The sequence below is a fragment of the Streptomyces sp. M41(2017) genome (assembly GCF_002078175.1).
GTDB lineage: Bacteria > Actinomycetota > Actinomycetes > Streptomycetales > Streptomycetaceae > Streptomyces.
Window position 1 is genome coordinate 5,333,272 of sequence record NZ_MWFK01000001.1, and the last position, 115,343, is coordinate 5,448,614.

The following is a 115,343-nucleotide window of genomic DNA, read 5'->3' on the forward strand; positions in this document are numbered from 1 at the left end:
ACCGCGAACATCGCGACGATCATCACCGGCGAACCGGCCAGGACGGCGGCCGACAGCCTGCTGTGCAGCAGCAGCGCCGTTCCCCTGCGGGAAAGCAGCGCCCACTGCCGCAGGGCACCGACACGACTGCCGCGCGGGGCAGCGGAGTTCGTCCCGGCTCGTGGAGTCTCCTCCGGGGCGGTGCCCTCGACGCGCACGCCGTCGGCCACCGCCTCGTACACCTCCTCGACCGTGCCGACGCCGAACGCCGCGCGGAGAGCGGCCGGTTCACCCGCGTACGCGACCTGTCCGCCCGGGGCGAGGAACACGACCTGGTCGCAGCGGAGCAGGTCGGCGAGGACGTGGGTGGTCAGCACGACGGTGGTGCCGTCCTCGGCCAGCGCGCGCAGGGTCCGCAGCAGCGCCGCCCCGGTGACCGGGTCGAGTCCCGAGGTCGGCTCGTCGAGGAAGAGCACCCGCGGCCGGGTGAGCAACTCGACGGCGATGGAGGCCCGTTTGCGCTCGCCGCCGCTCAACGCGCGGACCGGCGTCGAGGCCCGGTGGGTCAGCCCCAGCGCCTCCAGGACCCGGTCCACGTCCGCGGCCACGGTCTCCGCGGTCGTGCCCGGCGGCATCCGCAGACCTGCCGCGTACCGGAGCGTCCGGCTCAGCGGCAGCTCGCGGTGGATGATGTCCTCCTGCGGCACGAAGCCGAACTCCGGCCCGGGCGCCCCCGGCCGGGCACCGTCGTGCAGCACCTCGCCCGCGGTGGGCGGACGCAGCCCGGCGAGCGTCTGGAGCAGCACCGTCTTGCCCGCGCCGCTGCTTCCGGCGATCACGGTCAGCCGCCCCGGCGCCACGTCGAACGACAGGTCGTGCAGGACGCGCCCGGCGCCGCGCACCGCCTGGGAGATCCGGCGCGCACCTACGCGCAGACCGTCGACCGGCGGGGCCGGTCCGTCCTCGGCGACGGGCGGACCCGGCTGCGTGGGTGTCGGCATGGAGGCAGCATGCCAGGAGCGAGCCGGGTTAGCGTGGGCCCCGGACGGGATCATGCGACGGCGGACTCGGAGGGCGGCGATGTGCTGGAGCGCGACGGCCGATCTGGTGGCCGGTGCCGGGATCGCGCTCGCGTACGCCCTCGTCGCCCACCCCGTGACGGCCGAGATCCGCGGCCACACCATGGGGTACGCCGTCCGGCTCGACCGGCCCGAACTCGTCATCGCGGGCTACCTGTTCGCCACAGTGGGCGCGCTGCTGCTCTCCGGTGACCGGGGCCTGCTGCTGATCGGCGCGCTCATGGGAGGTGGCGCGGTGATCTGCTGGGCCCTGTGGGAGCTGGAGTTCGTCTCCACCTGGTGCGCGTTCGCCGCGGTCGGCTCGGTGGCCCTGCTCGCGTGGGTCGCCTTCCGGCCGGGCGCCGACCGGCCCGCCGCGGTACGTTCCGGCACCGGCGGTTGACGCCGACGGGCGCGGGCACCCGTACGGCAGGACGGCGCACGCCCGGCCCCACCCGTGCGCGGTTCCTGCCGGAGCGACGCACGGTCTATTCCCGGTCATGGGGGTGCAGTCGGTACCAGGACCGGTGGTCCCCCGCACAGGAGGGGTCTGGTCGCGCCGCCGACCCCGGCGCACAGTGGACGCATGAACAGCACGCACCGGCCGACGACCAGGAGCCGTGTCACGCCCCTGAAGTCCCTCCTGGGAGGCACGTACACCCCGGGCCGTACCGCGGCCCGCCCCTTTCACCGGAAGACGTCGTCCGACTCCTCCCAGATCGACGGCTCGGTGAGCGCGGACTCGCGCGGGATCCGCGACGACGTCTGATACATCGCCTCGATCTCGGCCGCGTACCGCTGGGCGATCGCGTCCCGACGGAGTTTCAGCGAGGGCGTCAGCAGCCCGTTGGCCAGGTCGAACGGCTCGGCCAGGACGCGGAAGACCCGGATGGTCTCGGCGCGGGACACCGTGCTGTTGGCCCCGGCGACCGCACGTCTGACCTCCTCGCGCAGTTCGTTCTCCTCCCGCGCGTCCCGGGCCGCCGTGTCCCTGTTGGCCCGGGACGCGCGCCAGTGCGTCACGAACTCCGGGTCCAGCGTGATGAGGGCGCCCACACAGGGCCGGTTGTCGCCCACGACGGCGGCCTGGTGGATCAGCGGGTGGGCGCGCAGCCGCTCCTCCAGGGCGGCGGGCGCCACGCTCTTGCCGCCGCTGGTGATGATGATGTCCTTCTTGCGGCCGGTGATGGTGACATAGCCCTCGGTGTCGATCCGGCCGACGTCCCCGGTCGCCAGCCAGCCGCTGCGGAACGCGGCCCGTGTCGCCTCTTCGTTGTTGACGTAGCCCTGGAACACGGAGGGCCCCCACACGAGGATCTCGCCGTCGTCGTCCACCCGGATCTGGGTGCCCGGATGCGCGCGCCCGACCGTGCCGAACTTCTCCCGACCGACCGGCTGGGCGGTGATCCCGCCACTGGTCTCGGTGAGCCCGTACCCGTCGTGCACGAGGATGCCGATTCCGGCGAAGAACAGGGCGAGTTCACGATTCAGGGGCGAGCCGCCCGACACCGCGCCGCAGACCCGGCCGCCGAGCGTGCCGCGCAGTCGCCGGTAGACCGTCCTCTCGTAGAGCGAGTGCTGGAGCTTCAGATCGATGCCGGGACCGGGACCGGTGCCCAGCCGCAGCCGTTCCTCGGCGAGCGCGAAGTCCTGCGCCGTGCGTGCGGCCCGTTCGAACAGGGCCCCGCGGCCCGCTCGTTGGGAGGCGCGGAGGAAGTTCTTGTAGATCTTCTCGAAGACGAACGGGACGGCGTACAGGTAGGTCGGCCGGAAGGAGAGCATGGCCTCGGAGAGCGCTTCCTCGCTCAGATCGGGCTCGTGTCCCATCAGGATGCCGCCGCGCAGGCAGACGCCCTGGACCATGAGGCCGTACGCGTGCGAGAAGGGCAGGAAGGCGAGGACGGCCGGCTGTTCTCCCGGGGGCGCAGCGGTGTGTCCCCAGCCTTCGAGGACGGTGTCGCAGGGGCTGGCCAGGCTGCGGTGGGTGAGGGCGCAGCCCTTGGGCGGTCCGGTCGTGCCGGAGGTGTAGGCGATGACCGCGGTGGAGTCGGGCAGCACGATTCTGCGCAGCGAGTCGACGGCCGTCACCGGGATCGCGCGTCCGCGCTCGACCAACTGGTCGAGCGCCCCGGCGTCGAACTGCCAGACGTGGCGCAGGAACGGCAGTGCGGCGCACGCGGAGCCGACGGTCATGACCCCCTGCTCGTCCTCGACCACCACACCGACGCAGTGGGCGTCCCGCAGGATCCACGCGACCTGATCGTGCGAGGACGTCGGGTAGACCGGAACGATCTCGGCGCCCACCGACCACAGGGCGTAGCCGAAGACCGTCCACTCGTACCGTGTGCGCGACATGATGGCCACCCGGTCCCCGGGCCGGATGCCGGAGCGCACGAACCCCCGTGCCACGTCGACGACTTCGTCCCACAGCTCGGCGGCCGTCACCTGCGTCCAGAAAGCCGGTCGGCCTTCGGCGCGGCGGGCCAGCTGGGGAAGGTCAGGGGTGTCCCGCGCCGCGGCGTAGAGGCTGTCGGCGAGTCCCCCCTGCAGGCGTGCGGCCGGCGATGGAGAGAGATGGGACTGGTGCATTCGCCGCTCCGGGATTCTCCTCGACAGGACCTCACCCCCGGAGGCGCCGATGTCGAGGGTTCCCGAATGTAGCCCACCGGGGCGACGGCCGGGCCCTGTTCCGGCAGCCGTACCGCGGTCACCCCGAATTCGTTCTCCGCGCGGCCTCTTTTCGGCGCAGGGCGGCCGGAGAGTGCCTCGCGCCCGGCGGGATCGGGCGGACGGATTTCACGCCGTCGTCGGTTGCGGGCCGCGTTCCGCCCGTCGGCGCACGGACGCCAGCAGGCGTCGCGTCGCCCAGGTGTGACCGCCCGTTCCCACGACGAGCCGGCGGTAGAGGCCGCCCGAGGCGCCGGGGAACACGGCCCGGGTCTCGGCCGTCAGCATCGAGCGGCCCGGGCCGGTCCGCTCGATGCGGAAGAGGAGGGCGTAGGAGGAGAACCGGTGGCCGCCCTCCAGCACGAGTTCGCGTTCGGGGAGCGCCGAGGTCACGTGGAAGCCGGGGAGCGCGGAGCCCGCCGCCAGGGGACGCGGGCCGGTTGCCGCGCGGTCGGTACAGCCGACCAGCCGCGCGTAACCGGTGGCGCCGGGGCGGGCGCCGGACCGGTCGAGGACCTCGCACAGCGCGCGCCAGAGGACGTCGGGCGCCGCCTCGACGACGGTGGTGTGGTCGTCGACGTGCGGCAACGCGTTCCTCGGCATCCAAGCCTCCACGAGCGGGTCCCGGCCCCACGGGCCATGATGGCGCGCTCCGGGCGGGTGTGCCCGGCGCGGCGCCGGGGTGGACGGTGAGGGGGCGTCGGCCGGTCGGCGGCGTCCCCGGGAAGCCCCGCACGCCCGCCCCGGTGTCCGTGTTCCGTTGAACTATCCTCCGTTCGCCCTTTCGAGGAGAGGCCTCCGGCTGACAGACTCCGGAGGTGCCAGACTTCGACATGCTCGTCATCGGATCCGGCCCGGGCGGCCAGAAGGCTGCCATCGCCGCAGCCAAGCTCGGCCGTCGGGTCGCTGTCATCGACCGCCCCGACATGGTCGGCGGGGTCTCCATCCACACCGGGACCATCCCCTCCAAGACGCTGCGTGAGGCGGTCCTCTACCTCAGCGGCCTCAGTCAGCGGGACCTGTACGGCCAGAGCTACCGGCTCAAGGAGGACATCACCGTCGCCGACCTGACCGCGCGCACCGAACACGTGGTCAGCCGCGAGGTCGACGTCATCCGCAGTCAGCTGTCCCGCAACCACGTCGCCCTCTTCGCCGGCACCGGCCGCTTCGTGGACGACCACACCGTCGCGCTGGTCGAAGTGAACGGCAACGAGAGGCTGTTGAGCGCCGACCACATCGTCATCGCCACCGGTACGCGTCCGGCACGTCCCGACACCGTCGAGTTCGACGGGCGGACGATCATGGACTCGGACAACGTGCTGAACCTGGAGCAGGTGCCGCGCTCCATGGTCATCGTCGGAGCGGGCGTGATCGGCATGGAGTACGCCTCCATGTTCGCGGCCCTCGGATCCAAGGTCACGGTCGTCGAGAAGCGCTCCGGGATGCTCGACTTCTGCGACGTCGAGGTGATCGAGTCGCTCAAGTACCACCTGCGGGATCTCGCCGTCACCTTCCGGTTCGGCGAGACCGTCGCCGCCGTCGAGCGGCACGCCCGGGGCACGCTCACGGTCCTGGAGAGCGGCAAGAAGATACCCGCCGACGCCGTGATGTACTCGGCGGGCCGACAGGGCCTCACCGACGAACTCGACCTGGACAAGGCGGGGTTGTCCGCGGACCGGCGCGGCAGGATCACCGTCGACGAGCACTACCGCACCGAGGTCCCGCACATCTACGCCGTCGGCGACGTCATCGGCTTCCCGGCGCTCGCCGCGACCTCGATGGAGCAGGGGCGTACGGCGGCCTACCACGCCTGTGGTGAGCCGGTGAACCGGATGCACGACCTCCAGCCGATCGGCATCTACACCATTCCCGAGATCAGCTTCATCGGGAAGACGGAGGACCAGCTCACCGAGGACTGCGTGCCCTTCGAGGTGGGTGTGTCCCGGTACCGGGAGCTGGCCCGCGGACAGATCATCGGCGACTCGCACGGCATGCTGAAACTGCTGGTCTCGCCCGACGACCGCAAGCTCCTCGGTGTCCACTGCTTCGGCACCGGAGCGACCGAACTGATCCATATCGGCCAGTCCGTGATGGGCTGCGGCGGCACGGTCGACTACCTGGTCGACGCGGTCTTCAACTACCCGACCCTCGCCGAGTCCTACAAGGTGGCCGCACTGGACGCGACCAACAAGATCCGTCAGATCGACCGCCTCCGGGACTGACCGCGGCCGCGACGGACCGGGTCCGGCCCCGTGCGGGCCGGACCCGGTCCGCGAGCGGTGTCAGGGCAACGGGATGGTCACCTCGTCCTCGACGGGCGGATCGATCTCGTGGTCGAGGGTGCCCGTGGCGGAGTGGCAGCGCAGATGCACCGCGGACGGTGTCACGTCCAGCCGCAGGAAGCACTTGAAGAACGGCGGGCTGTACGTCGCCGAGCCCGGCGAGAACAACTGCGTGTACGTCTTGCGGACCGGGAGCCGGAAGTGCGCGTTCCGGTCGGGGCGCCGGCCTGCCCCGAGGAGACTGGCGACGACACGGATGCGGCGGGTGAGGCGGACGGGCTCACCCTGCGTGCGGGTCGGAGGGACGCCGAGCCGCTCGGCGATCACCGCCGTGGCCTCGGCCTCGGTGAGCGTGAAGAAGCGGGGCATCCGCAGCCGGCGCCCGTACAGTCTGCTGTAGAAGGCCAGGGAGTCGCCGCGCAGCGGGTAGCAGCGGAACTCCTCCTCGGTGACGTCGGCGACGGAGACCCGGGGGACGGTGTGCGTGGCGTGCATGAACGCCCCGCCGCCACCGGCGACGACGTACTGGATGGTGCGGCCGCCGTCCACCCGTACCGGATACCGCTGGTAGTTGTGGATGTCGCCGCCGATCGCGGCGACATAGTGGTGCTCCGGGTCGCGCACGATGGCGTCGACCGTGCCGCCGCCCTCGATGGCGCAGGGGTGGTGCTCGCCGTCGACGTACAGCGGGGACCCGGTCACCAGGATCTTGGGCCGCTCGCCCCGCGACACCTCGCGCAGCCAGCGGCCCTGCTCGGCGTCGATGGTCCCCAGCAGGCCCGTGTCGATCCCGATGATCCGCAGGGGTCCGGCGTCGATGGCCCAGTACGGCCCCGGCTGGACGGCCTGTTGGGACGGTTCGGAGCGCAACGCCCTCGCCTCGGCCAGGCGTTGTTCGTCGGCCGCACCCGGCGAGTGCCAGAGCAGCGATCTGAACCAGGCCCGGGTCAGCGGACGGGGACGCGCCTCCGGAGTCAGCGGCGGCGCCTCGCAGAAGACCCGCATGAAGCCCTGCAGGTCCTCGTACCAGTCGTGGTTGCCGGGTATCGCGTAGATGGGCGCCGGGTAGTCCCGGTACGGGCGGAAGAACTTCGTGCCGTAGTCCCCGGTGCTGCCCACCGGATAGATCACGTCACTGGCCAGAACGGCGAAGTCCGTCCCCTGACCGGCCTTCAGAAAGCCCGGCACGACGGCGTACTGAGGATCGTCGCCTTCACCGGTGTCGCCGATGACCATGAACGAGAAGTGGTCGGAGTCCGTGCGGCGGACGACCGCGTCGGCGGGTGCGCCCGCGGCCACCCGCTGCTCCACCCAACGACGCCGGGTCCGGCCCGTCGGATCCCCGAACCACGAGGCCAGCACGCCGTTGCGAGCAGGCCACAGCGTCCTCGGATCGAGCCAGGAGAGCTTCTCCACCCGGGCGGGCATCAGCCCTTTGTAGGTCCCGAGTTGAGCGTTTCCCCAGCCTGCGCCTTCTGCCGTGTCGCGTGAAGAGTGAGCCACGGGTGCACGGTAACAACCGATCTTCCGCGCACCCGGACCAGGGGTCGCCGCTCCGCGCCGGGCTCAGGCAGCCGGACGCCAGCCGAGCGCGGGGCCGAGCTTCGTGGCGATGTCGGTGAGGATCTGCACGTAGTCCTCGTGGGCGAAGGTGAACGGCAGTGCGAACGCGACCTCGTCGATCTCCTGGAACGCGGCCTGGGCGTAGAGCTGTTCGGCGATCCGCTCGGACGTCCCGACGATGTCCGGCGCGAACATCATGCGGGCCGGACCCTGCGGCGTCGTCGTGCGCGGCAGCCGCTCGCGGGCGTACTCCTCGTACCTCTCCCGCTGCGCCGGTGTGGCGCCGTCCGTCGGGATCACGACGAGGCCCTGGGAGACCCGGGCCCGGTCGCCGTCCGGGTGGGCGGAGCGGAACGCCCGGACGTGGCTGAGCTGGATCTCGGCGAAGGCCTCGGACTCCTCGGCCTTCACGACGCTGCTGGTCAGGAAGTTCATGCCGTGTTCGCCCGCCCACCGCGCGGACCGCAGGCTGCCTCCGCCGTACCACATCCGGCCGCCCAGGCCGGGGGAGTGCGGCTGCACGCGGTCGGAGAACACCTCGAAGCCCTCCACCCCGCTGAAGTCGGTGGCCGGCTTGCCCCGCACGAAGTCCAGCAGCCGCTCCACCCGCGCGTAGCCGAAGTCCTCCGACGCGGCGGTGTCCGGGTGGAGCGCGTGCTTCACCTGCTCGTAGTGCAGGGGCGGGCCGACGCTGACGCCCGGGTTGAGGCGGCCCCCGGACAGCACGTCCACGGTGGCCAGGTCCTCGGCCAGCCGCAGTGGGTTCTCCCAGCCCACCGGGGTGACGGCCGTCCCCAGCTCGATACGGCGGGTGCGCTGCGAGGCGGCGGCCAGGACGGCGACGGGCGAGGAGATGCCGTACTGGAGGTGGCGGTGCCGCAGCCAGGCGCTGTCGAAGCCGAGCCGTTCGCCCAGTTCGATGATCTCCAGCGTCGACTCGTGGCCCCGCCCGGGGTCGTTCGCGTCGAACAGCCCGATGGTCAGGAAGCCCAGCTTCCGCAAGGGACGTGAGGGCAGGGGCACGGGCTCCTCCAACGGTCGCGGCACGGTCTGCCGAACACCAGCGCTACCGCCGATTGTCGCAGGCGATCACCGTGGAACGCCCGGAGGGCCCGGCAGCTCACGGCGCTCCGGCACGGACGAGGAGCGGTCGTCCGGCACGGGACTTGGCGAAGGGACTGCGCGAGACCCGTCGCGCGTGGGACCGTGGACGCAGGGTCTGGCCCGTCACTCCCCCCGTGGTGACGGGCCAGACCTCTGCGCCGGCCCGCGTCACCCCGCAGAGGGGCGAGGTGAGCCGGATCCGGGGGGCGGGCGGTGTGCGCCCGCCGCTACTGGTAGCAGGGGGGGCCGCACAGCGGTGTGACCCTGTCGGTCCCGTCGGCACCGGCCGTCGGCCGGTCCCCCTGCGGCGCGACGGCCGGAACCCGGCTCGTCTCCCAGGGCATCGGGACCGCGACGGCCCGCGGGCCGACGGCGGTGAAAGCGGCCGCGGCGACGAACACCGCGGCGATACCACGTTTGCGCAGACCCATGACGATCTCCCCGAGACGAGCCGGGCGCCCCTCGGCGCGGTTCGCCTCGGGTGGGCCGCGGCGGCCCCGCCTCCTTGATGACATACGGGTCCACCCCGACGCCACATGATTCGACGGTGCTCGAATCGTCCGCACCGCGCCCTCCTCCACGAGGGGCCGGGCCCGCTGGACCGTGGGCGTCGTCACACGTGACAGGTGACGTGAACAAGCGCTTAGATAGTGAGTCCGAGCTCGTCCGCGCGCTGGAGGCACCGTTGCTGTTCACATCCGTCGACGACGTCTCCGCACGCCTCGCCGGGACGGGCTATCTCGCCTCGCCCGCCGTCGCGACGACGGTCTTCCTGGCCGACCGGCTCGGTAAGCCCCTCCTCGTGGAGGGCCCCGCCGGAGTCGGCAAGACGGAGCTGGCCAAGGCCGTCGCCCAGGTGGCCGGGGCCCGGCTGGTGCGCCTCCAGTGCTACGAGGGCGTCGACGAGTCCCGGGCGCTGTACGAGTGGAACCACGCCAAGCAACTGCTGCGCATCAGCGCCGGGCGCGACGAGAGCTGGGACGAGACGCGGACGGACATCTTCAGCGAGGAGTTCCTCCTGCCGCGTCCCCTGCTGACCGCCATCCGCGGGGACGATCCGAAGGTTCTGCTGATCGACGAGACGGACAAGGCCGACGTCGAGGTCGAGGGACTGCTCCTCGAAGTGCTCAGCGACTTCCAGGTGACGGTTCCGGAGCTGGGCACCATCGCCGCGACCAGCCGGCCCTTCGTGGTGCTCACCTCGAACGCGAGCCGTGAACTGTCCGAGGCGCTGCGCCGCCGCTGCCTGTTCCTGCACATCGGCTTCCCCGACGAGGAACTGGAACGCCGTATCGTCCGGTTGAAGGTGCCCGGCCTCGACCGGACGCTCACGGAGTCGGTGGTGCGGGTCGTGGGCGCGCTGCGCGAGATGGACCTGCGCAAGGTCCCGTCCGTCGCCGAAACCATCGACTGGGCCCGCACGTTGCTCGCCCTGGGCGCCGACACCCTCGACGAGGACGTCGTGCGCGACAGCCTCGGCGTGCTCCTCAAGCACCAGGACGACATCCTGAAGGCGGCGGCCAAGCTCGACCTGGGTGCCGTGTGACCGGCGCCGGCCCGGCGGCCGGTGTCGCGGACCGGCTGACCGGACTGGTCGGCGCGCTGCGCTCGCACGGCATGCGGATCGGCACCGGGGAGACCGTGGACGCCGCGCAGGCCGTCGAGGCGCTCGGCCTCGCGGACCGCGACCTGCTCCGGGAGGGACTCGCGGCCACGCTCCTGCACAACCCGGGACAGCGGCGGGTGTTCGACCCCGTCTTCGACGTCTACTTCCCCCGGGGCGTCGGAGCCCCCGACGCCCCGGCGCCCGCGGACCGCGATGACCTGCGGAACCGGCTCGCCGCAGCGCTGGCCGACGACGACCGTGCGCTCATGGCACGGCTGGCGATGGAGGCGGTCGAGGGCTTCGGCGGATACGGCGGCACGACCGCCACGGACGGCTGGTCGTCGTACCAGACGCTCGACCGGCTCCGTCCGCAGACGCTGATGGCCCGGGTACGGGACACGGTCCGCTCGGAGGGCGGGGCGCCGGGATTCACCGACCGGCTGCTGGAGGACGAGATCAGGGGGCGCATCGAGGCGTTCCGCCGGCTGGTGGCCTCGGAGGCGCGCCGCCGGGTCGCCGAGCGGCGCGACCGTGACGAGATCGCCCGGCGCGCGGTGGCCACGACCGCCGACCGCGTCGACTTCCTGTTCGCGGGCCGCGACCGCCTCGCCGAGCTGCGCAGGGTCGTCCAGCCGCTCGCGCGCAAGCTCGCCACCCGGCTCGCCGCGCGCCGCCGCAGGGCCCGGCGCGGCACCATCGACCTGCGGCGGACCCTGCGCGGATCGTTGTCCACCGGCGGGGTGCCGATGCGTCCGGTGCTGCGCCGACGGCGCCCGGTGCGCCCCGAACTGGTGCTGCTGTGCGATGTGTCGGGCTCGGTCTCGGGCTTCTCCGACTTCACGATGCTGCTGGTGCAGGCGCTGCACGACCAGTTCAGCAAGGTGCGGGTCTTCGCCTTCGTCAACCGGGTCGACGAGGTGACCGGGCTGCTGGTGCACGGCGCCGCCGACCCGGACGGGCTGAGCGCCCGGATCAATTCGGAGGCCACGCTCACCGGCTGGCACGACAGCAGCGACTACGGGGTGCCGTTCGGCGAGTTCACCGAGCGGTACTCCGGCGCGGTCGGCGCCCGGACGACCGTGTTCGTGCTCGGCGACGCCCGCACGAACAACAGCGACCCGAACCTGCCCGCGGTCCGCCGGCTCACCCGGCAGGCCCGCCGCGTCTACTGGCTGAATCCCGAGGCGCGTTCGCAGTGGGGCACGGGCGACTCCGTGGCTCCCGCCTACGCGGAACTCGTGGAGATGTACGAGTGCCGCAACGCCCAGCAGCTCAGCGCGCTGATCGGCCGCCTCCTGCCCGTCTGACCCGCGGGCCCGCGTGGACACGGCCCGCCGGTCAGGGTGCGAGGAGTCTGCGCAGCCAGGTGATCCGCGCGGCGCGGGCGGTACGGGAGAGCGGGGTGTTCGGGGCGAAGGAGTCGAAGCCGTGGAAGCCGCCCGGCCACACGTGCAGTTCGGCGACGCCGCCGGCCTGCCAGATCCGTGACGCGTAGTCGACGACCTCGTCCCGGAAGGTCTCCGCGGAGCCGACGTCGAGGAAGGCGGGCGGCAGCCCGGCGAGGTCGGTGGCCCGGGCGGGAGCCGCGTAGGAGGGGACGTCCGGGCCGCCTCGGGCGTCGCCCAGCACGGCGGTCCAGGCGGTCTCGTTGGCCGTACGGTCCCACGCGCCGACGCCCGCCATCTGGTACGCGGACGGGGTGTCGTTGCGGTCGTCGAGCATCGGGTACATGAGGACCTGGCCGATCGCCCGTGGGCCCCCGCGGTCCCGGCTGAGCAGGGCGAGCGCCGCGGTCAGGCCGCCGCCCGCGCTGGCGCCCGCGACGACGATCCGCTCGGGGTCGCCGCCGAACTCCGCCACGTGCCGCGCCGTCCACAGGAACCCGGCGTAGACGTCCTCCACCCCCGCCGGATACGGGTGTTCGGGCGCCAGCCGGTACTCGACGGACACCACGACCGCGTCCAGTTCCCTCGCCCACTCCAGGACGACCTCCACCCCGGCCCGGTTGTTGCCGAGGATCATGCCGCCGCCGTGGGCGTGGTAGATCACGGGGCGTGGCTGCCCGTCCTGGGGAGGCGCTGCGGGCGTCACCACGAACAGGGAGACGTCGGGGGCGCCTTCGGGGCCCGGCGCCGTCCGGTCGGTGGTCACGAAGGCGCCGTCCTGTGTGAGGTCGAACGCGGGCACCGCGATGTCCGGTCCGGCGTGCAGGGCGGTGATCTCCTCCAGGCTCAGCCCGGACGGCGTCGACGGGCCGACCGCGGCGAGGGCGGTCGCGAGGTCGGGGTCGAACGGGGGCGGTACCAGCAGCATGACGTCTCCTCGCGCTGAGCCCGGCGGCTCGTTCGACCATGATCGGCGCCGTGCCCCCGGACCGGGAGCCGCCGTGTGGCGGAACCTGCCCCCGACGGGGCGGCCCATGCCCGCCCGGCGTCCTCCGGGAAGGCCGGGAGCATGCCGGGAGCGGTCAGTGCGGAGCCAGCACGAGGCGCTGTCCGGGGGCCGTCGGGGTGCTCCAGGCGCGCTCCACCTCCGAGAGCGGGAGGACGAGCGGGTCGACGGCGAGGGTGCCCGAGGCGATCTCCGCGGCGAGGGAGGGGAGTTCGGCGACGATCCCGGCGGTGCTGACCGAGCCCTGGCCGCTTCCCATGATCTGGAGGTTGGCGGCCCGCAGCAGGAAGGACGGGAGGGTGATCTCCGCGCCGGCCATGGACCCGATCTGGATCCAGGCCAGTGCCTCGGCGCGCTCCGTGCGCGCGGTGAGGAGCGCGGGCATGGCCTGTTCGGTGGCCGGCCCCCACAGGTAGTCGATGACGACGTCCACGTCGGCGGCGCTCGCGGCGAGCCGCTCGGCGACCTCCTTGGGCTCGCCCAGCAGCGAGACGGTGTCGTCCGCTCCGAGCCGGGACACCAGGTCGAGCCGCTCGCCGTCGCGTCCGGCGGCGACGACGTGGCCCGCGCCGAGCCGACGGGCGATCTGGACGGCGAGCTGCCCCGCGTTGCCGGTCGCCCCCAGTACCAGGACACCGGCGCCCGGCCGGAGGGAGACGCGGCGCCGCAGGGCGATCCAGGAGGACATGGCCGGGTTCATCGCGGCGGCCACGGCGACCGGGTCGGTACCGTCCGGCAGGGCGACGGCGCGGCGGCGGTCGACGACGGCCCGTTCGGCCATGGTGCCCGGCACGTCGTCCCCGGCGACGAAGTAGAGCAGCTCGCCCCGGTCGGTGCGGCCGACGCCGTCCACGCCCGGGACCAGGGGCAGCGCGCCGTCCGAGGTGTAGTGGGAGCCGTCGGCGGCGGAGCGGACGCGGGGGTGGAGACCGGCCGCGAGGACGTCGACGAGCACCTCGTGCTCACTCCGGGGCGCGGGGGTGTCGAAGACGTCGAAGCGGGGCGGAGCGTCGAAGGAACGGACGACAGCGGCGTGCATGGGTGCCTCCTGGGCCGGGCCGGGCCCTTGTGGACGCGGGCGAACCGGCGTGAAAGGACCCGACTACTTGGTTCGTGTCACGTACTACTTGGACGGTAGTTTGCGGCACGTACTAAGTCAAGGTAGTTTGGGTCACGTACCGAGTGGGGTCGGTCGGCTTCGTGGGGGCCGTCCCGGCCTCCGGCCCGGACGGTGTCCCGGGCACCGCACCCGCGTGTCGCACCCGAACCGGACCGCGTCCGAACCAGGAGGGGGAACCGCCATGCCCGTCGGGCACATCAGGGAACCGGCCCGCGAGCCGGAGGCCGTCGAACAGGGGGGCGCCGCCGAACAGGGAGACACCGTCGACGCCCTGGTCCAGCTGTCGTTCCTGGTGCAGGGCGTGCTGGCGCGCATGGCGTCCGAGCACGACCTCTCCCTGATCCAGGTCCGCCTGCTCGGCATCCTGCGCGACCGCAGGCCCGGCATGCTCGAACTCGCCCGGCTGCTGGGCCTGGACAAGTCCTCGATGACCGGCCTGGTCTCCCGCGCGGAGAAACGCGGTCTGGTCCGGCGCGTCCCGTCGCCCGACGACGGCCGAGCCGTGCTGGTCGAACTGACGGCCGCGGGCCGGGAACTCACGGGCCGCTGCACCGCCGGGATGGGACGCGAGATCGCGGCTCTGACGGCGTCATTGACCACCGGTGAGCGCGCCCAGGTCACGGCCCTGGCCGGAAAGATCCTCGGCAACGCCCAGGAGACCGGGGCGGGATGACGCGCGAGCCGATCCGCCGCGGCGACACCCGGAGGTGACGCCGCGGCGGATCGGCGCGAGGCTCAGCCCTCGATGCGGTGGGTCGTCCAGAAGGACGTCAGGTCCGTGGTCGTGGCGGCCTGCGCCGCCGCCTTGAACTCGGCCGTGGTCGACACCCCGTACCAGTGCGAAGTGGCGTAGTCCTTCAGGAGTTTGGCCATGGCGGTGTCACCGAGGAGACGCCGCAGGTCGTGCAGGGCGCACTTGCCGTAGCCGTAGATGACGGTGGAGTAGCGGGACGAGTGCGTGTCCCAGTACGCCATCGAGTTGGTGATCTTCTCCGCGGAGGAGGCCCAGGAGACGCTGTTCCAGCAACTGGCGCCGGTCTTGTTCTGCGCGAGGTCGGTGGCGTAGTCGGTGAACGCCTCGTCCAGCCAGGGGCTGTTGTACTCGTCGTCGCCGACGATGCCGTAGAACCACTGGTGACCGATCTCGTGCGTCAGCGCGGTGGTGCTCACCAGGTCGAGGACGAACCCGGGGTACTCCATGCCGCCGAACCAGAAGTTGTTGTCGATCACCGCGTCCAGCTCGCCGTACGGGTAGGCCCCGAATCGGGCCGCGTGCGCGTCCACCGCGGACTTGGCGGTGGTGAGCATCGACTGGGCGTTGGCGGAGCTGATGCCCGACACGGAGTAGACGTTGACGGCCGTGCCGGCGGGGGAGGTGCCCGAGATCTTGGTGAACGGGCCCGCCGCCCAGGCGAAGTCACGCACCTTGGACGCGGTGGCCGTGGTGACGGTGCGTCCGCTGGAGCCGGGGGTGTCGACGGAGGTGCCGGTCGCCGGGACGAGCAGGCTCGTCGGGTGGTCCAGGGTGACCTTGAAGTCGGCGGCCAGCGAGTAGAAGGACTCGCCGTTGTTCGTGTACGGGTCCAGGTGCCAGCCCGCGCCGTCCTTCACCGCGAGCACCGGCAGGGCGTTGCCGATGAAGCTGAACGCGCCGTCGTAGCCGAAGCGGTCGGCGCCGCTCGGCACGGTGATGCCCAGGTCGAAGCCGATCGAGGTGCTCTGGCCCTGGGGCAGCGGAGACGCCAGCGTGATCTTCAGGGCCGTGCAGGCGACGGAGAGAGCGCCCGCGGTGCCCCCGGTGACGTTGCTGACGGTGATCGGCGGCGCGGTGCACGTGCCGTGGTAGTTGTCCCACAGCCTCAGGTACACCTCGCTGAGCGCGGTGGACGAGGCGTTGGTGAAGGTCGCGCTCTCGTGACCGGTCCAGACGGTGCCGCTGGTGTTGCTGCTCAGGCTGACCGTGTACGCCGGGGCCGCGGGGGTGCGGACGGAGTCGGCCGGCGGGGTCGCTTCACCCGAGGTGCTGAGGGCGATGTCGTCGAGGACGAAGCTGGTCTGCAGGCTGGAGTCCTCGGTGCCCGTGAACGCGACGGTCACGGTCTGACCGGCGAACGCCGACACGTCGAACGACTTCTGGGTGTACCCGGAGGCCTTGTTGAGGTTCGAGTACGTCGCCAGCGTGGTGCCGCCGATCTTGGCGGTGAGCTTGTCGTACGCCGTCGACGAGGTCGTCTCGGCCGTGTCGATGTGCAGCCAGAAGGTCAGGCTGGCGCTGCTGCACCCGGAAGGGATCGTCACGCTCTGCGAGAGCGTGTCCGTGTGGGTGCTGCCGACACCGTCCAGCCAGGCGAAGCTGCTGCCGCCGTGGGCGGACTGCCCCGAGCGGTTGGTGATCACACTCGTCGACGACTGCGTCCAGGGCGATGTTCCGCTCTCGAAGCCACCGTCGGTGACGACCTGGGACGGGGTGCAGGCGGCCGCGGCCGCCGGGACCGCGTGCGGCGCGGCCGCGGCGGGGGCGCTGGGGAGGCAGACGGCGGCCAGGGCGGCGACGCTGAGGAGGCGTGCCGCGATGGCCTTGCGGGGGGTTGGTCTCACACGAAACTCCTTTGAGGCGGCCGGATTCCGGCCTGCTCGGTGGCCGCCCGCGACGACTGGGGTGCGCCGGGTGGACGGCCGCGGGCCGCGCGCGGGTGCGCGCGATCGCTTGGTGAGATGTCCGTCCCGCCGCCCTGGGGTCAGGACGACGGCTCCCGGAAGCGTGGCAGATTTGACCGAGACATGCCATCGAAGCGCGGGAAAGGAGGCGGTTCGGTGAATCATGCGAATGCCCGGACCCGGGCCCCCTCCAGCGGAGCGCCCGGTACCGGATCCCGCCGCTCCTCGGCCCCCTCAGGACGCCGGTGTGCTCAAGGCCGGCGTCAGTCGGGACCAGGGGTTGGGGAGTTCGCCTGTCACCGGGCCCGTCACGGCTGCTCCGCGGTCGCGGGCGGTGCGGACGGCGAGCGGGACCAGTGACTCCGGGACGCCGTAGACGAGATGGCAGAACCGCTCGGACGGGTGCCGGGCGGTCCACTCCGGTCTGCTGAACGCCGCGACGTACGTGGACCAGTGGCCCTCGAACGTGACGAGCAGGTCCGCGAGACGGGCGTACCCCGGAGCGGGGTGGACGCCCGGGTTCAGGACCAGGGGCGCCGCGCCCAGCCGGCGGACGCTCCGCACCAGCCGCTTGAAGACCGGCAACGCTTCGGTGGTCGAGGCCACCCGGTCGAGGAAACAGCCCTGGGTGCCGTACCAGTCGCGGTGGCGCAGCACCTCGTCCGCGATCTCGTCCGGATCGCGCGCGCCGTAGTCCGTGTCGACGTAGCCGAGCAGCCGGGCGCCCGCCGCCCGGAGCGCGCCGGTCGCCGCCGTGAACGCCGGATCGGGGTCCGTGCCCGGCCCGTCCGCCGGGTTGATGACCACACCGTAGGTGCGGTCGGCCGATGTGATGAGACGGTGCCAGGCGCCGGGGTCCTCGCTCGGGTGCACATACAGCGGGATCAGCAGGCTCATCGCACCCGGTCGCCTTCCGGCCGCCCCGCCCGGGCGGCCTCCGACACGGATGTCCAGAGCGCGGTCAACGAGTCGTCGAGGGTCGACGCAGGGCGCCAGCCCAGGGATTCAGCGGCGGCCGTGATGTCGGAGCACTGCCACGACACCGCGCCGGAGCGGTCGGAGCCGGCGCCCTTCTCCTCGATCCGTCCCCGGAACCCGGACGCGCGGGCCAGCCCGCCCACCAGGTCCCGTACCGGAACGGCCCTGCCCGCGCCGATGTTGAGGATCCGGGGCAGCGGCCCCGGGGCCTTCGCCGCGGCCGCCGCCGCCCGCGCCACGTCGCGTACGTCCACGAAGTCGCGGTACGCCGACAGGTCGCCCAGCCGGATCACCGCGTCCGGATCCGTCCCGGCCGCGCGCAACAGCCCCGCGATCCGGCCCGGAAGGCCGGCCGAGGGTGCGCCGGGTCCCACCGGGTTGCCCACCCGCAGTACCACCGCGTCCAGCCCGGACACGCTGACGGTGACCGTCCCGGCCAGCTTGGTGGCCCCGTAGGGGGTGAGCGGGTGGGTCGCCGCCGACTCGGCGACGGCGCTGCCGCGGACGCCGGGGCCGTACTCGGCCGCCGAGCCCAGGTGGACGAGCCGCGCGGACGGCGCCGCTTCGCGCAGCGCCGCACAAAGTACCGCCGGGCCGCGGGAGTTGACCTCGGCGAGGGTCACGGCGTCACCGCCGGTGGCCCCGGCGCAGTTGATCACGGCGTCGGGTGCGGCCTCGGCCAGCGTCGCCGCCAGCCGCTCCCGGCCGTCGGTGGCGAGGTCGACGCCGAACTCGGCGCCGGGCGAGCGGCCGCCGCCGAACACCCGCACGCCCGGCAGGGCGCGCAGGTGCTCGACGACATGGCCGCCCAGATAGCCGGTGTGGCCCAGGACGAGGATGCGCATACGGCGGTCAGGCTCCCTTGAGCAGCAGAGACTTGCGGGTGGTGAACTCGGCGTTCGCCCGGTCGTAGTCGTCCGGGCGGCCGATGTCGAGCCAGTACCCGTCGAAGTCGTAGGCGTGCGGCTCGTTCCGGCTCCGCAGCAGGTCGAGGACCAACTCGTCGAAGCCCAGCGGCAGTCCCGGGGTGTAGCCGTCGAGCGTGGACCGGGACAGACCGTACACACCCATCGAGACGCGGTAGTCCATGCTCGGCTTCTCCGTGAAGGCCACCACCTTGCTGTCGGCGGTGGTCAGCACACCGAAGTCGATGTGCACCTTGCGCGCGTACGTCGCGATGGTCAGCGGTGCGCCCGAACTCCGGTGCTGGACCAGGACATCGGCGAAGTCCAGATCGGTGAGCACGTCGCCGTTCATCACGAGGAACGACTCCGGGAGCCGTTCCCGCATGGTGAGCAGCGGCCCCATGGTGCCGAGGGGGCTCTCCTCCGTGGCGTAGTCGACGGCCAGGCCCCACTGCGAGCCGTCGCCGACGTAGGCGCGGATGATCTCGCCGAGATGGCCTATCGCGATGGTGCAGCCGGTGAACCCGGCCGAGGCGAGCTGGCGGAGCACGATCTCCAGGATCGCGTGCTGGTCGCCGATGGGCACGAGCGGCTTGGGCAGTGCGGTCGTGTAGGGCCGCAGCCGGACGCCCTTGCCTCCTGCGAGAATCACAGCGTGCATGGGGCTCCTCCTTCGTGGTCGTGCCGGACGGGTCAGATGTTGTAGATGCCGGTCTTGTAGCGGGCGAGGTTCGCCGGGTCGCGGAAGAACTCCACGGTGTGCGCCAGCCCCTGTTCGAGCTGATGGGCCGGGCTCCAGCCGGTCGCCCCGGTGAGCCGGGTCGCGTCGGCGACCAGGCGCATCACCTCGGAGTTCGGCGGCCGGACGCGCTGTGCGTCCTCGCGCACGTCGAGGGCGGTGTCCATCACCTTGCCGATCAGGGCGACCAGATCGCCGACCGAGATCTCCCCGCCCGTACCGGCGTTGAAGGTGTGGCCGACGACCTGCTCGGCGGGCGCCGTGCCCACCGCGAGGAACGCCTGCGCGGTGTCCCGCACGAACGTGAAGTCGCGGGTCGGACGCAGGTCGCCGAGGGTGATGGTGCGTTCGCCCGCGGCCACCTGGCCGATGACGGTCGGGATGACCGCGCGCATGGACTGACGCGGGCCGTAGGTGTTGAACGGCCGCAGGGTGACCACCGGTGTGCCGAAACTCGCGTGGTAGCTGTCCGCGAGCCGGTCCCCGCCCGCCTTCGAAGCGGCGTACGGGGACTGCGTGTTGATGGGGTGGTCCTCGGTGATCGGCACGGTCTGCGCGGTGCCGTAGGTCTCGCTGGTGGAGGTGTGCACCAGCCGGGGCGTGCCGAGGGCGCGCACGGCCTCCAGCACGTTGAGGGTGCCGGTCACGTTGGTGTCCACGTAACTGTGCGGCGCCTGGTAGGAGTACGGGATCGCGATGAGCGCGGCCAGGTGGTAGACGCAGTCCGCGCCTTCGGCGAGCCCCCGGACCGAGCCCGGGTCGCGGACGTCGCCGAGGACGATCTCGACGTGCTCCAGGACGTCGGCGCTCAGGGTCTCCAGCCAGCCGTACGAGGAGAAGGAGTTGTACTGGGCCATCGCCCTCACCCGGTGCCCGGAGGCGACCAGCGCCTCGGTGAGGTGGGAGCCGATGAAACCCTCGGCTCCGGTGACGGCGGCGAGCGGTGCGGAGGTCAACTCGTGGGTCCTTCCGGTCGGTTGCTCGGGTGGTGCGGAGGTGTTTCCGGTACGTGCGGCGGTCCCGCGGACGCGGTGGTCCGGGCGGTCACGCGGGCGGTGGTCAGGCGTGCGGGGCGGGCCGCCCCAACAGCCGCACGGCACAGGCCGTCAGACACAGGGCGGCCGCGCCGCAGAACACGGAGAGCGCGAGAGCGGTCGGCGGGGAGCGGAGCGACCCGGCCGCGGCGGCTCCGCCGGCCGCCGCGAGACAGACCGCGGCCGGTGGCCAGGCCACCCCGAAGGCCTGGAGCAGCAGCGCGGTCCAGAGCGTGGCCGCGAGCAGCAGCAGCGGAGCCGGTTCCGCTCCCGTGAGCAGGGCCGCGGGCAGCAGCGGCAGGACGTAGAGGAGCAGGCAGAGCCCGAGGACGCCCGCCGAGCGCAGCAGGAAGGCGGCCGGGGTCGCGGTCGCCCGCAACGCCGCCACCGACATCCCGCGGTACCGGTACAGCAGCCACTCCGCCGGACCCATGCTGACCGTCAGCACGATCACGGCGTACGGATGCTGCCGCCCCTCCAGCAGGACCAGGACCCCGGCCGAGAGTCCGAACAGGCCGTACGGCAGGGAGCGCAGGAGCGCCGGGTGGGCGCCGCCGGGGGCCGGGGCGGTGGCCAGGGCGGCACGCAGCGACCAGCCGGCCGCGGCGACGGCGCCGAGCACCGACAGCAACGGGAGCGCGAGCCGCAGGGTGTCTCCCGGTTCCCACCAGGGCAGGGCGAGGGCGCCGGCGACGAGCGGGCCCAGCGCGGCCAGCAGCAGCCGCTCCCCGCCCAGTACCAGCAGCACCCCGGCCGCCGCGAGATACACGGACTGCGCCGCCGCCACCGCGACCGCCGTGCCGGATCCGGCGATCAGTGATCCGGCCGCGGTCGCGGTGAGCGCGCCGAGCGGCGCCCCCTTGAGGAGGGTGCGGCCGGCCTCGCGGCGGCCCGTGGTCATCCGCAGGTAGGCGCGGTGCCCGAGTGCCTGGCCCCAGGCCCAGGAGACCAGCCCGGCCGCCACCAGGACGCGGAGGTCACCGCCCGCGTGCCACAGCGGCCCGGTGAGGGGATAGGCCAGGCCCGGCAGGGCGAAGAGCGCCCCGCGCAGCGCGCAGCGCACATGATCGGGCCGCCAGGGGTTCGCGGGCCTGGCCGGCTCGGGGAACGTACGCGGCACGCGCTCGTACAGGGCGGACGCGAGGGAGAAGAGGTTCGGGTGTCCGTACCGTTCCTGGATGACCTCGGCGGTGAGCCCCTCGGACTCCAGCAGCGCGGCCACCTCGTACGGATGGACGGCCGGCCCGATGCCGTCGGCCAGTTCGGCCGCGAGCAGGTCGACCGCGTCCTGGCGGGTGCCGCCCTCCGGCGCGCGCGGGGCGGGGCGGTCACCGGCGACCCGCAGGGACAGGGTGTCCCGCGTGCCGCCGGGTTCGAGAGCCATCGGTCCGCTCATCCGGCCAGGCTCCTCGGTCTCGACGGGAGCACCTCGGCGCCCACGGAGGTGACCGGGGTTCCGGCCGTCCCGGGAACACCGGGGACGTACCGGCCGAGGGCCGACAGCTCCAGGTAGATGGACCGGAAGGTGTCGACGGTCTGGCGCAGCGTGAACTGCTCGATGACCCGCAGCCGGGCGGCCTCACCCATGGCGTGCCGGCGGGCGGGGTCGCCGAGCAGTGCGAGGGCGGCCGCCGCCATGGCGTCCGGATCGCGCGGCGGTACGACGAGACCGCTGTCGCCGACGGCCTCGCGCACCCCGCCCACGTCCGTGGACACCGTCGCCCGCCCGCACGACATGGCCTCGATCAGAGTGAACGGGAAGCCCTCGCTGATGCTGGAGAGCATCACCACGTTCCCCGCGGCGTACGCGTCCCTGATGTCCTCGACCCGTCCCTCGAAGGTGACGGCGTCCGCGTGACCGAGCCGGGCGGCCAGCGCCTCGCACCGTTCCCGGTACGCCTCGCCGCCACGCGGTGTGCCGCCGAACAACCGCAGCCGGGCGTCCGGGAGTTGCTCGCGGACCAGGGCGAACGCGCGGATCAGCGTCTCCAGGTCCTTGATCGGGTCGACCCGGCCGGCCCAGCTGAGGGTCGGCGGCTCCGGCTCCGGACCCGCGGGCGGGAAGGCCGCGGGGTCCACGCCGTTGTACACCGTCCGGATCGCCTCGGGCGCGGCACCGCCCTGCTCCTCCCACAGCCGGTTGTACCGGTTGCCGGGGGTGATCAGCGCGGCCCGCCGGTACGTCTCCTCCGCGAGCAGCCGGAAGAAGCCGAGGACGACGGCCTTCACCGGCCAGCGGTACGGCCCGGTGCGGTAGCCGAGATACCGCTCCCGCAGGTAGACACCGTGCTCGGTCAACAGCAGCGGTACGCCGTGCCGTTCCAGGGCGGCGAGGCCCGGCAGCGCGGCCACGCCGCCGCTGACCGCGTGGGCCACCCCGTGCTCGGGCAGCGGCGCGGCCAGCGGGCGCAGCGCGTGTTCGAGCAGGGCGGTTGCCGTGAGGGCGTCGTGCAGGGTCGGCCGGGCCTCCCGCACGGCGAGCCCCGGACGGTTCCACACACCGGTCAGCACGCGGATCGCGTGGTCGCCGCGCAGGAAGGGGCTCAGCATGCCGTCGGCCGCGGCGCGCGCCATCGCGTACAGCGCCGCGGGGAACCGTTCCTCCGCGCACGGGTCGAGCAGGGAGGTCAGGAACTGTTCGTAGGCCGCGGCGAGTTGATTGCGCCGGCGGCCGCGGGGCGGACGGCCGTCGGGTGCGGGCCCCCACATGGGGACCGACACCACGTCCGCCACGTGTGCGGGGATGTCCCACACGACGGGCTCGCGGCCGGTGCCGGTCACGGCGACGACCTCGAACGTGATGTCGGGCATACCGCCGACGAGTTGGTCGCACCAGACGCTGACGCCGCCGTGACTGTGCGGGTAGGTGCCTTCGGTGAGCAGGGTGACGCGCGTCGCGTTGGGATCGCGCGCGCCGCGGGGAACGTGCATCGGTGTGCTCCACGGCCGAGGTGTGGGGTGGTCGTGCCCGTCCCGGCCGCCCAGGGTGCGGCCGGGACCTTCGGTCGGTGCGCCGCTCAGTTGTCCGGGGCGAAGGGGACCTGTTCGCTGACGCCCGCCGGTACGCGGGTGCGCGGCGTGCCGCTGGTCGCGGGCTGCCGCTTCGCGTGGACGGCCGCGGACAGCGTGGGCGTGCCCGACGGCAGGCCGAGCGTGACGGGTGAGCCGGCCGAGGCCGTCCATCCCGAGACCGCGCCCGCGTACGCCGTGCCGAAGTCCGCGGTGCCCGACCTGGTGCCGGCGGGCAGGGTGGCGGTGATCGCGACGCCGTTCGGCGCCTGCACGGTGACGGTGTCGCCGACGCGGTAGGCACTCACCCGACCGGAGTCCACGGCCGCCTTCCACGCGGCGCGGCGCCGCAGCTCGACGCCGATGTCCTTCATCCGCAGGTTCACCACCGGGGTGTCGTCCGCGAACAGGTCCTTGTAGCCGTCGAGGACCCCGTCGAGCACCGGGTACGCGATGCGCTCCTCGGCGAGGTTGGACTGGTGGATGAAGTGCGGCTTCGGATCGTTGGAGAGCACGTGGCCGAGGTCGATCCGGGTTTCCAGCGGCACGATGTGGTCGGCGTAGCCCGTGCTGGTGCTCAGCGGCGCCGGCAGGCAGGTCGAGGTGTCCGGGTGGTCCTCGCAGATGCCGCTGCCGCCCTGGGCGCGGCTGGTGTAGATCCAGTTGTACTCGTCGACCTGCTCGGCCGCCCGGCCCGCGTTGTAGAAGACGTTCATCGGGTAGCGCGGGACGGTGGTGGCGGGGCCGACCTGACGCTGGCCGGCCTCACGGGAGTTGTCGGAGCCGAGCCAGGTGACGCCGTTGTCGGCGAGCGCCGGCGCCAGGTTGGGGTTGTCGACGGGCTGCTGCGGCGAGAGCTTCAGACCGGAGTGCTCACCGGTGATCAACTCCTGGTTGTCCAGCGGCAGTCCGGCGGCCTGCCCCCAGACGCGGTTGGCGGCGATCTCGTCGGAGACGGCGGTGCGCGACACCCAAGAGGTGCTGCCGTCCGCGTTGGTGGCGCATCTCCAGGGCAGCACGCTGACGTCCTGCTCGCAGCCGAGGAACGCGTGCGTGAAGGTGTGGTTGATCCAGCGGAACCGGTCGCGGTCGGCGATGAGTCTGTCCGCCAGCGGGTCGGCGCCGTTGTTGTCCTCGCGCTGGTCGACACTGCCCGCGCCGTTGTACGCGAGGTCGAGGGTGAAGTTCTGTCCGGCCTGCCAGGCGACCGCGTGGTCGACGTCCGCCGGGGTCATCCGGATCGGGTTGGCCACGCCTTCGCCCTGCGGGCAGTCGATGTCGCCCGGGGTGCAGTTGAGCGTCGTGTCCCAGCGGTCGTCACCGGCGAAGACGTCGTCCACGTGGACGGCGAAGTAGTTGCGCGAGGCGCCGAGGTGCACGCCCTGCGTCATCCACTCCACGATGCCGCGCGCCAGCAGCCGGAACTGCTGCTGGTACCGGTTGTACACGAACGTGACGACCAGCTCGCGGCGGCCGTCGTGCCGGTACTCGCCCACGAGGGAGCCGCGCGAGGAGCTTCCCGGGATCGGCGCGTCGACGTAGGGCGTGAAGTCGGCCCCGGTCGCGGGCGTCGACAGATGCGCGTAACTCTCGCCCACGTCGGGCGAGTTGTCCTCGAACGGCACGGCGCCGTCCAGATAGCCGAAGGGCCCGGCCCTGCCGGCTGCCGTGACCTGTGCGCGCACTCCGTCGAGGCTGCCCGAGTAGCCGCCGGTGACCGGGTACTGCAGCCCGGCCTCGGGACGGGCGTAGGTGTAGGCGTCGACCTGCGGGATCGCGAACGTCTGCTCGTACGCCGCGAGGGCCGCCATCTCGGCGGAGTTCGCCGCGAACGGGTTGTCGTTGGGCAGGACTACCGCCTGGAATCTGGCCCGCGGGACGCCGCCGACGGTGTCCGCGAGGAACCCGGCGTCGATGACCGGGCGGCCCGACTGCGCCAGGTCGACCTCGGTGTACGGCGTTCCGGCGGTGTCCAGTTCGGCGGCGATGGCGTCGGTCGCGGGTCCGCCGTCGCTCACGATCAGCACCCGCAGATCGATGCGGGGTGCGACCGGATCGGCGTGCGCCGTGCCGGCGGGTAAGCCGAGCGAGGCAATGAGCGCGCCGACCGTGAGCGCGGTCGTGCGAATGGTCCGCTTCATGCGGTGAAGTCCCCTCCCCGGGCAGGGGTGAGTGCTGCTCCCGTGGAGCGGACCACCCCCTGGCGTGACGCCACCGCCCCCCTCAGACGTCGGTCGTCAACGCTCTCGTCGCGTCACATAGTGATGTCTCTGTGTAGCTTTCGTGCGCCTGCTGCGAAACATGACGGAAAAGAGCAGGTATCCAACAGACGCCGCGAGAAGGCCAGTTGAGGGTGCATCGAGCGCCGCGGCGCACGCGGCGCGAAGGCCGCCGGGGGCGCCTGTGCTGGCCCCGCCTTGAGGAGTGGCGGATCTGGAACACCGGAGTCCGCCCGAACGTGGTGCCAGTGGTCCAGACCACAGGGGTCATCAGGGCGAGTGATCGGTTTTTGGTCACCCTGATCCGCTCCCGGGGCGCATCGCTTCTGGCGGTGAGCCGATGCCGAGGGGCGGCCGGTCGCGCGCGTCGCGCGGGCCGGCCGGCCCCTGAAGGTGATGGATCAGGCGCAGAGCACACGGGTCTCGGGCGTGTACGCCGGGCCGCCGCTGGTGCTCGTGCTGTCGCTGAACTCGGCGTAGTAGTACGAGTAGAAGCCGATGTTCCCGTTGCAGCCGGAGTCGGCGGCGACCTGGAGGGTCAGCGTGACGGTACGGCTCTGGCCGGGCGGGATGGTGGACCCGTAGTTCGGGCCGAGGTTGGTGGGCCCGGTACCCGAACACGGAACGCCGCCGGTGGCCGTGGCCAGTGTGCAGCCGCTGAAGGTGTACTTCAGATCGGGACGCTGGGTGGTCAGCCAGGTCGGTTCGATCGTCTGGTAGACGAACCACACGTCGTACGTCCGGTGGTTGGTGATCGTCATCGAGAGGTTCACCGTGCCACCGGGGGTGGTCGTGGCGCTGTCGCTGGTGAAAGTCAGGTCGGCCGGGGCGGGGTCGGCCGCGCTCGAGGTGGGAGCCCATCCGAAGAGGGCGATGACGAAGGCGAAGGCGAGGGTGAGAACGGAGGTGGGACCGAGGCGTCTCGGCTGTGTTGATCGCATGGCCCCGGAGGCTAGGCATGCGGCGCACGCACCGTCTGCCCCCGTACGGCCACGGAGTGTCACTGACGGCCGGAAGTGGACGACCGGTGTGCCCGGTGTGTAGGTGCCGTGTGCGGCCGCCGTTCTCCGGGACGGCCCTGCGATGACCGGGTGACGCGGAACCGGCGCCTGCCGGCATCGGACGAGGCGTGGCGGTCCGGCCGAGCCGCCGCTATTGGCGGATACCGTGCGCCGGCCCGGCCGTGCGGGCGTCGCCGAAGGGTCCGATCCCGCGGCGGATCCGGCCAGGGAGCGGTGTTCCGGCCGGTCAGGCCCGTGTCGGCGGGAGCGTCGAACACGACCGGGAATCCCCGTGCATGAAGCGGGAGAGGGAGGGCACAAGAAGGTCAGCTCGTGGTTGCCTCCCCCCCCCGGCACCCCCGAGCACTCGGCCCCGCCCGCCGTCCCGCCCCCCTGGACCGCGAGGCGGGGCCGCAATCGTTCGTCCCCCGAGGCGTGCCGCCGCTCACGCCCCCGAGCGTGTCGGGTGCGGAGCGGGCCGGTCCCCTCAGCCGTGCTCCAGCGAGCGGGACTCCGCGCGGTGGTCGTAGAAGGCCCAGGCCGTCACGGCCACCACCGCGGTCACCGCCACCGCGGCGACGCGCAGACCCCCGGACGTCAGGAAGGCGACCAGCCCCACCAGGGCGCCGCCCCCCAGCATGATCATGCGGCTGGCGAAGTGCTGACCGGGGGACTGCGGCTCCTCGCGGTCCTTGAGGTCGCGCAGTGCGTCCCGGGCGGGACGGCTGGAGCCGCGCCGGGCCCGTGTCCGGTACTGAAGGCCGTAGCTGATCAGGCAGTAGAGCGCGAGAGCCCCCAGTGCCCACAGCCAGGCCTGGCCGTCGGCCGTCCCACCACCGTGCATACGTGCCAGATACATGACAGCTCTCCTCCGGGAGGCCCATCGCCAAGGGCATCCGGATGCCCGCGAAACCCGCGAACACGCGTGTCCGCGAGGAGCCGCACGCCTTCCGTGTGGCGCAATGGAGAAATCGCCGGACAAGGGGTGTCGGCCTCCGGGAACGGGACACCCGGTCCTCCGCAGCGGGACGACACGCTGTGAAGGGGTGACCGGACTCCGGTCACCGGGGGTGCGCCGCACGAAGCGGAAGCGCACACCCGCACAGGAGTTGGAGGAATTCTTCGTGAACGAGAACCTTTGGGGTTACGGCCCGACCGCCGGTCACACGCCCGACGCGGACCTCACCGGCTACAAGGTGGAGGCCACGGACGGTCACATCGGCAAGGTCGACAAGCACTCCGACGAGGTCGGTTCTCAGTACATCGTCGTCGACACCGGCGTCTGGATCTTCGGCAAGGAGGTCCTGCTGCCCGCCGGGACGATCACGTCGATCAGCCACGAGGACAGGACCATCCAGGTCGCGCGGACCAAGGACGAGATCAAGTCGGCACCGGAGTTCGACAAGGAGAAGCATCTCGGTGATCCGCACTACCGCGACCAGCTCGGCGGTCACTACGGATCCGGTCACTGACCCGAACGCGAGTGCCGGTGCCGCCTCCGAGAGGGGCGGCACCGGCGTCGTCCGTGTCCGGACCCGATGCGGCCGCCCGGCGTGGCCCCGCATCCGCCCGGCGGACCCGACGGGAAGATCGGTCGAGGAGGGCGCGACCGTCGCCGTACGGACGCCGGAGCGCGCCCGGACCAGACCGCGCCCGCCGGCGCGCGGACGGACCGGCTGCTCGGAGGATGATGCCCATGACCGCGAAGCGCGGTGTGCCCGATGTCCTGGTCGTCGGAGGTGGCCTCGCCGGTCTGGCGTGCGCCCGCGATCTCGCCGGGAACGGCTTCGACGTCCGGGTGCTGGAGGCGTCGGACGGGGTGGGCGGCCGGATGCGATCCGACCGGCACGACGGATTCGTCATCGACCGGGGCTTCCAGGTCTTCAACACGTCCTATCCGCAGGTCCGGCGCCGTCTCCCGCTGCGCGACCTGCGTCTGCGTCCCTTCACCCCCGGCGTCCTGGTCCACACCCCGGACGGTCCGCTGCGTTTCAGCGACCCGACCCGCGCCCCCCGGCAGCTCGGCGACCTGCGACCGGGGCGGCTCGCGGGAACCCGCGACCTGATCGCGCTGGCGGTCCTGTCCGGCCGGGACATGCTCGCCCCGGCGCGCTCCCTGAAGCGCGGTGAGGACCGCACCACCCGCACGGCGCTGGCCTCGGCGGGCTTCTCCGAGGAGTTCGTGGAACGGTTCTTCCGGCCCTTCCTGTCCGGAGTGTTCCTGGAGGACCAACTGGAGACCTCCGGCAAGGTGTTCCACCTCGTCTGGCGCAGCATGCTCCGCGGCACGCTGTGCCTGCCCGACGCGGGCATCGGGGCGGTCCCGCGTCGGCTGGCCGACGCGCTTCCCCCGGACACCGTGCGCCTCGACACGCCGGTCGCACGTCTCTCCGACGACGGAGTGGAGCTGGACGACGGGTCCGAACTCGCCGCGCGCGCCGTGGTCGTGGCGACGGGCCCCGGCCCCGCCGGCCGTCTGCTGCCGGACCTCGTCCTCCCGGCCTACCGTGTCGTGACGACGTACTACCACGCCGCGCCCAGCACGCCGCTGGCCGAGCCCACGCTGATGACGGACACCCGCCGACGCTTCCTCAACACCTGCGTCCTCAGCGAGGTGGTTCCCGGCTACGCGCCCCCCGGGACGTCGCTCATCGCCACCTCGGTCCTCGGCCCGGAGCAGGAGGGGCAGGAGGTCTGGCTGCGCGACGCGCTCGCCGAGGCGTACGGCACGGACACCTCCGGCTGGGAACCGCTGACCGTGCGGACGATTCCCGACGCCCTGCCCGCGATGCCCCCGCCCCAGCCGCTCACCCGTGCCGCCCGGCTCTCGGCGGGACGCTACGTGTGCGGGGACCATCGGACGACCGGATCGGTGCAGGGTGCCCTCGCGTCCGGAGCACGCGCCGCCCGTGAGGTCGCGCGGGACCTGGCCGGGCAGCCGTGACGGGCGGCCCGGGCCGCCCGTCAGCGTTGCGTTCCGAGGCGTCGCGGGTTCCGGCCCATCCGCGGGCCCGACGGCTACGGATCTCCCTTGAGGGAACGTAAGGGATGAAACGTCATGGAATCCACGTATATGCAATGTGTGGTCCCGTCGGCGGGAGCGGCCGCTCTGTGCGGGCAGCGCGATGCTCTCCGCCGCAAGCTGGCCGAATGGGGGCTCGGGCGCACCGCCGAGGACGACATCCTTCTCGTCACCGGTGAGCTGCTCGCCAACGCCGTCGGCCACGGCGCACCGCCGGTCCGGGTGGTCTTCAGCCTGAGCCGCACGGCGCAGGGCCGACTCGTGCACATCGAGGTCGCCGACTCCGGCACCGGACTCGACGCCGGTCTCGTGCGCGCGACCTGGCGTCATCCCTCGTTCTCCCTGGCCGACGGCGGCAGGGGACTCCTGATCGTGGACACCCTCGCGCGAAGCTGGGGGGACGTCCCGACCAGCGAGGGGCACACCGTCTGGGCCGACGTCGACTGCGCGGGCGCGGGCGTGCCCGCGGGAGCCGCGCGGGGGTAGTCCCCGCGTCCTTCCGCGGGGTACGCGGACCGGGACAGGGGCTAGGGGAGCGTCTGTTCCGTCCAGATCGTCTTGCCGTTCCCGGAGTAGCGGATACCCCAGTTGTGGCTCATCTCCTGGCAGATGAACAGACCGCGCCCGCCCTCGTCGACCGTACGGGCATGCCGGATCCGAGGGGCCGCGCCGCCGCCGTCGCTCACCTCGCAGGTGAGGGTCGAGTCCTTGATGAGCCGGAGCTGGACGGGCGCCGCCCCGTAGCGCACGGCGTTGGTCACCAGCTCGCTGACGATCAGCTCGGTCGCGAACGCGGTCTCCTCGCCCACCCGCCACAGCCTGAGCCGGTGCTGCGTGTGATGCCGTGCCGTCGCGGCGGCCTCCGGTACGGGATCCAGCGGCCACGTCGCCACCTGGTCCGGGGGGAACGCCCGGGTGCGGGCGAGCAGGAGCAGCACGTCGTGCGTGCCCGGAGTGCCGCGCAGCCGGTAGAGGATGTCGTCCCGCAGCTCGGACAGGGGCCGGTCCAGCCGGGTCAGCGCCTCGCGCAACAGCTTCGAGGGGCGTCCGCCCGAGCGGTCGGACGCGGGGAAGGACGGCGTCCACAGGGCGAGGACACTGCCGTCCCGCATCGGCACGGACGCCGTGGCGAAGGGCGGCCCGTCCCGGCTGCCGAGCAACGGTCCCGTCGGAAGGTCCGGAACATGGATCACTCCGCTGGGATGCGCGACGACCGGCGCGGGGTGCCCGGCGGAGGCCATGGCGCAGACACCGCGCAGCGGATCGTGCACCACGTACACGCAGCTGGCCCTGAGCGGTTCCTGGTGCAGCGGATCACCCGACGGCAGCGCCTGGCGTTCGTAGGCGAGACGTACGACGGTGTCGTTGAGGCGGGCGAGCAGCTCGTCGGGGTCCAGGTCGAGCGCCGCGAGCGAGCGGACGACGGTGCGCAGCTGCCCCATGGCGGTCGCGGCGTCGATACCGCTCCCGCCCACCTCGCCCACCGCCAGCGCGGTCCGCGCGCCCGGGAGGCTGAACGCGTCGAACCAGGTGCCCGCGCCCGCGTCGGCCGGCAGATGCAGCTGTGCGAACTCCATGGCCGTCTGCGAGGGCGGGTCCGGGGGGAGCAGATGGCGTTGCAGCGCCGCCGCGATGGTGTGCTCGTGGGTGTAGCGGCGGGCGTTGTCGAGACTGAGCGCCGTGTGGGTGGCCAGCTCGTGCGTGAGGGCCACGTCGTTCGCGTCGAAGACGTCGTTCGGCCGAACCCGGTACAGGCTCAGCAGACCGAGGACGGCGCCCCGCACGGCGAGCGGCGCGGTGAGCAGCATCCGGGCACCGGAGGCGCGGATGGCACGGGCCCGCTCCGGATCGGCGGCGAGCCAGGGAGTGTCCTCGTCGAGAGTGACGGCCCGCGGTTTGAGATCGCTCAGCACCTGCGAGTACGGCGTCGGCGCCGGCAGCGCGCGGACGTCGCCGAGCGGATGGGCCTGCGCGGCGCGGTCGGGCCCGCCGTTGCGGAACGCGGCACGGCGCAGCGGCACCTCGCGGCCCAGCGGACTGAGCGGCGGGTCCTCGCCCCGCACCACCGCGTCGACGACCTCGACCACCGCGATGTCGGCGAACCCGGGCACCAGCGCGTCCACCAGCTCCTCGCAGGTGGCGACGACGTCGAGACTCCGTCCGACCCGCTCCCGCACCGAGGCGAGCGTCTCGATGCGCCGCTCGGTGCGCATGTGCTCGGTGACCTCGGTCAGGGAGACGACCGCTCCGCGCCCGTGCTTGAGCGGGAAGACGGAGGCCCGCACGAACCGCTCCGGTCCCGCACCGCCCGCGGGATCGAGGCGTACGACGTAGTCCGTGACGGGCGTGTCGGAGGTGACGACCTCCCGCAGGATGCCGTCGAACTCCTGCGGACGGGAGGGCCGGCACACCTCGCCGACTGGCCTGCCCCGGGCCTCGTCGGCCGTGACGCCGCACAGCGCGACGGCCGGGTTGTTCAGGTTGAGCACGCGCAGGTCCGCGTCGAGGACGAAGAACGCCTCCACGGCGTTGGCGCGCAGGGCGTCGAACACGGCGTTCCTGGTGTCGGGGGTCTCGTCCCGCGGTCCGGTGGCCGGAGTGTCGCCGGCCACTTCGAAGACTCCCCAGGCCGCGGCGCCGTCGGGCAGCGGCACCGGTCGGACGCGCAGATCGACGGGGTTGCCCTCGTGGTCCCGGACACCGGACGTCCCGGAGCCGGGCTCCGGCGGGTCGTCGGGGTCCTCACCTTCGGGCATGACCATGTCCAGGGCCGTCCTTCCCACGGCCCCGGACGCCGGCAACCGCCAGAGTTCCTGTGCCCTGGGGCTCCATCGGACGACGACACCGGCGCCGTCGACGACGATCAGCGGAGCCTCATCAGTCACCGGAATCACCTCTGCTGTGGGTCCGGCTGCGCACCTCCGCTCGGGGGAGGGATTCGGCGGCTGATTCTCACCGGAGGAGGTCATGTCGCGAACCGTGTGCCCGTCGGTCCACCGAGCACCGCTTCTTCCAATGTAGGACCTCGTCCAGAGCGCGGCGCGTCGGCGGCCGCCGGGCCACCACGGGACGCGCCCCCTGCCGGGGTCGCCGGGCAGGGGGCGCGCCGGCGGCTACGCCGGTTCGGGCGGGGCCGGACTCCCGGCGCCTCCCGGAGTCGTCAGTCCTTGGCCATGTCCGACTCCGCGGAACGCGCCGCCGATTCCGCGCCGTCCACCAGCTTCTGCAGGTGCGCGACGTCCGTGGGGGACGAGGCGGGCGCGGGGTTCTCCGAGGTGTCCGCGCGGCCGCCGCATCCGGTCAGCAGCAGTGCCGCGGCGGCGACGGCCAGGGCGAGACGCCGGGCGCGCATCAGGCGTCCGCCCCGTTCTTGTTGGCCTTGCACCACTTCACGACGGACGCCAGATCCTTCTGGCGGTTCTCCAGGGCCGGCACGAGGGAGCGGCGGTGCGTGAGCCGCTTGTCGAGGTACTTCTCGATCTCCGTGTGCCCCGCCGACTTCGCGTTCGCGACGCGCTTCTCCAGCCGCGTGATCGAGCCGCGCTCGGTGACGTCGCCGTTCAGCCGGTCGAGGATCCGGTCGATGCGCTTGTCGATCTTCGGTGCCCTCTTGCACAGCGCGTGGGCACCGTCACCGGTCGGCGCGCCGGAGGGCTTCTTGCCCGAGTCGTCGGCCGCCGCGGCGCCTGCCGTGCCGAGCAGCGCTCCGACGGCCATCAGCGAGACGACGGTCGTCCGGGTCCTCGATCCCGTCGGCGTCCTGGGTGTCATCGGTGTCTTCGCCATGCTGAACTCCTCTTCCTTCCGGGGCGGTTGCCCGCTCACCGGGCACGCTAGGAGTCCTCTTTGTGGAATTCTTGTGGCCGGTCACCGGCGGTCGTGATCATCCAGTTCCGCTGGAGGGGCAGCGTCGCCTCCGTCTCCGCCGTGCCGTCGACGAGCGGGAGGACCACCTCGAACCGGGCACCGGCACCGGCGGGCGGCTCGACGATACGGACCAGGCCCCGGTGCAGGTCGATCTGCTGGGCCACGAGGGTGAGGCCGAGGCCCGAACCCGGGCTGTCCGGGCGGCGTCTGAACCGCTCGAACACCTCGGTCCGGCGTTCCGGCGCGATGCCGGGGCCCCGGTCGGTGACGACGAGGACGGCGTCGCCGCCGCTCGCGCGCAGCGTCACGTCGACCCGCGCGGGCTGTCCGTCCATGCTGCCGTGCACCAGCGCGTTGGCGAGGAGATTGTCGACCACCGTCCGCAGCCCAGGCTCCCAGCCGTACACGCGCAGCCCCGGCGGCAGGTCTCCCGTGAGGTGGGCGAGCGGGTGGCGGTGCCGCTGCTCCCGCGCGCTCGCCTCGACGACGTCCGCGAGGTCGACCGGGCCGAAGGCGTCCGCCTCGACCAGGTCCCCGCGGCCCAGCTCGCGCAGCATGACCAACAGCCCCAGCAGCCGGGCGTGTTCACGCCGCAGGTCGTCCAGGACCTCCTCGCGGTCCGGCCCGGGAAGGCGCGGGTGGTCGCTCAGGATCTCCAGATTGGTCTGCATGCTCATCAGAGGGGTGCGCAGTTCGTGCGCGGCGGCGGACGCGAACGAACGCGCCGTGGCCAGCGCCTCCGCTGTGCGCGCGGCCTGCTCGTCGTAGCGGCTGAGGACCCTCTGGAGCGTGTGGGCGAGGTCGTCGACCTCGAGGATCCGCGTCGGCGTGTGGTCCAGGCGGACTCTACTGGTCCGCGGGTCCAGGCCGTTCGCGCCGTCCCGCAGCCGACGCAGCGGACGGCTCGCCCGCCCCGCGACCGCCCCGGCCAGCAGCCCGGACAACGGCGCGGCGAGCAGGGCGACGGTCACCACGCGCCTGCGCACCAGGCGGAGCTGCGTGTCGCTCGCGGTGTCGGGGGCGAACAGCCAGAGGGTTCCGCGCGCACCGGCGCGGCCGACGGCCACCCGCGTCGACAGGATCCGCCAGGTGTCCCCGCCGGCCCGCAGGGTGACCGGCGCCGGCGCGCTCGCGGGCAGCGGCACCGCATGGTCCGGCTGAGGGCCGCCGGTGAACGTCTCATCGGGGCCGACCAGCCGGACGCCGACATCCAGGGCCGAGGTGAACAGCCGCCGCTCACGGGCGCGTTCGACCGCCGCCGACCGATCGGCGGCACTCGCCCGCAGCAGCCCGCGGGCGTCCTTCGCCACCGCCGTCGCGCTCTCCCGCAAGTGGGTGTCCTGCTGGTGGTGCAGGTCCGTCGCGACCAGCCGCAGCAGCAGCCAGCCCGTCGCCAGCACCAGGAGCGGCACGGTCAGGCCGACGGCCAGCGCGATACGGGTGGACAGCCTCATCGTCCGGCCTCCGGTCCGTCGTCGCGCAGCACGAACCCCACACCCCGCACGGTGTGGATGATCCGGGCGCGGCCGGCCGTCTCCAGTTTGCGCCGCAGATAGCTCACGAAGGTGTCCACCGCGTCGGTGCGCACGTCGAAGTCGTAGCCCCAGACCCGGTCGAGGAGCTGGTCGCGGCCCAACACGATGCCGGTGTTGAGCGCGAGGACGTGCAGCAGCTCGAACTCCCGCCGGGTCAGGTCGAGTCGGCGGCCGTCGAGGCTGACCTCCCGGGCGGCGGGATCCAGTGACAGACCGCCGACCCGGACGGTGTGGGTGTCCTTCGGCGGTCGGCGCCGCAGGAGAGCCTCCAGACGCAGCACCAGTTCCTGGAGGGCGAACGGCTTCACGAGGTAGTCGTCGCCGCCCGCCTGCAGCCCCGCGATCCGGTCGGAGGTCTCGTCGAGCGCGGAGAGCATGAGGACCGGCACGTCGTTGTCCTCGCCGCGCAGTGTCCGGCAGACGTCGATGCCGGTGAGGTCCGGCATCGAGATGTCCAGCACGATCGCGTCGGGCGGAGTCCGCCGGAGCGCCTCCAGCGCGGACCTGCCGCCGTCGGCGAGGTCCACGGTGAACCCGCCCAGGCGCAGGCCGCGCTCCAGTGAACGCCGTATCGCCGCGTCGTCGTCGACGACGAGGACCCGGCCCCGATCTCGGCCCATCGTCACCCTCCCGGCCCGCCGACCGGCCGCCGTCCGGCCCGGTCGCCGACCATGGTGCCCCAGCCGCCTCGCGGGACGGTTCGCCAGGGCCCGTCGTGACCCTCGCGAGGGGCATCACGACGGGCCCCGGCGGCTGCTTCCGGCGGGTGGTCAGGGCGTCCGGCAGCGGGGCCGGTGGGGGACGATCGCGGACGTCAGGCACGAATCGGTAACGAACGGCTTTTCCGCGGCGTGAGCAGTCGACCGCGCAGCGTAATGTCCCCGGTCCGGGGCGTTCGTGGGGGAGCGTCCCGGTGTGTGGGGGAGGGAAGGTCATGCCTGTCGTGACGCATGCACGAAGGACGGGTGGGAGAGCCCGGACGCGACTGGTCCCGGCGCTCTGCCTGGGACTCCTGTGCGTGACGCTGTCCGGATGCGGGAGCGACGGCACCCCGTCGGACGCCGCCTCGACAGCCGCCGTGAGCGGCTCCTCGTCGAGTCCGCCGGCGCCGGACGCCTCGACGGCCGGTCCGACGCCCTCGGTGGTCGAGGAGCCGGCGGACACCCCGACGCCGACGGAGGAGCCGGTCACCGAACCCTCGGACGACGCGACCGTGCGGGCCGACGCGTCGGACGCGTCGGCCCTGTGGGGCACGGAGTACAGCGGCACCGCCGACATCTCCGTGGACGTCTACGACTACTGCGCCGCGGACGGCTCCCGGAGGCTCGCCGGCAGCCGGACGTACTCCATGAACAGCACACTGAACCTGAGCGCTCCGCGGACCGGCGGGGACGAGACCGAGGCCAACCCGTTCTCGATGCTGTTCGCGGCGGGCGAGCCCTCCCGGGCGGGTGCCGTGTCCTTCTGGTCCTCGGCCGTCAGCACGACGTCCTCCCAGGACCTGGCCGGCAACCCGCGCGATCCCCATCTCCTGCTCACCTACTGGGACATCGACTGGTCCGACGGCGAACTCGACGCCCGGCTCACGGACCCGCACACCCAGCAGGCGATCGCCCTCAACCTCCTCAACTGGCCCAGCCCGGTGGTCGCCTGCCGCTCCGACCTCGGCGAGCTGCCCGGCGGCTACCCGCACGCGCTCGCCTCGGGCACGACGCTCGCGGGGCGCCTCGACGGTTCCGCTGCGTCCCTCACGGCGGAGGGCGGCAGCACCGACGGCCTGATCGCCTTCCGCTTCCAGTTCGACGGAACGGCCTCGTGAGACGGGGGTGCCAGAGCCGTGGGGGCGCCGTGCGCGGTCCCACGGGCGCGCGGTTGCGGGACTGTCCTCGCCAGGACGGGCGTCCGGGTCCGTGCCCGTCGCGTCACCGTCGCGTCACAGGGCCGTCCGGACGCGAACCTCCGGCGGCCCCGGTGCGCTCTGTAGCGACGGGTGCCGGTGAGCGACCGGCGCCCGACCAACTCATCGGGGGACTCCATGCTCAACGGGACGCGGTACGGGTCGGCTGCCCGCAGGGCCGCTCTGGCGACGGCGGCCGTTTCGGCCGCCGCACTTCTCATGACGGCCTGCCAGCCGGGCGACGACGGGACCGGTTCGGTGCCGTCCGCCGCTTCCTCGGCGCCCACGGGCGGTGCTCGGCCTTCGGGCGCGCCGTCCTCGAACACCCCCTCCGGGAAGCCCGGTTCGGGCGGTGCCTCCTCGGCCCCGGCGGCCGCGCCCTGCGCCGCGGAGGCGCTGGAAACGACCATGCGTCAGGCCGCTGTCCGGCCGGACGGGACCGGAACGGGCGCGGCGGTCGTCGAGTTCACCAATACGTCCGGCGCGTCGTGCTCCCTCCAGGGGCATCCGACCGTGGCGGGCGCGGCCAACGGCTCCCCGGACAAGGGACGTCCGCTCGCGGTGACCCCGACGGGTACGGCGGCCCGGGTGGTCCTCGCCCCCGGCGGGAAGGCCTGGATCAAGCTGACGTTCAAGCAGGTCCAGGGCGAAGGCGACGGATACTGCGCGTCCGGGGCCGACCCCGCCACCTATCCGACCCTCGTGGTGGGCCTTCCCGGCGCCGGAGCGCACCAGGTCGCCCTCGACGACGGCGTGGTGGCCGAATGCGACGACACGGTGACCGCCACTCCGGTCACGGCCACCAAGCCCTCCTGAGCGTCCGCGACCGTCCACGCCGTCGCCGTAGGACGTCCGGGCGGCGACGGTGTGCGGTCCGCGCGATCAGGAGCATCCCCGGTCCGGTCGGTCCGTCCGTACCGCGGAGATCGCCACGGTCGTGAACCGCAGGGTGAAGCGGCCTCCCATCGCGTCGATCGCGGAGCCCACCTCGGCCAGGACGCCCATCAGCGCATCCGCCGGGAGCTGCGTGAGCGCGCCCTGGGTGGGAACGACGTCGAGCCACGCGTCCCGCGTGTACGACCGTTCCCAGGCGAAGCTCCACTCCTCCGGTTCACCGAAGCCGCCGGCCTCGTGCAGCCCCTCGCGGGTCCGGTCGAGCACGGGGCGGTAGGGGTCCGTGGACGGCCGGGCCATCGCCGCGAAGTCGAAGGGCGAGTCGGGCATCGCCCTTCGACAGGCCGTCGCGGTCGCCTCCGCCACCTCGGCCGGCGGACCGAACACATGCCAGAACGCGGCGAACCTGCCCCCGGGGCGCAGCACCCCGGCAACCCCGGCCGCTCCCGCGACCGGATCGACCCAGTGCCAGGACTGCGCGGCGACGACGGCGTCGAACCGCCGCCCGGCGGGCTGCCACGCCTCGAACGCCGACACCTCGACCTCCGTGCCGAGCCGCCGGGCCACCTCGGCCATCCGGTCGTCCGGCTCGACCCCGAGGACGGCGCATCCCGCGGCACGGAACTGCCGGGCGGCGATCCCGGTGCCGCATCCCACGTCGAGCACGTCGCGGCCGGGACTGCCCGTGACGATCCGCCGCACCAGAGCATCGGGATAGCCGGGCCGCGCCCGGTCGTAGCGCTCGGCGTCCGAACCGAAGGACTCCGCCGTCGACCGGTGCTCGTGCGGTTCTCGCGGTGAGGGGAGCGACCCTCCCGTCGGTACAGTGGGCATGCGCCCACTATGAGTGGGCGCATGCCCACTCGTCAACGGTCGAACGACGGGTCCGGACCGGCCGGGCGCGCCGTTCGAGAACGATGCGGGGAGTCGTAACGGGACGTCGGCGCAGGTGGCGGGCGACCATCACGGGCAGGGCTGCCGTGAGGGGGCGGGTACGGCGGCGGAGTGGGCGCACCCGCCCGGAACAGGAAGGTGGATGTACTCATGCCGACCGGAGTGGCCCTGCGCGACGCCCGTGAGCAGCTCTTCGCCGCGGCCGAGCGGATCCTGCTGCGTGAGGGGCCGAACGCGCTGACCAGCCGTGCGGTGACGGCCGAGGCGGGGTGCGCCAAGGGTGTCCTGCACCGGCATTTCGCCGACTTCGACGACTTCCTCGCCGAGCTGGTGCGGGACCGGATCGTCCTCATCGGTGAACAGGGCGGCGTCCTGCGGGCGACAGCCGGAACGGGCGCCGTGGCCGACCGGCTGACCGCCGCGCTGGCCGACGTGTTCGGTCCCCTGGCCCTCGGCGTGCTGGGCCTCGTCGCGGCCCGGGACGCGCTGCGTGCGCGGCTGCGGCTCACCACTCCCGCGGGGCTGCCCGTGCTGACGGAGGCCGGCGCCATGATCGCCTCCTACCTGCGTGCCGAGCGCGATCTGGGCCGTATCGCGCCCGAAGCGGACACCGACACGCTCGCGCTCACCCTGATCGGGACGGGGCACCTCCTGTTCGCGGGCGGGGAGGACGCGTCGCCCGATCCGGAGGCCGTCCGTCGGATGGTGAACTCGGTCCTCGCCGGGGTCCTGCGCGAAGCCTGAGGCTCCGTGCGCGGGCGATCGCGCGTGCCCGGAGCCTGGCGCCCGACGTCCGGTTCGTCCGCTTCGAGAACCCTGACGCGCGTCGGGAATGCGGACGCGGGGTGCGCTGTTACAGCTCGCGTAACTGATTGGCATGCGCGAGTCAAGGCTCGTGCATGGTGGGCGAAGGAGGACCTCATGGCACGCAGCACCGCACGCCCCGTCGTCACGCTGAGGTCGACGGCCGGCACCGGCGCCACGTACGTGACGCGCAAGAACCGCGGGAACGACCCCGACAGGCTCGTCCTGCGCAAGTACGACCCGCAGGCGGGCAGGCACGTCACGTTCCGCGAGGAGCGCTGACCGCACGGCGGCCACGCCCGGCAGAGGTGGCCGACGTCATCACGGACCGACCTGCCGCCATCGAGGAGGGAACCCCATGAGGACCGACATTCATCCCGTATCCCGTCCGGTCGTCTTCCGGGACCGTGCCGCGGACGTCGCGTTCCTGACGCGCTCGACCGCGGACTCGGCGCAGACGATCGAGTGGGAGGACGGCGTGGTCTACCCCGTCATCGACGTCGAGACCTCGTCGGCGAGCCACCCGTTCTACACCGGGACCTCACGGGTCCTGGACACCGCCGGCCGGGTGGAGCGCTTCGAGCGCCGCTACGGCCGAGCCGCGGCGAACCGGACCTGAGTCCTGGAGTCCGTCGCGTTCGGCAGGAGGAGAGTCCGACCATGAAGGTACGCAATTCACTTCGCTCCCTGAAGTCCAAGCCCGGCGCCCAGGTGGTGCGCAGGCGCGGCGTGGTCTTCGTCGTGAACAAGAAGAACCCGCGCCTCAAGGCCCGCCAGGGCTGACGGGCGTCCGGGGGAACACATCCGGCCCGGCCCACGCGTCCGCGTGGGCCGGGCCGGCCGCATGTGCGGGACCCCGCTGTTCCGGCGGACACCGCCGCGGGCGGCCCGGGCCTGCGGGTCCGGCGCCCCTTCGGCGCCGGGGCCACGAAGGCGTCCCGTACGGCGCCTCGCCGACCTGCCCGTCCGGCCCACGGCTCACGGTTCCCGGACCTCCCTGGCGTTACGATCACGACTGTGACGTGCCTTTCCCCGGCGACCGGATCGCCGGCGGACGGTGGGGCGCGGACGACGGGAACCGATGCGTGAGGGTCGCGCCGGGCGCAGAACTCCGAGGGGAGCCGTTCGTGACCACGGCCAGGGACTTGTTCGTCATCACGATGGACAGGGAGTCGGACCGTCCGGTGGGACAGGGGGATCTGTCGCTCGCCCTCGCCGGCGCCGAGGTGATCGATCTCGTCGGTGCCGGGGCTCTCGTGCTGGAAGGCGACCTGATGGTGCCGAAGTCCGGCGCCGCGCCGGAGGACCGGCTGCTGGGCGAGGCGGCGGCGAAGCTCAGCCACGACGCGCCGTACGAGCGGGTCGAGGACTGGCTCTGGCGCCGGGGCAGGGACCTGGCGGGGGCCTATCAGAGCGACCTCGAACAGTCGGGGCAGCTCGTCCGGCAGAAGCGGGGCCGGCTGTCGCTCAAAGGGGAGCGCATGGAACTGGCGGACTCGCCGGCCCGCACCCGCGCCCTGCACCGCTGGGCGGCCGACGAACCCGTTCTCCTCGCCCTGGCGGAGGTCGTCGGGATTCCCGTCGAGCAGCCCGAGGACACGCCGGCCGTGGTCGACGAGGGCGTCACGACCGTGCTGGTCGCCGTGCACGACGCGGTGATGGAGCTGGAGGCCGTCCGTCAGCGCCGGTCCATCGAGAAGGCGGCCTTCGCCAACATCTGGCGCGGCTGAGGGACCTCCGCGGGGATCGAGCGGGTTCGACGAGGCCGAGGGCCTGTCGCCGGGCCCGCCCGGCGGAGGGGCCCGCCCGCTCAGCCGGACTCGCGGGCCCGGTGCACGCTCTCACGCGCCTCCTGGAGTTGCGCCTCGATCCGCGGTGCGCGCCGGGCGCGCAGCGTGTCGGAGACCCGTTGCAGGGTCTTCGTGAGGGGGTTCTTCTCCTGCCCTTCGGCAGCGGCGCGGACGGCGGACGCCGCGTCACGGAACTCCTCCATCTCGGCGAGCGCCGCGTGGGCCAGCTCGGTCGCCTCGCGGTACAGATCGCGCGACTTCGTCATGGCGTCGAGGGCCTCCGCGTAGGAGGCGGCCTGTGCCCGCGCCTTGGCCAGCTCCTCCTCCAGCGTCAGCAGACGCCAGTCCTCGCGGAGCTCGGTCACGGCGGCGGCCGCGTCGTCGGGCAGCGGCCAGGGCAGCGCGGCGAAGCGCAGCACCTTGTCCAGGAGCTCGGCCGGTTCGGAGCCGTCGAGAAAGACGCTCCGCACGCTGAAGTCCTCCTGGTCGTAACCGAGCCGCGCCGGGGTGCCGGAGAGGATGACGGCCCCGCCGCGCGGTACGGACGCGGCGAGGTCACCGAGGGCCCAGTTGACCGCGTGGTACTGCTCCGGCGTGGCGCGGTGCTCCACGACACGGTGCCGCAGGCCTGGCGGCAGCCGCCGGACCAGGGGGACGAGCCCGTCGCGGTCGGGTGTCATGGCCTCGTGGACGACGACGTTGATGCTCCAGCTGTGCCGTCCGCTGTCCTTGATCAGCCGACGCAGAGCCGCGTCGTCCTTCGGCAGCGGGTTGATGTCCTGCAGCAGGAGGCCGGTCGCGGCGTCGCGGTCCCAGGCGAGGTGGCTCCCGGCGGGCCAGAACACGTCGGCGGGGGAGGCCCACGCCAGGTCCCAGGGCCGCTCGGCCTCGGCCGCCAGCGTCCAGTGCCGGTCGCCGTCCACCTCCTCGCGCCCGTCGGTGACGAGCCGTGCCCGGACCGTGACGCCGTCGGCGACGAACCAGCGGGCCTCGAAGACGTGACCGCCCGGTGTCGAGGCGCTCTCCGTCTCCAGGAAGTCCTGGATCCGCTCGCTGTTCTTCAGTGCCCGCAGATGCTCCCGGACAGCGTGCTGCGGGGCGGGGCCGGTGTGGCGCCCGGCGGCCAGCCAGACGGTGTCCGGCGCGGTGGGACGGTCTGTGGAGGACTTCGGCATGAGTCACTTTGCTGGTGGGGTGTGGTGTGCCTTCCCAGTATGGTCACCTCGCACCATGATCCGGGGACGTGGCCCCCTCGGGGATCACGGACCTCCGCCCTCGCGTGAATATGCGCGGTTTGCGGCGGATCGAGTCTTTTCCGTTCGGACCCGTGGTTGCGGAGCGCCCGATGGCCGGTCGCGGGCGGACGGGGGAGCCGGTCGGCGGCTCGGGGCGCGGACGGGTGGGGAGTCGCCGGGGCGGCTGTCGGGCGGGGTGCTGCGAGGGGCGTGGGTGGACCCCGGCCGGGCAGCCCGTCTGTGTCCAATTCCCGTCCGTCGCTGTTGACTTATGGTCACCTTCGTTGGGGAAGTCGACAACTTCCTTGACCGTTAGAGTGGTTGACGTCCAGGTGTGTCGGTCACGTTTCGGGCACGTGAGGTGCGGGGTCTTGACGACGATGGTGACATCCGGCTGTCATTACGCCCACGTTGTTCGGTCGAGTTGGTTTTTGATCGATTTTCCGGCCTCCGGGCCGGTCGTCCTCCCTGACCGAACCCTGCCCACAGGAGCCGTCATGCACCTTCATCTCCCGGGTTCGTCCGCCCCGACTCCCAGCCGCCGCACGCTGCTCCGAGGAATCGGCGGCGCGGCAGCGCTCGGCGCCGGCATACCCCTGCTCAGCGCCTGCGGTGACAGCGGCAGCTCGGCCGACCCCAAGACGGTCACGCTCGGCTCCAACGCCTCGGACGCGGTGCCGAAGAAGGCCTTCGCCGAGATCTACGCGGCGTTCAAGAAGCAGTCCGGCGTCACGGTCGACGTGAACACGAAGGACCACAACACCTTCCAGGAGCAGATCAACTCCTACCTCCAGGGCACCCCGGACGACGTGTTCAACTGGTTCGCCGGCTACCGCATGCAGTTCTTCGCGTCGAAGAAGCTCGCCTCGCCCATCGACGACGTGTGGGACAAGATCGGCGGCAACTTCCCGGACGCCATGAAGAAGCTCAGCAAGGGCCAGGACGGCAAGTACTACTTCGTGCCCCTCTACACGTATCCCTGGGCGATCTTCTACCGCAAGAGCGTCTTCCAGCAGCACGGCTACGAAGTCCCCACCACCTGGGACCAGTTGGTCGCCCTCTGCAAGAAGATGAAGAAGGACGGCCTCGTCCCGATCGCCTTCGCCGACAAGGACGCCTGGCCGGCGATGGGCACCTTCGACCAGATCAACTTCCGCCTCAACGGCTACGACTTCCACGTCGAGCTGATGGGCGGCAAGGCCTCCTGGACCGACCCGAAGGTCAAGGCCGTCTTCGACCACTGGGCCGAGCTGCTCCCGTACCACCAGGACGGCTTCATGGGCCGCACCTGGCAGGACGCGGCCCAGACCATGGTGGCCAAGAAGGCGGGCATGTACCTCCTCGGCTCCTTCGTGGCCCAGCAGTTCACGAACAAGGCCGACCTCGACGACCTCGACTTCTTCGCCTTCCCCGAGATGAACCCGGCCTACGGCCAGGACACGGTGGAGGCGCCCACCGACGGCTTCATGGTCAGCAAGGCCCCGAAGAACCACAGCGGAGTCGTCAAGCTCCTCGAATACCTCGGGACCCCCGCCGCCGAGCAGATCTACCTCAAGGCCGACTCCAGCGTGGTCGCCGCCTCCTCCAAGGCCGACACCTCCTCGTACAGCGCGCTGCAGAAGAAGGCCTACGAGATGATCAGCGGCGCCAAGAGCCTGACCCAGTTCATGGACCGCGACTCCCGGCCGGACTTCACCTCCACGGTGATGCAGCCCGGTCTGCAGAAGTTCCTCCAGAACCCCAAGGGCGTCGACGGTCTGCTGTCCTCGATCGAGCGCCAGAAGAAGACGATCTTCGCCTCCGCATGACCGCCGAGACCGACACGAAGACCCCGGAGGCCGCCGCCGTGCCGCCTCCGGGGCCCGCACACGAGCAGCAGCCGGCCCCGCGAGGGCGCCGGCGTCTGCTGACCCGCCGTGACCGCATCACGCTCGCCCTCATGGCGGGCGTGCCCACGGTCCTGCACGTGGCCCTCGTCTGGGTCACCGCCTTCGCCTCGATCGCCCTCGCCTTCACCACTTGGGACGGCATCGGCTTCGACTCCATCAAGTGGGTGGGCCTGGACAACTTCCGGGAGCTGTTCACCAACAACCCGCAGTTCTGGCCCGCCGTCCAGCACAACATCATCTGGTTCGTCGTGCTCATCCTGGTCCCGACCCCGATGGGCCTGTTCCTCGCGGTGCAGCTCGACAAGCGGATCCGGTTCAGCCGCGTCTACCAGACGGCGTTCTTCCTCCCGGTCGTCGTCTCGCTGGCCGTCACCGGCTTCGTCTGGCAGCTCGTCTACAACCCCGACACGGGCCTGATCAACAGCCTCGTGGGGGCCAACAAGCCCGGCCACTACATCGACTGGATCGGCGACCCGCACCTCAACCTGTGGGCCGTGCTCATCGCCGCCTCATGGCGGCACACCGGCTACATGATGATCCTCTACCTGGCCGGCCTGAAGGGCGTCGACCCCTCGCTGCGCGAGGCCTCGGCACTCGACGGCGCGAACGAGTGGCAGACGTTCAAGAGCGTCATCTTCCCGACGCTGCGGCCCACCAACACCGTCGTCCTCGTCGTCACGATCATCGAGGCGCTGCGCGCCTTCGACCTGGTCTTCGTCTTCAACAAGGGCGCCCAGGGCACCGAGTTGCTGTCGATCCTGATCACCAACAACATCATCGGTGAGTCCAGCCGGATCGGCTACGGCTCTGCGATCGCCGTCGTCCTGCTGGTCATCTCCCTCGCGGTCATCATCCCGTACCTGATCGCGACCTTCCGGAAGGAGCGGCGCGCATGAGCACCCCGACCGCCGCGCTCGACCGGCAGCGACCCCGGCCCCCGGTCCGCCCGGCCCGCGTCCTGCTGCACGTGTTCCTCGTCGTCACGTCGCTGGCCTGGCTCGCCCCGCTGCTGTGGGCGGTGTTCGCGGCCCTGCGCCCGTACGGGGAGACCAGCGAGAAGGGGTACGTCTCCTGGCCGGACACGCTGAGCCTCGACAACTTCAAGAACGCGTTCCAGCAGTCCGACATGACGCACTACTTCGTCAACACGCTGATCATCGCGGTCCCGGCCGTGCTGCTGACGCTGCTGCTGTCGTCGATGGTCGCGTTCTATGTCAGCCGCTTCGACTTCCGGCTCAACGTGTTCCTGCTGCTGGTGTTCACCGCGGGCAACCTGCTGCCGCAGCAGGTCATCATCACCCCGCTGTACCGCATGTACCTGCTCGTCGACCTGCCCGGCGTCACGGCGAGCGGCAAGCTCTACGACTCCGCGCTCGGCCTGGTGCTCATCCACGTGGCGTTCCAGTCGGGGTTCTGCGCCTTCGTGCTGAGCAACTACATGCGCATGCTTCCGGACGAACTCACCGAGGCCGCCCTGGTCGACGGCGCCTCGGTGTGGCGGATGTACTGGCAGATCGTGCTGCCGCTGTGCAAGCCGGCGATGGCGGCCCTGGCCACGCTGCTGTCCATCTGGATCTACAACGATTTCTTCTGGGCCATCGTCCTCATCTCGACCGGGGAGAACATGCCGATCACCTCGGCCCTGAACAACCTCTCCGGGCAGTACTTCACGGACCCCAACCTGGTGGCCGCCGGTGCCCTGCTCACCGCGATCCCGACGCTGATCGTGTACTTCGCGCTGCAGCGTCAGTTCGTCAGCGGCCTGACCCTCGGCGCCAACAAGGGCTGAGACAGGAACACGTCGTACGAGGGGCCCCGCACAGCGCCTGTGCGGGGCCCCTCGTACGACGTCCTCGGTCTCTCAGGTCTCGTCCTCCATGCGGATCACGCTCCTGAGGTTCTTGTGGGCCGTGCCGGGTGCGCCCTCCTGCGCCTCCAGCAGCGCCGCGGCGATGGCGTCCAGTTTGCGCTGGAGGGCCCGCTCACCCCGCAGCTCGGAGTTCTTCAGAAGGGCGAGGAGCAGCAGCGTCACCGTCGTCATCGCGTCACCGGCGAGCAGCAGCCACTCCAGGGAGAGCCCGGCGAAGTGCACGGCGATGGTGAGGGACACCAGCACGACGCAGATGGCGAAGAACACCGGCGAGCTGGTGAAGCGCGACGCGGACTCGGCGAGCCGCTCGAACCTGCCGCGGTCGTCGCCGCCGCGGTCGGCGGGATGCTGGAGAACCATGGTCAGCGCTTGGTCCACGTGCGCACGCGGTCCGTCGCCGTCCGGGTCATCTCCTGTGCCTTGCCGCGCAGTTGCTCACGGCGCCCGGCGCGTTGCATGGACGGGTCACCCATGGCCTTGCCGACGGACTCGGTCACCTTGCCCTTGAGCTGTCTCACCTTCGCGTTGCCCTTGAACCTCATCGTCGTCGTCCTCTCGGGGGCTCCGTGCCGCGCTGCGGCGTTACCCACCGTCTGGCCCGCGGACGGCCGCGCAAACCGGCCGCTGTCCGGTTCTCGCTCACAACGGCCGGGTTTCTCCGCGCCGCCTGCGGGGACCCGGTAGGCAAAGCCCAGAGCCGCAGGGAAGTCCGGTCCCGAACGGGCCCAACACAGAAGGAAGATGAGCGTCGTGACCGCGGACAGCATGAGTACGAGCAGGACCATCATTCGGACCGAGACGGAGTGGGCCGAGGCGCGCCGTCGGGGGAGTGGTCCGCGGACCTGCGTTGCCGCGACCACCGAGCGGACGGCCCGCCAGGACCGGTCCGCCCCCGAGGCGAACATCATCCGCGGCGAGGACTGACCGCCGCCGGCACCCGGGCTTCGTACGAGGAGGGCGCGGACCCCGCACGGGGGTCCGCGCCCTCCTGCCGTGCACGGGCGGGCCGAGCGGCGGGCGGGACGGCTGTCAGGGAGCGGTGTCGGTCTCGGAACGCAGTCGGCGGATCTCGTCGCGCTGAGCCTGGCGGAGGTCCTCGTCCGCCGCGTCCTCGGGAACGTCGTCCGGGACCAGATGCACGGCCGCCTCCTCCGCGGAGGCGGCGGCGCCGTCGATCCCGACGTCCTCGGCGAGCATGTCGTTCTCGGCGTCCGCCAGGGCGTCTCCGTCGTACGACACGAGGCGGCCGGCGCGGTCCGTGCCCACCTCGTCGTCCAGCGGTTCGCCGTCCCCGCCCTCCAGATCGCCCACGCCGTCGTCGGCGGCGTCGGGCTCCTCCAGCGCGGGGTCCAGACGCTCCTCGGCGAGCCGCTCGTCGAGCGTCTCCCCTTCCCGCTGTTCACGCTCCGTGGTGCCCTGGTGCTCCACCCCGAGCGGGCGCTCGGGCGGAGACCACCCCTCGTCGTAGGGGTCGGCACCCCGGTCCTCCAGCGTGTCCTCCGCGTCCAGGATGCCTTCGTCCTCGCGGTCGTCGAGGCCCTCCGGCTGGTAGACCTCGTCCCCCATGGTGTCGTCCTCGCTCTGGCTGCCCATGTCGTCAGCGACCTCCCGGATGGTTCGATGTGTGTCATCGCCCCGCGTACCCAGGCTCACCCAGCCCACCCGTTCCGGCACCCCGGAACGGCACGACGACACGCAGAGTGACCGACCGGCGAGGGGCGATCCGAGGGTTTCACGTTTGATCCACGCCCGGGCGGTCACCCGACGTCCCAGCAGCTGATGTCGATCCTGATGGGGAAGTGAGCAGTTGTGGCTGGTGACCAGAAGGCCAAGGCCAAGATGGAACAGGCCAAGGGCAAGACCAAGGAGGCCGCCGGGCGCGCCGTGGGCAACGAGCGGATGACCGCCGAGGGCCGCGCCGAGAAGGCGAAGGGCGACGCACGCCAGGCCAAGGAGAAGACGAAGGACGCCTTCAAGCCCTGACGCCGGGACGACTTCCGGCGCCGGGCCGCGCGACGGCCGCCCGGTGACCGGCCGGAACCGACGCGGTCGTCGGGCCGAACGCGGTGGGGCCCGTTCCTCGGAACGGGCCCCACCGGCGTGTGTCCGGCGAGGGCCGTGACCCGGTCCGCCGTGCCGGCGTGGTGGGGTCGGGGACCGGCCGTCCGCGCCGTTCGTGTTGCCGGACGGCCGCTCGTACCCAAGATGGTGGTGAGCGGCGGAGAGGAGCCCCCGGCGTGGGAGCACGGCACACGCAGGCAGACGGAGGACGAGGAGACAGTTCGAAGGGGGCGGCCGAGGGAGCCGATCCGCGGCGCTGGCACGCCCTGTGGGTGACGCTGGCCGCCGGGTTCATGAGCCTTCTCGACGTCACGATCGTCGCCGTCGCCCTGCCCTCCATGCAACGGGACCTGCACGCCTCGGCCCCGTCCATCCAATGGGTGGTCTCCGGTTACGCCCTCACCTTCGCCCTGGTCCTCGTCACGGCCGGACGGCTCGGTGACGCGATCGGCCGACGGCGGATCTTCCTGTGGGCACTCGCCGCGTTCGTCCTGTGCAGCGCCTGGGCGGGCGCCGCGCCGAACATCACCTGGCTCGTCGTGGCCCGGCTCGCCCAGGGTGTGGCGGCCGGCTGCCTGGCGCCGCAGAACTCCGCCCTCATCCAGCAGATGTTCCGCGGAGCCGAGCGCGGCCGGGCCTTCGGCCTCTTCGGCGCCACGGTCGGCATCTCCAGCGCGGTCGGCCCCGTCGTCGGCGGGCTCATCCTGAAACTCGCGGACGGCCCCGACGGCTGGCGCTGGATCTTCTACGTGAACGTGCCCGTCGGCGCCGTGGCCTTCCTGCTGGGGGTGCGCATGCTCCCCAAGGTCGCCCGGAGGCGCCGCGAACGGCTCGACCTCCCGGGCGTGCTGCTGCTCGGCTGCGGGGTGCTCGCGATGATGCTGCCGCTGGTGATGGCCGAGTCGGGCGGCGTACGGAAACGATGGTGGCTCTTCCTCGTCGGTCTGATCCTGCTGGTGGCGTTCGCCCGCTGGGAGCGGCGCCTCGCGGCGCGCGACGGGCAGCCGCTGCTGGACCCCCGGCTGGTGACCGGCACGCGGGGCTATGCGGCCGGAGCCTCCATCGCGGCCCTGTACTTCGTGGGGTTCAGCGGGGTGTGGCTGGTGTTCGCCCTGTACTTCCAGAACGGCGAGCACTTCTCCCCGCTGCGCTCGGGGCTCGCCGTGACGCCGTTCGCCGTGGGTTCGGCCGCGGCGGCCGTGATCGCCGGACGGCTGGTGGAGCGGTTCGGGCGGCTGCTGACGGTCTGTGGCCTCGCCGGCGTCGCCCTCGGACTCGGCGGTGCCGTACTCATCCTGCGCTTCGGCCCCGCGGACAGTGCCGTCTGGTGGGCGGCGCCCGCCCTGTTCGTCGGCGGCCTGGGCAGCGGCTGCGTGATCTCGCCCAACGTCACGATGACCCTGCGGGACGTGCCCGTACGGATGGCGGGAGCGGCCGGCGGTGCCCTGCAGACGGCGCAACGCCTGGGCGGCGCCGTCGGGACGGCCGCCCTGCCGGGCCTCTTCTACATGGTGCTCGGCACGGAGCACCACGACTACCGCTCCGCCGTCGCCATCGCCGTCGGGTCCGGGACGCTGGCCATCCTCTGCGCGTTCGCACTCGCCGTGTACGACTGGCTGCGCGACCGCGAACCCGATCAGGACCAGCCGCCCTGCCCGCCCGAGTGGTCCCACGGCCACACGCACGCGAGTCAGCCCTGAGAGTCGCAGGCGGCCGCGTGACCATCCCTCGGACCGGCCGGTGCGGGGTCCGGCGCACTTCCGCGCCAGGCGCCGGTCCGGCACCGTCACCCGCGGCCGGAACCCGTCGCCCGGTCCCTCGCGACGACGGCCCCGCTCACAGCGGACGCACAGCCTCCGAAAGGGTCTTGCGCGGGTGACGAAAGCCCGCTGAGCCGTGGTCAATTCCAGCCGTTGTCTTGTCATCTCCATGACAAAGCGACCGGGCTGATGTCACTCTGCTGGCGAACGTTCACGCTTCGTTCACACCCGCACGTCTCTCGCCCCCACCACCATCCCCCACCCGTGCCTCGCGCACCCTCACGTTCCACGCGCCGCCGAAACCGCGTGTGTCCTCGTGCGGTCCGTCGTGCGGCGCTCCTTCCCGCCCTCGCCCCCGGACCGGCCTCACCCGCCGGCCCGGTGGCCCGGGCGCCCCCCGGGCCACCCCCGCAGAAGGAGACGACCTTGAACGGGAACCATGGTTCCGCGCGTCGACGCAGACGTGCCGCCGCCCTCGCCCTCACCACCGCCGGTTCGTTGCTCGCCCTCGCCCTCCACGGCTCCGCGTCCGCCGCCCCGGCGGACCCCGGCCCCGCCACCACGCGGATCACCGCCGAACCCCGGGCGGCGGCCGCCCAGGTCCCGCTGTCGCCCGCCAGGCGCACGACCCTCGTCAAGAGCGCCACGGCCGAGGCGGGCGCCACCGCGCGCCGGCTCGGACTCGGCACCCGGGAGAAGCTCGTCGTCAAGGACGTGGTCCAGGACGCCGACGGCACGACCCACACGCGGTACGAGCGGACGTACGCCGGGCTCCCGGTGCTCGGCGGCGACCTGGTCGTCCACCTGAAGGACGGCCGGACCACCGTGTCCGAGGCCACCCGCTCCACCATCACGGTGCCGAGCACCACACCCCGCAGGTCCGCCGCCGACGCCAGGGCGAAGGCCCTCGCCGTGAGCAGGAAGGCGGCCGTCGGACGTCCCGCCGTGGACGCGGCGCCGCGGCTCGTCGTGTGGGCGGCCGAAGGCCGGCCCGTGCTGGCCTGGGAGTCCGTCGTCGAAGGGTTCCAGCACGACGGGACGCCGAGCGCGCTGCACGTCGTCACCGACGCCGCCACCGGCAAGGTCGCCTCCCGGTACGAGGACGTCCACACGGGCACGGGCACCGGCCAGTTCAGCGGCACGGTCCCCCTCTCCACCACGCCCTCCGGCTCCACGTACCAACTCGTCGACGCGGACCGGGCGGGCCACCGCACCTACGACCTCAACCAGGGGACGACCGGCACCGGGACGCTCTACACCGACGACAACGATGTCTGGGGCGACGGAACCCAGAGCGACCGGCAGACCGCCGGGGTGGACGTCGCGTACGGCGCCGCCGCGACCTGGGACTACTACAAGGACGTCTTCGGCCGCAACGGCATCCGCAACGACGGCGTCGCCGCCTACAGCCGGGCCCACTACGGCAACAACTACGTCAACGCGTTCTGGTCCGACAGCTGCTTCTGCATGACGTACGGCGACGGCGCGAGCAACACCCACCCCCTGACGGCGCTCGACGTGGCGGCCCACGAGATGAGCCACGGCGTCACCAGCGCCACCGCCAACCTGACCTACTCGGGAGAGTCCGGCGGCCTCAACGAGGCGACGTCGGACATCTTCGCCGCGGCCGTGGAGTTCCACTCCGACCTCGCGGCGGACGTGCCCGACTACCTCGTCGGAGAGAAGATCGACATCCGCGGCAACGGCACGCCGCTGCGGTACATGGACAAGCCCTCCAGGGACGGATCCTCCCGCGACTCCTGGGACCCCTCGCTCGGCGGCCTCGACGTCCACTACTCCTCGGGCCCCGCGAACCACTTCTTCTACCTGCTGTCCGAGGGCAGCGGCGCCAAGACCGTCAACGGCGTCGCGTACGACAGTCCGACCGCCGACGGACTGCCGGTCACCGGCGTCGGCATCGAGAACGCCTCCCGCATCTGGTACCGCGCACTGACCACGTACATGACGTCGACGACCGACTACGCGGCTGCCAGGGTCGCCACCCTGCGGGCCGCGGCCGACCTCTTCGGCGCCTACAGCGCCACCTACCTCGCCGTCGCCGACGCCTGGGCCGGCATCGACGTCGGTGACCGCGTCGCCCTGGGCGTCAACATCGCCCCGATCGCCGACCAGACCTCCGGCGTCGGCCAGGACGTCTCGCTCCAGGTCGACGCCTACACCACCAACGCCGACGCGAGCCTGACCTACACCGCCACCGGCCTGCCGGACGGCCTGACCATCAGCACCGCCGGCCTGGTCTCCGGGGTCCCCACCACCACCGGGACCAGCGACACCACCGTCACCGTGACCGACAGCACCGGCGCCACCGTCTCCGTGGGCTTCACGTGGCGCGTCGCGTACGTCTACGCCAACAGCACCCGCGTGGACATCCCCGACCTGGGCGCGGCGGTGGAGTCGCCGGTCACCATCACCGGCCGCCCCGGCAACGCCTCGGCCACCACCGAGGTCTACGTCAACATCGTGCACACCTACCGGGGTGACCTGACGGTCGACCTGGTCGGCCCCGACGGCACCGTGTACTCGCTGCTGAACCGCAGCGGTGGCTCCGCCGACAACGTGGACCGGACGTTCACGGTGGACGCCTCGGCCCAGCCGGTCGACGGCACCTGGAAGCTGCGCGTCCGCGACCTCGCCTCCATCGACGTGGGCTACATCCAGCAGTGGCGGATCACGCCCTGACACCGGGTTCCCCGCGGGCGTCCCGTCGCTTCGGCGGCGGGACGCCCCCCGGATGCCTCACGATGGGAGGACGGCACCCTTCCGGCAGCAGTCTGAGGAGCGCGGGATGGACTACTACGACCTCGGCACCCACAGCCGTCCGGTGACGACCACGTCGCCCGAGGCGCAACGGTGGTTCGACCGCGGGCTGGTGTGGTCCTACGCCTTCCACCACGAGGAGGCCGTCTCCTGCTTCGAGGCCGCCGCGGCGGCCGATCCCGACTGCGCCATGGCGTACTGGGGCATCGCCTACGCCCTCGGGCCCAACTACAACAAGCCGTGGGAGTTCTTCGACGGCGACGACCTGAGCCGTACGGTCGAACGCACCCACGCCGCCGTGCGGTTCGCCCGCGCGAAGTCGGACACCGCGACCCCGGCCGAACAGGCCCTGATCGGGGCGCTGGAGCTGCGCTACCCGCGCGCGGAACCCGTCGAGGACTGCTCGGTGTGGAACGCGCCCTACGCGGACGCCATGCGCACCGTGTACGAAGGCGCCCCCGACGACCTCGACATCGCCGCCCTCCACGCCGACGCGCTGATGAACCTGACCCCGTGGCAGCTGTGGGACCTGCGGACCGGCGAACCGGCCGAGGGCGCCCGGACGGCCGAGGCGAGGGCGGTGCTGGAGCGGGCGCTCGCCACGGCGGCGGGGGAGCGGCACCCCGGACTCCTGCACCTGTACATCCACCTCATGGAGATGTCTCCCACGCCCGAGACCGCGCTGCCCGTCGCGGACCGGCTGCGGGGTCTGGTGCCGGACGCGGGGCATCTCCAGCACATGCCCACGCATCTGGACGTGCTGTGCGGCGACTACCGGCGGGTGGTGGCGGACAACGGCACCGCGATCGCCGCCGACGAGAAGTACCGTGCGCGGGCGGGCGCGATGAACTTCTACACCCTGTACCGCTCGCACAACTACCACTTCCGGATCTACGGAGCGATGTTCCTCGGCCGGTCGGCGATCGCCCTGGAGACCGCCGCGCAGCTCGAAGCCTCCATCCCGGACGAGCTGTTGCGCGTACAGAGCCCGCCGATGGCGGACTGGCTGGAGAGCTTCCTTGCCATGCGGGTCCACGTGCTGATCCGGTTCGGCCGCTGGGACGACATCCTGCGCCTGCCCCTGCCCGCCGACCCCCGGCTGCACTGCGTGACCACGGCGATGCTCCACTACGCGCGCGGTGTCGCCCTGTCCGCCACCGGCCGCGTCACCGAGGCGGAGACGGAGCGCGACCTGTTCGGCGAAGCGGTCACCCGGGTCCCCGAGACCCGCATGCTCTTCAACAACACCTGCGCGGACATCCTCGCCATCGCATCGGAGATGCTCGACGGCGAACTGGCCTACCGCAAGGGCGACCACGACACCGCGTTCGCCGCGCTGGAGCGCTCGATCGCCCTGGACGACGGCCTTCCCTACGACGAGCCGTGGGGCTGGATGCAGCCCACCCGGCACGCCTACGGCGCCCTGCTGCTCGAACAGGGGCGGGTGGCCGAGGCGGAAGCCGTCTACCGCGCCGACCTCGGCATCGACGACACCCTGCCCCGCCCCTCCCAGCACCCCGGCAACGTCTGGGCCCTGCACGGCTTCCACGAATGCCTGGTCAGGCTCGGCAGGACGGGGGAGGCGCAGATCGTGGGACAGCAGCTGAGGACGGCGCTCGCGCAGGCGGACGTACGGATCGAGGCGTCCTGCTTCTGCCGCCTGGAGACGTCGGCGGCCACGCCCGCCACCGGCGCGGCGGACCACGACTGCTGCTGACACGCCGTCAAGCAGGCCTTGAAGAAGCCTCTTTCACAGTCCTCCGCACGGCGCCCGCCCCCGCACGCGGGGGTGTGGGGCGCGGTCGTGCCTTCAAGCCTTGACGGGACGCCCGCCGCGCCCGGCCCGCCCTCGCCGTCTCCCTCCAGGTCACGTCCTTCGGGGTGGTTCACCGATCGGGCCGCTGTGAAAGCGAGTTGAAGAAACTCGCGTCACGGCTCTTGCCACCCCAATGGTTCATTACTTAAATCAAACCGTGAACTAAGCGCCTCCCAGGGCTGGTTCACGCTCATCGGTCGCACGGGGCAGAGCTCCCTCCTGCGTCCTCGTTCCCGTGCGTCCGCTCCGCTCGTCACCCCACCCGCATGGAGTCACGGCATGAAACTGAGATCCTTGGGTGTCGCGCTCGCCGCCATGGCCGCGCTCGTCACCCTGCCCCTGCAAAGCCCGGCCGCCGCGGCCGACCTGCCGCTGTCCCAGGGCAAGACGGCCACGTCGTCCTCGGACGAGAACGGGGGCACCGCGGCCGCCAACGCCGTCGACGGCAACACCGCCACCCGGTGGTCCTCCGCCGCCCTGGACACCCAGTGGCTCCAGGTCGACCTCGGCTCCTCGGCCACCATCACCAAGGTCGTCCTCAACTGGGAGGCCGCGTACGGCAGCGACTACAAGATCCAGACGTCCCCGGACGGGAGCACCTGGACCGACATCAAGTCCGTGACCGGCGGCGACGGCGGCACCGACAGCCTCGACGTCTCCGGGCAGGGCCGGTACGTCCGCATGTACGGCGTCCACCGGGCCACCCAGTACGGCTACTCCCTCTGGGAGTTCCAGGTGTTCGGCAGCGGCGGCACCACCCAGCCCGCGGGCTGTGACACGGCCAACGCCGCCCAGGGCAAGACGGCGAGTGCCTCCTCGACCGAGAACGCCGGCACCCCGGCGTCGGCCGCGTTCGACGGCAACACCGGCACCCGCTGGTCCAGCGCGGCCTCCGACCCGCAGTGGATCCAGGTCGACCTCGGATCGTCCAAGGACCTGTGCCGCGTCGACCTCAACTGGGAGGCCGCGTACGGCAAGGCCTTCCAGATCCAGGCCTCCGCGGACGGGCAGAGCTGGACCACGCTCAAGTCCGTCACCGACGGCACCGCCGGCGCGACGTCCTACGACGTCTCCGGCCAGGGCCGCTACGTGCGGATCAACGGGACCACCCGTGGCACCGGATACGGATACTCGCTCTGGGAGGTGGCCGTCCACACCGGTTCAGGCGGCGGCAGCGGACCCGTGCAGGGCGGCGGAGACCTCGGCCCCAACGTGATCGTCGTCGACCCCTCGACGCCCAACCTCCAGGCCAAGTTCGACCAGGTCTTCGCGCAGCAGGAGTCGAACCAGTTCGGCACCGGCCGCTACCAGTTCCTGATGAAGCCCGGCACCTACAACGGGATCAACGCCCAGGTCGGCTTCTACACCTCGGTCTCGGGCCTCGGCCTCAACCCCGACGACGTCCACATCAACGGTGACATCACCGTCGACGCCGGCTGGTTCAACGGCAACGCGACCCAGAACTTCTGGCGTTCGGCGGAGAACCTGTCGATCACGCCCTCCAACGGCACCGACCGGTGGGCGGTGGCCCAGGCGGCCCCCTTCCGCCGCATCCACGTGCAGGGCGGCCTCAACCTCGCGCCGAACGGCTACGGTTGGGCCTCCGGCGGTTACATCGCCGACTCCAAGATCGACGGTACGGTCGGCCCCTACTCCCAGCAGCAGTGGTACACCCGTGACAGCTCCGTCGGCGGCTGGACCAACGGCGTCTGGAACATGACGTTCTCCGGTGTGCAGGGAGCCCCGGCCACCAACTTCGACTCCGGCCCGTACACCACCCTGGACAACACCCCCGTCTCGCGCGAGAAGCCGTACCTCTACATGGACGGCAACGCGTACAAGGTGTTCGTGCCCTCCAAGCGCACCAACGCGCGCGGCGTCTCCTGGCCCAACACGCCCGGTACGTCGCTCCCGCTGGACCAGTTCTACGTGGTCAAGCCCGGCGCGACCGCGGCGACCATCAACGCCGCCCTCGCCCAGGGCCTGAATCTGCTCTTCACCCCGGGCGTCTACCACCTCGACCAGACCATCAACGTGAACCGGGCGAACACCGTCGTCCTCGGTCTCGGTCTGGCGACCATCATTCCGGACAACGGCGTCGACGCCATGCACGTGGCGGACGTCGACGGAGTCAGGCTCGCCGGGTTCCTCATCGACGCCGGCCGGTCCAACTCCAACACCCTGCTGCAGATCGGCCCGGCCAACAGCTCCGCCGACCACGCGGCCAACCCCACCACCATGCAGGACGTGTTCGTGCGCATCGGTGGTGCCGGCCCCGGCCTCGCCACCAACTCCGTCGTGGTCAACAGCGACGACGTGGTGGTCGACCACACCTGGCTCTGGCGCGCCGACCACGGTGAAGGCGTCGGCTGGGAGACCAACCGGGCCGACTACGGCCTCGTGGTCAACGGCGACGACGTCCTCACCACCGGCCTGTTCGTCGAACACTTCAACAAGTACGACGTGCTGTGGAACGGCGAACGCGGGCGCACGATCTTCTTCCAGAACGAGAAGGCGTACGACGTGCCGAACTCCGCCGCCATCACCCATGACGGCATCGTCGGATACGCGGCCTACAAGGTCGCCGACTCCGTCAACGTGCACGAGGCATGGGGCATGGGAAGTTACTGCAACTTCACCTCGGACCCGTCCATCGTGCAGGCCCACGGCTTCCAGGTGCCGGTCAAGACAGGGATCAAGCTGCACGACATCCTGGTGATCTCCCTGGGCGGCAAGGGCCAGTACGCCCACGTCGTCAACAACACCGGTTCACCCACGTCGGGGACGGACACCGTTCCCTCGAAGATCACGCAGTTCCCGTGAGCGTGACCGCGACCGTGACGGCCTGATGGTGTGACGTCACGGCACGGCACGGCATGACAGGACGCGGGTGCCGGGTTCCCTCTCCGAGGAGGGAACCCGGCACCCGCATCGCTCTTTCGCGCCCGGCGCAGAGGCCGACGCCGACGCCCGCACGTCACTCGCACGAGGTGCGCTCCCGGCTCCGGCCATCTCAGAACGAGCGGCGGCGCAGCCGTCCCGGGCGGGCCGGCATCCTGTCCGGAACGGTGTCGAAGGGGTCGTCGTGCGCTCGGGCGCCCTCGTGGTCGGGCGGCCCGGCCGGCTCCACCAGAGCCGCGTGCGCCATGAGGCGGCGGGCCAGTTCACGTGCCTCGGCCGGGGTGAGCGAGGCCCAGGCCCCGTGCTCGTCGCCCTGATCGGGTCCCACGTCCAGCGTGACGCGGCCGACCGGCCGGTCCGGGGAGAACAGCCGCAGTTCCTTCACGGCGATCCTTCGGCCGCAGGACGTCACCAGCGGCGTGTCGGCCGCCCTCGCCCCGCCCGCGCCCGCCTGTCCGAACCTCGTCATCGCTCTCACGCCTTTCCACGAACAGTCCCGTCGGCCGGTCCACCGTCCGAGGTGGGACCCCGTCCACCGGTTCCCGTCAGCTGTCCGAATCAGCGTCGGTGGGCCCGGGTTTGTTCCCGCCCTCGGCACGTCACGCGCGTTCCGGAGTGGCCCCGGCGACGACAGGGGGCGCCCGCCGCAACGTACGGCCGAGCGGGTGACCCGGGCCTCACACCGATGCCCCGTCCGAGTGGCGGGCGGTGACCCGCGCCCCTAGTAATGGGCAGCGGGCCGCGAACGGAATCGGGGACCGGAGAGCGGTCGCACCGTGCGTCGCCTGCGCGGCCGCAGCACAGTATTTGGAGCAAAGAAGATGAGCACCCCCCTTTCCTCTCCCGCCCCGGACCGTTCCGGCATATCCCTCGACACCCACGACACCCCGCCCCCACCGCAACACCCCGACCCGTTCGAGGGCCTGGTGCACGCGGCAGTCGCCGATCGGCCCCTGGAAGAGGTCATCCAGCTCATCACGCTGCTGGAACAGTCACCGGACCACGCCCGAGCCGCCGTCGACGCACTCAGGGCCGTGGCGGTGGACCGCCCCGTCGACGACGTCGGCCGGCTCGTGGCCGAGCTGGCCAGCCCGCCCCGCGATCCCGACAGCGCGGACGAGGTGATCCGCTCGGCGGCCGAGTCCCGCCCCGTCGAGGACGTCAGCCGCCTGATGGCGCTCCTGCACAGCCCGTCGGTCGAGGCCCACTGCGCCCAGGAGGCCGTTCGCGCGGTCGCCGCGCACCGGCCCGTCGAGGAACTCGTCGAACTCATCGGCCGGTTGTCCGACGAGCGCACCCGCCGGGACGCCCCGGCCGCGGGCGACCCCGAGCACGACCGTCCCGCGGCGGCAGCGCCGGCCACGGCGTTGCCGCCGTCGTCCGTCGCGGAGACGGCCGGCCCCGCGGCGAGGCCCGCGACCGGACAGGACCGTGACGCACCGCGGGAGCACCCCGAACGCGCGCCCAGGACACGGGGGGAGCGCGACCCCGTGAGGACCGCCGCACCCCCGGACTGGCCGCGCCGCGTGGCGGCCGTCGCCCTCGTCGTGTGCGGCGCGACGTACCTGCCGCTGCGCCAGGACGGCGCCTCGCTGCCGGTCCGGGGCTTCGGTGTGGCCGTGTTCGCGCTGTGCCTCGTCCTCGCGGCGGCCCTGCTGCTGCGCGGCGCGGTGCCCCTGCTCGTCGCGGCCGTCCTGGTGCCGTCGGCCCTCGCCGGCCTCGAACTGCTCGACGGCCGGCTCCACTCGACGTCCCTGTCCCAGGCGCTGGACATCGCGGCCGCACCACCGTGGGCGGCCGGTGCCGCCTCGGCGGCCACGGCTCTGGTGGCCCTGGCCGCGCTGCTCGTCGCCCTGGCCACCGGGTGGAACGCCCGCCGCCCCGCACCGCCACGGGCGGCGAAGCCGGACCCCGACCGAGTGGCCCGCTGACAGGCGGCGGCCGCTGAACGGCCCGCCCGGCGAGTGATAGCGCTCCGCTCGCCGGGCGGGCCACCCCCCGGACGGCGTCCACCGAGGGACACGGCTGATGTGTCCCGGCCCGATCCGAGTACGAGGAACGCCCGGCGCGGGGACCGGGGCGCTCGCCCCAAGCGGCCGCCGGTGCGCTCGCTCCGAGCGGGTGCCGGGTTCAGCGGCGGGCGGATCCCTTGCTGCGCAGAGCCCCGAGGCGCTCCAGGAGGAGACCCTCGCGGGTGGACCAGGGGGAGATCTCCACGCTGGTGGCGCGGCACGCGTCCATCAGGGCCTCGGCGACCAGGGCGCCGGCCAGGGACTGTCCGGCGCGGTGGCGCGAGATGCCGGGCAGCCGGCTCCGGCCGGCCGGCCCCTGCTTGGCGAGGACGCGCACCGCGGCGCGTACCTCGTCGATGGTCAGCCGCTGTTGTGCGAGGGGACGGGGGCGTCCGGCGCTGGTGTAGCGGGCGAGCTGGGTGAAGGTCTTCGAACAGGCCAGGACGCGTCCGTCCGGCTCGGCCTGCGGCAGATCGGTCACCGCCGCGAGGCGGTCGCCCAGGTGATCGCGGACCTCGGCCAGCCGCCGCTTCGACGACACGGCCTCGCCGAGTTTCCATTCGCGGGTGACGGTACGGGCTCCCAGCGGGAGCGAGAGGGTGGTGCGCGGCTGTCTCGCGGTGCCGGACGCGATCTCCACCGTCCCGCCGCCGATGTCGAGGACCAGCAGCGAGCCGGGCTTCGCGCCCGCCCAGTGCCGTGCGGCCACGTACGCCAGCCGGGCCTCCTCCTCGCCGGACAGCACCCGCAGCCGGGTGCCGGTGGCGCGTGCCACCTGGGAGAGGACCTCCTCGCGGTTGGGCGCGTCACGGATCACGGAGGTGGCGAAGGCGTACACGTCCGGCAGGGTCTCGCCGTCCTCGGCGAGTGTCTCGGCGACGGCCAGCTGGACGCTGCGCACGCCTGACTTGTCCAGGCGGCCGTGGGCGTCGAGGGTCTCGTGGAGCTGCAGTCGTACCTTGCGGGACAGCACCGGTTCCATGTCGGTCCCGCCGCGACGGCGCGCGACGGTGAGCAACGCGCTGTGACACCCGACGTCGAGTACACCTGCCTGCCGCACGTGGGAACCCCCGTTTTCCTGGCCTGGAAGAGATGGTCGAACTCGTCATTCTCCCGCATGCCGCCTGCGGAGTCGCGACACGATGTCGTCACGGCCGTCCGGACGTCCCGCGGCGACCTCGCACGTGGAGGTCGCCCGGCGACCCGCGCGGGCCCGTGTTCCAGCGGGAGGTGTCACCGGTGGACGTCATCGGCTCACGGCCTCGCCCGGCGGCCTCCACGCCGGACGGCGCGGAATCCGGTGGTGCGACGCAGGGACAGAGGCGGGCGCAGGGGGGGGAGGGATCAGGCGACGGGCTGCGTCACGTCGCTGCCGGGGGCGTCGGCCAGCACGACGACCGCGGTGATGCGTTTGCCGACCGGTTCGCGGTGCACCTCGAAGGCCTGGCACACACCCATGACGATCTCCAGGCCGTGCTGTCCGACCCGGCCCACGTCGGCGGCACGGGCCACCGGAAGCGTCGGATCGGAGTCCCACACCGTCGCCCGTACGGCGCCCTGGTCCACTTCGAGGGACAACAGGCAGGGGCCGCCAGCGTACTTGACCGCGTTCGTCACCAGCTCGCTGACGACCAGGGGCACCATGCCCATCACGCGTCCGGAGACGGGCAGTCCGGCGACGGCCTGCACCTCCGCCAGGAAGTCACGGGCGAACGCGCGCGCCTCGGCTATGCACGCGGAGTCGCCGTCGTAGGCGACGGACGCCTCGATCAGTGCACCCCGCTGCTTGCGCTGTTCCGCTTCACTCACCGATCGGCCCATACGTCCCGTCCTGCATCCGCCCGCTCCGACGTACGGGCGTCTTCCCCGAAAACCACGCTTCACTCCACCCCGTCGCGCGATCGTTTTCCCCCCGTCGTCGCACGGCCGCGCCCACGTCCCCGCGAGGTCAGACGTCCGTGACCGTCGCCTCGACGGGGGTGCCCACCTCGATGGTGCGGCTGACCGTGCAGAGGCGGTCGTGAGAGGTCTTCACCGCGCGGGGGAGGATCGCACGGGCACGGTCGGCGGACTCGCCGTCGCCGAACGCCACGGCGAAGGCGACCGCGAGGTCGGTCAGCCGGTTTCCCAGCTCGTCGGAGATCTTGTTGCCGGTCACGGTGACGCTGAACCGCTCGGGCTCCGCGTGCCGGGTCGTCGCCACGTCGACGTCGACCGCGGTACAGCCGCCGATGGCGGCGAGCAGCAGCTCGACGGGCGTGAACGTGTCGTCCCCCTCGGCTCCCGTACCGAACGAGATGGTCCCACCGCGCGCGTTCGTCGCGGTGAACCGCCCGGCCCCGGTCCGCTCGACCCCGACGAACCGCTCATTGTCGTCACTCATGGGACCCACTCTAAGATCCCTGCGCCGGGTTCGCCTCAGGCCGCGGCACCGGGAAATCCACTGGAAAGGCCCGGCCGGCGCCGCTCATACTCCCCGCATGGAACCCGTGACGCTGAAGACCGGGCGGCTCGTTCTGAGGGCGTTCGTCGCCTCGGACGCGGATGCCGTGTACGCGACCTGTCAGGACGCGGACATCCAGCACTACACGCCGGTGCCCACGCCGTACCGCCGTGAGGACGCCGAGAACTACGTCGAGGTGCACACGGCCCGGGGCTGGGCCGAGGACCGGGACCACATCCTCGGGGCGTTCCGCTCCGACAACGGGGCGCTGGTGGGCTCGTTCTGTCTGACGCGACTCTTCGAGGGCGTCTACGAACTCGGCTACTGGGCGGACAAGGAGCAGCGCGGCAAGGGCTACGCGCTGGAGGCGGCGCGGGCTCTGTGTGACTGGGGCTTCGAGGCGCTCGGCGCCCACCGGCTCGAATGGTGGGCGATGGTCGGGAACGCACCCTCCCGCGCACTCGCCGAGCGGCTCGGCTTCACCGTCGAGGGGACGCTGCGCAACCGCAGCAAGGTCGACGGCGTACCGCACGACTGGTGGGTGGGCGGGCTCCTGAAGCCCGGCGGCGGGGCCTCCACGTCCTGACCCGGGCGTAGATCCGGACGTGTCCGAGGAGCATCCGCGTCCGCTGAAATGGCAGAGCTGACAATTGACAGACCTGGCGCCGGTGGTGAGGGTGGCTCCATGTCTGAGAGAAGCGAGCGGCCCGGTCTGCGGGAGCGGAAGAAGGACGAGACCCGGCGTGGACTGCGCGAGGCCGCCGGGCGGCTCTTCGCCGAGCGGGGGTTCGCCCAGACGACCGTGGCCGACATCGCCGCCGAGGCCAATGTGTCGGAGCGGACGTTCTTCCGCTACTTCGAGAACAAGGAAGCCCTGCTCCTTCCCGACGGGGCCGAGCTGTACGCGCGCATCGAGGAGGCCTTCCTGGCCCGGCCGCGTGACGAGGCACCCCTCGAAGCGGCCTGCGGGGCGATCACCGACGCGGTCGCCTACTTCGCCACCAGCAGCCTGACCGCGCTGGCGCATCCCCTCGGCGAGATCCGGGAGCAGGCGCGCGAGGGTCTGTCCCGGCAGTTCCAGCAGTTCGAGGCGCGCCTCACCGAGCTCGTCCTGGAACGCCTCCCGGAGGGAGCGCCGGACGCCGACCTGCAGGCCGCCGTCATCGCCAACTGCGCGCTGTCGGCGGCGCGCGCCGTACTCCGGACCCTGCGCAACCGTCGTACCGCCGGAGTCCCCGCGGAGCCCGACCGCCTGCTCCCGCAGGCATTCATCTTCCTCTCCCTGATCGGAGCCACCAGCTCGTGAGCCATCGCCGTCGCGTCGTCATCACCGCGATATGCCTGACCGCCGCCGTCGCGGGAGCCGTCACCACCGACCTCGTCGTCGAGCACACGGTGCGGGGCCGGGTCGCGGAGACCGCCGCGTGCCGTCTCGGTGCGACGCGGGGGGTGCAGGTCGACCTGGACGACACCCTCGCCGGACTCAAGGCCCTCACCGGCACCGTCGGCACCGTCCACGTCGGCGCCGAGGGCGTACGACGCCAGGGCACCGACATGGACGTCGACGTGTACCTCCGTGACGTGTCGACCGGGGGCTCCTCCGCCGGCGGAACCGCCACCGCGACCATCGCCTACGGATCCCTCGACAAGACCGCCGACGCGAAGAGCGCGGCGGGCGCGGAGGGGCTGAGGACCGGAACGGACGGTACGCACCTCACGCTCAGCGGCACGGCGGGCGGCACCGGGATGCCCGTCACGGTCGTGACGAAGCTGACCACCACGACGCACAGCCTCACCATCGCCCCCGCGACGGTCCAGATCCTCGGCCGGCAGGTGCCGGTGTCGGCGCTCTCCGCGCTGCCGGGCGCCGGCAACTTCGCGGACAAGCTGACGCCGCGCACGATCGACATCGACAAGCTCCCGCGCGGAGCCACGCTGACAGGCGCCCACGCCGGCTCCGACGGTCTCGTCCTGGACTTCAAGGTGGCGCCCGGAGGTGTCGGGGGACAGGCCGGGACGGCTTCGGGGGCGCCCGGCTGCGCCTCCGGCGGGGGCCGGATCGACGGCTGACCGCGGTCGTGCCGTGTGCGGGGCGCCGGAGTCCTCGGGACTCCGGCGCCCTTCGTCTGTTCCGCGGACTCCCGCCCTGTCGCCCTGAGGTCCCGGGATCGTCCGCGACCTTCCGGGATTTTCCGGAGTGCCGACAAAGTGGCATGACTGCCAATTGACGGCTCTGCCATCTCCCGGGTTTAGTTGTGGCAGTCCTGTCACTTCTTCTGGAGGCGCAGTGTCCCCTTCCCCTGCCCCGCGTCCGTCGGCACTGCACCGCACCGGCGCCTTCTGCGCACGGCATCCCGTGTGGGTGATCACCGGCTGGCTGCTGGTGCTCGCCGCAGCCTTCACCGCACGGCACGCCGTCGGGGCGTCCTACGGGGACGAGGTCAGCCTTCCGGGCAGTCGGACCGCCGTCGGCGCGGACCTGCTGGAGCGGTCCGACCCGGCGGCGGGAGCCCCGAACGGAAAGGTCGTCCTGCACGTCGGCTCCGGCAGGGTGTCCGACCACGACACCGGACTCGACGCGACCCTCGACCGCCTCCGGGACCTGCCCCACGTCACCGCCGTCTCCGATCCGGTGACCAGCTCCGACGGCGCCACCGCGTACACCAGGGTGTCGTTCGACGAGAAGCTCAAGTCCCTCGGCCACGCCTACACCGAACGGCTCGACGAAGCCACCGCCCCGGCCCGGGACGCCGGGATCGAGGTCGCCTACGGCGGCGACCTCCACGACATCGTCCGCACTCCCGCCGACGACACACTCGCCGAGGCCGTCGGCGTCAGCGCCGCCCTCGTCGTCCTGCTGCTCGCCTTCGGCAGCGTCGCCGCCGCGCTCATGCCGCTGGTCACCGCCCTGATCGGCGTCGGTGTCGGGATGGGCGTCGTCGGCATCGTGGCGGGCACCCTCACCTTCGCCACCGCCGCTCCGACGCTCGCCACGATGATCGGGCTCGGCGTCGGCATCGACTACGCGCTCTTCCTCATCACACGGTTCCGGCAGTACCTGATCGACGGGGAGGACCCGCAGGAGGCCGTCGGGCGGACCACCGCCGTCAGCGGCAAGGCCGTCCTGGTCGCGGCGGTCACCGTGGCCGTCGCCCTGCTCAGCCTGTACGCCTGCGGACTGACCATGATCGGGCGGCTCGGTCTCGCCGCCACCATCGCCGTCGTCGTCACCGCGGCCGCCGCGCTCACGCTGGTGCCCGCCGCCATGGGCCTCGTCGGCCGCCGCGTCGACCTGATACGCGTGCGCCGCAGGCCGGTCGCCGAGAGCGCCGGGGACCACGACGGCTGGCACCGCTACGCCCGGGTCGTCGCCCGCCGCCCCTGGACGTTCTTCACGGCGGGATTCCTGCTCATGGCGCTGTGCGCCGTGCCGCTGTTCTCCCTGCGCCTCGGACACATCGACGACGGCGCGGACCCGGTGGGCAGCACCACCCGTACCGCCTACGACTGGCTGGCCGATGCCGACGGACCCGGCTTCGGCCCGGGCGCCAACGGCCCGTTCACCCTCGTCGTCGACCTCACCCGCGCGACCGGCTCCGCCGACCGGGTCGCGGACCGGCTCACCGACACACTGGCCACGACAGACGGCGTCGCCCGCGTCACCCCGCCGCGGCCGAGCAGGGACGGCAGGCTGCTCGTCGCCACGGTCGTCCCCACCACGGGGCCCCAGTCGGCCGACACCGACGCCCTGTTCGCCACGCTCACCGACACGGCTGTCCCCGAAGCGCTCAAGGGCACCGGAGCGAGCGGCTACCTGACCGGCACCACCGCGGGCCGGCTCGCGTTCCGCGACACCGTCACCGAACGCCTGCCGCTCATCATCGGCATCGTGCTGGTGGCCGCGTTCCTGCTGCTGACGGTCGTCTTCCGCAGCCTGGTGATCCCCCTCAAGGCGGTTGTCCTGAACGTGCTCACGACCGGCGCGTCCTACGGCATCCTGGTCGCCGTCTTCCAGTGGGGCTGGGGCGACAGCCTGCTCGGCATGAGCGAACCCGTCCCGATCGAGTCCTACGTGCCGATGATGATGTTCGCCATCGTCTTCGGACTCTCCATGGACTACGAGATCTTCCTGCTCTCCCGCATCGCCGAGGAGTGGCACGCCACCCATGACAACGAACAGGCGGTCGGCACCGGGCTGGCGCTGACCGGGCGGGTCATCAGCTGCGCGGCGCTCATCATGACGGCGGTGTTCCTCTCCTTCACGCGCTCACCGACCGTCGTGGTCAAGATGCTCGCGCTCGGACTCGCCGTCAGCGTCGTCCTGGACGCGACGGTCGTCCGTCTCGTCCTGGTCCCTTCCCTCATGTTCCTGATGGGGCGCGCCAATTGGTGGCTCCCACGACGGCTGGACCGCGTCCTCCCGCGCACCACCGTCTGACGGAGGCAGGGGCCGTCCTCCGCCGCATGGTGGTGAGGCGCGGGCCGGGCGGATTCTCGACGCTGCGGGTCCTCGGCTCCACCGGGGCCCCGCTGCCCGCCGCGTCGTACCACTGGGTGCGGGAGCACGTCGGTGCCCAGGTCCAGGTGGCCTCCGCGAGCGGGGGTACCGACATCGTGAGCGGATTCGCCGGCGGAGCGCCGTCGCTCCCCGTTCGGGCCGGCGAGATCTCGGCCGCGCACCTCGGCGTGGCCCTGGAGGCCTGGGACCCCGACGGCCGTGCCGTGCTCGACGAGGTCGGGGAACTGGTCGTCACCCGCCCCATGCCGTCCATGCCGCTCTTCTTCTGGGCCGACAGTGACGGATCCCGGTACCGCGACGCCTACTTCGGGGCCTATCCGGGGGTGTGGCGGCACGGGGACTGGGTGACCCGCACCTCACGGGGGAGTGTCGTCGTCTCGGGCCGATCGGACTCCACGTTGAACCGACACGGGGTGCGGCTGGGCAGCGCCGACGTCTACGCCGTGGTGGAGGAGCTGGCGTGCGTGCGGGAGAGCCTGGTCATCGGGGCCGAACTCGCCGACGGCGGTTACTGGTTGCCGCTGTTCGTCGTGATGGAGCCGGGGCACGACCTCACCGACGCCGTGCGCGCGGAGATCTCCGAGGCGATCCGCACCCGTGCCTCGCCGAGGCACGTCCCCGACGCGGTCATCGCCGTACCCGCGCTTCCCCACACCCGCACCGGCAAGAAGCTGGAGATCCCGGTCAAGCGGCTGATCCAGGGTGCCGACCCGAGCCGGGTCGCCGGCCGGGAGGCGGTGGACGACCCGGCGGCCCTCGCCTACTTCACCCGCTTCACCCGGGCCACGGCCGACGGTCCCTGATCAGCCGGCCGGCCGCTCGGACGCCAGCTGGCGCGAGATCGCCCGGGCGGCGGTGCGGACGGCGGGGACGTACGACGCGGGGCCGGTGCCGGGGACGACCACGGACAGCGCCGCGACCACGCCCCCGGCGCCCCGGACCGGCGCCGCCACGGTCAGCAACGGCCGTGGCGCGCTCTGGCTGCCGACCGCGTAGTCACCCCGCCGGATCTCGGCGAGCGCCCGCCGCAGCTCGGCGGGTGTCCGCACCACGTCGTCCCCGTCACCGCCCTCGAACGATCCGATCACCGTCTCCTGCACGTGGGCCGGCGCGTGCGCCAGCAGGACCAGACCGACCCCCGTGGTGGGCAGCGGCATGCGTCCGCCCACCCGGAACCGGACCGGGTCGGCGTCATGGGCGGAGAGCCGCTCCACCAGGAGGGCCTCCGTCTCGTCGCGCACGGCCAGCAGCACGTGCTGGCCGGTCACATGGAAGAGGTCCTCCATGAACGGCATGGCGACAGCGCGCAGCCCGTGTCCACGAGGAGCGAGGGAGGCGATCTCCAGCAACCGCAGCCCCACGACGTACCGCCCGTCCTCCAGCCGCTCCAGCGCGCCGACCTCGACGAGCTTGCGAGCCATCCGCAGGGCGCTGCTGCGCGGTGTCCCCGTTCTCCGGGCGAGCTCGGAGAGCGGCTGGGCGCGGTGCTCGGCGTCGAAGGAGCGCAGCAGGGTGAACGCCCGGTCGACGACCGCCTCGCCGACCGGCGGCTTGCGCCCACGCGTCGGCGCCACCGGTGACCGGCTCCCGGCCACCGCGCCGGGATCCCGCGCCGTCCGTCCCCTCGCGGTCCGTCCCTCGGACTTCCGCCCGTCCGCCGTCCGCCCCGCGGGCTCCTCGCCACGCCCCGGGGTGCCGGAGGAGTCGTCCGCTGCTCGCACGTCATCTCCGTTCCATTCAATGGCACATACCGTGCCGCTCGATGGAACACCTGCCTAACGTGGAACCGGCCGGACGTCAACAGGGACGGCGGCCGTGGGCACGCAGCACGCCAGTAAGGGAGCACCCGACATGACCCCACCGCCCACACGGGACACGGCCACCCGGCGGGACTCCGCCGTGCTGCTGAAGAACGCGACGGTCGTCGACACCCGGGACGGAGCCCTCGCGCCGGACACCGACGTGCTGATCCGCGGGGACCGGATCGCCGACGTACGTCCGGGCATCACCGTCGCGGACGGACCCGACCCCGTCACCGTCGACGCCCGCGGCACGTACGTCGTCCCCGGATACGCGGACATGCACGCGCACCCCCTCGGCCAGCGCCCGCAGGAGCAGACACGCGACCTGGAGCTCCTGCTGGCCCACGGCGTGACGGGCTTCCGCCAGATGTCGGGCTCGCTCGCGCTGCTGGAGCGGCGCGCCTCGGGAACCCTCGACCTCCCGGCCGCCTCGCCCGAACTCCTGGCACTGCCCGGCCCGTTGCTCCTGACGCCGGTGAACGCGGCCACCGCCGAACAGGCCGTCGCCGCGGTACGCGAACAGCACGCGGCCGGCGCAGACTTCATCAAGGCGGCGATGGTCACACCAGAGGTCTTCTTCGCCGCGCAGGCCGAGGCGCTGCGGCTGGGACTGCCCATCGTGGGACACCTGCCCGTCGGCATCGACGTACCGAAGGCGTCCCGGATCGGCATGAAGTCCATCGAGCATCTCGGCCCGGGCGTGGGCCTGTTCGCGTGCTGCTCCACGGACGGCACCCACGTGCACGCGAACGCGGCCGGGCAGGCCCCGATGAAGGTTCCGCCGTTCAGGATCCCGTTCATGGAACGGGTGATGGAACGGGTCGTCAAGAAGCTCGTCGTCAACCCGATCAATCGCACCAAGCCGGCCGACACCGAGAACCTGCGGCTCGCGGTGCGCACCTTCGACGACGGACTGGCCGCCACCCTGGCCGAGCGGTTCGTCGCCGACGGCACCTGGCAGGTGCCGACGCTGATCCGCGTCAAGACCCAGGAGCTGTGCGACGACCCGGCGTTCGCCGACGATCCCGACCTGCGCTTCATGGGTGACGCCACGGTCCGCGCCTGGACGTCGGCGGCCCGGAGGTTCGCCGCCTTCCCGCCCGAGGCCCGCGAGACCTTCCGCGCGGTCTACCGGCGGCAGCTGGAACTGACCAAGCTGTTCGACGACGCCGGGGTGCCGATGCTCGCCGGCAGCGACTGCTCCGGAGCGGCCTGGGTCGTACCGGGCGCCTCCCTGCACCACGAGTTCGACGAACTCGCCCGCGCCGGCCTCGCGCCCCTGCGCGTCCTCCAGATGGCCACCCTCCGTGCGGCGGAGTTCCTCGACGCCACCGACACCATGGGGACCGTCGAGCCGGGCAAGCGCGCCGACCTCGTCCTCCTGGACGCGAACCCCGTCGAGAGCGTCGAGCACCTGCACCGCGTCTCTGGGGTGGTGCGCGCCGGACACCACTACGGCACGGCGGACCTGGCCGCCCTCAAGGAGCGGGTCGCCGCCCGCGCCTGACCGCCGTCACCGAACAGCGGAGCCGGCTCCCGAGCGCCGGCCCCGTACCCCTCCCACCCGCCGAACCATGAAAGGACCCTCCATGCCGGAGAGCACACCCCCGCTCGTCGACGCGCACGCCCACTTCCTCACCCCCGAGTACGTGGCCGCCGCCCGGGCCGCCGGGCACCTCCACCCCGACGGCATGCCGGGCTGGCCCGACTGGAGCGCGGAGGAGCACCTCCGCCTGATGGACCGCTGGGGCATCGGAACCTCGCTTCTGTCGATCTCCTCACCGGGCACCCATTTCGGCGACGACGCCGCGGCCCGCGCCCTCACCCGCCACGTCAACGAGACCGGTGCCGCGATCCGCCGACGGCACCCGCACCGCTTCGGGCACTTCGCCTCGCTGCCCCTGCCCGATGTGACGGGCGCCCTCGACGCGCTCGCCCACGCCATGGACGACCTGGGCGCCGACGGCGTGACGGTGGAGTCGAACGCCCACGGCGTCTACCTCGGTGACGCGCGCTACGAGCCGCTGTACGCGGAACTCGACCGCAGGCGGACCCCCGTCTTCGTGCACCCCACCTCCCCGCCGCATGCCGAGGACCTCGCCCTCGGCCGGCCCCGCCCGATGCTGGAGTTCGTCTTCGACTCGGCCCGCACCGTGAGCGACCTGGTGTTCGCCGGTGTCCTCGCGCGGTATCCGAACATCCCGTGGATCATCACCCACGGCGGCGGCGCCTTGCCGCTGCTGGCCCAGCGCATGGAACTGTTCCGCCCGATGCTCTCCACCGGTGCCGCGGACTCCGCCTCCGTACCCGACCAGCTCGGGCGCCTCTGGTACGACCTGGCGGGCACGCCCTTCCCCCACCAGGCACCGGCCCTGACGGCCGCCTTCGGCAGCGAGCGCGTGCTGTACGGCAGCGACTACTGCTGGACCCCGGCGTTCGGCGTGGACGCGCAGGTCGCCTCCCTGACCGGGGCCGCCCAGCCCGCCGGCGACACCTGGCACGCCCTGACCACCCGAAACGCGCAGCGGCTCTTCCCGCGCCTGAACCCCGGTGCTGCGGGGTGAGCCCCGGCCGGAATCGCACGATGTCAGGTCCTGCCTCCGAGGTCGTTATCATCCGATAGAAGAGTTTTTAACCTTTTCTCATTGTGTGGTTCTCCTCCCGGGGTGGTCGATGTCCCGCAAGCCGCCGACGGACGACGACGAGCTGCTGGCCAGGCTCGGGTCGCTGACCGCTCAGGCGCGTGAACGCGCGGAGTTCCAGCGCTCGCAGGTGGAGCTCGCCATCGCGCTGCAACGCGGCATGCTTCCGGGCCACATGCCCTCCGCCCCCGGCTTCGAGCTGGCCGTCCAGTACGCGCCCGCGTGCTACGGCCTCAACGTCGGCGGCGACTGGTACGACGCCTTCACGCTGCCCGACGGACGGATCGGCCTGTCCATAGGCGACGTGCAGGGGCACAACATCGAGGCCGCGGCGTTCATGGGCCAGGTCCGGGTGGGCCTGCGGGCCCTCGCGTCCGTGACCAGCCAGCCCGGCGCACTGCTGGCCCGCACCAACGAGCTCATCCTGTCGCTCGGCGCCGACCTCTTCGCGACCTGCACCTTCATGCGACTCGATCCCACCACCGGCCTGCTGGAGAGCGCCCGGGCCGGACACATACCGTGCGTGTGGGCCACGGCGGACGGAAAATCCGGCATCACCGAGGACGAGGGCGGCCCGCCGCTCGGCATCGCCTCGGGGACGCAGTACCCGGTGACCCGGCACCGGCTCACCGTCGGCGGCGTGTTCGTGCTGCTCACCGACGGTGTCGTCGAGGGGCCGTCGATGAGCGTCGACGAAGGCCTCGACCAGGTCGTGCGGCTCGCGGGCGTGGCCGCCGTGGCGGGCCTGTCGGCCGGTTCACTGGCCGCCGCCGTCATCAAGGGGGCCGAGCGGGTGGGGCACGAGGACGACGCGGCCGTGCTCGTCGTCGGCCACGACGGCCGAGGCGCCCACATCTAGGGCCCACCCGCCGGTCGCCCCGGTCCGGCACGCACCGTTCGCTCACGCGGTCCGATCGGCAGACGCCCCCGACTCCGAACGCCCGCTCGCCTCGCCGAGCGGGCGGGGTAGGTGTCTGATGGCTCGTGTGGTGGGTACACACGAGCTGCGCAGGCCGGCTGTCCTGGCGCTCCAGACGCTGGCGATCGCCGCCTGCTACTACGGAGCGGGACGGCTCGGACTCGTGCGGCGGCTCTCCGTCGACGGAGCGGTGTTCACCCCCATCTGGCCGCCCACCGGAGTGGCCGTCGCGGTCCTGCTGATCCTCGGGATCAGGTCCTGGCTCGGCATCGCCCTCGGCGCCCTCCTGGTCGTCCTGTCCCTCTCCTCCTTCTCGTCCATCACGCCGTCCGTGATCGGTATCGTCGCCGGCAACACGATCGCCCCCGTGTGCGCCTACCTCCTGCTGCGCAAGGTGCGCTTCCGGAACGATCTGAGCCGGTTGCGCGACGGGTTGGCGCTGGTCTTCCTCGCCGCCCTCGGCAGCATGACGATCAGCGCGATGTCGGGCGTCGGCATCCTCATCGCCACGGGCAAGCTCGCCTGGGGCGACTTCTGGCCCGTCTGGCTGGCCTGGTGGGTGGGTGACGCGATGGGCGTCCTGATCATCACCCCGGTCCTGCTCATGGCCTACTCGCTCCACAGGCCGCTGAACCTGTCGCGGTGGAAGGAGGCCGTGCTCCTGGTGGCCGCGGTCTGCGTCATCGTGCCGTACGCCACCCGCAGCAGTCTCAGCCTGCTCTACCTCGTGTACCCCCTGCTGATCTGGGCGGCGCTGCGCTTCGAGCTGGCGGGCAGCATGGTGTGCGCCCTCTTCGCGTCGGTCCTGGCCACCATCGCCGCCACGGACCACGCCGGTCCCTTCGTGGACCTCAGCAACACCTCGGTCATGATCAAACTGCAGGCGTTCAACGGGTCCATGGCGCTGACGGCCCTGCTGCTGTCCGCGGTGATCACCGAACAGCGCAACACGAGGCGCTCCGTGGAACGGGCCTGTCAGGAACTGGTCCAGGTGCTGGAGCACCTGACCGCCGGGAACCCGCCACCCCGGCCGCCGCCCCCGGACGAGGACGACGACCGCCTGAAATGACCGCGGACGGGCCCCTCCCACGATCCGGACCGTGAGGGCACCGTGCCGCGGTCGACTCCGGTGGGGAAAGATGAGACCACAAGCGAAGAAACACCGATGTGGAGGTGCGGGCACATGCAGCACGAGCGCGCGGGCAAGCCGGCCGGCCCCGAGGACCTCGTCGACGTAGCCCGGTTGGTCACCGCGTACTACGCGCTCCACCCCGACCCGGCCGACCCCGGCCAGCGCGTCGCGTTCGGCACGTCCGGACACCGCGGATCGTCCCTGGCGACCGCGTTCAACGAGGACCACATCGCCGCGACGAGCCAGGCCATCTGCGAGTACCGCGACGGCCAGGGCACGGACGGCCCGCTCTTCCTGGGCATCGACAGCCACGCGCTCTCGGAGCCCGCGAAGGTCACCGCCCTGGAGGTGTTCGGGGCGCACGGCGTGACGGTCCTCCTCGACAGCGAGGACGGCTACACCCCCACTCCGGCGGTGTCGCACGCCATCCTCACCCACAACCGGGGCCGCACCACCGGCCTCGCCGACGGCGTCGTGGTCACGCCGTCCCACAACCCGCCGGGCGACGGCGGCTTCAAGTACAACCCGCCGAACGGCGGCCCCGCGGGCTCCGAGGCGACCTCCTGGATCCAGGACCGCGCCAACGAACTCATCAGGGACGGCCTGAAGGACGTACGCCGCGTCAGCTACACGCAGGCGCTGACCGCGCCCGGCACCGGACGCTACGACTTCCTCGGCGCCTACGTGGCCGACCTGCCGAACGTGGTGGACCTGGACGCGATCCGCGACGCCGGTGTCCGGATCGGCGCCGACCCGCTCGGCGGGGCCTCGGTCGCCTACTGGGGCCGCATCGCCGAGCAGCACCGGCTCGACCTGACCGTGGTCAACCCGACCACGGACCCGACCTGGCGCTTCATGACGCTGGACTGGGACGGCAAGATCCGCATGGACTGCTCGTCGCCGTACGCCATGGCCTCGCTCATCGCGCAGCGCGACCGCTACCAGATCGCCACGGGCAACGACGCCGACGCCGACCGCCACGGCATCGTGACGCCGGACGGCGGGCTCATGAACCCCAACCACTATCTCGCCACCGCCATCGGCTACCTGTACTCCCACCGGGACCGGTGGCCGGCCGGCACGGGGATCGGCAAGACGCTCGTGTCCTCCAGCATGATCGACCGGGTCGCCGCCGATCTCGGCCGCGAGCTGATCGAGGTGCCCGTCGGGTTCAAGTGGTTCGTGGACGGGCTGGTCGACGGCTCCATCGGGTTCGGCGGCGAGGAGTCGGCCGGGGCGTCCTTCCTGCGCCGCGACGGCTCGGTGTGGACCACCGACAAGGACGGGATCATCCTGGCGCTGCTGGCCTCCGAGATCACCGGCGTGACGGGCAGGACGCCCTCGGAGCACTACGCCGAGCTGACCGGCCGGTTCGGCGAGCCCGCCTACGAGCGGATCGACGCCCCCGCGACCCGCGAGGAGAAGGCGCTGCTCGCCAAGCTGTCCCCGGCGCAGATCACCGCGGACACCCTCGCCGGCGAAGCCGTCACGGCGGTCCTCACCGAGGCGCCGGGCAACGGCGCTCCGATCGGCGGCATCAAGGTGACCACGGAGAACGCCTGGTTCGCGGCCCGTCCGTCCGGGACCGAGGACGTGTACAAGATCTACGCGGAGTCCTTCCGGGGAACCGACCACCTCCGTCAGGTGCAGGACGAGGCGAAGGCCGTGGTGTCGGCGGCCCTGTCCGGCTGAGCGACGGAGCCCGCCGGTACGCGGGAGCCGGGGGCGTCGCGCCGTGAGAGACGGTGCGACGCCCCTGGCTCCGTTCCGGTGGGGCGGGCCCGGACCGGAGGGCCACAGGCTGTGTCGGGGGCGTCCCTCTGGCCCGCCGCGCGGTGGCCGCGGCCACCGCGCGGCGGGCCGCGGGCCCGTGGGCGGCATGATGGCTCGCATGCGCATCCGTATCGACGCCGTCGAGCTGCCCGGCCGCACGTGCCCGGCCCCCGAGGGCCGCACCGTCTCGGCGTACGACAACATCCACGTGGCCGTCCAGCGCCGCGATCGCCCGGCCGAACTGCTCGACCCCCAGCCGGGTGACGGCGCCACCGCGACCTGGTCCCTCGACTGCACGGCGGAACCGTCGGAGACCGGCATCCACGTGAAGGGCCCGTACGTGCAGGACCGGCTGGGTCACCGGTTCATCTACCTGTCCTGGGGCACCGTCGACGAGGCGGGCGTCTTCAGCATGTTCCGCCGCGCCAAGCTGATGCTCGACGCGGTTCCCGCCGACGTCCTCGCCGCCGCCGCGCGCGAAGGACTGCTCGTCGCCCGGCTCGGCCTGACCGACGAGTCCGGCCATCCGCGCTGTGCCCGGGTGGTGCCGCCGCAGATCACCTGGACCGCGGAACCGGCCGCGTAGCCGGTCCGCCCCCTGGCGCCCTCGGCGCGGACCGGGCTCAGGGTGCGATCCCGATCCCGTCGATCCGGCTCCAGCTCCGCTCCTGGGCGGCGGTCATCGCGGGCCAGGCCAGCCCACCGGGACGGGGCCTGACGCGTGACGCGTACGGGGCCGGGCGGAAGTCCGGGGAGTAGAAGCAGCCGGTGCCGTAGACACGGTCGAACGCGGCGCAGCTCGAACTGATCGACCGCGCGGAGGGCTTCCGCCCGGTGCGGACCCAGGAGTCCAGAGCGGCAAGGGAGTTGGCGTACTCGGCGTCACTGAGTTCGCTGTGCTCGGTCTCGCGGGTGAACGTCTGCACCAAGTGGGCGGCACGGTGGGCGCCTTGGAGCGTGGCCCGGTAGGCGGCCTCGTGCTCGACGAACGCCGTCGGGTCGTCGATCGCGTGCAGGGTCAGCACGGGCAGGGAGACCTTGCCGGTCAGGTCGCTGTCGTAGGAGAGGTCGCGTCGGGCGGCGGGGTCGGCGGTGAACCGTTCGACGGCGGCGTTGAGCGCCTTGTCGTCGTGCGAACCGGCGTACCGCACCCCCTGGTTGCTGAAGGGGTTCCGTCCGCCGAGCCGGTCGCGGACGATGTCCCGGAACGTGAAGGTGGCGAACCGAAGGTGTGATTCGAGGGTCCGCTCGGGGAGATGCGTGACGGCCAGGATGTCGTCGAGGTTGCGCTGCTGGAGCGCCGTGCGGTCCTCGGGCGGGGAGGAGAATCCGGTGCATTCCTGCAACCGGGCGCGCAGTCCCGCGGAGGTCATCGTCGAGTCGGCGCGCAACCCCTGCCACAGCGGGTACTGCGGCTCCGTGGGCCTCGGGTGGTTCCGGCAGTAGTACTGATAGACGACACGCAGGTCCACGCGGTAGTCGTAGCCGCGCGAGCCGCCGCCGAGGACACCGCTGGTGAGCAGCGCGCCGTCGTACGGGCCGCGTCTGCCGCCGTAGGTCTCGACGACCTTGGCGGCGACGTTCCCGCCCCAGGACTGGCCGTGCACGTACGTCCGCTTCGGGGTGCCGAACGTTCCGGCGAACAGGCGTCGCAGGTTCTCGGTGTCGGCGGCGGCCATGCGCGTCCCGTAGCCGCCGCGGCGGTACGAGGATCCCGCCCAGGCGTATCCCTGGTCGACCATCACGGACCACCGGTCGAGGTCACCGACGCTGCGGGTGGGGTCGGACTCCGGGCCGAGGTCCGGGCCGCCGTGGGCGTGCATCACGAGCGAGCCGTTCCAGGCGGTGGGGACGGCCATCGCATAGTAGGCGCCGTTGCCGTCCCGGCCGGTGTAACACGTCGCCTTTCCTGCGAGGTCGGCCGGACAGTCGACCGCGGCGGGCGGCGCGGTGACGGCGCCGGCCGGCGGTGCGAGGGTGAGCGTCCCGGCGATCGCACCGGCGACCAGGGCGGCCGCGGTCGCGCGGCGGGGCCCGCGTGACCGGGACCTGCGGGGGAGGCGTACGGGCGTGCTGGACCTGTTCACGGCGCGGCTCCTTGTCCTCGTCGGCGCGTCGTCGCGCCGTCGGGCGTGATGCTAGGAAGCCCGCCCGGGGAGATCCATGGCCGTGATCGTTGTGTTCATAGTGTTCGGCCCGGGCGGGCCGCCGGACATCCGCCACCGGGTGGGTCCGGCAGACGCGGGCGCGGGATCACCCGATCCCGGAACAGGTTGCGCGTTCGTTAGACCCTGTCACGAAACCTCTTGACCGTCACGCAATTGAGTTATAGCCTCTAACTAAAGCGAAGGTCAGTAACCAACGTGGAACGCAGTGGAGGTCGTCATGAACGCCGAAACGCTCGTCGAGGTCGTCCTGCCGGGCAAGGTGGAGCCGGAGGGCCTGGAGATCCGGCACGGGGCCGTCCCCGTCGCCGGGTCCGGCGAGGTCGTGATCCGGATGGAGGCGACCGGCGTGTCCTTCGCCGAGCAGCAGATGCGGCGCGGGCGGTACTACGACCAGCCGCCCTTCCCCTTCGTGCCCGGCTACGACCTGGTCGGCACCGTCCTCTCCACGGGCGCCGGCGTCGACCCGGCCCTCGCCGGCACCCGCGTGGCCGCCCTGCTCAAGGTCGGCGGATGGGCCACCCACGTGCGCGTCGAGGCGGCCGACGTCGTGCCCGTGCCCGACGGGATCGGGGCGGCGGAAGCGGAGACGGTGGTGGTCAACGGCATCACCGCCTGGCAGATGCTGCACCGCAAGGCCCATGTCCGCGCCGGGCAGACCATCCTGGTGCACGGCGCCAACGGCGGTGTCGGCTCCGTGCTCGTCCAACTGGCGCACGCGGCGGGCGTGAAGGTGATCGGCACGGCGTCGGCCCGCCACCACGACGCCCTCAGGAAGCAGGGCGTCACTCCCGTCGACTACCGGACCGACGACGTTCCGGCCCGCGTCCGGGAGATCGCCCCCGAAGGCGTCGACGCCGTCTTCGACCACGTCGGAGGCCGCAGCGCCGTCGACTCCTGGCACCTCCTCGCGCCCGGTGGCACGCTCGTCTCCTACGGCAGCGCCTCCACCCGCGACGACACCGGATCCAAGCAGTGGCCCGTGCTCAAGCTGCTCGGCCGGGTCTGGCTGTGGAACGCCCTGCCGAACGGCCGGCACGCCTACTTCTTCAACGTCTGGGGTGGCCGCGCCCTGGCCAGGAACGCGTTCCGGGCCCGGCTGCGCGCCGATCTCACACAGGTCTTCACCGCTCTCCGGCGCGGTGAGGTCACCGCGCAGATCGCCGCCCAACTGCCCCTGGCCAGCGCGGCCGAGGCCCTGCGGCTCGCCGAGTCCGGCACCGTCGCCGGGAAGGTCGTCCTCAACCCGTAGACCCCGGCCTCGCACGCCCGAGCCCCGGATCCGTCACCGCACCCCCGACCGGAGAAACGCGAGGACCCGCCATGACCGATGGACCCGCCGTGAGCAACCCCCCTGCCCCGGAAGCCGCTTCGAGCCGCACCGATGCCCACGCCCTGCTCGACGTGTGGCTGCGCCTGTGGAACGGCGATCTCGCCCTGGCGCCGGAGGCCGTCACGCCCGACTTCCGTCTCCACGCGGCCCTGCTCGACGGCGGTGACGGCAGCGCCGTCCGAGGTGCCGAGGGCCTCGCGGCCTGGATCGGGCAGACCCGGGCGGCATTCCCCGACCTGCGCTTCGCGATCGAGGCCGAACCCCTGGTGGACGGTGCCTTCACCTCCGTCCGCTGGACCGCCGGCGGCACCTACGCGGGTGGTTTCCCGGGCGCCGAGGCGGCCCCGGGGACAGCGGTCGCCTTCACCGGTACGGACACCCTGCGTACCCGCGACGGCAGGTACGCCGAGTACTGGGTGAACTCCGACATGCTGCATCTCTTCGCCCAGCTCGGGGTCCGGTGAGCCTGCGCGGCCGACGGTGTGCGCGCCCGAGTGCGGCGGCGCGGTCACCGGCGCGGGGCGAGGCGGCCGGCTTGCCCGCGCGGGCCCGGCGGTCGCGTGTCAGGGTGGATCCAGGGCCGTGGGCCCGCGAGACCGTCAGGGCTCCGGGACACCACCCGCCAGACGCCGAGCCGCCGGACCACCGGCGCGGAAGAAGGAGACAGCGCGTGGAGGAGAGGGAATTCGTCCAAGCGGTGTCGGAGCGCACAGGACTGTCACGGCAGGAGTCGGCCGATCTGACGCGCGCCACGCTGGAGACGCTCGCCCACCGGCTGAGCGGGGGTGAGGACCGGGCCCTGGAGCGGGAACTGCCCGAAGGTCTGGCGGAGTCCGTCCGCCGTGGAGCCACCTCGGCCATCGAGGCCTTCAGCTACGCCGAGACCGTGCGACGGGTCGCCGAGCGCAACATGCTCAAGAAGAGCGAGGCCGACAGCGGTGTCCGCGCGGTCCTCGTGACGCTGCGCGACGCGATCAGCGAGAAGGAGTTCGGGAACCTGATGTCGCAGCTCGGGTCGGACTTTTCCCAGCCCGTCGAGGACTTCGCCGGCTGATCGTCGGCGGCCCGTCCGGTCCAGGGCGGGAGCGGTGGGGTGTCCGCGGGTGGGGACGACGGTCGTTCTCAGACGGTCCGGTGCATCCCGATGGACGCGGGTGCCGTGGGCGTGAACCCGAACTTCTCGTACAGGAACCGGGCGTCGCCGTCGGCGATCAGGGACACGTACGCGCCGTCGGGGGTGCGCCGCTCCAACTCGTCGACGAGCGCCTTCATGATCCGCTTGCCCAGCCCGCGCCCCTGGTGATCGGGCAGGACGCAGATGTCGACGACCTGGAAGAAGCAGCCGCCGTCGCCGATGACCCGCCCCATGCCGACCGGCTCGCCGTCGTGGAGGACGGACACGGCGTGCCAGGTGTTCGGCAGCCCCGCCAGCGCCGCCTCCACGGGCTTGCCGCTCAGACCGGACGCGGTGCGCAGCCTGCGGTAGGTCTCCACGGAGGGTGTCCCGGCAGCCAGCATGTAAGGGTCACTGTCGCTTTTCATCTGCTACACGGTACGTGGGGCGGAGGCGGAAGGCAAAGCCCTCCGGCGGCGGAGCGGGGGCCGTCTCCCGGCCCCCGGACTCCGCGACGGACCGGGCGGCTTCGGGTCCCCGGACCTGGCCGACACGTCCCTAGTCGCCCTCGACGGCCATCTCCCCGAGGGGCGACCAGTCGTCCTGGGGAAGCTTCATGTTCACGATGCGCGGCGTCGCCGACAGATGGGGCGGGAGCGTCTGCTGGGCCGCCTTGAAGTGGGCCGACCGGACATGCGCCGCCCCGGCGTCGTCATCGCGGAAGGCCTCGACCAGGACGTACTCCGTCGGGTCCTCCACGCTGCGGGACCAGTCGAAGGACAGGCAGCCGGGTTCGGCGCGGGTGGCGGCGGTGAAGTCGGCGGTGATCTCCGGCCAGCGGTCGGCGTACTCCGGGCGGACGCTGAACCGGGCGGTGATAAAGATCATCGGGCACTCCTTCGTTCGGTGATGAGCCATTCTGTTCCCCCGACGGGGCGGGAGTGCCACAGGTCCCTGGGCCGACCGGTGGAACGTCCGTGCGGGCCCGCGACCCGCGGCCCGGCCGCGGCCTCACCAGGTGCGCGGGCGACCGGACGAAGGTCGCGCTGCGCACATGCACGTCCACCGCTCCCGCCTCCGTCCGTCCACGGCACCCTCCGCGTCGAGCGGAGCGGCCTCGCGCCCGCCCGCCGGCTGGAGCGACGGCCGTCCGGCGCGAGCGGGTTCGGCAGGCTCTGCTGAAGCACACATCCTCCGGCCAACGGCTGTGCGCACGGCGGGTGTTCATCGCGCGGAGCCCGCGGACTCACGAGATCACCGGATCGCGAGGCCATGAGGCCGTGAGGCCATGACGCCTTGGCGTCTTGGCTTCACGAGGCCTTGCGGTCAGTCGCGGCCGACCGCCGTGCAGACACACACCCTGTTTCCCTCCGGGTCGGCCAGCACGGTGTACGACGGGGAGCCGGAGTCGTCGACCACGGTGCCCCCGGCGGCGACGGCGGCCCGGATGCGGGACCGCGCCGATTCGGGAGCCAGCCACAGGTCCATGTGCCAGCGCTGCCGCGGTGTTTCGTGCGGGTCGGTCCGCTGGAACCAGACGGAGGGGACGCGGTTCGTCGGGTCGAAGGCGGAGTCGTGCACCGTGTTGCCCGCGTCCCCGGTGAGCAGTGCGGCCCAGAAGGGGCCGGCGACCGTGTCGTCCGCGGTGTCGAGGGCGATCTCCACCGGGTCACCTCGTCCGGGGCCGCCCCCAGCCCGTGCTCGCGGGCAAGTCCGGTGATGACACGGGCGAGTTCGAGATCCTTGGGCGTGACCCACCGGGCTCCCGCCGCGTCCACGCCGTAGAGGCCGATGTCGACCACCCCGGGAGTCAGCCTGATCTCCGGTACGCCGTGTCCGGCGGCGACCGAGGCCTGCGTGACCGCAGCGACGAAAGCGGCTCCCGAAACGGCGTCCCCCGTGCGATAGCGGGCGGTGAGCGGCTGGGCCAGTTTGCGCCAGTCGGGCAATTCGGCGGCGATCACCGCGAGAATCTCGCTGTTGCTGATCCTGTCCATGGCCCCATCGTTCCAGAGGGGTTGGGGCGGTGTCTTCCGGCACGCGAGAACAAACCCGGGAAGGGCACCGCGAGTCGAAGGGAATTCGCCTCGCCGGCGCACGGATCCGGTGCCTTGTCGTGTCACGGAATCCCGGGACCTCGCAGGCGGGAACGGGGTGCCGTGACCGGGCGGACGTGACCGGATACCGGTGACTTGGGAGTTCTCGGCATACGGCGCAGGATCTCTCTCGGAAAGTGATTGCGGTCGGTTCCAGGGCCAGGTGAATTCCTCGTGGACGCCCGATCGTCAGTCGTCACGCAGACCCGATCGTCTGTCGTCACCGAGATGAGGACTTCCTTCCATGTCCGACCGAATTCCCCGGCACCGAGTGATGAACGCACCCTCGATATCAGCGTTGTGGATTTCCCGATGAGTTCCGTCGAATCCGCCCCGGCGGCCCTCGCCCCGGCCGCGTCCCCTGTTGCGTCTCCCGGCGTCGCCACCGTCCTCAACCGCCTCGGGACCTGGGCGGAGGCCGCCGAACCGGCCGCGTTCCCCTACGACACGCTCCTCACGCACCTGCGATCCGTGGGCAAGCACTTCCTGACCGACGACCTGCTCACCCGGCTCGACGAGATCCGCGCGGCGCTGCCCGGCCACCCCGAGTCCGCGCCCGGCAGCGGCCGGCAGGACGGCGGGGAGACACGGGACGGCATCCGCCCGCAGGACGGAACGGCGTTCCTGCGGGGGTTCCTCGACGTCGTCCTGGACAAGTACGACGGCCGTTACGACTACCCCAGCTACACCGCTCTCTCCCTGCTGACCCGGCCCGCCACGACCGACTGGCGCGCGGCCCGCAGGGCACGCGACGAGGTCCTGCTGCTCCTCCTCGCCGACCTGGTCCGCTTCGAACAGCGGGCGCTGACCGGCACTCCCGACGACCCGCACGGCATGCCGCCCGAGTCCCGACTGGTCGCGAAGCGCGTCCGGTTGGCCGTGCGCGTGATGGAACCGGCCGCGCTGCGCGCGCTGCCCGAGGGGATCGTGGACGCGGCCGCCGCGGCCGCCGTCCCGGGGCGCACGCCCGGCGGGCGACTCGCCGCCGACGTGCTGCGAGCGGCCTCCCCGGCCCAGTCCCTGCTGCTGTCGGCGAGCGTCCAGCCGGTGTACGTGCTGCACGACGAGTACCTGTTCCTGCGGACCCTCCAGTCGTTCGAGACCACGTTCACCTTCATGGCGGCGGCCCTCGACGCGGCGGTGCGGCGGCTCGACGAGAACCGGCCGGGGGAAGCGGCCGACCTCGTCGACGCGGTGGCCGCCGTCCTCAAGGAGTCGCTGCCCCTGTTCTCCCTGCTGGCTACCATGCGGCCCGAGGCCTTCCGGGTCTTCCGGGACTTCACCGAGGGCGCGAGCGCCATCCAGTCCGCCGGCTACAAGACCTTCGAGTCCCTGTGCTCGACCCCCGGCCTCGCCCGGCTCGCCTCCGCCGCCTACACCTCCGTGCCCGCCGTCCGCGAACGGATCGTGAACGGCCGGCCCACCGTCCAGGGGACCTGGCGCGACCTGATCGCCGAGCGACGGCTGCCCGCCGAGGAGGCCGCAGTTCTCCAGGCCGCCGCCGACCGGCTCGAAGGCGTCCACCAGCGGTGGAAGCAGACCCACTACCGCCTGGCGGTCCGCATGATCGGCGAACGCTCAGGCACCGGCTACACCCAGGGCGTCCCCTACCTCGCCGCGGTCCTGGAGAACCGGCTGTTCCCCGCCCCCGACCGTCAGGGCGCCCTCGTCGGCTGACCGTCGACGACCCGCCCCCAGCCCGCTCCCCGCCCGCCCACGCACCGACCCCGCGCCCGGAGGCGTCCACCACGATGAGCAAGCGAGCCCAGACCGGGCGGCCCGGAACGGCCCGCCGGGTGATGAACCCCGACGAGAGCAACCGGCTCTTCGTCTACGAGTACGACCGGGGCAGCAACTACGAACAGGACACCCGGCTCACCACCGCCCTGTCGGCCCTGCTGCCCGAGGACACGCTCGTCCACCCGGATCAACGGCTGTTCCAGACCGTGCACCTGATCACCGAGTACGCCTGGTGCGACATGCACTTCGAGATGCGCCGCGCGGCCGGCCTGCTGCGCGACCGCGACTACCTCCTCGCCGCACAACTCCTGGAGAGAGCGTGCGCGTTGGGGGAGGTCGCGGTCCAGGCCGTCCGTGTCCTGCTGGAATTCCTGCCGCAGGAGAGCCTGCTGACGATGCGCGAGACGTTCCCGGAGAACACCACCGGGCTCGACTCGCCCGGCGCCCGCAACCTGCGCCGCGCGGCCACCGCGCTGTGGCAGGAGACCGAGGCCGCCGTGACGCGCGAAGGCCTCGGCCTCAGACAACTCGTCGTCGCCCAGGGCCGCGCCGCCGTCCCGGACCGCGAGGACAGGGCACCCGACCTCGCCCTCGTCCGTCAGGCACTCCTGCGGCTCGACGGAGCCGTCGCCGCCTGGAAACACCACCACCTGCGACTGGTGTGGTCCCAGCTCGGCGGTCACCCCGAGGCCGGAACGACCGCGGCGGAGGACACCCGCGACGGTCTGCCCAAGAGTCTGCGCGGCCAGTCCACCTCGGGCGTACGCGCCATGGCCGAACGCAGTCTGTTCCCCCGGCTGTGGGACTCCGTGGACGACACCTACCGGGCGTTCGTGCCCGACGAGCAGACACCCGCCTGAGCGCGGCCCGGCACCGCCGCACACGCGGGCACGGCCGACCACTGCCAGGACGAACGACGGAAGGACACGACTGCCGCCATGGCGACCGAATCCGCGACACGCGGCACCGCTGACCCCACACGGACCGCGGTGCTGGTGCGCCGCGCCTGGACCGAGGCGCTCGGGCACGACGAATTCACCGACGACGACCACTTCTTCCAGGTGGGCGGCCACTCGCTGGGCGCCCTTCAGGTGGTCAGGGAACTCGGCACCGTGCTCGACCGCCGGATCTCCGTACGGGTGCTGTTCCGCAACCCCACCGTGCGAGCCCTCACCGAGGAACTCGCCGCGGGCCCCTCCGGACCGCTCCCGCGCACCGCGGACACCGGAACCGGCCTCACCGCGGGCACAGCCGTGCCGGCGGACGTGACAGCGGATCCGCCGCCGTCGCCGGCGGTCCCGGCCGCCGGCGCGGTGTCCGCCGCGGTGGCGGGGGAGGAGCGCCCGTGACCGGCCACGCCATCGGGCGGCCCGCCTCGGCCGCCCAGACGGAGATCTGGCTCGCCGACCGCTGCGAACCGGAGTCCGGCCGCTACAACGTGCCGGTGGCACTGGAGTTCCTCGGCGACCTGGACGTTCCGGCGCTGCGCCTCGCCCTCGATGACCTGCTCGCCCGCCGCACGGAGCTGGCCGGCCGGTTCGACGACGAGGACGGCGAGCTCCGCTTCCGTCCCGAGCCCGGAGCACCGGTCCCGTTCGGCGTCTCCCGCCGGACCGGGTCCTGCCGCTCCGACGAGGCGCACCGAGAGGCCGTACGGACCGCCGAACGCCCCCTCGACCCCGGCAGCGCACCCCTGCTGCGCGCCGAGGTGCTGCTCCACGACGACGGCGCCCTCGTGGTGTTGACGATCCATCACATCGTCGCCGACGGACACACGGTGGACCTCGTCGCGGCCGACGTGCCCACCGCCTACCGGGCCCGCGTCGCCGGAGCGCCTCCCCTCGCCCCCGCCGGCCCGACCGGCTCCCACTCCGGCTCCGGAGATCCCACCGCTGCTGCGCACCCCGGCGCCGACTCGCCGGGCCGGGCCCCGGGCACGTACTGGGAGGAGCTGCTCGACGACGAGCCCGTCACGCTCGGGCCACTGCCCGACCTCGTCCGGGCCGAGGACCGACTGCGGGGCGCGCCCGGATGGGCCGAGCGCACCCTGTCCGCCGAACGCCTCGACTCCGTACGGCGGATGGCGGTCCGGTTCGGCGTCACCCCCGCGACCGTCCTGCTGACCGCCTGGACGCTGCTGCTGCACGCCTGGTCCGGTGAGCGGGACGGAGTTCTGGGCATGCCGTTCGCCGGCCGGGACGAGCCGGACGCCGTGGACACCGTCGGCCTGTTCACCAGAGTCCTGCCCGTCCGGAGCCGGATGGTGCCCGACGAGGAGTTCGGCGAGCACGCCGGGCGCCTGGGCGACCAGATCCTCGACTCCATGGACGCCCTCGCCGCGGGCGGAGCACCGGCCCCCGCCACCGCCCCCGCGTACACGGCCGTGTTCCTGCACCAGCCCCGCAACACCGCCCCCCGGCAGGTGCCCGGCGCGACCGTCCGCGTCCTGCACCTGGACACCGCCTCGGCCAAGTACGACCTCGCGCTGGCGGCCCTGGAACACCCCGAGCGCCTGGTCCTGCGCATCGACTACGACACGGCTCTGTACGCCCCCGCCTCAGCTCAGTTGATGGTGCGTCAGCTCGACGCGCTGCTCGCGGCCGCCGAACGCCCCGGCGCGCGGTGCCGTGAGCTGCTCGCGGGACTGGCCGACTCCGCCGTGGTCGAGGAGAGCCCCGCGTCCGAGGACGGTCCCGATGCCTCCCGTGCCGGAGACCCGGCCGGCACGGAGGCACTCGCCGCGTCGAGCGTGCCCGACCTCGTCCTGCGTGAGGCGCGGCGCGCCCCTGACGCCGTCGCCGTCGTGCACGGCGAAGTCACCCTCACCTACGGAGCGTTGGTGGAGTCGGCGGCCCGGGCCGCCCACTGGCTGAGGCACGAAGGGGGCGTCCGGGAGGGCGACCTGGTCGCCCTGCTGCTGCGGCCCGGCCCGCACACCGTGACCGCGATGCTGGCCGTCGCCATGGCCGGAGCGGCCTATCTGCCGCTCGACCCCGACCACCCCGACACCCGGCTCCACCTGGTCCTGGCGGACGCGCGCCCCCGGCTGCTGATCACCGAGCCCTCCGAGACCGAGCGCGCGCCGGCCGGGCTCGCCGTGCACACCCCTCAGGGCATCGCCCGGGCCGCAGCGACGTGCCCTGCCACCCCGCCCGCCGTGACAGGCCGCCCGGACAGCGTCCTCAACGTGCTGTACACCTCCGGCTCCACCGGCCGGCCCAAGGGCGTCCTGCTCCACCACGGCGGCGTCGTCCGCATGATGCACCGGCCCGACTTCCTGCCGCTCGGCCCCGACGACACCGTCTCCCACCTGTCGCCGCTCAACTTCGACGGCGCCACCTACGAGATCTGGGGAGCCCTCACCCACGGCGCCCGGCTCGTCGTCCTGGACAAGGAACTCGTTCTCGACCCCACCGCCCTGCGCACCGCCGTCCGCGAACACGGCGTGACCACCCTCCTCGTCACCACCCCGCTCCTCAACCGCCTCATCGAGGACGCCCCCGACCTGCTCCAGACCCTGCGCCGCGTCTACTTCGGCGGCGAACTGGTCTCCGTACCGCATCTGCGCAAGGCGCTGCGCTGGGCCCGGCCCGGCACCCTCCTGCACAGCTACGGCCCCACGGAGAACTCCTTCACCTCCACCTGGTGTCCCGTGGAGGAGGTGCCGGACCGCGCCCGCACCCTGCCCATCGGCGGCCCCGTCCCCGGCACCGTCGCCCACGTCGTCTTCGAGGACACCCTCGTCCCCGCACCCCCGTACATGCCGGGCGAACTCGTCTTCGGCGGCACCGGCGTGGCGCTCGGCTACCTCGGCGACCCGGCCCGTACGGCCGAGCGGTTCTGGGCCGACCCGTTCAGCACCGAGCCGGGCCGCCGGCTCTACCGCACCGGCGACCGGGTGCGCCGGACCGCGGACGGACAGCTGGAGTTCATCGGACGCGCCGACAACCAGATCAAGATCCGCAGCCAGCGCGTCGAACTGGGCGAGGTGGAGTCCGCACTGCGCGCCCACCACGACGTCACCGCCGCCTTCGTGACCGCCCGCCGCAACGAGCGGGACGAGAAGGAGATCGTCGGATACGCCGTCCTCGGCCGGCCCGGCGCCCACCCCGAGGTCATGCGCCATCTGCGGGCCTGCCTCCCGGCCTTCGCCGTCCCCACCCATCTCGTCGCCCTCGACGAACTGCCCCTGACCCCCAACGGCAAGATCGACCGTCGCCGGCTGCCCCGCCCCGAGGACACGGCCACTCCCGCACCGGACCCGGACCCCACCGCCCGCGGACCCCGCACCACCCGGACGGCGGTGGACGGCAGCGACCTCCAGCGGGCCGTCCACGCGGCCTGGAGCGAGCTCCTCGGCGAGCGCACCTTCGGCCCCGACGACAACTTCTTCGACGTCGGCGGACATTCCCTGCTCCTGGTCCGGCTCCAGGCGGCACTGCGCCGGGCCACCGGCACCAAGCCCGCCATCGCCGACCTGCTGCGGCACGGCACCGTACGGTCGCAGACCCGACTGCTCGGCGGCCAGGACGCACCCCCACGTCCGGCCACCACCACGGTGCGGAGCAGGACCGGCGACGACGACGCCGTCGCCGTCGTCGGCATGGCCGCCCGGTTCGCCGGCGCCGCCGACCTCCCGTCCTTCTGGGACAACCTGCGCAGCGGGCGGGACTGCTTCAGCGAGGGACCAGGACCGGTGATCACCCACCTGCCCGACGGGCAGCGGCGGGTGGCGCGCTGGGGCATGGCCGCCGAAGGCGCCCGGTACGACGCCGACCTCCTCGGCTTCGGCCCCGACGACCTGCGCGACGGCGACCCCCAACAGGGCGTCCTCCACGAGGTCCTGTGGTCCGCCGTCGAGGACGCCTCCCTGCGCCTGTCCGACATCGCCTCCCGCACCAGCCTCTACGCCGGCTGCGCCAAGGTCGTCGACACCGACCCCGAGGCCCGGGTGGACGACGTCGTCAACGCCGATCCCACCTTCGTCGCCTCCCGCTTCGCCTATCTGCACGACCTGTGGGGCGAGGCCCTGCTGCTGGACACCGCCTGCTCCACCGGCCTCTACGCGGTCCACCTCGCCTGCCGCAGCCTGCTCACCGGCAGCAGCGACTACGCCCTCGCGGGCGCGGTCTCGCTGGACCCGGCCTCGGACGGCAGCTACCGCTACCGCCCCGGGTTCCTCTACGCCGACGACGGCGTGTGCCGGCCCTTCGACCGGCGCGCGTCGGGCACCGTGGGCGGCTTCGGCGCCGGAGCGGTACTGCTGCGCCGGCTCGCCGACGCCGAACGCGACGGGGATCCCGTGTACGCGGTCATCCGGGGCAGCGCCGTCAACAACGACGGCCGGGCCAGGATCGGTTACTCGGCACCCGGCGTCGAGGGCCAGTCCCGGGTCATCCGCGACGCCCTCACGAACGCCGGCGTCAGCGGACGCGATGTCGGCTTCGTCGAGGCGCACGGCACCGGCACCCGCCTCGGCGACGCCATCGAGGCGACCGCCCTGGCCGACGCGCTCGGCCCGGAGGGGCCCGGCGTAGCGGTGGGCTCGGTCAAGGCCTCCGTGGGGCACTGCAACACCGCGGCCGGCCTCGCGGGACTCATCAAGGCCGTGCTCGCCGTGCACCACGGTCACCTGCCCGCCACACCCAACGTGGGCGAGCCCATCGAGGAACTGACCGCCGCCGGAACCCGCCTGTCCCTGCTGGGCGAGGGGCGCCCATGGACCGAGGACACGGGCCGCCCCCGTACGGCCGGTGTCAGTTCCTTCGGTGTGGGCGGCACCAACGCCCACGTGGTCGTCCAGGAACACCGTGCCGGCCCGCCCGTCACGGTCCCCGTCCCCCAGCTCGAAAGGGTGTGACCCGCCGTGGCCGAATCCCTGGTCCGACCCACGACCCTCGCGGACCTGCCCCGCGTCCTCGCCCTGTCCGCACGTGACCCCGAGGCCCTCGCCGTCCTGCGGCACAGGCTCGCCGACCGACTGGAGCGCGAGCCCGGCACCGCTCCCGACGACATCGCCCGCACCCTGCACGCCGGCCGGGAACGCTTCCCCTGCCGGGACGCCGTGATCGGCTGCGACACCGCCGAACTCGCGCTCCTCCTGAGGGAGTCGGACGGCGCGAACACACCTCCGGTCCGCGAGCCCGGTGCCGGACCCCTCCTCGTGCTCGACGGAACACCGGCCCCCGCGTCGGTCCCCGGCCTGCCCGAGACCGCCGAGGCGCTGCGCCGGGCCGAGGACGCCTGCCGGGACGGCGGGGACGCCACCGCGGCGCGTGCCGCCGCCGTTCAGTACGGCGCCGTGGCCTGGCTGCTGGCCCGAGGTGTCACCCCGCACGCGGTGCACGGCCACGGTGCCGGCGCCTGGGCCGCCGCCGCGGCACGCGGTGACCTCCCGCTGTCCGCCGCGCTGCGAGCCGCCGCCGAGCACGCGACGCCTCCGCCCGGCGTCCAGGAGAACCCGATGGGCACCCCCGCCCACCCGGAGCAACCGACCGCACCCGTGGTGCTCATCGGGTCCCTCCCGCCGTGCACGACGGGCGAGTCGGTGACCGGCGGGACCGGCCACGCCGACCCGCTCCGGCTCGACACGGCCGACGGGACCGCGTACGCCCGGCTGCTCGCGGAACTGTGGCGCCGCGGCTTCGACGTCGACACCACCCTCGGACGGGACGGCAGACGGATCCGGCTGCCCGGACACCCCTTCCGCCGCCGCGAACCGGGCGGCGCGGAACCTGCCGACGGGCCCGCGACCCGCGCCCTCACCCCCTTCGAACAGCGCTGGCTCTTCTACGACCTGGTACGCCACGGCTCCTCCGGCGACCACAACGTGACCGTCGAGACGGTGCTGCCGGGACCACTGCCCGCGCCCGCCGAGATCGCCGCCGCCCTCGACGAGATCCAGCACCGCCACCCCGTCCTGCGCACCGTGTTCTCCGACCCCGCGGGGCGCTGGCGGGCCCGCACCCTGCCCACCGCGACCGTCCGGCCCACGCACCTCGCCACCGACCCGGACGCCGGCCCCGAACAACTGCGGGCCGCAGTACGGGACGCGGCCCGTCAACCGCTCCGCCTGCGCGACGAGCCCCTCCTGCGCTGCTGCGTCCGCGCCGGTCCGGCCCACTGGGCCCTGTCCCTCGGGCTCTACGAGCCGCTCTCCGCCACCGCCGACCCGCGGCTGCTGCTCGACGAACTCCGCGCACTGCTCGGCGCCGAAGCTCCCGCCCCCACCACCGCCACACCGATCGCCGAGCCCGAACCTGCTTGATCACGCGCGGACTTCGCCACCCCGTCCGCTCCCGCTCCCTTTCCTCCGTCGCCCCTTCTCCCTTCTCCCTTCTCCCTTCCTCCTTCCTCCTTCCTCCCTCCTCCTGACCCGGAGTCCTGATGACCCTCCTGCACACCCCGCCCACCGAACTCCCCGCCGACTGGTACGGGGCGGCGCCGGCCCCGATCGGCGTCGACCAGGCGTTCAACGGCTACGTCGCCGCCACCGTGGTGCACACCCTCGACCGGCTCGGCGTCCTGGACCGACTTGCGGACAACCCCCGCCTGGACATAACGGAGTTCGTCCGCGGGGCGGGCCCCGCCGTCCGTGAACGGATCGTCCGCGAGGTGCTGCGAGCCGCCGCCGTGTGCGGCTGGCTGCGGCTGGAGGACGACGGCGACACGGCCGTCCTCACCGACGCCGGACGCGACACCGTCCGGATGCGCGGCTACTTCACCTGGGCGGTCGGCGGGTACAGCGACCTCTTCGCGGGTGCCTCCCGACTGGCCACCGGCCAGGCCACGTTCGGCGACGACCTGCTGCGCGACGAGGCGATGGTCGCCCTCGGCTCGGGTCAGAACGACCGCTCGTTCATGGCGAACACCCTCGACGACGTCCTCGCCGGCATCGACTTCCACACCCTCGCCGACCTCGGCAGCGGCATCTCCGCCCGGGTCAGCCGGATCGTCGGCGGCCGTCCGGGCACCCGCGGACTCGGAATCGACATCAGCGGCCCCGCCACCGAGTTGGGCCGGCGCACCATCGCCGAAGCGGGCCTGGAGGACCGGGTACGGGCCGTACAGGCCGACGTGCTCGACGTCTGTCACCGCGAGGCCCACCGCGACGCCATCGCCGAGGTGGACACGGTGATGAGCTTCTTCCTGCTGCACGACCTGCTCGCCGACCCCGACACCCGGCCGCACCTGTTCACCCGGCTGCGCGAGGCGTTCCCCGCCGCCCGCACCTTCGTCCTGGCCGACACCATGCTCCGCCCCGACGCCGAGGGCTCCTCGACCCTGCCGGTGTTCTCCCTCGGCTACGAACTCGCGCACGCGCTGATGGGCGTACCCCTGCACACCAAGGAGACCTACGAGGAGCTCTTCGCCGGCGCCGGACTGCACCCGGTCCGCACCGTCGCGTTCGGCACCCCGCACTCGTGGCTGTACGTGCTGGAGGCCCGATGAGCGTCAACCCCCTCGCGGTCGTGCGGGAGTTCACCCCGCGGACCCGCGCGGTGCTGGCCGTCAACGCGGTCAACTCCTTCGGCGGCGGACTCGTGCTGCCCTTCCTCTGGATCTACCTGGGCGAGATCCGCGGTCTGGCCGCCTGGATCCCCGCCGCCACCCTGGCCGTCCAGGCCGGCACCGCCGTCTTCGGCGGCCTCGCCTGGGGCGCCGTCCTCGACCGGCTCGCACCCCGCTCCGTCGTCACCCTGGTGATGTGCGTGGCGGGCGCGGGCACCGGACTGTACGCGTTCGCCACCTCGGCGCCCACCGCACTCACCGCCGCCGTCGTGTACGGCCTGGGCATCAGCGGCGTCGGCACCGTCCTGCGGTTCCTCTACGCGGGTGCCGCCACCGCCCGGGAACGGGGCCTCGCCTTCTCCGCCGACTACGCGGTGTTCAACGCGATGACCGGGCTCGGCGTCCTGGTGGGCGGCCTGGTCGCCGCGTCGGGGCCCGGCTCCGACGCGGCGAGGTTCGCGGCCCTGTACCTCGCCGACGGATGCACCTTCCTGGCCGCCGGTGCCGCGTTCTTCCTGCTGCTCCCGCGACTCGACCGCGCGACAGGCCCCGCCGCCCCCGCCGAAGCCGGCATCGCGCGGCGCCCCGTGGGCTACCGCGAGGTCCTCGGACAGCGGACGATCGCCGTCCTCCTCGCCACCCTCACCCTGTGTTCGCTCGTGTCGTACGGGCAGCTCAGGTCCGGCCTGCCCGGCTACCTCACGGCCGGCGGCGCCGTCGGGCCCGAAGGGCTCTCGGGCACCTTCGCCGTCAACATCGTGGTCGCGGTCCTCACTCAGGTCCTCCTCGGCGAGCGGATCCAGCGCGTCCGGCGCAGCACCGTCCTCGCCACCACCGGCGCCCTGTGGACCGCGGCCTGGGCCCTCGTCCTGGTCGCCGGACGCCAGCACGGCGCCACCGCCACCGTCACCGCGATGGCCGGAGTCCTGCTGCTGTCGGTCGGTGAGGCGCTGGTCTTCCCGGTGATCACCGGCCTGCTGAACGACCTCGCCGAGGAACGCACCCGGGGCCGCGTCAACGCCATGCTGTCGGTGGCCGTGTCCACAGGATCCGTGGCCGGCCCCCTGCTCGCGGGCGCCACCCTGCCCCTCGCCGGCGGTCTGCCCCTGGTCGTCTCGCTCATCGCGGTCTGCGCCGCCGTGGCCCTGGTCGGAACGGCGTTCCGCGGTGTCCTGCCGTCGGCCGCCGACCTGCCCGACCCCGCGGACACCGCCGCGCGGGACGGGAACCCCGACCCCCTCGACGCGCGGACCGGCGCGCCCGAGGGCGCCCCGACCGCCGACGCCGTGGTCACCGCGCCGTCCCCCAAGGGCTCCGCCCCCGTGACCACCGCCCCGTAGCCGGCGCCCCGTCCCGCCGCAGCCCCCGAGGAGGCACCCGCCATGCACAACTGGCCGCTGACCGGCATCACCGTGCGTACCCCGCTCGTCGAACTGCGCCACCCCACCCCGCAGGACCTCGACGCGCTCGCCGACCTGGGCGCCGAGGGCGTGCACACCCCCGGCTTCATGCCCTTCTTCTCCCAGTGGACGGACGGGGACCGGGCCACCGTCGCCCGCCGCGTCCTCCAGCGGCACTGGAGGGCGATGGCCGACTGGAGCGCCGACGACTGGACGCTCTACCTCGTCGTGGTGCACGAGGGCGAGGTCGTCGGCTCCCAGTCGCTGGGCGCCCGCGACTTCGCGGTGACCGGGGAGGTGCTCCTCACCTCGTGGCTCGGACTGCGCCACCAGGGCCTCGGTCTCGGCGGACACGCACGGGCCGCCTCCCTGGAACTCGCGTTCACCGGCCTCGGCGCGCAGGACGCCTTCTCCGTGGTGCGCAGGGGCAACAGCGCCTCGCAGGCCGTGTGCCGCAAGTTCGGCTTCACCCACGACGGGACACAGGTCAACGCCGTACGCGGGGAACGCGCCGTCAGCGACCGCTACCGCCTCACCCGCGCCGACTGGGCCGCCGCCCGAACCGTCCCCGCCGAGATCGCCGGCCTCGAACCGGCCCTCGACCTGTTCGGTGCGGCGTCCACGTCCCAGCCGGTACCGGCGCCCTCCGGATCCCTGTCACCCGCCCTGGCCGCCACGCTCTCCGGCGTCCGGTACGCGCCCGAACCCGACCACGCCGACGTCTGAGGGAACGGCCATGCCACGCCCCGTCATCGCCGTCGTCTACGACTTCGGCTCCGCCGCGCCCGCGGACATCGTGGACCGGATCGAACCGCTCGGCGACGTCGTCCTCGCCGTGTGCCCCTCCCGGCACACCGAGGAACTCGCCCCACTCCTCGCCGACTTGGCGCCCGTCGTCCCCGTCCACGAGGAGGACGCGCACACCCTCGACGCGTCGGCCGAGCTCCTGCGCGAACACCGCCCCGACGCCGTACTCACCTACAGCGAGCGCCGGCTGGGCACCACGGCCGAGCTGGCCGCCCGGCTCGGTCTGCCCTTCCACGACGCGCGGACCGTACGGCTGCTCACCGACAAGTACGAGCAGCGGCGCAGGCTTCGTGAACGGGGCGTGGACCCGGTGCGCTGCCGGCTGCTGCGCACCCCGGGGGACTGGGCGCCCGCGCTCGCCGCCGTCGGACTGCCCGCCGTCCTCAAGCCCCTGCGCGGCGAGGGCAGCCGCAGCACCCACCTCGTGCGGGACGCGGCCACGGGCGCCGCGCTCGCCACCCGCCTGCTGACCGCACCGGCGTCCGCGGGCGGCGAGGAGGCCCTCGTCCTGGAGGAGTACCTGGAGGGCGTCGGCGCGGACCCCTTCGGCGACCACGTCTCGGTGGAGAGCGCCGTCCTGGACGGGCGGGTCACCCACTGGGCGACGACCGGCAAGTTCCCGCTCGCACCCCCGTTCCGCGAGGTCGGCCACTTCTGGCCGGCCCCGGTCACCGGCGCCGAGCGGGACGCCGTCCTCGCCCTGGCCGCGGACGCCGTCCAGGCGCTCGGCGTCCGCACCGGCATCACCCACACCGAGGTGAAGCTGACCCCGGACGGCCCCCGGCTGATCGAGGTCAACGGCCGGCTGGGCGGCTTCCAGGCCGGCCTCGGCCGCCTGGCCGGCGGACTCGACCCCGTCCTCCTCGCCGCGGAAGTGGCCCTCGGGCGGCCCCTCCCGACCACCTGGGTGCCCGACGACCGTGTGACCTACGCCCGCGCGCTCCCGACACCCGCCGAGGGCGGACTGCTCACCGGCGTACGCGGTGTCGGCGAGGTGCGCGGCCTGCCGGGCGTCGACACCTACGAGACCCGGGTACAGCCCGGCCGGACGGTCGAACCGGCCGTCGCGACCGGGGAGTTGGCCGTGCTCTGGGGCACCGCCGACGACCACGACACCATGCTCGCCGTCCTGGACCGGGCCCTCGACACCCTCACCTACACCTTCGCCGGAACGCCCGGCACACCCGAGGAACGCACGGTGCGCGCCCGCGACCTGGTCCCGGCCGGACCCGGACAAGGCGCCGGCCCCGCCCCCACCGACATACGAAAGGCCTCCTGATGACCACCGAGCCGGCCACCACCGAACACCCCTCCACCGGAGAGGATTCCAGCGCCGCGCCCGCCTCCGCCGAAGGGGTGCGCACCGTCGCGAACGGAGCGGAGATCCGCACCGACATCCCGCAGTTCCTGCCCGTCGCCGGACACCACGCGCCCGCGCCGTTCTATCTGACGGCCGACATGTTCGGCGGTGTGCCCGTCGAGCTGGCGGGCGGACCCATCACCCACCTCGTCGGCAAGCCCGTCGCCGACCCGCACCGGCACGCCGTCGACGAGATCTACTTCCTGGTCTCGCCGAACCCCGGCGGCGCCCGCATCGACGTCCTCGTGGACGGCGAACGGCACGAACTCACCTCGCCCGCCCTGCTGCGTGTCCCCGCGGGCGCCGAGCACCGCTTCCTCACCCTGGAGGCGGAACCCGGCAGCTACTGCTTCGGCCTGCTCCTCGGCAGCGAACGATGACCGCCCCGACCGTCGCCCGCACCGCGCGCGCCGCGCCCCTGCGACTGCACCTGAGCGAGAGCCCGTACGGGCCCAGCCCGCACGCCCTGCGCGCCGCGCACGCCGCCGTCGACGACACCGGCACCTACCCCGACCCCACCCGCACCGCCCCCGCGCGGGCCATCGCCGATCTGCTGGGCGTCCACCCCGAACAGGTCGCCGTGGCCAACGGCAGCGACGAACTGGTCCTGCTCACCGCGCTGTGCGTCGGCGACCCCGGCCGCCCCGGCGTGACCACCGCCGGAACGTTCCCCGGCTACCGCATCTGCCTGGAGACCACCCGTCGCGGCTGCCACGAAGTCCCCCTCGACGGCACCTCCCCGGGCGTCACGGCCCTGGCCGACGCCATGGCGAGCGCCGGCATCGCCTATGTGTGCAACCCCCACAACCCCGGCGGAGGCGCCCTGAACCGCGCCGAACTGGACCTGCTGGTCGAGCGCGCCGCGGCCACCGGCACCCCGCTCGTGGTCGACGAGGCCTACCTCGACTTCGCACCGCCCGGCACCCCGCAGATCCTCGACCATCTCGGATCCGGCGCGCCCGTCCTTGCACTGCGCACCTTCTCCAAGGCCCACGGCCTCGCCGGTCTGCGCATCGGCTACGCCGTCGGCGACGCGGGCCTCGTCGCCCGGCTGCGCGAGGTCCAGGGCACCATGCCCTTCAGCGTCAACCGGGCCGCCCAGGCCGCCGCCGTCGCCGCCCTCGCCGACCGCGAGCACCTGGAGCACGTCCGGACCGGCAACACCGCCGCGCGGGAAGGGTTCCGGGCCGCACTCGCCGCACGCGGCCGGCACGCCCTGCCCTCGGTGACCAACTTCCTCGCCGTGCCGGTCGGCGACTCCGCCCGCGCCGAACGGCTTCTGGAGGACGACCACGGCATCCTCGTCCGCGACGCGGGCCGCTTCGGCCTGGCCGGGCACCTCAGGATCTCCGTCGGCCCGGCCGGCCACCTCGACCGCCTGCTCGACGCGCTCGACGCCGTCGACCCCGTGACCCACCGCCGCACGAGCGACCTGCCCGTGTCCCGCACCACCCCAGCACAGGAGCAGCAGTGACCCACGTGATCGCCCTCGACCCGCACGACGCCTTCGCCGTACTGCCGTCCACCGGGGAACTCCCCGACGGCTGGCGCAGCACCGGCTGGTCGGGGGACGAGGAGGCCTGCCGCCGGCAGGTCGCCGCCCGCCCCACAGCCGTCCTCACCACCGAGCGGCTCCGGCTGCGCGAGGTCCTGCCCGCCGAGGCGCTCGAACTCCGTGAGGGGCGCACCGCGGACCTGCCCTGGCTCGGCGGCACCCCCGGGGAGGGGTCGCGGGAGGCCGCGGGCCTGCTCGCCGGCGCCCACACGGCGGGCCTGCACCGCTCCGGCTGGGGCATGTACGTGCTGGTCCGCGAGGCCGACGGGCTCGTCGTCGGCGGCATGGGCTTCCACGGACCGCCGCAGGACGCGGCCGCCGAGATCGGCTTCGACCTCCACCCGGACGCCCGCGGCCACGGCTACGCGACCGAGGCACTGGCCGCGCTCGCCCGCTGGGCCCTCCAGCAGCCCGGCGTGGACACCGTCGTCTGCACGACCACCGCGGACAACGTGCCTTCCCAGCGGGTCATGGAACGTGCCGGCTTCGAGCGCCGCCCGGACCGCGACGGCGTTCTCGTCCACGCGCTCACCCGCTGACCGAGACCACTCAACCCGGCGGCACCGCACGACCGTTCCGTGCGGTGCCCCGTCCCGAATCCCCACCCGCCGCGGCGGCCGGGAGAAACCGAGGCACCTCGTGAAGACCGCACCCCCGCCGACCGCGCCGCCCACCCGGGCATCGGCCGACGCGCTCGCCCAGCCGTACGGCTACCGACGCCACGAGGCCGTCGAGCCCGACTGGCGGCGCTTCCCGGGCTGGCGGGACGTCACCTCCGCCCAGTGGCGCGACCCGCAGTGGCAGCGCGCCCACTGCGTGAAGGGAGTCCGCCAGCTGCGCGAACTCGCCGGCGCGGGGCTCGACGACGCCTTCTACGAGGACCTCGCCGCCGACCAGAAGCAGTTCGCGACGATGCCGATCCTGCTCACCCCGCAGGTCCTCAACACCATCGCCCCGGACGCCGCCCCCGGCACCACCGACTGGTATGCCGACCCCGTGCGCCGCTACATGCTGCCGGTGGCCAGCGACCGGCACCCGCGCTGGCCGAGCCACCCCCTCGCCTCCCGCGACTCGTTGCACGAGGCCGAGATGTGGGTCGTCGAAGGACTCACCCACCGCTACCCGACCAAGGTGCTCGCCGAACTCGTCACCACCTGCCCGCAGTACTGCGGGCACTGCACCCGCATGGACCTCGTCGGCACCTCCACCCCGCAGGTCGACAAGTACCGCTTCGTGCTGCGGCCCGCCGACCGCCTCGACCGCATGATCGCCTACCTGCGCGCCACCCCCACCGTCCGCGACGTCGTCGTGTCCGGCGGAGACGTCGCCAACGTGCCCTGGCCACGCCTGCGTTCCTTCGTCGACCGACTCCTCGACCTCGACAACGTCCGCGACATCCGGCTCGCCAGCAAGGGACTGATCGGGCTGCCGCAGCACTGGCTCGCACCCGACGTCCTCGACGGCATGGCCGAACTCGCCGCCAAGGCCTCCGCCCGAGGCGTCGGCCTCGCCATGCACACCCACGCCAACGCCGCGCAGCAGATCACCCCGCTGGTCGCCGAGGCGTCCCGCGCGCTGCTCTCCGCCGGACTGCGCGACGTACGCAACCAGGGGGTGCTCCTGAACGGCGTCAACCACACCCCCGAGGCACTGCTCGACCTGTGCTTCGCCCTCCTCGACAGCGCCGGCATCATGCCCTACTACTTCTACCTCTGCGACATGGTCCCCGGCGCCGAGCACTGGCGGCTGCCGCTCGCCGAGGCCCAGCGGCTCCAGCACGCCATCATGGGCTACCTCCCCGGCTTCGCCACACCCCGCCTCGTCTGCGACGTCCCCTACGTCGGCAAGCGCTGGGTGCACCAGGCCGACGCGTACGACCGTGAACTCGGCGTCTCCGACTGGTCGAAGAACTACCTCACCTCCGTGGAACACGACGCCCCGGACGCCCTGAAGCGCACCCACCACTACTACGACCCGCTGCACACCCTGCCCGCGTCCGGCCAGGCCCACTGGGCCCAGTGGCAGCCGGGGGAGGAGCAGTGAACACGCCCACCGACACCCCGCCCGGCAAGCCCGGTTCACCACTCGGCCTGCACCGCGTGCTCGCCCCGGAGGGAGTGCTGCCGCAGGCGGCCCTGCGCCTCGACCCCGACCCGCGGCTGCGCGACGACGAACTCCGCATCGACGTCGAGTACCTCAACCTCGACGCGGCGTCCTACCGCCAGCTCCACGAGGAACACGGCGGTGACGGCGACGCCATCCGCGAGGCGGTCCGCGCGATCGTGCGGGAGCGCGGCAAGATGCACAACCCCGTCACCGGGTCCGGCGGCATGCTCATCGGGACCGTCGCGGAGGCCGGACCCGAGACGCCGCTCGGCCTCAAGGCCGGCGAACGGGTCGCGACCCTGGTCTCCCTCACCCTGACCCCGCTCGAACTCACCGACGGCCTGCGCGACTGGGACGGCCTGGGGGAGCGGGTGCCGGCCCGCGGACACGCCATCCTCTTCGGACGCTCGGTCGCCGCGGTCCTGCCCGCCGACCTGCCCGACGAACTGTCCCTCGCCGTCCTGGACGTCTGCGGAGCGCCGGCGCTCACCGGCCGCACCGTCGCCGAGTACGCCGCCCGGACCGGCCGCGCCCCCTCGGTGGCCGTCCTGGGCGCGGCCGGCAAGTCGGGCAGCCTGGCGCTCGCCGCCGCACGCCGCGCCGGCGCCGGCCGCCTGGTGGGTGTCGTCCCGAACGAGGCGGAGGCGACCGCCCTCACCGCCTCCGGCCTGGCCGGCTCGGTGCTGCGCGCCGACGCCCGTGACGCCGTGGCACTCGCCGACGGACTGGCCGCCCACGGTGGCCCGGCCGACATCACCGTGGTCTGCACCGACGTGCCCGGCTGCGAACACGCCGCCGTGCTGGCGACCGGGGACGGCGGCACCGTCGTCTTCTTCTCCATGGCGACCTCCTTCCCGGCCGCCGCACTCGGCGCCGAGGGACTGCGTGCCGACGTCACCATGCTCATCGGCAACGGCTACCAGCCCGGCCACGCCGAGCAGGCACTCCACCTGGTCCGCACCGAACCCGGCGTGCGCGCCCTCTTCGACCGCAGGATCGGCCCGACGCTCCGGCACGAGGACCCGGCGGTGGCCGCCCCCGCCCCGGCGACCGACCGGGTCGCCTCCGCAGTCGCGGACGACGCCTCCGCCGTGGTCGTCGACCCCGGCCACACCCCTCGGGCCACCACAGCCCCCGCCGGGAAGCTGGGCCTCGACCCGCGACTCGTGCGCCGGGCACGGGAACTGGCGGCGCGCGCGGGGGGCGCCGTCGTGGACATGGCCCGGTCCCACACCACGGTCGCCGTGGAACGGGCCGCCCTGCGACTGGCCGGACTGTCCGGCGCCGACGCCGAGGGCATCCCCTGGGCCAACCGACTGGTCGACGCCGTACGCGACCAAGTCGGCCTGGAGCACGGCGTGGCCCTGCCCGTGTGGCACGCCCTGCGCACCGGCTCCTGCCGCGACCTCACCGAACTGGCCTCGCGCGCCACCGCCCGCGACGTGTCCTTCCGGCTGCCCGAGGGCGCCGCCGCGGACAGCGCGGTCGCCGACGCCCGGCGTGCCATGGCCGGCGGCCTCGCCGTGATCGACGGCCGGCGCCGGGAACGCGACCGGCTGATCGGGCAGTGGGGCGAGCCCACCGGCCCCCTCATCTACCTCATCGTCGCCACCGGCGACATCCACGAGGACGTCCGGCAGGCGGTCGCCGCCGCCCGCGGCGGCGCCGACGTCATCGCGGTGATCCGTTCGACCGGACAGTCGCTGCTCGACTACGTCCCCCACGGCGCCACCCGCGAGGGATACGCGGGCACCTACGCCACGCAGGAGAACTTCCGCCTGATGCGGGCCGCCCTGGACGGGGTGTCCGCCGAACTCGGCCGCTACATACGCCTCACCAACTACGCGTCCGGTCTGTGCATGCCGGAGATCGCCATCCTCGCGGGCCTGGAACGCCTCGACATGATGCTCAACGACTCCATGTACGGCATCCTCTTCCGCGACATCAACCCGGTCCGCACCTTCGTCGACCAGCGGTTCTCCCGCCAGCTGCACGCCCGCGCCGGCATCGTCATCAACACCGGCGAGGACAACTACCTCACCACCGCCGACGCGATGGACGCGGCCCACACGGTGACCGCGAGCCAACTCCTCAACGAGTACTTCGGCAAGGAGGCGGGGCTCACCGACGCCCAACTCGGCCTCGGGCACGCCTTCGAGATCGACCCCGACCTGCCCGACTCCTTCCGCATGGAACTCGCCCACGCCCTGCTCGCCCGCGAGCTGTTCCCCGACGCCCCGCTCAAGTGGATGCCGCCGACCCGCCACATGACCGGCGACATCTTCCGCGGCTACCTGCTCAACGGCTTCTTCAACCTCGCGGGCGCGCTGACCCGGCAGAACATCCTGCTCGTCGGCATGATGACCGAGGCCGTCGTCACCCCCTTCCTCTCCGACCGCGACCTGGCGCTGCAGAACGTCCGGTACGTGATGAACGCGGCCGGCTCCCTGGAGGAGGACTTCCGCCCGGCACCCGGCGGCGCCATCACCCGGCGCGCCGAGGTGGTGCTGCGCGAAGCGGTCGACCTGCTGGAGCGGATCGGTGAACACGGCCTGCTGGACGCCATCGCCGCCGGCACCTTCGGCGGCATGCGTCGCCCCGTCGACGGAGGCCGTGGCCGGGACGGGGTGGCCGAGTGCGCCCCCGGCTACCGCAACCCGGCCGTCGAACTGCTCGAAACGTCCCAGGACTCCGACCGTGAAGGAGAAGATCAGCGATGAACACCCCCGCCGGACCGCCGCCCGCGGTCCGCCCCTACGGGGACACCACAGGCGACGGGATGGTGCAGCTCTCGTTCACCCTCCCGCTGCCGCACGGCGCGCTCGCCGAGGGCACCGCCCTCCAACTGGCCCGCCAGATGGGCATGGACCGCCCCCTCCTCGTCCACGCTCGCCCGGTAGGGACCGAGTTCACGTTCTGCGTGGTCTACGGCCCGGTCGTGCACGAGGTCGAACTCGACTCCGTGGACGTCGTGGAGCGCGAGTACCCGCTGCTGTCCTCCCAGGAGGTGGACGAGGGCCTGCACGAGAACCTGGGGCGCGACTGCGTCGTGGTCGGCGCCTGCATCGGAACGGACGCGCACACCGTCGGCATCGACGCGATCCTCAACATCAAGGGGTTCGCCGGCCAGAAGGGCCTGGAGTACTACCACTCGATGCGCGTCGTGAACCTGGGCGCCCAGGTCTCCGTAACCGACCTGGTGCACCGGGCAGTCCGGGAGAACGCCGACGCCGTCCTGGTCTCCCAGGCCGTCACCCAGCGCGACGCCCATCTCACCAACGTCCGTGAGCTGAGCGCGGAGCTGGACGCCGCCTACGCCGGACGCCCCCGGCCCCTCCTGGTCGTCGGCGGCCCCCGGTTCGACCCCGCCATGACCGCGGACCTGGGCGTCGACCGCATCTTCGGCCGGGGCACCACGCCGGACGACGTCGCCAGCTACCTCGTACACGCCCTGACCGTCGGACGCTCCCGCGTTCGCGAACTGGATCTGGATGTGGATCTGGACGAGAGCGTGCACGACGGTGAGTCGGCGAGCACGGGCGAGGACGCGGAGGAGACGGCCGGAACCACCGTGTCCGCCGACAGGAGCTTCCTGTGAGCCGGCCGCCGACGACCCCGCCCCCGGTCCCCGCGAAGAACACGAGCGCGCTCGCCACCGCGACGGAGGGCGCGGAGCCCGAGGACCGGCTCGACACCCGGTTCCGCGAGATCGCCGCCCGCGTGCCCGACCGTACGGCGGTCACCGACGCCTGCGGCTCGGTCACGTACGGACGGCTCGCCGAGGACGCCGCCGCGGTGACGCGCGTCCTGCGGGGGCACGTGTCGCCCGGGCAGCCCGTTGCCCTGCGGGCCGGTCGGTCCCGGGCCGCCCTGGGCGGGCTGCTCGGCATCCTGGGCGCCGGTGCCTCCTACCTGCCGGTCGACCCCGGCTATCCGCGGGACCGGCAGCGCCACCTGCTCGACGACTCGGGCACGGCACTGGTGCTCACGGAGGGACCACCGGAACCGGGGGAGACGTCACTCGCCCAGGTGGGCCCGCTGACCCTCGCCGCCCGCCGGCCCGTCCCCGGAGCGCCCGCGCTCCCCCCGGACACCGCTTACACCATCTACACCTCGGGCTCCACCGGTCTTCCCAAGGGATGCGTGGTCGGGCACGGACACCTGCTCGCCCTGCTCGACGCCGCGCTTCCGCTGTTCGACACCGGGGCCGACGACGTGTGGACCCTGTTCCATTCCTGGAGTTTCGACTTCAGTGTGTGGGAGATCTGGGGCGCCCTGCTCGGCGGCGGCCGTGCGGTGGTCGTGGACCGTGACACCGCGGCCGATCCCGAGGCCTTCGCGCAGCTGCTCGCGGACGAGGCCGTGACCGTGGTCAACCAGGTACCGTCCGCCTTCGGCAACCTCGTCGCCGAGACGTCCGCCACCGGGATCCGGCTGCCTGCCCTGCGCCATGTCGTCCTCGGCGGCGAGGCGATGGTCCCCGACGACATACGTCGCTGGTGGGCGGCGGACACGGCGCCTCGCGCCTCGGTCACCAACATGTACGGCATCACCGAGACCACCGTCCATGTCACGCACTGCCCGCTGACCCCCGACCTCCTCGCGGCCGCGCGCCCGGGCCGCACCCCCATCGGCCGCCCACTGCCCCACTTGGAAGTCGAACTGCGTGACGCGGGCGGTCTGTTGGTCGGCCCGGGTGAACCCGGAGAGATGTGGGTGGGCGGAGCGGGGGTGAGTCACGGATACCTGGGACGGCACGAGCTGACCGCCGAACGTTTCCCCGGTGAACCCGGTGAACCCGGTGAACCCGGCGGCCCGGGTCGGCGCTACCGCAGCGGTGACTGGGCCGTCGCCGACGCCGACGGCCGGCTGTACTACGCGGGCCGGATGGACGGTCAGGTCAAACTGCGCGGCTTCCGCGTCGAACTGGGGGAGATCGAGGCCGAGTTGCGGGCGGTCCCCGGCGTGGACGGCGCCGCCTGCCTCCTCGACGACAGCGGACGCATCCCGGCACTCGCCGCCTATCTGGTCGCCGACCGTGCCGTGGTGCCCCCGGTCCGGGTGCGCGACGCGCTCGCGGGCCGGCTGCCCGCGCACATGCTTCCGCAACGACTGCACTACCTCGACCGCCTGCCGGTCACCGCGCACGGCAAGCTGGACCGCGACGCCCTGCTGGCCGGGGCGGTCCCCGGCCGGGACCTGGGGCACGACGCGCCCCGCACGACCAAGGACGGTGGCCACCGTGCCGGTTGAGTTCATCGGAATGGTCGGGGCACGGGACTCCGAGGGGGGTGGCCGGGGGCCTGCCGTGGACCCCGGCTTCACCCGGATGTTCGCCCGTGTGCACGAAGAGGCCGGCTTCGACCGGGTCCTGATCGGGCACAGCTCCAGCTCGCCCGACGGCGGCCAGATCGCCGCGTACGTCGCCGCCCACACCGAACGCCTCGGACTGCTGCTCGCCCACCGCCCGGGAACCGTCGCCCCCACCATGGCGGCCCGTACCCTCGCCACCCTCGACGCGTTCAGTGGCGGGCGGCTCGCGGTGCACGTCATCTCCGGCGGTCACGACGCGGAACAGCGCCGGGACGGCGACTATGCGGCCAAGGAGGACCGCTACGCGCGTACGGACGAGTTCCTCGACGTGGTGAAGCGGGCGTGGACCGAGGAGGAGGGGTTCGGTCACGACGGCCGCTTCTACCGGTTCGACGACTTCCGTTCCGAGGTACGGCCGGTCCAACATCCGCACATGCCGCTCTACTTCGGCGGATCCTCGCCCGCCGCGTACCGGGTGGGCGGCAGGCACGCGGACGTGTTCGCGCTGTGGGGTGAGCCCCTGGCCGAGACCGCCGAGCAGATCGCGGCCGTGCACGCGGGAGCGCGCGCCGCCGGGCGTACGGTCATGCCGGGCATCAGTGCCTCGTTCCGCCCGGTGCTCGGCGCGACCGAGGACGAGGCCTGGGAGCGGGCGTTCGGGATCCTGGACGGGCTCCGGCGGCAGGGGACCGCGGGCGGCTTCTTCGACCGGAGCAGGCCGCCGCTGCCGCTCGGGCCGTCGGTACGCCCGGAGAACGCGGGCTCGCGGAGGCTGTTGGCCGTGGCGGAGCGGGGCGAGAGGCACGACCGCGCCCTGTGGACGGCGCCCGCGGCGGTGACCGGAGCCGCGGGGAACTCGACCGCTCTGGTGGGAACACCGGAGACCGTGGCCCGGGCCCTGCTGGACTACGTCGACATCGGTGTCACGACGTTCTTGCTCCGCGGATACCAACCGGTCCAGGACGCCCGGGAGTTCGGGCGCACCCTGCTGCCGCTGGTGCGACAGGAGGTCGAGCGGCGCGAGCGGGAGGCGCGGGCTCAGGGATGAGGGGGGTGCGCGTCCGCCGGGGCGCGCACCACGACGGCGGAGGGCGCCGGTGGGGGGTCCCCACCGGCGCCCTCCGCCGTCGTTCGGACGGAGTTCACACCTGCGTCATGCCGAAGTCGTGCCGGCGTGAGACCTGAAGGGCCAGAACCATCAGATGCGCGCGATTGCTGACTCCCGCCTTTCCCCGGATTCTGCGCAGATAGGTGTCCACCGTGTGCGGGCTGAGATTCATTCTCCGCGCGATGGAGGAATAGGTATGGCCTTCGGCGAGGTAGCCCAGAACTTCGAGCTCGCGGTCGCTGAGGAGTTCCAGGATTTCGACGGCGAACGGACTCACACGTGTGCCTTTCATGGGGAGTGAGGGCCATGGGGCGGGCTCCCCGGTGCTCCAGGGAGGGTGGAGCCGGTTCGGTCGCCGTCACGCGGCGGCCCCGGCTGCTGAATCGCCGGTCAGGCCGCACCTGTGTGCCCTCCGCGCGCCGTCGAGCAGGGCGTCGGTCGCACGGGCTAATCTGAAGCGTGTGTTCGGATATCGACACGGTGGGGGCGCGGACGCAGTGCTGACCGGACGCCCGGACCGCGAGCAGCGCGTGGAACAGCGGTTATTACCCGTCCCAGGCGCGCTCGCAGGGTCCTCGCTCTTGCTCTCGGGGGCCGTCCCGGGCCCGCCGGATCGCGCGTGCGGTGAGGCTCAGGCGGCCGTGTCGGTGCCGGCCGTGAGCTGTCCGGCCGTACGCGTGGCGGTGGGGACGGTGATGACGCGCCCGCCCCAGCCGCTGTCGCCGTCCGTGTTGCCCTCCGTGGCGGCCGACGCCGTGACCGCGGTGCGGGCCGGTGCCGACGTCGAGGCCTGGGCGGCTCCGACAACTCCGCCGAAAGCGATGGAAGCGGCGGCGAGAGCAATGGCGGCGGCGCGGAAGGACTTCATTGTGGGCACTCCTGTATTTGAATTCTGGACGGATTCGGGGATTCCGTTGCGGCGGTTTCTCCGTTGCCTCAAGACTCTCGTGCCGCACGTGGTCCTGACTACCGATCACGGTGCTCACCAAGCTGCCTCGCAGCAAAACGAACAGGGGACGAAGTGTTCATAGCGGACGAAAGTAGGGCATTCGAACCGCCCGTGCGACCGAACGAAAGGGAAATCGCCCTCTATAGGTGGGTCGCCAGGAACGAGCGCATGGACCCCGACCGGGCCGCGCGAGAACTGGGCCTCGGCCGCGACGAGGTCGACGCCGCCGTCGTCTCCCTCACCGAACTGGGCCTGATGAAGGCCGACCCGGACGACCCGAGCCGGCTGCGGCCGGTCGACCCGGACCTGGTGGCCGCCGTGGTGACGACCACGATGGAAGCCGAGATCCGCACCCAGCAGGCCGAACTGCACCGCATCCGCGACCAGTTCGCCGACCTGCGGGGCCACTACCTGGACAGCATCAGCCGCGGTTCCGTCGGCCTCGAGGTCATCCCCCGCCTGGAGGAGGTCAGAGCGGCACTCAACCGTGCCTCCGAGGAGTGCGCGCAGGAGATGCTCACCAGCCAGCCCGGCGGCAACCGCGTCCCCGAGGTCCTCCAGGAGGCCCTCGCCCGCGACAGCGCCATGCTCGGCCGCGGTGTCCGCATGCGCACGCTCTACCACCACACCGCCCGCTTCAACGGGCCCAGCCAGGCCTACGTCTCCATGGTGTCCTCCCTCGGTGCCGAATACCGCACCGCGCACGAACTGTTCGGCCGCCTGATCGTCTTCGACCGAAAGGTGGCCTTCATCCCCGAACGCGGCGGCACCTGGGGCGCGGTGGTCATCCGGGAACCATCGGTCGTGAGCTACCTGTGCGAGGTCTTCGAGCAGGCGTGGATGCAGGCCGCACCGTTCTCCGACGCCGCGACGGACGGACTCGAACTCGTCGCCAAGGACATCGACCGCACCATCGCCCGGCTGCTCGCGGCCGGCCTCAAGGACGAGACGATCGCGCGCCGGATCGGTATGTCCCTGCGCACCGCGCGCAAGCACATCGCGGACATCATGGAGACGCTCGGCGCCGAAAGCCGTTTCCAGGCGGGGGTGTTGGCGGCACGGGCGGGGCTCCTCGACGACGAGGCGGAGGACGTTCCCACTCCCGGCTGAGCGGCCTCCCACCGGAGGGCGCCGGTCCGCCGGAAGGGGCCGCGACGTGCCGTGGCCCCTGCGGTACCGTGATCCCGGGACTGCCGCACCACCGGCCCGGTCCGAGAGAGTTCCTGCAAACCGCAGGGAAGGGGACCGGTCCGACGACGCCGCCCATCCCTGCGGCCATGTGGCGGAAGAACAGCAGATCTGTCCTTCCCGGATGTTCCGTGCACGAAGGACGGGCCCTCCGCGCACGAACGACACCGCACATGGGCACCGGTCCGGCCTCGACGCCGTGCAGGTCCCACCCGCGGGCGACGGCGCGGTGGGCGACCTCACCTGCGTCGCGGCACGCCGGAGGGTCTGCGCCAACGGGAGCGGGAGCACGACGTGGACTTCGAATCGACCTCGGTCACGGGCAGAGCCGGCCTGGACCTCTTCGTCAGGGACGTGGCCCTGTGCCTGTCCGTCAACCGGGACAGGACGCCGGCCCTGGTGTGGCCGGAGGGCATCGAGGCAGTGGTGGCCGCGGCACGCGCGGCCCCACCCCTCGGCACGCCACCACCCTCATCCGAAGTGCCGCACCAGGCAGCCGAACTGACGGCACGTCTGGGTACGCTCCTCGGCTGCACGGTGGTCAGTTCGTCCGTCGCCCTCGCCCGGGGCGACCGGCACACCGGCACCACCACGGAGACCGACCTGGTCCTGCTCCCGGTGCACGGAAGCTGCGGCGGCCGCGTCGAACCGGCCCACCCCCCGCACCCGTCGTCCACCCGACCACCGCACACCCTGGACCTGCGCCTGCGCCTGCGGGTCGGCGAGGCCCTGTACCTCCCGCGCGGGTACACCTACACCCTGGACGACGTCCACACCTCGTGCACGCTGCAGCTCCTCGGCCTGCACGCACCCGCGTGGTGAACGACCCGCACAAGGTCTCAGCGCCCGAGGTGATGCCGACGCCGAGACATCGGAGCGTGGCGGTCGACGAGGGCCGGGCGGACGGCCCGCCCCGTCGGCCGCTGCTCCGGCTCCTCCCGCGCCGGACCGGCGACCTGCCCCCGGCGCACGCGACAGCCGAGCCCGCGGCCTGGCCGACGGACCCGCCGGAGGGATCAGATCTTCGACTTGCGCAGCGAGTGCCAGGCCGCTCCGGCCAGAGCCCGCGCCGACCGGGGAACCGAGAGGTGTTCGTGCTCGCGGTAGAGGGCCCAGTTGTACGGGACGAGCCCGAGCTTGTTGGAGGACAGAGACCCGGCGCGCCCCGCCCGGTACACCGCCAGTGGTTCCCGCAGGCCGCAGGCGTCATGGCCGTCACGCATGATCGACAGCCACAACGCGTAGTCCTGCCGCTTGGGCATGTCCGGCATCAGCCTCGTACCGAGCAGCCCACGGTCGTACATGGCGGTCAGCGCCCCGATGTGGTCCTGGGTGAGCATCGCCCGGTAGTCCACACGCTCTCGCGCCCAGATCACGCGGCCGTTGGGGGCGAAATCGGCCGCCTCACCGTCGTACTCGGCATCCATCTTGTAGTACGACGTGAACGTCAACGGCGTACCGGACGTCGCCGCGAACTCCAACTGCCGCTCCAGCTTCGTCGGCAGCCACATGTCGTCACTGTCGAGGAAGGCGACGTAGTCACCGCGGGCCCGAGCGATGGCCTGGTTGCGGGCTCGGGCCGCGCCCCCGCGGCCGGGGGCCGCCTCCGGGCGGACCCGGTCGTCCTGCCGGGCGAGGTCGTGGAGCATCTCCATCGACTCGTCGCTGGACGCGTCGTCGATGGCCAGGAGTTCGACATCGGTGTGCGTCTGCGCGAGCACCGATCGCACCGAAGATCCAAGAGTGGCTGCCGCGTTGTACACGGGCATGACGACAGACACCAGAGGCACGGGTTTCCTCACTTCGTACCAGCGATTGACGGAGCCCGAAGTGTAGTCGCAGGTTCCGGCCGCCCGGTCCCCGGCCGGGCCCTTCCCGCGGCCCGGCGCGCTCGCGGGCCGTTTCCGCCACGACCGGGACGGACGCCCTTCGCGCCGTGCACCGCCGACATCGGCGCGAAGCCGGACGCCAGTAATAAAGGTTCTGTCACAGGGGTATCGGTCCGGTCCGACAGGTCTGAGCCGGCAACGCAAACGGCCTTAATTCCCCGTCGCAGCAGCCCAGTCCGAGGCGAACACGCCTCTCACGTCAGCAGAGAAATGGCGGATGCCGGACTCACCGCGCTGCTCGGCGCGGCCGCTCGTGCGGGGCATCGTGCGCGACGCCCACACGGGCGACACCTCCCGCAAGACCGCGGACATCGCGCTCGCCGCTGAGCGGGAGCACCAGCTGTACCTGTGCGTGAAGGGCTCCGCGCGCCCGCGGCCGACGTCCTCGGTGACAGCCGGATCCGCGACTACCCGTTACGGGACTCCGCCGGCAGCGTGCACCTCGGCAGAGCCCGACCTTCGGAAGGAACAACCAAAGCAAGCCGTTGAAGCGTACCTACCAGCCTTTGCCGCACCTTCCCGCACGTATCCCTGTTTACTGTCCACTGGCACCTGGTCACGTCGGAACAACCAGAGGGAGCCGCGCTGATGGAGGAGGTTGCCGCCGTGGGTGCGACCGCCGTGGCTCAGCCGGGCCCCCAGGGCCGCCAGGGCGAATACGGCGCCGACCTGACGACACGCGCGAAAGCATGTGCCCCAGACGGCTGCGGACGGACCGACCCGCCGGTGGCTGACCGTGTGCGTCGGCCCAGATTCCCGCGTCGCCCACGACGGTCGTTAGGATCCTCGGCCGGGGTAGATCACTTCCCTGGCCGTCTCCCTTGCTGGAGCTCCTCTTGGACATGGCTCGTCGGAAGATCCTCGCCGCACTCGGCGCGACCACCGCGCTGAGCGTCGTCGGTGGCTGTGCCTCGCGCCCCGGCTCCGAGAGGGGAACCGCCCGACGGGCGGGGGCCCAGGACATCGCGCACGTGGCGTTGGGACGCCTTCTGCCCCGGCATCAAGACCAGGTCGCCTTCCGCGCGCTTCCGGCGAAGGACGGTGCCGACATCTTCCGGGTCTCCGGCGCGAGGGGACGGATCCTGGTGGAGGGCAGCACCCCGGCCGTGCAACTCGCCGGATTCCACCAATACCTTCGCAGCCATGCGCACGCCCACTTCTCCTGGAACGGCGAGCAGACGGACTTGCCCCCGACGCTGCCCGGGCTTCGTCGCCCGCTGGAGCGCACGGCCAACGTGGCTCACCGGTTCGCCCTCAACGACACCAGCGACGGCTACACGGGCCCCTACCACGGCTGGGACTACTGGGAACACGAGCTGGACGTCCTCGCGCTCCACGGCTTCAACGAAGTACTCGTCTACATCGGTGCGGAGTCCGTCTACCACCGCCTGTTCCAGCGACACGGCTACACGGATACCGAGATGCGGTCCTGGATCGCCGGCCCCGCACATCAGCCGTGGTGGCTCCTGCAGAACATGTCCGGCTTCGGCGGACCGGTGTCCCGGCCACTCCTCGACCATCGCCTCGCACTCGGCCGAAGGATCGCCGCACGGCTCCGCGAACTGGGTATGACACCTGTGCTCCCGGGCTACTTCGGCACCGTTCCGCCCGGCTTCACCGACCGCAATCCCGGGGCCGACGTCGTGCCGCAAGGAGAGTGGGCCGGTTTCGCCCGCCCCGACTGGCTCGACCCGCGAACCGACCATTTCGCCCGCGTTGCCGCAGACTTCTACCGCATTCAGGCCGGGCTCTTCGGCGATTCCAGCATGTACAAAATGGACCTCCTCCATGAAGGAGGCAAGCCAGGGGACGTACCCGTGGGTGACGCTGCCAAGGCTGTGGAGAAGGCCCTGCGCGTCGCCCACCCCGGCGCCGTGTGGAACATTCTCGGCTGGCAGACCAATCCCCGCAGGGAGATCGTCGACGCCGTCGACAAGAGCAAGATGCTCATCGTCGACGGGCTTTCGGACCGCTTCCCGGAAGTGGTGGACCGTGAGACGGACTGGGACCGCACGCCCTACGCCTTCGGCTCGATCTGGAACTTCGGCGGCCACACCACCATGGGAGCGAACACCGCCGATTGGCCCGCTCTGTACGACAAGTGGCGGACCAAGGACGGCAGCGCACTGCATGGCATCGCCCTGATGCCGGAGGCCGCGGACAACAATCCAGCGGCATTCGCGCTGTTCAGCGACCTCGCATGGACGGAAGGCCCGCTGTCCCTGAACACCTGGTTCGAGGAATGGTCCGTCCAGCGCTACGGCGCCCCCGACCAGCACGCCGCGACAGCCTGGGACATCCTGCGACGCACCGCCTACGGCACCACCCGCCGGGACAGCTGGTCCGAGGCCCACGACGGCCTCTTCGGAGCCCGCCCTTCCCTGAAGGCGACGAAGGCGGCTTCCTGGTCCCCCAAAGCGCTGCGCTACGACCCCACCGAGTTCGCCAAGGCACTCCCGGAACTTCTCGCAGTGTCAGCGGAATTGAGGCGGAGCAGCGCCTACCGCTACGACCTGCTCGACGTCACTCGGCAGGTCATCTCCCATCGCAGCCGAATCCTCCTCCCGCAGATCAGGGCCGTCTACGAGGCAGGCGATCGCACGGCCTTCGGGCGGCTCACCGCGGAGTGGTTCCGATGGATGCAACTCCTGGAGGAGACGGTGGCCACCGACGCACGGCACCTCCTTGGTACGTGGATCGCCGACGCGCGCAGTCGGGGAGCAGACCCTAGGGAGCAGGAGCAACTCGCACACGACGCGGTCTCGGTTCTCACCGTCTGGGGCGACCGCCCCGCCGCGGACAAGGGCAAGCTCCGGGACTACGCGAACCGCGAGTGGGCCGGTTTGATCGGCGGCTTGTACACCCTGCGATGGAGGACCTACTTCGACGACCTCGACGCCGCACTCGCCGAGGGTCGTGCCCCCAGGACCTTCGACTGGTTCGCCATCGAAGACGAATGGGTCCGCACCCATCCGCCGTACGCCACCGAGCCCACCGGCGACATCTTCGTCATCGCGCACAAGGTCCTGAAGGCCACTCGACATTGATGAGTGCCCGGCCACGGCAGCGATGCGAGGGTGCCGGGCCGGCATCGACCCGCAGCAGTCTCAGCCGGTCGCCTCCGCGTCGCGGAGGCTGAGGGCGAGGTCGTTCGTCATGGTGAAGAACGGCTTGGTGCGTGTGGCACCTCGGGTGGGGTGGGTGAGACGGGCGGCAGGGACAGTGTCGGTCGTCTTGCGGTCGACGATGTCGCCGCCGATGCGACCGATGGGAATCGGTGCGCCGCTCGCGCTCAGGCGAAGGTACAGGTCCCAGAGGTCGTGGTCCGTGGCCCGTTCGGCGAGCGCGGAAGCGTAGGGGACGGTACAGGTGAAGTGGCCCGGCCCAGGACCGATCCGGGTGATGGGCAGGACGATGTCATGGGCCTGGCCGTGGCGTGAGATGGCGACGACGGCGGCGGTGTCGGGCAGAGCCGCGTCGGGGCCGGGGGCCAGGAGCCGAGCGGAGACGACGGCGTGGTCGGCGGTCACGGCGAGTGAGGTGATCTCGGCGTGCGCGGGACGTTGCCAGACGCGCAGGGCGAGGTACCCGTCGGCCGTGGTGTACGGCAACCGGGAGATGACGACGTCTCCCGTGGCGGTGGGGGCACGACCGATGCTTCGGGCCTGCTCGGCCAGGCGGCATGTCAGCCGTATCCGGTCCTTGACCGGGGCGTCGCGGGGCAGGACGTAGCAGTCCCAGCGCCCTTCGGCCAGTTGGTGACGGTCGGCCTCGAGAGTGATCGCTCCCGGCGCCTGCCCCGGGGCCGTCGCAGCGTCGGGGAACGGCAGGCGGATTTCGCGGCCCTTGGGATCCCGACGCATCCGAGCCAGGAAGTCGAGAGGCCCAGAGGGCAGGGCGCCTGCGTCCAGACGGACGGAGAGCGCGCCACTCGCGAGCACACGGGCTGTCGCGACCGGGCGAGAGCCGAGCTTCTCCTGAACCGGTGACGCTGTGGTGGGCGCCGCTGTGTGCGCCGCGGGCCGGGCTGTGGGCATCGCGGAACGCAGCCGTGACAGCAGATGGCCCCGGCCTCGTCTACCCGCCTTGCCCCGCTCACGCATGGCCTGGAGTTGGCCGATGAGGGTTTCGTAGCGGTCGGCGATCGCTGGTGGGGCGAAGTCGGCGGCTCGCTCTCGCGCTGCTGGGCCGAGGCGCCTGCGCTGTTCGTCGTCGTTCATGAGGTGGTGGAGGGCGGCGGCGTAGCCGTCGGTTCCGCTGTCGAGGTCGACGAGGAGTCCGTTGGTGTTGTGGTCGATGATTTCGGCGGGGCCGTGGGGGCAGTCGGTGGCGATGACGGGGACGCCGCAGTGCATGGCTTCGACGATGGTCATGCCGAAGGACTCCATGTCGGAGGAGACGGCGGCGATGGCTCCCTTGGCCCACTCGGTCTCGATGGGGGAGACCGGACCCATGAGGAAGATCCGGTCATACAGGCCTAGTTCGTCTATGCGGGCGCGCAGGGCCTTCTTCTCGGGGCCGCGGCCGTAGATGCGCAGGGTCCAGTCGGGGTGGGTGTCGGCGACCTTGGCGAAGGCGTCGACGAGGCGGTCGTAGCGCTTGACGGACACCAGTCGGCCGGCGGCGACGATCACCTTGGAGTCGAGGCCGGCGAGTTCGACATCGGGAGTCGGCACCGCGTTGGGAATGCACAGAATGAGGGTGTCCAGATCCGTCAGTGCGTTTCGGTATTGGCGCGCGTCGGCTTCGGAGACGGTGACGAAGGCGTCGAGGCCGGCTATGGCTTTGTTCTGGTGGCCGCGCAGGGTGGGGTTGTGGGCGTCGAGGCTGAGGTGTTCTTGGCCGATGCGCAGGTAGCGGGGTTGTCCGTCGCGGGCGAGGTAGCCGTTGAGGTCGGGGCGGGTGGCGATGACGATGTCGGCGTCGGTGGTGCGCAGCCAGGTGCCGATGCGGTCGTCCTGGAGGGCGGAGTAGGGCAGGCGGGCGGAGTTCGCGGCGGCGCCGGTGTCGGGGAACATCGTGCAGGGCTGCTCGGTGAGTGGGTGCGCGCCGTCGTAGGTGGGGGAGTCCTCGCGCATGTCGATCAGTGAAGTGAGCCGCACGCGGGGGTGCAGGGGGATGGCGGGTTCGTCCTGGACGCGGTGCACGCTGACGACTTCCACCTCGTGCCGGTCGGTGAAGGCGCCGGAGAGGTTCGCGGTGGCGCGGATCGTGCCGCCGATGCCGTAGGCGTTGTTGATCAGAAAAGCGATCTTCATGGTGCTCCCGCGCACCCGCCGTCCGGGGAAGCGCTGTCGTCGGTGGGGCTGACAGCCGCCGCACAGGAAAAGGTGTAGACCAAAGATCAGCAGTGTATACAGAAGCCTCAACATCCATGAAGTCGGGCCATCGGCCACCTTGTCCTGAACCGGGGGACCAGGCGCCAGGCTGTCACTGGACCGTGAGGCCCGCCGCAGGCGCCGCGCTCGCCGGCCGGTGTCATGGCACACGGCAGGCCTGACGTCACGTGGCGTGCGCGGTCTGCTGTCGGAAGACCGCAGGCTCGCAGCAGTACGGTGCGATGGGGTGCGGCTGGACGCGCCGGATCGTCGCCGGTCGAGCCACCACCCTCGCGGGGCGACGAGCGAGCCGCCACACTGGTTCCATGGAATACGTCGGCCGGGTGCCCGCGCCGCCGCTCGACCGGTTCATCGACGACATCTACTGCCTGTCCGGGGTGCCGACCCACCGGCTGGTGAACGTTCCGCCGATGCCGTCGGCGCACTTGTTCCTCCACCTGGACGGGCCCGTCCGCCTGTGGGACTCCGACCGGGAGACGCCGCCGGCCGTGTTCACGGACGGGTGGTTCATGGGCGTATGGACCAGGCGCTTCCTCTTCGAGTACCCCGCCCATGTCCGGCTGGTAGGGGTGCACTTCAAACCGTGGGGGATGTCGCCGTTCGTCGACATGCCGGCGGCCGAGCTGCGCAACCGATGGGTACCCGTCGACGCCGTGTGGAGGCGCTCTGTGGACCGGATGCGCAACCGGCTCGGCGACGTCACGTCGCCGGAGGAGACGTTGCTCGTCCTGGAGGAGGAACTGCGGTCGCGGCTCGCCGACGCCCCGGGGCGCGGCCTCGACCTGGTCCGGCACACGGGCGG

100 protein-coding genes and 1 pseudogene (2 of these 101 only partly in view) are annotated in these 115,343 nt (G+C 72.4%); 60 read left to right on the top strand and 41 right to left on the bottom strand.

Annotated elements, in window-relative coordinates; translation table 11 throughout:
- On the bottom strand, nt 1-980 hold the 5' portion of the coding sequence (locus tag B0675_RS23300; protein ID WP_081220759.1) for an ATP-binding cassette domain-containing protein. Its footprint begins 730 nt before the window's first position; 980 of the gene's 1,710 nt are visible here — the first part of the coding sequence; the start codon lies at nt 978-980; its stop codon lies off the left edge, out of view.
- Nucleotides 981-1,059: 79 nt separating this feature from the next.
- On the opposite strand from B0675_RS23300, the gene B0675_RS23305 reads away from it, so the two are divergent.
- Nucleotides 1,060-1,440 carry a DUF6629 family protein gene (locus tag B0675_RS23305; protein ID WP_179165349.1) on the top strand — a complete coding sequence of 127 codons (381 nt, stop codon included), beginning with the start codon at nt 1,060-1,062 and terminating at the stop codon, nt 1,438-1,440.
- Nucleotides 1,441-1,724: 284 nt separating this feature from the next.
- Here B0675_RS23305 and B0675_RS23310 read toward each other — a convergent pair whose 3' ends face one another.
- Both B0675_RS23310 and B0675_RS23315 read right to left on the bottom strand, forming a co-directional pair.
- A complete protein-coding gene (locus B0675_RS23310; protein ID WP_081220760.1) occupies nt 1,725-3,626 on the bottom strand; it encodes an AMP-dependent synthetase/ligase in 1,902 nt (633 codons plus the stop codon).
- A 207-nt stretch (nt 3,627-3,833) separates the two neighbouring features.
- The gene (locus B0675_RS23315; protein ID WP_081220761.1) at nt 3,834-4,307 is read right to left on the bottom strand and encodes a hypothetical protein; all 474 of its coding nucleotides are present in this window, start codon (nt 4,305-4,307) and stop codon (nt 3,834-3,836) included.
- A 215-nt stretch (nt 4,308-4,522) separates the two neighbouring features.
- Between B0675_RS23315 and sthA the strand changes: the two genes are divergently transcribed.
- Nucleotides 4,523-5,926: a Si-specific NAD(P)(+) transhydrogenase gene (sthA, locus tag B0675_RS23320; RefSeq protein WP_081220762.1), complete on the top strand. Its 1,404-nt coding sequence runs from the start codon at nt 4,523-4,525 to the stop codon at nt 5,924-5,926.
- A 60-nt stretch (nt 5,927-5,986) separates the two neighbouring features.
- On the opposite strand, the gene B0675_RS23325 is transcribed toward sthA, so the two are convergent.
- The 3 genes from B0675_RS23325 to B0675_RS23335 form a co-directional block, all read right to left on the bottom strand.
- Nucleotides 5,987-7,489, bottom strand: coding sequence for a metallophosphoesterase (locus B0675_RS23325; protein WP_081220763.1), 1,503 nt, complete (start codon nt 7,487-7,489; stop codon nt 5,987-5,989).
- A gap of 63 nt (nt 7,490-7,552) precedes the next feature.
- Nucleotides 7,553-8,572: an LLM class flavin-dependent oxidoreductase gene (locus tag B0675_RS23330; protein ID WP_081220764.1), complete on the bottom strand. Its 1,020-nt coding sequence runs from the start codon at nt 8,570-8,572 to the stop codon at nt 7,553-7,555.
- Nucleotides 8,573-8,880: 308 nt separating this feature from the next.
- The gene (locus tag B0675_RS23335; protein ID WP_081220765.1) at nt 8,881-9,084 is read right to left on the bottom strand and encodes a hypothetical protein; all 204 of its coding nucleotides are present in this window, start codon (nt 9,082-9,084) and stop codon (nt 8,881-8,883) included.
- Nucleotides 9,085-9,341: 257 nt separating this feature from the next.
- Between B0675_RS23335 and B0675_RS23340 the strand changes: the two genes are divergently transcribed.
- Both B0675_RS23340 and B0675_RS23345 read left to right on the top strand, forming a co-directional pair.
- Nucleotides 9,342-10,199: a MoxR family ATPase gene (locus B0675_RS23340; protein ID WP_081221957.1), complete on the top strand. Its 858-nt coding sequence runs from the start codon at nt 9,342-9,344 to the stop codon at nt 10,197-10,199.
- Between the two features lie 71 nt (nt 10,200-10,270).
- A complete protein-coding gene (locus B0675_RS23345; protein WP_081221958.1) occupies nt 10,271-11,566 on the top strand; it encodes a VWA domain-containing protein in 1,296 nt (431 codons plus the stop codon).
- 31 nt (nt 11,567-11,597) lie between these two features.
- Here the strand turns inward: B0675_RS23345 and B0675_RS23350 are convergent, their stop codons facing one another.
- Nucleotides 11,598-12,572: an alpha/beta hydrolase gene (locus tag B0675_RS23350; RefSeq protein ID WP_081220766.1), complete on the bottom strand. Its 975-nt coding sequence runs from the start codon at nt 12,570-12,572 to the stop codon at nt 11,598-11,600.
- Nucleotides 12,573-12,726: 154 nt separating this feature from the next.
- A complete protein-coding gene (locus tag B0675_RS23355) occupies nt 12,727-13,689 on the bottom strand; it encodes a zinc-binding dehydrogenase (protein WP_081220767.1) in 963 nt (320 codons plus the stop codon).
- A 262-nt stretch (nt 13,690-13,951) separates the two neighbouring features.
- Here B0675_RS23355 and B0675_RS23360 point away from each other — a divergent pair, with 262 nt between their 5' ends.
- Nucleotides 13,952-14,443 (top strand): MarR family transcriptional regulator, encoded by a 492-nt coding sequence (locus B0675_RS23360; RefSeq protein WP_081220768.1) that lies wholly within the window; start codon nt 13,952-13,954, stop codon nt 14,441-14,443.
- 62 nt (nt 14,444-14,505) lie between these two features.
- Here B0675_RS23360 and B0675_RS23365 read toward each other — a convergent pair whose 3' ends face one another.
- The 10 genes from B0675_RS23365 to B0675_RS23410 form a co-directional block, all read right to left on the bottom strand.
- Nucleotides 14,506-16,368: a M1 family aminopeptidase gene (locus B0675_RS23365; RefSeq protein WP_081220769.1), complete on the bottom strand. Its 1,863-nt coding sequence runs from the start codon at nt 16,366-16,368 to the stop codon at nt 14,506-14,508.
- A gap of 294 nt (nt 16,369-16,662) precedes the next feature.
- Nucleotides 16,663-17,325: a spherulation-specific family 4 protein gene (locus tag B0675_RS23370; protein WP_081220770.1), complete on the bottom strand. Its 663-nt coding sequence runs from the start codon at nt 17,323-17,325 to the stop codon at nt 16,663-16,665.
- Nucleotides 17,322-18,251, bottom strand: coding sequence for an NAD(P)-dependent oxidoreductase (locus tag B0675_RS23375; protein ID WP_081220771.1), 930 nt, complete (start codon nt 18,249-18,251; stop codon nt 17,322-17,324). Before B0675_RS23375 ends, B0675_RS23370 begins: the two co-directional genes overlap by 4 nt.
- 7 nt (nt 18,252-18,258) lie before the next feature.
- Nucleotides 18,259-18,972 carry a sugar phosphate nucleotidyltransferase gene (locus B0675_RS23380; protein WP_081220772.1) on the bottom strand — a complete coding sequence of 238 codons (714 nt, stop codon included), beginning with the start codon at nt 18,970-18,972 and terminating at the stop codon, nt 18,259-18,261.
- Nucleotides 18,973-19,004: 32 nt separating this feature from the next.
- The gene (locus tag B0675_RS23385) at nt 19,005-20,006 is read right to left on the bottom strand and encodes a GDP-mannose 4,6-dehydratase (RefSeq protein ID WP_081220773.1); all 1,002 of its coding nucleotides are present in this window, start codon (nt 20,004-20,006) and stop codon (nt 19,005-19,007) included.
- 103 nt (nt 20,007-20,109) lie between these two features.
- On the bottom strand, nt 20,110-21,480 hold the full coding sequence (locus tag B0675_RS23390; protein WP_081220774.1) for a hypothetical protein: 1,371 nt from the start codon (nt 21,478-21,480) through the stop codon (nt 20,110-20,112).
- A complete protein-coding gene (gene pelF / locus B0675_RS23395) occupies nt 21,477-23,015 on the bottom strand; it encodes a GT4 family glycosyltransferase PelF (RefSeq protein WP_081220775.1) in 1,539 nt (512 codons plus the stop codon). The genes B0675_RS23390 and pelF overlap by 4 nt, the downstream gene beginning before the upstream one ends.
- Nucleotides 23,016-23,101: 86 nt before the next feature.
- Entirely contained in the window at nt 23,102-25,234 is a 2,133-nt protein-coding gene (locus B0675_RS23400; RefSeq protein WP_081220776.1) for a hypothetical protein, read from the bottom strand.
- 479 nt (nt 25,235-25,713) lie between these two features.
- Complete coding sequence (locus tag B0675_RS23405; protein WP_081220777.1) at nt 25,714-26,253, bottom strand: hypothetical protein; 540 nt, start codon at nt 26,251-26,253, stop codon at nt 25,714-25,716.
- Between the two features lie 547 nt (nt 26,254-26,800).
- Nucleotides 26,801-27,172 carry a hypothetical protein gene (locus tag B0675_RS23410; RefSeq protein ID WP_081220778.1) on the bottom strand — a complete coding sequence of 124 codons (372 nt, stop codon included), beginning with the start codon at nt 27,170-27,172 and terminating at the stop codon, nt 26,801-26,803.
- 265 nt (nt 27,173-27,437) lie between these two features.
- Between B0675_RS23410 and B0675_RS23415 the strand changes: the two genes are divergently transcribed.
- The 3 genes from B0675_RS23415 to B0675_RS23425 all read left to right on the top strand — a co-directional run bounded on the left by B0675_RS23415 (nt 27,438) and on the right by B0675_RS23425 (nt 29,821).
- On the top strand, nt 27,438-27,785 hold the full coding sequence (locus B0675_RS23415) for a PRC domain containing protein (RefSeq protein WP_081221959.1): 348 nt from the start codon (nt 27,438-27,440) through the stop codon (nt 27,783-27,785).
- Nucleotides 27,786-28,000: 215 nt separating this feature from the next.
- Nucleotides 28,001-29,257, top strand: a complete 1,257-nt coding sequence (locus B0675_RS23420) for an NAD(P)/FAD-dependent oxidoreductase (RefSeq protein ID WP_107482710.1) — start codon at nt 28,001-28,003, stop codon at nt 29,255-29,257.
- 114 nt (nt 29,258-29,371) lie between these two features.
- Nucleotides 29,372-29,821: an ATP-binding protein gene (locus B0675_RS23425; protein ID WP_081220780.1), complete on the top strand. Its 450-nt coding sequence runs from the start codon at nt 29,372-29,374 to the stop codon at nt 29,819-29,821.
- Nucleotides 29,822-29,862: 41 nt separating this feature from the next.
- On the opposite strand, the gene B0675_RS23430 is transcribed toward B0675_RS23425, so the two are convergent.
- From B0675_RS23430 to B0675_RS23450, 5 genes are all read right to left on the bottom strand, one after another.
- Nucleotides 29,863-32,220: a SpoIIE family protein phosphatase gene (locus tag B0675_RS23430; protein WP_179165350.1), complete on the bottom strand. Its 2,358-nt coding sequence runs from the start codon at nt 32,218-32,220 to the stop codon at nt 29,863-29,865.
- 275 nt (nt 32,221-32,495) lie between these two features.
- The gene (locus B0675_RS23435; protein WP_081220781.1) at nt 32,496-32,687 is read right to left on the bottom strand and encodes a hypothetical protein; all 192 of its coding nucleotides are present in this window, start codon (nt 32,685-32,687) and stop codon (nt 32,496-32,498) included.
- Nucleotides 32,687-33,121 (bottom strand): hypothetical protein, encoded by a 435-nt coding sequence (locus tag B0675_RS23440; RefSeq protein ID WP_241539842.1) that lies wholly within the window; start codon nt 33,119-33,121, stop codon nt 32,687-32,689. Before B0675_RS23440 ends, B0675_RS23435 begins: the two co-directional genes overlap by 1 nt.
- A gap of 47 nt (nt 33,122-33,168) precedes the next feature.
- Complete coding sequence (locus B0675_RS23445; protein ID WP_081220782.1) at nt 33,169-34,656, bottom strand: HAMP domain-containing sensor histidine kinase; 1,488 nt, start codon at nt 34,654-34,656, stop codon at nt 33,169-33,171.
- Nucleotides 34,653-35,357 carry a response regulator transcription factor gene (locus B0675_RS23450; RefSeq protein WP_081220783.1) on the bottom strand — a complete coding sequence of 235 codons (705 nt, stop codon included), beginning with the start codon at nt 35,355-35,357 and terminating at the stop codon, nt 34,653-34,655. The genes B0675_RS23445 and B0675_RS23450 overlap by 4 nt, the downstream gene beginning before the upstream one ends.
- A 398-nt stretch (nt 35,358-35,755) precedes the next feature.
- On the opposite strand from B0675_RS23450, the gene B0675_RS23455 reads away from it, so the two are divergent.
- Both B0675_RS23455 and B0675_RS23460 read left to right on the top strand, forming a co-directional pair.
- A complete protein-coding gene (locus B0675_RS23455; RefSeq protein WP_081220784.1) occupies nt 35,756-36,556 on the top strand; it encodes a hypothetical protein in 801 nt (266 codons plus the stop codon).
- Nucleotides 36,557-36,853: 297 nt separating this feature from the next.
- Entirely contained in the window at nt 36,854-37,450 is a 597-nt protein-coding gene (locus B0675_RS23460) for a DUF4232 domain-containing protein (RefSeq protein ID WP_081221962.1), read from the top strand.
- A 66-nt stretch (nt 37,451-37,516) separates the two neighbouring features.
- Here B0675_RS23460 and B0675_RS23465 read toward each other — a convergent pair whose 3' ends face one another.
- Nucleotides 37,517-38,362: a class I SAM-dependent methyltransferase gene (locus B0675_RS23465; protein WP_081220785.1), complete on the bottom strand. Its 846-nt coding sequence runs from the start codon at nt 38,360-38,362 to the stop codon at nt 37,517-37,519.
- 210 nt (nt 38,363-38,572) lie between these two features.
- Between B0675_RS23465 and B0675_RS23470 the strand changes: the two genes are divergently transcribed.
- The 5 genes from B0675_RS23470 to B0675_RS23490 all read left to right on the top strand — a co-directional run bounded on the left by B0675_RS23470 (nt 38,573) and on the right by B0675_RS23490 (nt 40,956).
- A complete protein-coding gene (locus B0675_RS23470; RefSeq protein ID WP_081220786.1) occupies nt 38,573-39,166 on the top strand; it encodes a TetR/AcrR family transcriptional regulator in 594 nt (197 codons plus the stop codon).
- Between the two features lie 177 nt (nt 39,167-39,343).
- Nucleotides 39,344-39,508, top strand: a complete 165-nt coding sequence (gene rpmG / locus B0675_RS23475; protein WP_081220787.1) for a 50S ribosomal protein L33 — start codon at nt 39,344-39,346, stop codon at nt 39,506-39,508.
- 76 nt (nt 39,509-39,584) lie between these two features.
- Complete coding sequence (locus B0675_RS23480) at nt 39,585-39,845, top strand: type B 50S ribosomal protein L31 (RefSeq protein WP_081220788.1); 261 nt, start codon at nt 39,585-39,587, stop codon at nt 39,843-39,845.
- 41 nt (nt 39,846-39,886) lie between these two features.
- Nucleotides 39,887-40,009, top strand: coding sequence for a type B 50S ribosomal protein L36 (gene ykgO / locus B0675_RS23485; protein WP_081220789.1), 123 nt, complete (start codon nt 39,887-39,889; stop codon nt 40,007-40,009).
- 344 nt (nt 40,010-40,353) lie between these two features.
- Nucleotides 40,354-40,956 carry a GPP34 family phosphoprotein gene (locus B0675_RS23490; RefSeq protein WP_081220790.1) on the top strand — a complete coding sequence of 201 codons (603 nt, stop codon included), beginning with the start codon at nt 40,354-40,356 and terminating at the stop codon, nt 40,954-40,956.
- 80 nt (nt 40,957-41,036) lie between these two features.
- Here the strand turns inward: B0675_RS23490 and B0675_RS23495 are convergent, their stop codons facing one another.
- The gene (locus B0675_RS23495) at nt 41,037-42,191 is read right to left on the bottom strand and encodes a hypothetical protein (protein WP_081220791.1); all 1,155 of its coding nucleotides are present in this window, start codon (nt 42,189-42,191) and stop codon (nt 41,037-41,039) included.
- A 557-nt stretch (nt 42,192-42,748) separates the two neighbouring features.
- Between B0675_RS23495 and B0675_RS23500 the strand changes: the two genes are divergently transcribed.
- Genes B0675_RS23500 through B0675_RS23510 form a run of 3 tightly spaced genes read left to right on the top strand, consistent with a single transcriptional unit; the run spans nt 42,749 to nt 45,929 of the window.
- The gene (locus tag B0675_RS23500; protein WP_081220792.1) at nt 42,749-44,059 is read left to right on the top strand and encodes an ABC transporter substrate-binding protein; all 1,311 of its coding nucleotides are present in this window, start codon (nt 42,749-42,751) and stop codon (nt 44,057-44,059) included.
- Entirely contained in the window at nt 44,056-45,036 is a 981-nt protein-coding gene (locus tag B0675_RS23505; protein ID WP_081220793.1) for a sugar ABC transporter permease, read from the top strand. Before B0675_RS23500 ends, B0675_RS23505 begins: the two co-directional genes overlap by 4 nt.
- Nucleotides 45,033-45,929: a carbohydrate ABC transporter permease gene (locus tag B0675_RS23510; RefSeq protein ID WP_081220794.1), complete on the top strand. Its 897-nt coding sequence runs from the start codon at nt 45,033-45,035 to the stop codon at nt 45,927-45,929. The genes B0675_RS23505 and B0675_RS23510 overlap by 4 nt, the downstream gene beginning before the upstream one ends.
- Nucleotides 45,930-46,001: 72 nt before the next feature.
- Here the strand turns inward: B0675_RS23510 and B0675_RS23515 are convergent, their stop codons facing one another.
- Both B0675_RS23515 and B0675_RS23520 read right to left on the bottom strand, forming a co-directional pair.
- Entirely contained in the window at nt 46,002-46,370 is a 369-nt protein-coding gene (locus tag B0675_RS23515; RefSeq protein WP_081221963.1) for a low affinity iron permease family protein, read from the bottom strand.
- A 2-nt stretch (nt 46,371-46,372) separates the two neighbouring features.
- Nucleotides 46,373-46,552, bottom strand: a complete 180-nt coding sequence (locus B0675_RS23520; RefSeq protein WP_081220795.1) for a CsbD family protein — start codon at nt 46,550-46,552, stop codon at nt 46,373-46,375.
- 199 nt (nt 46,553-46,751) lie between these two features.
- On the opposite strand from B0675_RS23520, the gene B0675_RS23525 reads away from it, so the two are divergent.
- Entirely contained in the window at nt 46,752-46,934 is a 183-nt protein-coding gene (locus tag B0675_RS23525; protein WP_081220796.1) for a hypothetical protein, read from the top strand.
- 105 nt (nt 46,935-47,039) lie between these two features.
- Here B0675_RS23525 and B0675_RS23530 read toward each other — a convergent pair whose 3' ends face one another.
- On the bottom strand, nt 47,040-47,603 hold the full coding sequence (locus B0675_RS23530) for a DUF5709 domain-containing protein (protein WP_241539844.1): 564 nt from the start codon (nt 47,601-47,603) through the stop codon (nt 47,040-47,042).
- 216 nt (nt 47,604-47,819) lie between these two features.
- On the opposite strand from B0675_RS23530, the gene B0675_RS23535 reads away from it, so the two are divergent.
- The 5 genes from B0675_RS23535 (at nt 47,820) to B0675_RS23555 (ending at nt 57,248) form a co-directional block, all read left to right on the top strand.
- Complete coding sequence (locus B0675_RS23535; protein WP_081220797.1) at nt 47,820-47,993, top strand: CsbD family protein; 174 nt, start codon at nt 47,820-47,822, stop codon at nt 47,991-47,993.
- A gap of 350 nt (nt 47,994-48,343) precedes the next feature.
- Nucleotides 48,344-49,771: an MFS transporter gene (locus B0675_RS23540; RefSeq protein ID WP_241539975.1), complete on the top strand. Its 1,428-nt coding sequence runs from the start codon at nt 48,344-48,346 to the stop codon at nt 49,769-49,771.
- A 486-nt stretch (nt 49,772-50,257) separates the two neighbouring features.
- Complete coding sequence (locus B0675_RS23545) at nt 50,258-52,531, top strand: M4 family metallopeptidase (protein WP_081220799.1); 2,274 nt, start codon at nt 50,258-50,260, stop codon at nt 52,529-52,531.
- Between the two features lie 106 nt (nt 52,532-52,637).
- Nucleotides 52,638-54,326 (top strand): hypothetical protein, encoded by a 1,689-nt coding sequence (locus tag B0675_RS23550; protein ID WP_081220800.1) that lies wholly within the window; start codon nt 52,638-52,640, stop codon nt 54,324-54,326.
- Nucleotides 54,327-54,704: 378 nt separating this feature from the next.
- Nucleotides 54,705-57,248 carry a discoidin domain-containing protein gene (locus B0675_RS23555; RefSeq protein ID WP_081220801.1) on the top strand — a complete coding sequence of 848 codons (2,544 nt, stop codon included), beginning with the start codon at nt 54,705-54,707 and terminating at the stop codon, nt 57,246-57,248.
- A gap of 190 nt (nt 57,249-57,438) precedes the next feature.
- Here B0675_RS23555 and B0675_RS42040 read toward each other — a convergent pair whose 3' ends face one another.
- Nucleotides 57,439-57,795: a hypothetical protein gene (locus tag B0675_RS42040; protein WP_241539845.1), complete on the bottom strand. Its 357-nt coding sequence runs from the start codon at nt 57,793-57,795 to the stop codon at nt 57,439-57,441.
- Nucleotides 57,796-58,147: 352 nt separating this feature from the next.
- Here B0675_RS42040 and B0675_RS23565 point away from each other — a divergent pair, with 352 nt between their 5' ends.
- A complete protein-coding gene (locus tag B0675_RS23565; protein WP_179165351.1) occupies nt 58,148-59,257 on the top strand; it encodes a hypothetical protein in 1,110 nt (369 codons plus the stop codon).
- A 199-nt stretch (nt 59,258-59,456) separates the two neighbouring features.
- On the opposite strand, the gene B0675_RS23570 is transcribed toward B0675_RS23565, so the two are convergent.
- The 3 genes from B0675_RS23570 to B0675_RS23580 all read right to left on the bottom strand — a co-directional run bounded on the left by B0675_RS23570 (nt 59,457) and on the right by B0675_RS23580 (nt 61,721).
- Nucleotides 59,457-60,398 carry a hypothetical protein gene (locus B0675_RS23570; protein ID WP_081220802.1) on the bottom strand — a complete coding sequence of 314 codons (942 nt, stop codon included), beginning with the start codon at nt 60,396-60,398 and terminating at the stop codon, nt 59,457-59,459.
- 284 nt (nt 60,399-60,682) lie between these two features.
- Nucleotides 60,683-61,147 carry an ATP-binding protein gene (locus B0675_RS23575; protein WP_241539846.1) on the bottom strand — a complete coding sequence of 155 codons (465 nt, stop codon included), beginning with the start codon at nt 61,145-61,147 and terminating at the stop codon, nt 60,683-60,685.
- 139 nt (nt 61,148-61,286) lie between these two features.
- On the bottom strand, nt 61,287-61,721 hold the full coding sequence (locus B0675_RS23580) for an OsmC family protein (protein ID WP_081220804.1): 435 nt from the start codon (nt 61,719-61,721) through the stop codon (nt 61,287-61,289).
- 97 nt (nt 61,722-61,818) lie between these two features.
- On the opposite strand from B0675_RS23580, the gene B0675_RS23585 reads away from it, so the two are divergent.
- The 5 genes and pseudogenes from B0675_RS23585 to B0675_RS23605 all read left to right on the top strand — a co-directional run.
- Nucleotides 61,819-62,367: a GNAT family protein gene (locus B0675_RS23585; protein ID WP_081220805.1), complete on the top strand. Its 549-nt coding sequence runs from the start codon at nt 61,819-61,821 to the stop codon at nt 62,365-62,367.
- A gap of 99 nt (nt 62,368-62,466) precedes the next feature.
- Nucleotides 62,467-63,087: a TetR family transcriptional regulator gene (locus tag B0675_RS23590; protein ID WP_081220806.1), complete on the top strand. Its 621-nt coding sequence runs from the start codon at nt 62,467-62,469 to the stop codon at nt 63,085-63,087.
- Nucleotides 63,084-63,851: an LmeA family phospholipid-binding protein gene (locus B0675_RS23595; RefSeq protein ID WP_179165352.1), complete on the top strand. Its 768-nt coding sequence runs from the start codon at nt 63,084-63,086 to the stop codon at nt 63,849-63,851. The genes B0675_RS23590 and B0675_RS23595 overlap by 4 nt, the downstream gene beginning before the upstream one ends.
- Before the next feature lie 217 nt (nt 63,852-64,068).
- Nucleotides 64,069-66,219, top strand: coding sequence for an MMPL family transporter (locus B0675_RS23600; RefSeq protein WP_081220808.1), 2,151 nt, complete (start codon nt 64,069-64,071; stop codon nt 66,217-66,219).
- A gap of 56 nt (nt 66,220-66,275) precedes the next feature.
- Nucleotides 66,276-67,103, top strand: a pseudogene (locus B0675_RS23605) (acetoacetate--CoA ligase); the annotation flags it as partial.
- Here B0675_RS23605 and B0675_RS23610 read toward each other — a convergent pair.
- Nucleotides 67,104-67,874 carry an IclR family transcriptional regulator gene (locus B0675_RS23610; protein ID WP_206602723.1) on the bottom strand — a complete coding sequence of 257 codons (771 nt, stop codon included), beginning with the start codon at nt 67,872-67,874 and terminating at the stop codon, nt 67,104-67,106.
- Between the two features lie 277 nt (nt 67,875-68,151).
- Here B0675_RS23610 and B0675_RS23615 point away from each other — a divergent pair, with 277 nt between their 5' ends.
- From B0675_RS23615 to B0675_RS23640, 6 genes are all read left to right on the top strand, one after another.
- Nucleotides 68,152-69,609: an amidohydrolase family protein gene (locus tag B0675_RS23615; protein WP_081220810.1), complete on the top strand. Its 1,458-nt coding sequence runs from the start codon at nt 68,152-68,154 to the stop codon at nt 69,607-69,609.
- An 82-nt stretch (nt 69,610-69,691) separates the two neighbouring features.
- Entirely contained in the window at nt 69,692-70,666 is a 975-nt protein-coding gene (locus tag B0675_RS23620; RefSeq protein WP_081220811.1) for an amidohydrolase family protein, read from the top strand.
- A gap of 109 nt (nt 70,667-70,775) precedes the next feature.
- Nucleotides 70,776-71,603 (top strand): PP2C family protein-serine/threonine phosphatase, encoded by an 828-nt coding sequence (locus B0675_RS23625; protein WP_081220812.1) that lies wholly within the window; start codon nt 70,776-70,778, stop codon nt 71,601-71,603.
- A 118-nt stretch (nt 71,604-71,721) separates the two neighbouring features.
- Nucleotides 71,722-72,732, top strand: coding sequence for an MASE1 domain-containing protein (locus B0675_RS23630; RefSeq protein WP_179165353.1), 1,011 nt, complete (start codon nt 71,722-71,724; stop codon nt 72,730-72,732).
- Nucleotides 72,733-72,846: 114 nt separating this feature from the next.
- Entirely contained in the window at nt 72,847-74,487 is a 1,641-nt protein-coding gene (gene pgm, locus B0675_RS23635) for a phosphoglucomutase (alpha-D-glucose-1,6-bisphosphate-dependent) (RefSeq protein ID WP_081220814.1), read from the top strand.
- A 199-nt stretch (nt 74,488-74,686) separates the two neighbouring features.
- A complete protein-coding gene (locus tag B0675_RS23640; protein ID WP_241539847.1) occupies nt 74,687-75,154 on the top strand; it encodes a DUF5990 family protein in 468 nt (155 codons plus the stop codon).
- A gap of 37 nt (nt 75,155-75,191) precedes the next feature.
- Here B0675_RS23640 and B0675_RS23645 read toward each other — a convergent pair whose 3' ends face one another.
- Nucleotides 75,192-76,562 (bottom strand): hypothetical protein, encoded by a 1,371-nt coding sequence (locus B0675_RS23645; RefSeq protein ID WP_241539976.1) that lies wholly within the window; start codon nt 76,560-76,562, stop codon nt 75,192-75,194.
- Between the two features lie 391 nt (nt 76,563-76,953).
- On the opposite strand from B0675_RS23645, the gene B0675_RS23650 reads away from it, so the two are divergent.
- The 3 genes from B0675_RS23650 to B0675_RS23660 all read left to right on the top strand — a co-directional run bounded on the left by B0675_RS23650 (nt 76,954) and on the right by B0675_RS23660 (nt 79,120).
- The gene (locus B0675_RS23650) at nt 76,954-77,985 is read left to right on the top strand and encodes a medium chain dehydrogenase/reductase family protein (protein ID WP_081221967.1); all 1,032 of its coding nucleotides are present in this window, start codon (nt 76,954-76,956) and stop codon (nt 77,983-77,985) included.
- A gap of 71 nt (nt 77,986-78,056) precedes the next feature.
- Nucleotides 78,057-78,530 carry an ester cyclase gene (locus B0675_RS23655; RefSeq protein WP_081220816.1) on the top strand — a complete coding sequence of 158 codons (474 nt, stop codon included), beginning with the start codon at nt 78,057-78,059 and terminating at the stop codon, nt 78,528-78,530.
- A 206-nt stretch (nt 78,531-78,736) separates the two neighbouring features.
- Nucleotides 78,737-79,120, top strand: coding sequence for a DUF2267 domain-containing protein (locus B0675_RS23660; protein ID WP_081220817.1), 384 nt, complete (start codon nt 78,737-78,739; stop codon nt 79,118-79,120).
- Between the two features lie 68 nt (nt 79,121-79,188).
- Here B0675_RS23660 and B0675_RS23665 read toward each other — a convergent pair whose 3' ends face one another.
- From B0675_RS23665 to B0675_RS41755, 3 genes are all read right to left on the bottom strand, one after another.
- On the bottom strand, nt 79,189-79,608 hold the full coding sequence (locus tag B0675_RS23665) for a GNAT family N-acetyltransferase (RefSeq protein ID WP_081220818.1): 420 nt from the start codon (nt 79,606-79,608) through the stop codon (nt 79,189-79,191).
- Nucleotides 79,609-79,738: 130 nt separating this feature from the next.
- Nucleotides 79,739-80,068, bottom strand: a complete 330-nt coding sequence (locus B0675_RS23670; protein ID WP_081220819.1) for a putative quinol monooxygenase — start codon at nt 80,066-80,068, stop codon at nt 79,739-79,741.
- A 438-nt stretch (nt 80,069-80,506) separates the two neighbouring features.
- On the bottom strand, nt 80,507-80,845 hold the full coding sequence (locus B0675_RS41755) for a VOC family protein (RefSeq protein WP_206602724.1): 339 nt from the start codon (nt 80,843-80,845) through the stop codon (nt 80,507-80,509).
- Nucleotides 80,846-81,588: 743 nt separating this feature from the next.
- On the opposite strand from B0675_RS41755, the gene B0675_RS23680 reads away from it, so the two are divergent.
- The 17 genes from B0675_RS23680 (at nt 81,589) to B0675_RS23765 (ending at nt 105,116) form a co-directional block, all read left to right on the top strand.
- A complete protein-coding gene (locus tag B0675_RS23680) occupies nt 81,589-82,953 on the top strand; it encodes a hypothetical protein (protein WP_081220820.1) in 1,365 nt (454 codons plus the stop codon).
- Nucleotides 82,954-83,027: 74 nt separating this feature from the next.
- Entirely contained in the window at nt 83,028-83,876 is an 849-nt protein-coding gene (locus tag B0675_RS23685) for a hypothetical protein (RefSeq protein ID WP_143661082.1), read from the top strand.
- A gap of 78 nt (nt 83,877-83,954) precedes the next feature.
- The gene (locus B0675_RS23690) at nt 83,955-84,365 is read left to right on the top strand and encodes an acyl carrier protein (protein WP_081220822.1); all 411 of its coding nucleotides are present in this window, start codon (nt 83,955-83,957) and stop codon (nt 84,363-84,365) included.
- Nucleotides 84,362-88,876, top strand: a complete 4,515-nt coding sequence (locus B0675_RS23695) for a non-ribosomal peptide synthetase (protein ID WP_081220823.1) — start codon at nt 84,362-84,364, stop codon at nt 88,874-88,876. Before B0675_RS23690 ends, B0675_RS23695 begins: the two co-directional genes overlap by 4 nt.
- 6 nt (nt 88,877-88,882) lie before the next feature.
- Complete coding sequence (locus tag B0675_RS23700; protein WP_081220824.1) at nt 88,883-90,283, top strand: hypothetical protein; 1,401 nt, start codon at nt 88,883-88,885, stop codon at nt 90,281-90,283.
- A 119-nt stretch (nt 90,284-90,402) separates the two neighbouring features.
- Entirely contained in the window at nt 90,403-91,467 is a 1,065-nt protein-coding gene (locus B0675_RS23705) for a class I SAM-dependent methyltransferase (RefSeq protein ID WP_081220825.1), read from the top strand.
- A complete protein-coding gene (locus B0675_RS23715) occupies nt 91,464-92,867 on the top strand; it encodes an MFS transporter (protein ID WP_107482714.1) in 1,404 nt (467 codons plus the stop codon). The genes B0675_RS23705 and B0675_RS23715 overlap by 4 nt, the downstream gene beginning before the upstream one ends.
- A 42-nt stretch (nt 92,868-92,909) precedes the next feature.
- Nucleotides 92,910-93,653: a GNAT family protein gene (locus tag B0675_RS23720; protein ID WP_081220827.1), complete on the top strand. Its 744-nt coding sequence runs from the start codon at nt 92,910-92,912 to the stop codon at nt 93,651-93,653.
- 10 nt (nt 93,654-93,663) lie between these two features.
- On the top strand, nt 93,664-95,013 hold the full coding sequence (locus B0675_RS23725) for an ATP-grasp domain-containing protein (RefSeq protein WP_081220828.1): 1,350 nt from the start codon (nt 93,664-93,666) through the stop codon (nt 95,011-95,013).
- On the top strand, nt 95,013-95,474 hold the full coding sequence (locus tag B0675_RS23730) for a cupin domain-containing protein (RefSeq protein ID WP_241539848.1): 462 nt from the start codon (nt 95,013-95,015) through the stop codon (nt 95,472-95,474). Before B0675_RS23725 ends, B0675_RS23730 begins: the two co-directional genes overlap by 1 nt.
- On the top strand, nt 95,471-96,568 hold the full coding sequence (locus B0675_RS23735) for a histidinol-phosphate transaminase (protein ID WP_081220829.1): 1,098 nt from the start codon (nt 95,471-95,473) through the stop codon (nt 96,566-96,568). Before B0675_RS23730 ends, B0675_RS23735 begins: the two co-directional genes overlap by 4 nt.
- On the top strand, nt 96,565-97,188 hold the full coding sequence (locus B0675_RS23740; RefSeq protein WP_241539849.1) for a GNAT family protein: 624 nt from the start codon (nt 96,565-96,567) through the stop codon (nt 97,186-97,188). The genes B0675_RS23735 and B0675_RS23740 overlap by 4 nt, the downstream gene beginning before the upstream one ends.
- Nucleotides 97,189-97,288: 100 nt before the next feature.
- Nucleotides 97,289-98,692: a lysine 2,3-aminomutase gene (locus tag B0675_RS23745; RefSeq protein ID WP_081220830.1), complete on the top strand. Its 1,404-nt coding sequence runs from the start codon at nt 97,289-97,291 to the stop codon at nt 98,690-98,692.
- A complete protein-coding gene (locus B0675_RS23750; RefSeq protein WP_206602725.1) occupies nt 98,689-101,475 on the top strand; it encodes a lysine 5,6-aminomutase subunit alpha in 2,787 nt (928 codons plus the stop codon). The genes B0675_RS23745 and B0675_RS23750 overlap by 4 nt, the downstream gene beginning before the upstream one ends.
- A complete protein-coding gene (locus tag B0675_RS23755) occupies nt 101,472-102,353 on the top strand; it encodes an OAM dimerization domain-containing protein (RefSeq protein WP_081220831.1) in 882 nt (293 codons plus the stop codon). The genes B0675_RS23750 and B0675_RS23755 overlap by 4 nt, the downstream gene beginning before the upstream one ends.
- Nucleotides 102,350-104,008 (top strand): amino acid adenylation domain-containing protein, encoded by a 1,659-nt coding sequence (locus tag B0675_RS23760; RefSeq protein ID WP_081220832.1) that lies wholly within the window; start codon nt 102,350-102,352, stop codon nt 104,006-104,008. Before B0675_RS23755 ends, B0675_RS23760 begins: the two co-directional genes overlap by 4 nt.
- On the top strand, nt 103,998-105,116 hold the full coding sequence (locus B0675_RS23765) for an LLM class flavin-dependent oxidoreductase (protein ID WP_081221972.1): 1,119 nt from the start codon (nt 103,998-104,000) through the stop codon (nt 105,114-105,116). The genes B0675_RS23760 and B0675_RS23765 overlap by 11 nt, the downstream gene beginning before the upstream one ends.
- A 94-nt stretch (nt 105,117-105,210) precedes the next feature.
- On the opposite strand, the gene B0675_RS23770 is transcribed toward B0675_RS23765, so the two are convergent.
- Together B0675_RS23770 and B0675_RS23775 are read right to left on the bottom strand one after the other, a co-directional pair.
- Nucleotides 105,211-105,453, bottom strand: coding sequence for a helix-turn-helix transcriptional regulator (locus tag B0675_RS23770; RefSeq protein WP_241539850.1), 243 nt, complete (start codon nt 105,451-105,453; stop codon nt 105,211-105,213).
- Nucleotides 105,454-105,807: 354 nt separating this feature from the next.
- Nucleotides 105,808-106,044, bottom strand: coding sequence for a hypothetical protein (locus tag B0675_RS23775; RefSeq protein ID WP_081220837.1), 237 nt, complete (start codon nt 106,042-106,044; stop codon nt 105,808-105,810).
- Nucleotides 106,045-106,293: 249 nt separating this feature from the next.
- Between B0675_RS23775 and B0675_RS23780 the strand changes: the two genes are divergently transcribed.
- Together B0675_RS23780 and B0675_RS23785 are read left to right on the top strand one after the other, a co-directional pair.
- The gene (locus B0675_RS23780) at nt 106,294-107,235 is read left to right on the top strand and encodes a helix-turn-helix transcriptional regulator (RefSeq protein WP_203660213.1); all 942 of its coding nucleotides are present in this window, start codon (nt 106,294-106,296) and stop codon (nt 107,233-107,235) included.
- Between the two features lie 372 nt (nt 107,236-107,607).
- On the top strand, nt 107,608-108,135 hold the full coding sequence (locus B0675_RS23785) for a hypothetical protein (protein ID WP_081220839.1): 528 nt from the start codon (nt 107,608-107,610) through the stop codon (nt 108,133-108,135).
- A 194-nt stretch (nt 108,136-108,329) separates the two neighbouring features.
- Here the strand turns inward: B0675_RS23785 and B0675_RS23790 are convergent, their stop codons facing one another.
- Complete coding sequence (locus tag B0675_RS23790) at nt 108,330-109,103, bottom strand: glycosyltransferase family 2 protein (RefSeq protein ID WP_081220840.1); 774 nt, start codon at nt 109,101-109,103, stop codon at nt 108,330-108,332.
- A 935-nt stretch (nt 109,104-110,038) separates the two neighbouring features.
- On the opposite strand from B0675_RS23790, the gene B0675_RS23795 reads away from it, so the two are divergent.
- On the top strand, nt 110,039-112,249 hold the full coding sequence (locus B0675_RS23795; RefSeq protein ID WP_081220841.1) for an alpha-N-acetylglucosaminidase: 2,211 nt from the start codon (nt 110,039-110,041) through the stop codon (nt 112,247-112,249).
- Nucleotides 112,250-112,309: 60 nt separating this feature from the next.
- On the opposite strand, the gene B0675_RS23800 is transcribed toward B0675_RS23795, so the two are convergent.
- On the bottom strand, nt 112,310-114,460 hold the full coding sequence (locus B0675_RS23800; protein ID WP_081220842.1) for a glycosyltransferase family 4 protein: 2,151 nt from the start codon (nt 114,458-114,460) through the stop codon (nt 112,310-112,312).
- Between the two features lie 386 nt (nt 114,461-114,846).
- Here B0675_RS23800 and B0675_RS23805 point away from each other — a divergent pair, with 386 nt between their 5' ends.
- Nucleotides 114,847-115,343 carry the 5' portion of a helix-turn-helix domain-containing protein gene (locus B0675_RS23805; RefSeq protein WP_081220843.1) on the top strand. The gene runs 346 nt beyond the window's last position, so the window shows 497 of its 843 coding nt (coding positions 1-497); it begins with the start codon at nt 114,847-114,849; the stop codon falls past the right edge of the window.

Excerpts from the sequence above, each read along its gene's own strand:
- B0675_RS23305 (WP_179165349.1), top strand. The coding sequence starts at position 1,060 with ATGTGCTGGAGCGCGACGGCCGATCTGGTGGCCGGTGCCGGGATCGCG.
- B0675_RS23310 (WP_081220760.1), bottom strand. The coding sequence starts at position 3,626 with ATGCACCAGTCCCATCTCTCTCCATCGCCGGCCGCACGCCTGCAGGGG.
- B0675_RS23315 (WP_081220761.1), bottom strand. The coding sequence starts at position 4,307 with ATGCCGAGGAACGCGTTGCCGCACGTCGACGACCACACCACCGTCGTC.
- B0675_RS23335 (WP_081220765.1), bottom strand. The coding sequence starts at position 9,084 with ATGGGTCTGCGCAAACGTGGTATCGCCGCGGTGTTCGTCGCCGCGGCC.
- B0675_RS23345 (WP_081221958.1), top strand. The coding sequence starts at position 10,271 with ATGCGGATCGGCACCGGGGAGACCGTGGACGCCGCGCAGGCCGTCGAG.
- B0675_RS23350 (WP_081220766.1), bottom strand. The coding sequence starts at position 12,572 with ATGCTGCTGGTACCGCCCCCGTTCGACCCCGACCTCGCGACCGCCCTC.
- B0675_RS23355 (WP_081220767.1), bottom strand. The coding sequence starts at position 13,689 with ATGCACGCCGCTGTCGTCCGTTCCTTCGACGCTCCGCCCCGCTTCGAC.
- B0675_RS23360 (WP_081220768.1), top strand. The coding sequence starts at position 13,952 with ATGCCCGTCGGGCACATCAGGGAACCGGCCCGCGAGCCGGAGGCCGTC.
- B0675_RS23370 (WP_081220770.1), bottom strand. The coding sequence starts at position 17,325 with ATGAGCCTGCTGATCCCGCTGTATGTGCACCCGAGCGAGGACCCCGGC.
- B0675_RS23375 (WP_081220771.1), bottom strand. The coding sequence starts at position 18,251 with ATGCGCATCCTCGTCCTGGGCCACACCGGCTATCTGGGCGGCCATGTC.
- B0675_RS23380 (WP_081220772.1), bottom strand. The coding sequence starts at position 18,972 with ATGCACGCTGTGATTCTCGCAGGAGGCAAGGGCGTCCGGCTGCGGCCC.
- B0675_RS23390 (WP_081220774.1), bottom strand. The coding sequence starts at position 21,480 with ATGAGCGGACCGATGGCTCTCGAACCCGGCGGCACGCGGGACACCCTG.
- pelF (WP_081220775.1), bottom strand. The coding sequence starts at position 23,015 with ATGCACGTTCCCCGCGGCGCGCGCGATCCCAACGCGACGCGCGTCACC.
- B0675_RS23400 (WP_081220776.1), bottom strand. The coding sequence starts at position 25,234 with ATGAAGCGGACCATTCGCACGACCGCGCTCACGGTCGGCGCGCTCATT.
- B0675_RS23405 (WP_081220777.1), bottom strand. The coding sequence starts at position 26,253 with ATGCGATCAACACAGCCGAGACGCCTCGGTCCCACCTCCGTTCTCACC.
- B0675_RS23410 (WP_081220778.1), bottom strand. The coding sequence starts at position 27,172 with ATGTATCTGGCACGTATGCACGGTGGTGGGACGGCCGACGGCCAGGCC.
- B0675_RS23420 (WP_107482710.1), top strand. The coding sequence starts at position 28,001 with ATGATGCCCATGACCGCGAAGCGCGGTGTGCCCGATGTCCTGGTCGTC.
- B0675_RS23425 (WP_081220780.1), top strand. The coding sequence starts at position 29,372 with ATGGAATCCACGTATATGCAATGTGTGGTCCCGTCGGCGGGAGCGGCC.
- B0675_RS23435 (WP_081220781.1), bottom strand. The coding sequence starts at position 32,687 with ATGCGCGCCCGGCGTCTCGCCCTGGCCGTCGCCGCCGCGGCACTGCTG.
- B0675_RS23440 (WP_241539842.1), bottom strand. The coding sequence starts at position 33,121 with ATGGCGAAGACACCGATGACACCCAGGACGCCGACGGGATCGAGGACC.
- B0675_RS23445 (WP_081220782.1), bottom strand. The coding sequence starts at position 34,656 with ATGAGGCTGTCCACCCGTATCGCGCTGGCCGTCGGCCTGACCGTGCCG.
- B0675_RS23450 (WP_081220783.1), bottom strand. The coding sequence starts at position 35,357 with ATGGGCCGAGATCGGGGCCGGGTCCTCGTCGTCGACGACGACGCGGCG.
- B0675_RS23460 (WP_081221962.1), top strand. The coding sequence starts at position 36,854 with ATGACGGCCTGCCAGCCGGGCGACGACGGGACCGGTTCGGTGCCGTCC.
- B0675_RS23465 (WP_081220785.1), bottom strand. The coding sequence starts at position 38,362 with ATGCCCACTGTACCGACGGGAGGGTCGCTCCCCTCACCGCGAGAACCG.
- B0675_RS23470 (WP_081220786.1), top strand. The coding sequence starts at position 38,573 with ATGCCGACCGGAGTGGCCCTGCGCGACGCCCGTGAGCAGCTCTTCGCC.
- rpmG (WP_081220787.1), top strand. The coding sequence starts at position 39,344 with ATGGCACGCAGCACCGCACGCCCCGTCGTCACGCTGAGGTCGACGGCC.
- B0675_RS23480 (WP_081220788.1), top strand. The coding sequence starts at position 39,585 with ATGAGGACCGACATTCATCCCGTATCCCGTCCGGTCGTCTTCCGGGAC.
- ykgO (WP_081220789.1), top strand. The coding sequence starts at position 39,887 with ATGAAGGTACGCAATTCACTTCGCTCCCTGAAGTCCAAGCCCGGCGCC.
- B0675_RS23495 (WP_081220791.1), bottom strand. The coding sequence starts at position 42,191 with ATGCCGAAGTCCTCCACAGACCGTCCCACCGCGCCGGACACCGTCTGG.
- B0675_RS23500 (WP_081220792.1), top strand. The coding sequence starts at position 42,749 with ATGCACCTTCATCTCCCGGGTTCGTCCGCCCCGACTCCCAGCCGCCGC.
- B0675_RS23505 (WP_081220793.1), top strand. The coding sequence starts at position 44,056 with ATGACCGCCGAGACCGACACGAAGACCCCGGAGGCCGCCGCCGTGCCG.
- B0675_RS23510 (WP_081220794.1), top strand. The coding sequence starts at position 45,033 with ATGAGCACCCCGACCGCCGCGCTCGACCGGCAGCGACCCCGGCCCCCG.
- B0675_RS23515 (WP_081221963.1), bottom strand. The coding sequence starts at position 46,370 with ATGGTTCTCCAGCATCCCGCCGACCGCGGCGGCGACGACCGCGGCAGG.
- B0675_RS23520 (WP_081220795.1), bottom strand. The coding sequence starts at position 46,552 with ATGAGGTTCAAGGGCAACGCGAAGGTGAGACAGCTCAAGGGCAAGGTG.
- B0675_RS23525 (WP_081220796.1), top strand. The coding sequence starts at position 46,752 with ATGAGCGTCGTGACCGCGGACAGCATGAGTACGAGCAGGACCATCATT.
- B0675_RS23530 (WP_241539844.1), bottom strand. The coding sequence starts at position 47,603 with ATGGGCAGCCAGAGCGAGGACGACACCATGGGGGACGAGGTCTACCAG.
- B0675_RS23550 (WP_081220800.1), top strand. The coding sequence starts at position 52,638 with ATGGACTACTACGACCTCGGCACCCACAGCCGTCCGGTGACGACCACG.
- B0675_RS23555 (WP_081220801.1), top strand. The coding sequence starts at position 54,705 with ATGAAACTGAGATCCTTGGGTGTCGCGCTCGCCGCCATGGCCGCGCTC.
- B0675_RS42040 (WP_241539845.1), bottom strand. The coding sequence starts at position 57,795 with ATGACGAGGTTCGGACAGGCGGGCGCGGGCGGGGCGAGGGCGGCCGAC.
- B0675_RS23565 (WP_179165351.1), top strand. The coding sequence starts at position 58,148 with ATGAGCACCCCCCTTTCCTCTCCCGCCCCGGACCGTTCCGGCATATCC.
- B0675_RS23580 (WP_081220804.1), bottom strand. The coding sequence starts at position 61,721 with ATGAGTGACGACAATGAGCGGTTCGTCGGGGTCGAGCGGACCGGGGCC.
- B0675_RS23585 (WP_081220805.1), top strand. The coding sequence starts at position 61,819 with ATGGAACCCGTGACGCTGAAGACCGGGCGGCTCGTTCTGAGGGCGTTC.
- B0675_RS23590 (WP_081220806.1), top strand. The coding sequence starts at position 62,467 with ATGTCTGAGAGAAGCGAGCGGCCCGGTCTGCGGGAGCGGAAGAAGGAC.
- B0675_RS23615 (WP_081220810.1), top strand. The coding sequence starts at position 68,152 with ATGACCCCACCGCCCACACGGGACACGGCCACCCGGCGGGACTCCGCC.
- B0675_RS23620 (WP_081220811.1), top strand. The coding sequence starts at position 69,692 with ATGCCGGAGAGCACACCCCCGCTCGTCGACGCGCACGCCCACTTCCTC.
- B0675_RS23625 (WP_081220812.1), top strand. The coding sequence starts at position 70,776 with ATGTCCCGCAAGCCGCCGACGGACGACGACGAGCTGCTGGCCAGGCTC.
- B0675_RS23630 (WP_179165353.1), top strand. The coding sequence starts at position 71,722 with ATGGCTCGTGTGGTGGGTACACACGAGCTGCGCAGGCCGGCTGTCCTG.
- pgm (WP_081220814.1), top strand. The coding sequence starts at position 72,847 with ATGCAGCACGAGCGCGCGGGCAAGCCGGCCGGCCCCGAGGACCTCGTC.
- B0675_RS23640 (WP_241539847.1), top strand. The coding sequence starts at position 74,687 with ATGCGCATCCGTATCGACGCCGTCGAGCTGCCCGGCCGCACGTGCCCG.
- B0675_RS23650 (WP_081221967.1), top strand. The coding sequence starts at position 76,954 with ATGAACGCCGAAACGCTCGTCGAGGTCGTCCTGCCGGGCAAGGTGGAG.
- B0675_RS23655 (WP_081220816.1), top strand. The coding sequence starts at position 78,057 with ATGACCGATGGACCCGCCGTGAGCAACCCCCCTGCCCCGGAAGCCGCT.
- B0675_RS23665 (WP_081220818.1), bottom strand. The coding sequence starts at position 79,608 with ATGAAAAGCGACAGTGACCCTTACATGCTGGCTGCCGGGACACCCTCC.
- B0675_RS23670 (WP_081220819.1), bottom strand. The coding sequence starts at position 80,068 with ATGATCTTTATCACCGCCCGGTTCAGCGTCCGCCCGGAGTACGCCGAC.
- B0675_RS23680 (WP_081220820.1), top strand. The coding sequence starts at position 81,589 with ATGAGTTCCGTCGAATCCGCCCCGGCGGCCCTCGCCCCGGCCGCGTCC.
- B0675_RS23685 (WP_143661082.1), top strand. The coding sequence starts at position 83,028 with ATGAGCAAGCGAGCCCAGACCGGGCGGCCCGGAACGGCCCGCCGGGTG.
- B0675_RS23690 (WP_081220822.1), top strand. The coding sequence starts at position 83,955 with ATGGCGACCGAATCCGCGACACGCGGCACCGCTGACCCCACACGGACC.
- B0675_RS23705 (WP_081220825.1), top strand. The coding sequence starts at position 90,403 with ATGACCCTCCTGCACACCCCGCCCACCGAACTCCCCGCCGACTGGTAC.
- B0675_RS23715 (WP_107482714.1), top strand. The coding sequence starts at position 91,464 with ATGAGCGTCAACCCCCTCGCGGTCGTGCGGGAGTTCACCCCGCGGACC.
- B0675_RS23720 (WP_081220827.1), top strand. The coding sequence starts at position 92,910 with ATGCACAACTGGCCGCTGACCGGCATCACCGTGCGTACCCCGCTCGTC.
- B0675_RS23725 (WP_081220828.1), top strand. The coding sequence starts at position 93,664 with ATGCCACGCCCCGTCATCGCCGTCGTCTACGACTTCGGCTCCGCCGCG.
- B0675_RS23730 (WP_241539848.1), top strand. The coding sequence starts at position 95,013 with ATGACCACCGAGCCGGCCACCACCGAACACCCCTCCACCGGAGAGGAT.
- B0675_RS23735 (WP_081220829.1), top strand. The coding sequence starts at position 95,471 with ATGACCGCCCCGACCGTCGCCCGCACCGCGCGCGCCGCGCCCCTGCGA.
- B0675_RS23755 (WP_081220831.1), top strand. The coding sequence starts at position 101,472 with ATGAACACCCCCGCCGGACCGCCGCCCGCGGTCCGCCCCTACGGGGAC.
- B0675_RS23775 (WP_081220837.1), bottom strand. The coding sequence starts at position 106,044 with ATGAAGTCCTTCCGCGCCGCCGCCATTGCTCTCGCCGCCGCTTCCATC.
- B0675_RS23780 (WP_203660213.1), top strand. The coding sequence starts at position 106,294 with ATGGACCCCGACCGGGCCGCGCGAGAACTGGGCCTCGGCCGCGACGAG.
- B0675_RS23800 (WP_081220842.1), bottom strand. The coding sequence starts at position 114,460 with ATGAAGATCGCTTTTCTGATCAACAACGCCTACGGCATCGGCGGCACG.